At 65.6% G+C, this 115,343-nt stretch carries 91 protein-coding genes, 1 tRNA gene and 4 pseudogenes (2 of these 96 only partly in view); 41 read left to right on the top strand and 55 right to left on the bottom strand.

Annotated elements, in window-relative coordinates; translation table 11 throughout:
• Window positions 1–1,070 carry the 3' end of a preprotein translocase subunit SecA gene (gene secA / locus ACV959_RS15465; RefSeq protein WP_475737455.1) on the top strand. Its footprint begins 1,750 nt before the window's first position, so the window shows 1,070 of its 2,820 coding nt (coding positions 1,751–2,820); its start codon lies beyond the left edge, outside the window; it ends in the stop codon at window positions 1,068–1,070.
• Window positions 1,071–1,142: 72 nt separating this feature from the next.
• On the opposite strand, the gene ACV959_RS15470 is transcribed toward secA, so the two are convergent.
• Window positions 1,143–2,405, bottom strand: coding sequence for a methyltransferase domain-containing protein (locus ACV959_RS15470; RefSeq protein WP_475739690.1), 1,263 nt, complete (start codon window positions 2,403–2,405; stop codon window positions 1,143–1,145).
• A 286-nt stretch (window positions 2,406–2,691) separates the two neighbouring features.
• Between ACV959_RS15470 and ACV959_RS15475 the strand changes: the two genes are divergently transcribed.
• From ACV959_RS15475 to modC, 11 genes are all read left to right on the top strand, one after another.
• Entirely contained in the window at window positions 2,692–3,912 is a 1,221-nt protein-coding gene (locus ACV959_RS15475) for a 6-phosphofructokinase (RefSeq protein WP_475737456.1), read from the top strand.
• A 266-nt stretch (window positions 3,913–4,178) separates the two neighbouring features.
• Window positions 4,179–5,444, top strand: coding sequence for an ATP-dependent Clp protease ATP-binding subunit ClpX (gene clpX, locus ACV959_RS15480; RefSeq protein ID WP_475737457.1), 1,266 nt, complete (start codon window positions 4,179–4,181; stop codon window positions 5,442–5,444).
• A 307-nt stretch (window positions 5,445–5,751) separates the two neighbouring features.
• Window positions 5,752–8,178: an endopeptidase La gene (gene lon, locus ACV959_RS15485; RefSeq protein ID WP_475737458.1), complete on the top strand. Its 2,427-nt coding sequence runs from the start codon at window positions 5,752–5,754 to the stop codon at window positions 8,176–8,178.
• Window positions 8,179–8,467: 289 nt separating this feature from the next.
• Window positions 8,468–8,749, top strand: coding sequence for an HU family DNA-binding protein (locus ACV959_RS15490; RefSeq protein WP_475737459.1), 282 nt, complete (start codon window positions 8,468–8,470; stop codon window positions 8,747–8,749).
• Window positions 8,750–8,898: 149 nt separating this feature from the next.
• Window positions 8,899–8,974, top strand: a tRNA-Val gene (locus ACV959_RS15495).
• Between the two features lie 91 nt (window positions 8,975–9,065).
• Entirely contained in the window at window positions 9,066–9,734 is a 669-nt protein-coding gene (locus ACV959_RS15500) for a COG3904 family protein (protein ID WP_475737460.1), read from the top strand.
• 40 nt (window positions 9,735–9,774) lie between these two features.
• A complete protein-coding gene (locus ACV959_RS15505; protein ID WP_475737461.1) occupies window positions 9,775–11,310 on the top strand; it encodes an acyl-CoA carboxylase subunit beta in 1,536 nt (511 codons plus the stop codon).
• A 556-nt stretch (window positions 11,311–11,866) separates the two neighbouring features.
• Complete coding sequence (gene trxA, locus ACV959_RS15510) at window positions 11,867–12,187, top strand: thioredoxin TrxA (protein WP_475737462.1); 321 nt, start codon at window positions 11,867–11,869, stop codon at window positions 12,185–12,187.
• A gap of 85 nt (window positions 12,188–12,272) precedes the next feature.
• Window positions 12,273–13,082, top strand: a complete 810-nt coding sequence (modA, locus tag ACV959_RS15515) for a molybdate ABC transporter substrate-binding protein (RefSeq protein ID WP_475737463.1) — start codon at window positions 12,273–12,275, stop codon at window positions 13,080–13,082.
• Between the two features lie 7 nt (window positions 13,083–13,089).
• Window positions 13,090–13,764 (top strand): molybdate ABC transporter permease subunit, encoded by a 675-nt coding sequence (modB, locus tag ACV959_RS15520; protein WP_475737464.1) that lies wholly within the window; start codon window positions 13,090–13,092, stop codon window positions 13,762–13,764.
• Window positions 13,765–13,783: 19 nt separating this feature from the next.
• A complete protein-coding gene (gene modC, locus ACV959_RS15525; protein WP_475737465.1) occupies window positions 13,784–14,887 on the top strand; it encodes a molybdenum ABC transporter ATP-binding protein in 1,104 nt (367 codons plus the stop codon).
• Here the strand turns inward: modC and ACV959_RS15530 are convergent.
• Entirely contained in the window at window positions 14,882–16,177 is a 1,296-nt protein-coding gene (locus ACV959_RS15530) for an MgtC/SapB family protein (protein WP_475737466.1), read from the bottom strand. The genes modC and ACV959_RS15530 overlap by 6 nt on opposite strands.
• Before the next feature lie 104 nt (window positions 16,178–16,281).
• Here ACV959_RS15530 and ACV959_RS15535 point away from each other — a divergent pair, with 104 nt between their 5' ends.
• Window positions 16,282–17,454 (top strand): aminotransferase class I/II-fold pyridoxal phosphate-dependent enzyme, encoded by a 1,173-nt coding sequence (locus tag ACV959_RS15535; RefSeq protein ID WP_475737467.1) that lies wholly within the window; start codon window positions 16,282–16,284, stop codon window positions 17,452–17,454.
• A 13-nt stretch (window positions 17,455–17,467) separates the two neighbouring features.
• Here ACV959_RS15535 and ACV959_RS15540 read toward each other — a convergent pair whose 3' ends face one another.
• Window positions 17,468–20,464: an Rne/Rng family ribonuclease gene (locus ACV959_RS15540; RefSeq protein WP_475737468.1), complete on the bottom strand. Its 2,997-nt coding sequence runs from the start codon at window positions 20,462–20,464 to the stop codon at window positions 17,468–17,470.
• 831 nt (window positions 20,465–21,295) lie between these two features.
• Between ACV959_RS15540 and ACV959_RS15545 the strand changes: the two genes are divergently transcribed.
• From ACV959_RS15545 to ACV959_RS15555, 3 genes are all read left to right on the top strand, one after another.
• Window positions 21,296–22,438: an N-acetylmuramoyl-L-alanine amidase gene (locus ACV959_RS15545; protein ID WP_475737469.1), complete on the top strand. Its 1,143-nt coding sequence runs from the start codon at window positions 21,296–21,298 to the stop codon at window positions 22,436–22,438.
• A 308-nt stretch (window positions 22,439–22,746) separates the two neighbouring features.
• Window positions 22,747–25,161 carry a penicillin-binding protein 1A gene (locus ACV959_RS15550; protein WP_475737470.1) on the top strand — a complete coding sequence of 805 codons (2,415 nt, stop codon included), beginning with the start codon at window positions 22,747–22,749 and terminating at the stop codon, window positions 25,159–25,161.
• A gap of 110 nt (window positions 25,162–25,271) precedes the next feature.
• Window positions 25,272–26,081, top strand: coding sequence for an enoyl-CoA hydratase (locus tag ACV959_RS15555; RefSeq protein ID WP_475737471.1), 810 nt, complete (start codon window positions 25,272–25,274; stop codon window positions 26,079–26,081).
• 206 nt (window positions 26,082–26,287) lie between these two features.
• On the opposite strand, the gene ACV959_RS15560 is transcribed toward ACV959_RS15555, so the two are convergent.
• A complete protein-coding gene (locus tag ACV959_RS15560; protein ID WP_475737472.1) occupies window positions 26,288–26,722 on the bottom strand; it encodes a hypothetical protein in 435 nt (144 codons plus the stop codon).
• Window positions 26,723–26,760: 38 nt separating this feature from the next.
• Here ACV959_RS15560 and ACV959_RS15565 point away from each other — a divergent pair.
• Window positions 26,761–27,150: pseudogene (locus ACV959_RS15565) on the top strand (IS5/IS1182 family transposase); the annotation flags it as partial.
• 116 nt (window positions 27,151–27,266) lie between these two features.
• On the opposite strand, the gene ACV959_RS15570 reads toward ACV959_RS15565, so the two are convergent.
• The 5 genes from ACV959_RS15570 to ACV959_RS15590 all read right to left on the bottom strand — a co-directional run bounded on the left by ACV959_RS15570 (window position 27,267) and on the right by ACV959_RS15590 (window position 34,771).
• Window positions 27,267–27,506 (bottom strand): hypothetical protein, encoded by a 240-nt coding sequence (locus tag ACV959_RS15570; protein WP_475737473.1) that lies wholly within the window; start codon window positions 27,504–27,506, stop codon window positions 27,267–27,269.
• A 372-nt stretch (window positions 27,507–27,878) separates the two neighbouring features.
• Window positions 27,879–29,024 (bottom strand): DegT/DnrJ/EryC1/StrS family aminotransferase, encoded by a 1,146-nt coding sequence (locus ACV959_RS15575; protein WP_475737474.1) that lies wholly within the window; start codon window positions 29,022–29,024, stop codon window positions 27,879–27,881.
• A gap of 39 nt (window positions 29,025–29,063) precedes the next feature.
• Window positions 29,064–31,226 carry a Wzz/FepE/Etk N-terminal domain-containing protein gene (locus ACV959_RS15580; RefSeq protein ID WP_475737475.1) on the bottom strand — a complete coding sequence of 721 codons (2,163 nt, stop codon included), beginning with the start codon at window positions 31,224–31,226 and terminating at the stop codon, window positions 29,064–29,066.
• A gap of 66 nt (window positions 31,227–31,292) precedes the next feature.
• On the bottom strand, window positions 31,293–33,185 hold the full coding sequence (locus tag ACV959_RS15585; protein WP_475737476.1) for a polysaccharide biosynthesis protein: 1,893 nt from the start codon (window positions 33,183–33,185) through the stop codon (window positions 31,293–31,295).
• 242 nt (window positions 33,186–33,427) lie between these two features.
• Window positions 33,428–34,771 carry an IS1380 family transposase gene (locus tag ACV959_RS15590; RefSeq protein ID WP_475736692.1) on the bottom strand — a complete coding sequence of 448 codons (1,344 nt, stop codon included), beginning with the start codon at window positions 34,769–34,771 and terminating at the stop codon, window positions 33,428–33,430.
• Window positions 34,772–36,128: 1,357 nt separating this feature from the next.
• Between ACV959_RS15590 and ACV959_RS15595 the strand changes: the two genes are divergently transcribed.
• On the top strand, window positions 36,129–37,349 hold the full coding sequence (locus tag ACV959_RS15595) for a polysaccharide biosynthesis/export family protein (protein ID WP_475737477.1): 1,221 nt from the start codon (window positions 36,129–36,131) through the stop codon (window positions 37,347–37,349).
• A gap of 128 nt (window positions 37,350–37,477) precedes the next feature.
• Entirely contained in the window at window positions 37,478–38,209 is a 732-nt protein-coding gene (locus tag ACV959_RS15600) for a class I SAM-dependent methyltransferase (RefSeq protein WP_475737478.1), read from the top strand.
• Between the two features lie 12 nt (window positions 38,210–38,221).
• On the opposite strand, the gene asnB is transcribed toward ACV959_RS15600, so the two are convergent.
• Window positions 38,222–40,153: an asparagine synthase (glutamine-hydrolyzing) gene (asnB, locus tag ACV959_RS15605; protein WP_475737479.1), complete on the bottom strand. Its 1,932-nt coding sequence runs from the start codon at window positions 40,151–40,153 to the stop codon at window positions 38,222–38,224.
• Window positions 40,154–40,544: 391 nt separating this feature from the next.
• Here asnB and ACV959_RS15610 point away from each other — a divergent pair, with 391 nt between their 5' ends.
• Together ACV959_RS15610 and ACV959_RS15615 are read left to right on the top strand one after the other, a co-directional pair.
• A complete protein-coding gene (locus tag ACV959_RS15610; RefSeq protein ID WP_475737480.1) occupies window positions 40,545–41,843 on the top strand; it encodes an O-antigen ligase family protein in 1,299 nt (432 codons plus the stop codon).
• A gap of 182 nt (window positions 41,844–42,025) precedes the next feature.
• A complete protein-coding gene (locus ACV959_RS15615) occupies window positions 42,026–43,600 on the top strand; it encodes a lipopolysaccharide biosynthesis protein (protein WP_475737481.1) in 1,575 nt (524 codons plus the stop codon).
• Window positions 43,601–43,847: 247 nt separating this feature from the next.
• Here ACV959_RS15615 and ACV959_RS15620 read toward each other — a convergent pair whose 3' ends face one another.
• From ACV959_RS15620 to ACV959_RS15650, 7 genes and pseudogenes are all read right to left on the bottom strand, one after another.
• Complete coding sequence (locus ACV959_RS15620; RefSeq protein ID WP_475737482.1) at window positions 43,848–44,183, bottom strand: c-type cytochrome; 336 nt, start codon at window positions 44,181–44,183, stop codon at window positions 43,848–43,850.
• Window positions 44,184–44,203: 20 nt separating this feature from the next.
• Window positions 44,204–45,082: a quinoprotein dehydrogenase-associated putative ABC transporter substrate-binding protein gene (locus ACV959_RS15625; RefSeq protein WP_475737483.1), complete on the bottom strand. Its 879-nt coding sequence runs from the start codon at window positions 45,080–45,082 to the stop codon at window positions 44,204–44,206.
• Between the two features lie 48 nt (window positions 45,083–45,130).
• Entirely contained in the window at window positions 45,131–47,062 is a 1,932-nt protein-coding gene (locus ACV959_RS15630; RefSeq protein WP_475737484.1) for a PQQ-dependent dehydrogenase, methanol/ethanol family, read from the bottom strand.
• Between the two features lie 206 nt (window positions 47,063–47,268).
• Window positions 47,269–48,519, bottom strand: coding sequence for an amidohydrolase family protein (locus tag ACV959_RS15635; RefSeq protein ID WP_475737485.1), 1,251 nt, complete (start codon window positions 48,517–48,519; stop codon window positions 47,269–47,271).
• 154 nt (window positions 48,520–48,673) lie between these two features.
• Entirely contained in the window at window positions 48,674–49,075 is a 402-nt protein-coding gene (locus tag ACV959_RS15640) for a hypothetical protein (RefSeq protein WP_475737486.1), read from the bottom strand.
• A 279-nt stretch (window positions 49,076–49,354) separates the two neighbouring features.
• Window positions 49,355–50,008 (bottom strand): acetate--CoA ligase family protein, encoded by a 654-nt coding sequence (locus ACV959_RS15645; protein ID WP_475739692.1) that lies wholly within the window; start codon window positions 50,006–50,008, stop codon window positions 49,355–49,357.
• Window positions 50,004–50,294 (bottom strand): annotated as a pseudogene (locus ACV959_RS15650) (GMC family oxidoreductase N-terminal domain-containing protein); the annotation flags it as partial. The pseudogene ACV959_RS15650 and the gene ACV959_RS15645, both read right to left, overlap by 5 nt.
• 286 nt (window positions 50,295–50,580) lie before the next feature.
• Between ACV959_RS15650 and ACV959_RS15655 the strand changes: the two are divergent.
• Window positions 50,581–52,632, top strand: coding sequence for a M3 family metallopeptidase (locus ACV959_RS15655; RefSeq protein ID WP_475737487.1), 2,052 nt, complete (start codon window positions 50,581–50,583; stop codon window positions 52,630–52,632).
• A gap of 15 nt (window positions 52,633–52,647) precedes the next feature.
• Here ACV959_RS15655 and ACV959_RS15660 read toward each other — a convergent pair whose 3' ends face one another.
• Entirely contained in the window at window positions 52,648–53,553 is a 906-nt protein-coding gene (locus ACV959_RS15660; protein WP_475737488.1) for an aspartyl protease family protein, read from the bottom strand.
• A 164-nt stretch (window positions 53,554–53,717) separates the two neighbouring features.
• On the opposite strand from ACV959_RS15660, the gene ACV959_RS15665 reads away from it, so the two are divergent.
• The 6 genes from ACV959_RS15665 to ACV959_RS15690 all read left to right on the top strand — a co-directional run bounded on the left by ACV959_RS15665 (window position 53,718) and on the right by ACV959_RS15690 (window position 61,323).
• Window positions 53,718–55,037, top strand: coding sequence for a chloride channel protein (locus tag ACV959_RS15665; RefSeq protein ID WP_475737489.1), 1,320 nt, complete (start codon window positions 53,718–53,720; stop codon window positions 55,035–55,037).
• Window positions 55,038–55,174: 137 nt separating this feature from the next.
• Window positions 55,175–55,870, top strand: coding sequence for a class I SAM-dependent methyltransferase (locus ACV959_RS15670; protein WP_475737490.1), 696 nt, complete (start codon window positions 55,175–55,177; stop codon window positions 55,868–55,870).
• 153 nt (window positions 55,871–56,023) lie between these two features.
• Window positions 56,024–57,967 carry a PrkA family serine protein kinase gene (locus ACV959_RS15675; protein WP_475737491.1) on the top strand — a complete coding sequence of 648 codons (1,944 nt, stop codon included), beginning with the start codon at window positions 56,024–56,026 and terminating at the stop codon, window positions 57,965–57,967.
• Window positions 57,968–58,008: 41 nt separating this feature from the next.
• Window positions 58,009–59,298: a YeaH/YhbH family protein gene (locus tag ACV959_RS15680; RefSeq protein WP_475737492.1), complete on the top strand. Its 1,290-nt coding sequence runs from the start codon at window positions 58,009–58,011 to the stop codon at window positions 59,296–59,298.
• Window positions 59,295–60,812, top strand: coding sequence for a SpoVR family protein (locus ACV959_RS15685; protein WP_475737493.1), 1,518 nt, complete (start codon window positions 59,295–59,297; stop codon window positions 60,810–60,812). The genes ACV959_RS15680 and ACV959_RS15685 overlap by 4 nt, the downstream gene beginning before the upstream one ends.
• A gap of 28 nt (window positions 60,813–60,840) precedes the next feature.
• A complete protein-coding gene (locus ACV959_RS15690; protein WP_475737494.1) occupies window positions 60,841–61,323 on the top strand; it encodes an MEKHLA domain-containing protein in 483 nt (160 codons plus the stop codon).
• A gap of 5 nt (window positions 61,324–61,328) precedes the next feature.
• Here the strand turns inward: ACV959_RS15690 and ACV959_RS15695 are convergent, their stop codons facing one another.
• The gene (locus tag ACV959_RS15695; protein ID WP_475737495.1) at window positions 61,329–62,039 is read right to left on the bottom strand and encodes an NAD-dependent deacylase; all 711 of its coding nucleotides are present in this window, start codon (window positions 62,037–62,039) and stop codon (window positions 61,329–61,331) included.
• A 175-nt stretch (window positions 62,040–62,214) separates the two neighbouring features.
• Here ACV959_RS15695 and smbP point away from each other — a divergent pair, with 175 nt between their 5' ends.
• Complete coding sequence (smbP, locus tag ACV959_RS15700) at window positions 62,215–62,568, top strand: small metal-binding protein SmbP (RefSeq protein ID WP_475737496.1); 354 nt, start codon at window positions 62,215–62,217, stop codon at window positions 62,566–62,568.
• Window positions 62,569–62,636: 68 nt separating this feature from the next.
• Here the strand turns inward: smbP and ACV959_RS15705 are convergent, their stop codons facing one another.
• Complete coding sequence (locus ACV959_RS15705; RefSeq protein WP_475737497.1) at window positions 62,637–62,960, bottom strand: hypothetical protein; 324 nt, start codon at window positions 62,958–62,960, stop codon at window positions 62,637–62,639.
• Window positions 62,961–63,105: 145 nt separating this feature from the next.
• Here ACV959_RS15705 and ubiE point away from each other — a divergent pair, with 145 nt between their 5' ends.
• A complete protein-coding gene (ubiE, locus tag ACV959_RS15710) occupies window positions 63,106–63,876 on the top strand; it encodes a bifunctional demethylmenaquinone methyltransferase/2-methoxy-6-polyprenyl-1,4-benzoquinol methylase UbiE (protein WP_475737498.1) in 771 nt (256 codons plus the stop codon).
• A gap of 111 nt (window positions 63,877–63,987) precedes the next feature.
• On the top strand, window positions 63,988–65,550 hold the full coding sequence (gene ubiB / locus ACV959_RS15715; protein ID WP_475737499.1) for a 2-polyprenylphenol 6-hydroxylase: 1,563 nt from the start codon (window positions 63,988–63,990) through the stop codon (window positions 65,548–65,550).
• Window positions 65,551–65,556: 6 nt separating this feature from the next.
• On the opposite strand, the gene folE is transcribed toward ubiB, so the two are convergent.
• Both folE and ACV959_RS15725 read right to left on the bottom strand, forming a co-directional pair.
• The gene (gene folE / locus ACV959_RS15720; protein ID WP_475737500.1) at window positions 65,557–66,129 is read right to left on the bottom strand and encodes a GTP cyclohydrolase I FolE; all 573 of its coding nucleotides are present in this window, start codon (window positions 66,127–66,129) and stop codon (window positions 65,557–65,559) included.
• 131 nt (window positions 66,130–66,260) lie between these two features.
• The gene (locus ACV959_RS15725) at window positions 66,261–67,313 is read right to left on the bottom strand and encodes a hypothetical protein (RefSeq protein WP_475737501.1); all 1,053 of its coding nucleotides are present in this window, start codon (window positions 67,311–67,313) and stop codon (window positions 66,261–66,263) included.
• Between the two features lie 280 nt (window positions 67,314–67,593).
• On the opposite strand from ACV959_RS15725, the gene ACV959_RS15730 reads away from it, so the two are divergent.
• Window positions 67,594–68,841 carry a cytochrome-c peroxidase gene (locus tag ACV959_RS15730; protein WP_475737502.1) on the top strand — a complete coding sequence of 416 codons (1,248 nt, stop codon included), beginning with the start codon at window positions 67,594–67,596 and terminating at the stop codon, window positions 68,839–68,841.
• A 49-nt stretch (window positions 68,842–68,890) separates the two neighbouring features.
• Here ACV959_RS15730 and murI read toward each other — a convergent pair whose 3' ends face one another.
• The 8 genes and pseudogenes from murI to ACV959_RS15770 form a co-directional block, all read right to left on the bottom strand.
• Window positions 68,891–69,691, bottom strand: a complete 801-nt coding sequence (murI, locus tag ACV959_RS15735; RefSeq protein WP_475737503.1) for a glutamate racemase — start codon at window positions 69,689–69,691, stop codon at window positions 68,891–68,893.
• A gap of 67 nt (window positions 69,692–69,758) precedes the next feature.
• The gene (truB, locus tag ACV959_RS15740; protein ID WP_475737504.1) at window positions 69,759–70,661 is read right to left on the bottom strand and encodes a tRNA pseudouridine(55) synthase TruB; all 903 of its coding nucleotides are present in this window, start codon (window positions 70,659–70,661) and stop codon (window positions 69,759–69,761) included.
• A gap of 6 nt (window positions 70,662–70,667) precedes the next feature.
• On the bottom strand, window positions 70,668–71,090 hold the full coding sequence (gene rbfA / locus ACV959_RS15745; RefSeq protein WP_475737505.1) for a 30S ribosome-binding factor RbfA: 423 nt from the start codon (window positions 71,088–71,090) through the stop codon (window positions 70,668–70,670).
• Between the two features lie 166 nt (window positions 71,091–71,256).
• On the bottom strand, window positions 71,257–73,884 hold the full coding sequence (gene infB / locus ACV959_RS15750; RefSeq protein ID WP_475737506.1) for a translation initiation factor IF-2: 2,628 nt from the start codon (window positions 73,882–73,884) through the stop codon (window positions 71,257–71,259).
• Window positions 73,877–74,626, bottom strand: a complete 750-nt coding sequence (locus tag ACV959_RS15755; RefSeq protein ID WP_475737507.1) for an RNA-binding protein — start codon at window positions 74,624–74,626, stop codon at window positions 73,877–73,879. The genes infB and ACV959_RS15755 overlap by 8 nt, the downstream gene beginning before the upstream one ends.
• A gap of 5 nt (window positions 74,627–74,631) precedes the next feature.
• On the bottom strand, window positions 74,632–76,221 hold the full coding sequence (gene nusA, locus ACV959_RS15760; RefSeq protein WP_475737508.1) for a transcription termination factor NusA: 1,590 nt from the start codon (window positions 76,219–76,221) through the stop codon (window positions 74,632–74,634).
• Window positions 76,222–76,224: 3 nt separating this feature from the next.
• Window positions 76,225–76,983 (bottom strand): ribosome maturation factor RimP, encoded by a 759-nt coding sequence (rimP, locus tag ACV959_RS15765; protein ID WP_475737509.1) that lies wholly within the window; start codon window positions 76,981–76,983, stop codon window positions 76,225–76,227.
• Between the two features lie 251 nt (window positions 76,984–77,234).
• A pseudogene (locus tag ACV959_RS15770) lies at window positions 77,235–78,629 on the bottom strand (IS5 family transposase).
• A gap of 125 nt (window positions 78,630–78,754) precedes the next feature.
• Here ACV959_RS15770 and ACV959_RS15775 point away from each other — a divergent pair.
• A pseudogene (locus ACV959_RS15775) lies at window positions 78,755–79,108 on the top strand (IS5/IS1182 family transposase); the annotation flags it as partial.
• A gap of 253 nt (window positions 79,109–79,361) precedes the next feature.
• On the opposite strand, the gene amoB reads toward ACV959_RS15775, so the two are convergent.
• From amoB to ACV959_RS15805, 6 genes are all read right to left on the bottom strand, one after another.
• Window positions 79,362–80,621 (bottom strand): bacterial ammonia monooxygenase, subunit AmoB, encoded by a 1,260-nt coding sequence (amoB, locus tag ACV959_RS15780; RefSeq protein WP_475737510.1) that lies wholly within the window; start codon window positions 80,619–80,621, stop codon window positions 79,362–79,364.
• Window positions 80,622–80,783: 162 nt separating this feature from the next.
• On the bottom strand, window positions 80,784–81,542 hold the full coding sequence (gene amoA / locus ACV959_RS15785) for a bacterial ammonia monooxygenase, subunit AmoA (RefSeq protein WP_475737511.1): 759 nt from the start codon (window positions 81,540–81,542) through the stop codon (window positions 80,784–80,786).
• Between the two features lie 327 nt (window positions 81,543–81,869).
• Window positions 81,870–82,640 carry a bacterial ammonia monooxygenase, subunit AmoC gene (gene amoC / locus ACV959_RS15790; protein ID WP_475737512.1) on the bottom strand — a complete coding sequence of 257 codons (771 nt, stop codon included), beginning with the start codon at window positions 82,638–82,640 and terminating at the stop codon, window positions 81,870–81,872.
• 570 nt (window positions 82,641–83,210) lie between these two features.
• Entirely contained in the window at window positions 83,211–83,690 is a 480-nt protein-coding gene (gene folK / locus ACV959_RS15795) for a 2-amino-4-hydroxy-6-hydroxymethyldihydropteridine diphosphokinase (RefSeq protein ID WP_475737513.1), read from the bottom strand.
• Window positions 83,691–83,692: 2 nt separating this feature from the next.
• Window positions 83,693–84,553, bottom strand: a complete 861-nt coding sequence (gene folP / locus ACV959_RS15800; RefSeq protein WP_475737514.1) for a dihydropteroate synthase — start codon at window positions 84,551–84,553, stop codon at window positions 83,693–83,695.
• Window positions 84,546–84,920, bottom strand: coding sequence for a 4a-hydroxytetrahydrobiopterin dehydratase (locus ACV959_RS15805; RefSeq protein ID WP_475737515.1), 375 nt, complete (start codon window positions 84,918–84,920; stop codon window positions 84,546–84,548). The genes folP and ACV959_RS15805 overlap by 8 nt, the downstream gene beginning before the upstream one ends.
• A 122-nt stretch (window positions 84,921–85,042) precedes the next feature.
• Between ACV959_RS15805 and ACV959_RS15810 the strand changes: the two genes are divergently transcribed.
• A complete protein-coding gene (locus tag ACV959_RS15810; protein ID WP_475737516.1) occupies window positions 85,043–86,011 on the top strand; it encodes a beta-ribofuranosylaminobenzene 5'-phosphate synthase family protein in 969 nt (322 codons plus the stop codon).
• Here ACV959_RS15810 and ACV959_RS15815 read toward each other — a convergent pair.
• From ACV959_RS15815 to ACV959_RS15835, 5 genes are all read right to left on the bottom strand, one after another.
• On the bottom strand, window positions 86,008–88,287 hold the full coding sequence (locus tag ACV959_RS15815; RefSeq protein ID WP_475737517.1) for a hypothetical protein: 2,280 nt from the start codon (window positions 88,285–88,287) through the stop codon (window positions 86,008–86,010). The genes ACV959_RS15810 and ACV959_RS15815 overlap by 4 nt on opposite strands.
• A 62-nt stretch (window positions 88,288–88,349) precedes the next feature.
• Complete coding sequence (gene pdeM / locus ACV959_RS15820; RefSeq protein ID WP_475737518.1) at window positions 88,350–89,024, bottom strand: ligase-associated DNA damage response endonuclease PdeM; 675 nt, start codon at window positions 89,022–89,024, stop codon at window positions 88,350–88,352.
• Window positions 89,021–91,477, bottom strand: a complete 2,457-nt coding sequence (locus tag ACV959_RS15825) for a ligase-associated DNA damage response DEXH box helicase (RefSeq protein ID WP_475737519.1) — start codon at window positions 91,475–91,477, stop codon at window positions 89,021–89,023. The genes pdeM and ACV959_RS15825 overlap by 4 nt, the downstream gene beginning before the upstream one ends.
• Window positions 91,470–93,200, bottom strand: a complete 1,731-nt coding sequence (locus ACV959_RS15830; protein ID WP_475737520.1) for an ATP-dependent DNA ligase — start codon at window positions 93,198–93,200, stop codon at window positions 91,470–91,472. Before ACV959_RS15830 ends, ACV959_RS15825 begins: the two co-directional genes overlap by 8 nt.
• The gene (locus ACV959_RS15835) at window positions 93,197–94,213 is read right to left on the bottom strand and encodes a ligase-associated DNA damage response exonuclease (protein ID WP_475737521.1); all 1,017 of its coding nucleotides are present in this window, start codon (window positions 94,211–94,213) and stop codon (window positions 93,197–93,199) included. The genes ACV959_RS15830 and ACV959_RS15835 overlap by 4 nt, the downstream gene beginning before the upstream one ends.
• A gap of 174 nt (window positions 94,214–94,387) precedes the next feature.
• Here ACV959_RS15835 and ACV959_RS15840 point away from each other — a divergent pair, with 174 nt between their 5' ends.
• From ACV959_RS15840 to ACV959_RS15855, 4 genes are all read left to right on the top strand, one after another.
• Window positions 94,388–94,864, top strand: a complete 477-nt coding sequence (locus tag ACV959_RS15840; RefSeq protein ID WP_475737522.1) for a hypothetical protein — start codon at window positions 94,388–94,390, stop codon at window positions 94,862–94,864.
• Between the two features lie 121 nt (window positions 94,865–94,985).
• Window positions 94,986–95,705 (top strand): ABC transporter ATP-binding protein, encoded by a 720-nt coding sequence (locus ACV959_RS15845; RefSeq protein WP_475737523.1) that lies wholly within the window; start codon window positions 94,986–94,988, stop codon window positions 95,703–95,705.
• On the top strand, window positions 95,702–98,167 hold the full coding sequence (locus tag ACV959_RS15850; RefSeq protein ID WP_475737524.1) for an ABC transporter permease: 2,466 nt from the start codon (window positions 95,702–95,704) through the stop codon (window positions 98,165–98,167). Before ACV959_RS15845 ends, ACV959_RS15850 begins: the two co-directional genes overlap by 4 nt.
• Window positions 98,168–98,270: 103 nt before the next feature.
• Window positions 98,271–99,302, top strand: coding sequence for a lipocalin-like domain-containing protein (locus tag ACV959_RS15855; protein WP_475737525.1), 1,032 nt, complete (start codon window positions 98,271–98,273; stop codon window positions 99,300–99,302).
• A gap of 1 nt (window position 99,303) precedes the next feature.
• On the opposite strand, the gene ACV959_RS15860 is transcribed toward ACV959_RS15855, so the two are convergent.
• The 6 genes from ACV959_RS15860 to ACV959_RS15885 all read right to left on the bottom strand — a co-directional run bounded on the left by ACV959_RS15860 (window position 99,304) and on the right by ACV959_RS15885 (window position 105,101).
• Window positions 99,304–100,611, bottom strand: a complete 1,308-nt coding sequence (locus tag ACV959_RS15860; protein WP_475737526.1) for a glycosyltransferase family 4 protein — start codon at window positions 100,609–100,611, stop codon at window positions 99,304–99,306.
• On the bottom strand, window positions 100,581–100,877 hold the full coding sequence (locus tag ACV959_RS15865; RefSeq protein WP_475737527.1) for a hypothetical protein: 297 nt from the start codon (window positions 100,875–100,877) through the stop codon (window positions 100,581–100,583). The genes ACV959_RS15860 and ACV959_RS15865 overlap by 31 nt, the downstream gene beginning before the upstream one ends.
• Window positions 100,874–101,899 (bottom strand): hopanoid-associated sugar epimerase, encoded by a 1,026-nt coding sequence (gene hpnA, locus ACV959_RS15870; protein WP_475737528.1) that lies wholly within the window; start codon window positions 101,897–101,899, stop codon window positions 100,874–100,876. Before hpnA ends, ACV959_RS15865 begins: the two co-directional genes overlap by 4 nt.
• Before the next feature lie 164 nt (window positions 101,900–102,063).
• Entirely contained in the window at window positions 102,064–102,816 is a 753-nt protein-coding gene (locus ACV959_RS15875) for a CDP-alcohol phosphatidyltransferase family protein (RefSeq protein ID WP_475737529.1), read from the bottom strand.
• A 200-nt stretch (window positions 102,817–103,016) separates the two neighbouring features.
• Window positions 103,017–104,204, bottom strand: a complete 1,188-nt coding sequence (locus ACV959_RS15880; RefSeq protein WP_475737530.1) for a polysaccharide biosynthesis/export family protein — start codon at window positions 104,202–104,204, stop codon at window positions 103,017–103,019.
• A 213-nt stretch (window positions 104,205–104,417) separates the two neighbouring features.
• Entirely contained in the window at window positions 104,418–105,101 is a 684-nt protein-coding gene (locus ACV959_RS15885) for a CDP-alcohol phosphatidyltransferase family protein (protein ID WP_475737531.1), read from the bottom strand.
• A gap of 235 nt (window positions 105,102–105,336) precedes the next feature.
• Between ACV959_RS15885 and ACV959_RS15890 the strand changes: the two genes are divergently transcribed.
• Window positions 105,337–105,759 (top strand): hypothetical protein, encoded by a 423-nt coding sequence (locus tag ACV959_RS15890; RefSeq protein ID WP_475737532.1) that lies wholly within the window; start codon window positions 105,337–105,339, stop codon window positions 105,757–105,759.
• Window positions 105,760–105,822: 63 nt separating this feature from the next.
• Window positions 105,823–106,569: an enoyl-CoA hydratase-related protein gene (locus ACV959_RS15895; RefSeq protein WP_475737533.1), complete on the top strand. Its 747-nt coding sequence runs from the start codon at window positions 105,823–105,825 to the stop codon at window positions 106,567–106,569.
• 5 nt (window positions 106,570–106,574) lie between these two features.
• On the opposite strand, the gene ACV959_RS15900 is transcribed toward ACV959_RS15895, so the two are convergent.
• Window positions 106,575–107,060, bottom strand: coding sequence for a hypothetical protein (locus tag ACV959_RS15900; RefSeq protein WP_475737534.1), 486 nt, complete (start codon window positions 107,058–107,060; stop codon window positions 106,575–106,577).
• A gap of 142 nt (window positions 107,061–107,202) precedes the next feature.
• Between ACV959_RS15900 and ACV959_RS15905 the strand changes: the two genes are divergently transcribed.
• A complete protein-coding gene (locus ACV959_RS15905; protein ID WP_475737535.1) occupies window positions 107,203–107,913 on the top strand; it encodes an SOS response-associated peptidase in 711 nt (236 codons plus the stop codon).
• Here the strand turns inward: ACV959_RS15905 and ACV959_RS15910 are convergent, their stop codons facing one another.
• From ACV959_RS15910 to typA, 7 genes are all read right to left on the bottom strand, one after another.
• Window positions 107,914–109,284 carry an FAD-binding oxidoreductase gene (locus tag ACV959_RS15910; RefSeq protein WP_475737536.1) on the bottom strand — a complete coding sequence of 457 codons (1,371 nt, stop codon included), beginning with the start codon at window positions 109,282–109,284 and terminating at the stop codon, window positions 107,914–107,916. It lies immediately after the preceding gene.
• Between the two features lie 387 nt (window positions 109,285–109,671).
• Window positions 109,672–110,934, bottom strand: a complete 1,263-nt coding sequence (locus tag ACV959_RS15915) for a class I SAM-dependent RNA methyltransferase (RefSeq protein ID WP_475737537.1) — start codon at window positions 110,932–110,934, stop codon at window positions 109,672–109,674.
• Window positions 110,931–111,659, bottom strand: coding sequence for a TlyA family RNA methyltransferase (locus ACV959_RS15920; protein WP_475737538.1), 729 nt, complete (start codon window positions 111,657–111,659; stop codon window positions 110,931–110,933). Before ACV959_RS15920 ends, ACV959_RS15915 begins: the two co-directional genes overlap by 4 nt.
• A complete protein-coding gene (locus ACV959_RS15925; RefSeq protein ID WP_475739694.1) occupies window positions 111,659–112,441 on the bottom strand; it encodes an ABC transporter permease in 783 nt (260 codons plus the stop codon). Before ACV959_RS15925 ends, ACV959_RS15920 begins: the two co-directional genes overlap by 1 nt.
• Before the next feature lie 32 nt (window positions 112,442–112,473).
• The gene (locus tag ACV959_RS15930) at window positions 112,474–113,229 is read right to left on the bottom strand and encodes an ABC transporter ATP-binding protein (RefSeq protein ID WP_475737539.1); all 756 of its coding nucleotides are present in this window, start codon (window positions 113,227–113,229) and stop codon (window positions 112,474–112,476) included.
• A gap of 40 nt (window positions 113,230–113,269) precedes the next feature.
• Window positions 113,270–114,139, bottom strand: coding sequence for a bifunctional DNA-formamidopyrimidine glycosylase/DNA-(apurinic or apyrimidinic site) lyase (gene mutM, locus ACV959_RS15935; protein WP_475737540.1), 870 nt, complete (start codon window positions 114,137–114,139; stop codon window positions 113,270–113,272).
• 18 nt (window positions 114,140–114,157) lie between these two features.
• Window positions 114,158–115,343: the 3' portion of a translational GTPase TypA gene (typA, locus tag ACV959_RS15940; protein ID WP_475737541.1), read on the bottom strand. Its footprint extends 638 nt past the window's final position; only the last 1,186 of its 1,824 coding nucleotides appear in the window; its start codon lies off the right edge, out of view — the gene reads right to left on this strand; the stop codon is at window positions 114,158–114,160.

The raw sequence follows: 115,343 nt of genomic DNA on the forward strand, positions 1-115,343 counted from the left end.
TCGACAATCAGCTGCGCGGCCGCTCGGGCCGCCAGGGCGATCCCGGCCGCTCCAAGTTCTTCCTGTCGCTGCAGGACGACCTCATGCGCATCTTCGGCTCCGAGCGCATGGACACGATGCTGGTGAAGCTCGGGCTTCAGGAAGGCGAGGCGATCGTCCATCCCTGGATCAACAAGGCTATCGAGAAGGCGCAGCATAAGGTCGAGGCGCGCAACTTCGACATCCGCAAGAACATTCTGAAGTTCGACAATGTCATGAACGACCAGCGCAAGGTCATCTTCGAGCGCCGGCGCGAGATCATGGCGGAGGAGAGCGTGGAGGAGCAGGTCTCCGACATGCGCGCTGAAGTCGTCGACAGCCTCGTGTCGCGCCACATTCCGCCCGACGCCTACGCAGAAGCCTGGGATGTCGAAGGCCTCGCCGAGGAAGTTCGCGCGAAGCTGAATTTGGACGTTCCCGTCGCCGACTGGGCGCGGGAAGAGGGCATCGCCGACGAGGAGATCAAGGAGCGTCTGCTCAAGGCCGCCGACAAGGCCTATGAGGAGCGCGTCGAACGCAACACCGCGCCGCTGATGCGCATGATCGAGAAGCAGGTCGTGCTCCAGTCGCTCGATACGCTGTGGCGCGAGCATCTCGTCGCGCTCGATCATCTGCGTCAGGTCATCGGCTGGCGCGGCATGGCGCAACGCGATCCGCTCAACGAATATAAGTCGGAGGCTCTGGAGCTGTTCCGCAGCCTGATGAATCATTGGGACGAGGCGGTGACGGCGCAACTCATGCGCGTCGAGGTGAGTTTCGAGGCGCCGCCGTCGGCCCCGCCGGAACTGCCCCCCATGGAGTTGTCGCATCCCGACCCGGTCGCCCTCTCGGCGGGCGTCAGCGCCGAACAGGCGGCGCTGGAGGATTTGAACGCGCGTCTTGCCTCGATGGATTTCTCGCCGCAGGCGCTTGCGGCCGCGCCGGCACGCGATCCAGCCGACCCCAACAGCTGGGGCAAGGTCGGCCGCAACGAGCCCTGCCCCTGCGGCTCGGGGAAAAAGTACAAGCACTGCCACGGGCAGCTCGTTTGAACTGGAAGGCGGCCTGGCAGTCGGGCCGCCCTTTTTAATTTCCGGACGGCGCGCGGCGACTTCGGCCCGGGGTTATCGCGGCGCGGGCTTGCGGCCTTCCGCGCGTCCGAAACGCTCGTAATGCGCAAGCGGGTTTGCGTCCCGCCCCGCGACGTCGAAATTCCGCCTCAGATATTTCGCGCTGGAGAAGAAAGGCCCCGGATCAAGGCCCTTCCGGCCGCCTTCGAGCAGGTAATGCAGCGCCGCGTCCCCCGCGACCTTATGTTCTTGCGAATAAAATTTCGGATCGAAGAAGACCGAATGGCTGATCGCGAGATAATTCCTGAACAAATCGACGTCGCGGGTTCGCGCGAGAAGCAGAAGCGCGCGCGCGAGAATCAGTGCCCCGTTTTTCCCGATGCGGCGATAGCGCCGAGATACATAGTCGAAAATCTCGCAGACGCGTTCGCGTTCGGACACGGCGGCTTCCTCGTCGAGGATCGCCTGGAGGATTTTCTGACGCTCGGCGTAATGGGCGGCGGTCTCCGACTGGGAGAATGTCTTGTAACCGACATGTCGCAGATGCGCGTAGAATTCGGACTGGCCAGTATCCGTCACCTCCTCCACGGCGAAGGGCGACAGTCCGAGGAAAAAGGCGTCAGTCAGCAAGAGCCGGAAACTGCTCGGGACGAAAGCCGAGCAGTGAACGTCGACATAAGGGCCCTCCCGCATGTCGCGCCGCTTCTCCCAAGCGGCGAAGGCCCCGGCCAAATTCTCGTCGGCGCGGATTTTTTCGCGGTCCTGATCCAGCGTGAAGGCGATGAGCGACAGATTCCCGTCCACATATTTCGAGATCAACGCGTCCTGCTCGAAGACCTGCGCGTGACTCGGCCGGTCCCTGTCCTCAAAATAGGCGTCGATCCAGGCGGAAAGGCTCGTGCGCGGCCGGAAGAAGTCGAAGCAGGCGCGCTTGTCGGGAACCGCCATGGAGAGGACGCCGCCCTTTTTCAGGATGCGTCCGCAGGCCTGCAGGAATTTGATCGGATTGGGCAGATGCTCGAAATTATGCGAGGAGACGACGTAATCGAACGGCTCCGTATGTCCCGCCTCGCGGCATAGCGCATCGATGCGCAGGGCGCTGCCGACGAGGTCGACTGGCTCGACCTTGTGGACTGTCTCCCTCGGCAAGGTCTTGTCGGCCTCCGCGCGACGTTTTAGCGTCGGCGTATCGAAGACGTCGAGATATAAACAGTTGTATCCTTCCCGCTTCGAGGCGAGCGGAGAAAAGTAAGGGCCGATCTCTATGCCTCTTGCTTCTTTTGAAATATGCTTGATGACTTCTTGCCGGCGGTCCATTAGCACCACGAGCCGATCCTTCTTCTGAGCCGCGCGGATTTTTTCGGGCGCTAACGTCAAAATCGTCTTGGCGACGACTGTTTGCCGCAACGCAACGGCCTGCTTATACAAGAATGGCGCACTGGAAGTAATATATGAGGGTCGCCGCGCCTTTCCGTTTGACGTCCGGGAAGGAGTTGCGCTTACGCTCCGGCGGGTCTAACGCCCATCCGGCCCCGCGTCGCGGCGCGGGCCTTCTTTCCCCGACGGGAATCGGGATCATACATCACTCGGACAGGAGCCTCGCGTGCCCTCCATCGATTTCTCCAAAGTCGTCGTCGCCCAGGGCGGCGGGCCGACCGCCGTCATCAATCAGTCGCTCGTCGGGGCCGTTCTGGAGTCGCGCAAGTTCCGCGAGGTCGAGCGCGTCTACGGCGCCTTCCATGGCGTGCGCGGCATCGTCAACGAGGATTTCGTGGATCTGACGCAGGAGACCACGCACAACCTCGAAATGGTCGCCAACACGCCTTCCTCCGCGCTGGGCTCCACCCGCGACAAGCCCGATCTGAAATATTGCCAGGAAATCTTCAGGGTTCTGCGCGCCCATGGCGTTGGCTGCTTCTTTTATATCGGCGGCAACGATTCGTCGGACACGGTGCGGATCGTCTCGGAGGAAGCGAGAAACGCCGGCTATCCGCTGCGCGCCGTCCACATCCCCAAGACGATCGACAACGACCTGATGGTCAACGACCACACTCCCGGCTTCCCCTCGGCGGCGCGCTGGGTCGCGCAGGCTTTCGCCGGCGCCAATCTCGACAATTGGGCGCTGCCGGGCGTCTATATCGCCGTCGTCATGGGCCGCCACGCCGGCTTCCTCACCGCCGCCTCGGCGCTGGGCAAGAAGTTCCCCGACGACGGCCCGCATCTCATCTACATCCCCGAACGCGCCTTCTCAGTCGACAAGTTTCTGTCCGACGTGAAGGCGACCATGGACAAATACGGCCGCTGCGTCGTGGCCGTGTCCGAGGGCGTCTGTGACGAGAACCACGTGCCGATCGCCGAGAAGCTGGCCGAACAGGTCGAGCGCGACGCCCATGGCAACGTGCATCTGGGCGGCGGAGCGCTGGCCGACGAACTGACCGAACTCGTCAAGAAGCGCCTCGGATTCAAGCGCGTGCGCGCGGACACCTTCGGTTACGTCCAGCGCAGCTTCGTCGGCTGCGTTTCGGACGTGGATCAACGCGAAGCCCGCGAGGTCGGAGAAAAGGCGGTCCAGTACGCCATCTGGGGCGACCGGGACGGCTCGGTGACGATCCACCGCACCGGATTTTATTCGGTCGACTATCATCTGACCCCGCTTGAACAAATCGCCGCAAAGACAAAAGTGATGCCTGACGAGTTCATCAGCCCGTGCGGCACCGACGTCACCGACGCTTTCCGCATGTATCTGCGGCCCCTCCTCGGCAGCGGGATGCCGGACGCCTATCGCCTGCGGCTCAACCGCGTGCCCAAAATCCTGACGCGGTGACCCGTGGAGAGGGCGGGCGTCGAACTTGCTACCTTGCCCTGCAGGCGGAGAGGTTGCAAAGTCCGTCCGCCCTCAAATAAAGTAGGCGCTGCGCGGAGGAGCGGACGGCCCCCGCGCTGTTCGTTCGGCGCCAAGGCGCCGACTGGGGGGACCGGCGGGAGACGGAGAGACGCGAGGGGGCGTTCTCCACCTTTTGTTAGGCCGGAGCCGGTACACATCGTGTTTGGGTCGATTCGCGCGGCGGATTGATTCATCAGGAGAAAATCATGAGCAAAGTCGGCGGCGGCGATTCGAAGAATACGCTTTACTGCTCGTTTTGCGGCAAGAGCCAGCATGAAGTCCGCAAACTCATCGCCGGCCCCACTGTCTTCATCTGCGACGAATGCGTCGAACTCTGCATGGACATCATCCGCGAGGAGAACAAGTCCTCGCTGGTCAAGCAGCGCGACGGCATCCCCACGCCGCGGGAGATTTGTAAGGTTCTGGACGATTATGTGATCGGACAGGCGCAGGCGAAGCGCGTCCTTTCGGTCGCGGTCCATAACCATTACAAGCGCCTGAATCACGCCACCAAGCACGGGGACGTGGAGCTCGCAAAGTCCAACATCCTGCTGATCGGCCCGACCGGCGTCGGCAAGACGATGCTGGCGCAGACGCTCGCGCGCATTCTCGACGTGCCCTTCACCATGGCCGACGCCACGACGCTGACGGAAGCGGGCTATGTCGGCGAGGACGTCGAGAACATCATCCTGAAGCTGCTTCAGGCTTCGGATTATAACGTAGAGCGGGCGCAGCGCGGCATTGTTTACGTGGACGAAATCGACAAGATTTCGCGCAAGAGCGACAATCCGTCCATCACCCGCGACGTCTCCGGAGAGGGCGTCCAGCAGGCGCTGCTCAAGATCATGGAGGGCACCGTCGCCTCCGTGCCGCCACAGGGCGGACGCAAGCACCCGCAGCAGGAGTTCCTGCAGGTCGACACGACCAACATTCTTTTCATCTGCGGCGGCGCCTTCGCCGGCCTCGAAAAGATCATCTCGGCCCGCGGCCGTTCGACCTCGATCGGCTTCGGCGCGACGGTTCAGGCGCCCGACGAGCGCCGCACCGGCGACATCTTCCGCCAGGTGCAGCCCGAGGATCTGCTGAAATTCGGCCTCATCCCCGAATTCGTCGGCCGTCTGCCGGTCATCGCGACGCTCGAGGATCTCGACGAGGACGCGCTCAAGAAGATCCTCACCGAGCCCAAGAACGCGCTCGTCAAGCAGTATCAGCGGCTGTTCGAAATGGAGAATGTCGAGCTGACGTTCCAGGACGACGCGCTCACCGCCGTGGCCCGCAAGGCCATCGAGCGCCATACCGGCGCTCGCGGCCTGCGCTCCATCATGGAGGGCATTCTGCTCGACACCATGTTCGATCTGCCGGGCCTCGAAGGCGTCGAGCAGGTCGTCATCGGGCCGGAAGTGGTCGAAGGCAAGGCGCGGCCGCTATATATTTACGCGGAACGCAACGAGAAAAGCGGCGCGAGCGCGTAAAGTCTAGCGCGTACGGCGAAAGTATAAACGCCGCCGGGGCCGGACGAACCGCCGGCCCCCGCCAATTGTCCTTGAATCGTCAGTTCGCGTATCCCATGTCTTGCGTTGGAGAAGCTGATCGGGCGCAGAGGCCGCAGCTTCAGCGGCGCGCGGGCGAAAGAGCGAACGCCTGCGCGGCCAGGGTCCAGCACGACGACAGGGGCCGGCCGCCACGGCCCATGTCTTGCTTCGACGCCCGAACGCCGAGTCGCTCGCATTTGTCGCATTGCCGCCGGGCGGGATGCGTAAACGAAAGCAGGACAACAAGATGAGCAACGAAAAGCGCGACGCCATCACGCCGGGAGCCGTCGAGAGCTACCCCGTCCTCCCCTTGCGCGACATCGTCGTCTTTCCGCACATGATCGTGCCGCTTTTTGTCGCGCGGGAAAAATCCATCCGCGCGCTGGAAGAGGTGACGAAGAGCGATCGCCTGATCCTGCTCGCCACGCAGAAGAACGCCGGCGACGATGATCCGGCGACGGACGCAATCTACCCGATCGGGACGCTCGCCTCTGTGCTCCAACTCCTGAAGCTGCCAGACGGCACCGTGAAAGTGCTGGTCGAGGGCGTCGCCCGCGCCGCCGTGCGCGCCTATACGCGCGTCGACGATTACTACGAGGCGGACGCCGAAGCGCTCGCCGACGATCCCGGCAATCCGGTCGAGGTCGAGGCGCTCGGCCGCTCGGTCGTCTCCGAATTCGAGAGCTATGTGAAGCTCAACAAGCGGGTTTCCTCGGAAATCGTCGGCGCGGTGACGCAGATCGACGACTATTCGAAACTCGCCGACACCATCGCCTCCCATCTGTCGGTCAAGATCCCGGACAAGCAGGACGTGCTGGAGACGTTCAACGTCGCCCGCCGCCTGGAGAAGTGCCTGTCGCTGATGGAAAGCGAAATCTCGGTCCTCCAGGTCGAGAAGCGCATCCGTACGCGCGTCAAGCGCCAGATGGAGAAGACCCAGCGGGAGTATTATCTCAACGAGCAGATGAAGGCGATCCAGAAGGAGCTGGGCGACGAGGACGGCAAGGACGATCTCGCCGAGCTCGAGGAGCGCATCAAGAACACCAAGCTCTCGAAGGAGGCGCGCGACAAGGCGACCGCCGAATTCAAGAAGCTGCGCCAGATGTCGCCCATGTCGGCGGAAGCCACCGTCGTGCGCAACTATCTCGACTGGATCCTCTCGATCCCGTGGGGCAAGCGCTCGAAGGTCAAGCGCGACCTCCAGCAGGCGCAGGACGTTCTCGACGCCGAACATTTCGGCCTGGAGAAGGTCAAGGAGCGCATCCTCGAATATCTCGCCGTGCAGAGCCGCGCCAACAAGCTGACCGGCCCGATCCTGTGCCTCGTCGGCCCGCCTGGCGTCGGCAAAACCTCGCTCGGCAAGTCGATCGCCAAGGCCACGGGCCGAGAATTCGTGCGCATGTCGCTCGGCGGCGTCCGCGACGAGGCGGAAATCCGCGGCCATCGCCGGACCTACATCGGCTCGATGCCCGGCAAGATCATCCAGTCGATGCGCAAGGCCAAGACGTCCAATCCGCTCTTCCTGCTCGACGAAATCGACAAGATGGGCATGGATTTCCGCGGCGATCCGTCGTCGGCCCTGCTGGAGGTGCTGGATCCCGAGCAGAACCAGTCGTTCAACGACCATTACCTCGAAGTCGACTACGACCTTTCCAACGTGATGTTCGTGACGACGGCGAATACGCTCAACATCCCGGCGCCGCTCATGGACCGCATGGAGATCATCCGCATCGCCGGCTACACCGAAGCCGAGAAGCTGGAGATCGCGCGCAAGCACCTGATCCCCAGCGCCGTCCACAAGCACGGGCTCGCGCCCGAGGAGTGGATGGTCACGGAAGACGGCCTGATGGAGCTCATCCGCCGTTACACCCGCGAGGCGGGCGTGCGTAATCTCGAGCGTGAGATTTCCAACCTCGCCCGCAAGGCGGTGAAGGAGATTCTGCTCAAGAAGACCGACAAAATCGTCGTCACCGCCGAGAACATCTCGACTTATCTCGGCGTGCCGAAATATCGCTACGGTCAGGCGGAGCTCGAGGATCAGGTCGGCGTCGTCACGGGCCTCGCCTGGACCGAGGTCGGCGGCGAGCTGCTGACGATCGAGGGCGTCATGATGCCGGGCAAGGGCAAGATGACGGTCACAGGCAATCTGCGCGACGTGATGAAGGAGTCGATCTCGGCGGCGGCGTCCTATGTGCGCTCCCGTTCGGTGGACTTCGGCGTGGAGCCGCCGATGTTCGACCGGCGCGACATCCATGTGCATGTGCCGGAAGGCGCGACGCCCAAGGACGGTCCCTCGGCGGGCGTGGCGATGGCGACCGCCATCGTCTCGGTCATCACCGGGATCCCGGTGCGCCGCGACATCGCCATGACTGGCGAGATCACGCTGCGCGGCCGCGTGCTGCCGATCGGCGGCCTGAAGGAGAAGCTGCTCGCGGCCCTGCGCGGCGGCATCAAGAAGGTGCTGATCCCCGAGGAGAACGCCAAGGATCTGGCGGAAATCCCGGACGCGGTGAAGAACGGCCTCGAAATCGTGCCGGTGGCGCGCATGGAGGAAGTGCTTCAGCACGCGCTCGTCTCCCAGCCGACCCCGATCGTGTGGGAGGAGGACGCCGCCGCGCTCGCCAAGCGCGCGACAGCCATCGCCGAGGATGACGCGGGCGTTCGCGCCCACTGACGTCGCGGCGCGGTCAAATCGTCAGGGAGCCCCGTTCGGCGGACGGGGCTCTTTCTTTTTGCGCGACGGCGCGCATCGCGAAAACCTTCGCAAATCGATGGTTTTCCGCAATGCAGCGTCCGATTCCCCCGGTTTTCCGCGGATTTCTGGCCGCTGACAGTCCCAATCCCTTGCCTTTCCGGCGATTCGGACTCAACACTCCGCATCGCTACGCGCCGACGATTCGAGACCGCCGCAGCGTCGAGTGGAGATCGCCGGCCCCGCAGCGCGATAGGAGAAGGAAAAGACCATGAACAAATTGGAACTGGTCGAGCACGTCGCGAACGAGACGGAGTGCTCGAAAGCCGCAGCGGCGGCGGCGATCGACGCGGTCATCGACGGCATCACCAAGGCCCTGAAGAAGGGCGAAGAGGTCCGTCTCGTCGGTTTCGGCACCTTCTCGGTCAAGAAGCGCGCCGCCGGCAAGGGCCGCAATCCGGCGACCGGCGAGGAAATCAAGATTCCCGCCTCCAAGAGCGCCCGTTTCAAGCCCGGCGCAACGCTGAAGACCGCCCTCAACAAGTCAAAGTAAGCGTAAACGGACGCGTCCTTCATGTCCTTGGCACGGCCGCCGGAACCCGTCCGGCGGCCGTTCATTTGTTCGAACGGGGAGGTCCGGCTTGCCTCGCGTGCGCGCCGTCTTTAAAAACCGTGCCGCCGCCTTCCTCGGGAGAGCGGCGCGGGCGGTTAGCTCAGCTGGCAGAGCATCTCGTTTACACCGAGAGGGTCGGCGGTTCGATCCCGTCACCGCCCACCAAATCATTGCGGCGCCGCGCGAAAGTCCTTTGCCGCCCGCGCATCGCGAATTAGGTTCGAGCGGTCGAGAGATTCACGAGGCGGCGGCGACGATGTTGAACCTGAAAACCTTCGCTTTTTGCGCGCTCGCCGTTTTCGCGCAAGTCGGCGGGGCGGCGGCCGAGGAGATGAACTTCCGCGTCGTCGGACTGTCCGCCGGGAAATGCGGGGCGCGCTGCCCGCAGGTTATCGCCGCACAGGGCGAGATCGGCGAAGGAACGCCCGACGCCTTCCTGAATTTCGTCCGGGAGAATGTCGGCGGCGGCAATCTCCACGGCATCGTGTTGCTCGACTCGCCCGGCGGCAAGGTGGTCGCCTCCATGGAGCTCGGCCAGGCGATCCGCCGCCTCGGCATGGCGGTGATCGTCGCGCGCCCGGCCGCCGACCAGTCCTCGCAGAACATGGCGCTTGTCTCGGGACGCTGCTATTCCGCCTGCGTCTATGCGCTGATGGGCGGCAAGCGGCGCGTCATCCCGCCGCAGAGCCGCGTCGGGATCCACCGCATGTTCAATTATTCGACGTCCTTCGACTTCTCGGAAGGGATCGTCCGCGAGCGCAACTATGACGACGGCGGCATGCGGGCCATGCTCGCGCGTTACGCGAGCGGCATGGGCGTGAGCCCGGAACTCGTCAATCTCGCCGAGCGCACCTCGCCCGACCAGCTCTACATGCTGACCGGCGCCGACATCGCGCGCTGGCGCCTGGGATCGCGCAAACTCTGACGCGCAATAACGCAACGAACGACAAGAAGCAGGGCTGGACATGAAACATATTCTCGACGGGCTGGAACAGCGTCGCGCCTCGGCGCGTCTCGGCGGCGGCCACAAGCGCATCGAAGCGCAGCACGCGCGTGGCAAGCTTACCGCCCGCGAGCGCATCGAACTCCTCCTCGATCAGGGCTCGTTCGAGGAATTCGACATGTTCGTGACGCATCGCTGCACGGACTTCGGAATGGATCAGGGCGAAAAGACCTCGGGCGACGGCGTGGTCACCGGCTGGGGCACGGTCAACGGCCGCGCGGTCTTCGTCTTCGCCAAGGACTTCACCGTCTTCGGCGGCTCGCTCTCGGAGACGCATGCGCAGAAGATCATCAAGCTCCAGGACATGGCGCTCAAGAATCGCGCCCCGATCATCGGCCTGTTCGACGCCGGCGGCGCGCGCATTCAGGAGGGCGTCGCGGCGCTCGGCGGCTATGGCGAAGTGTTCGTCCGAAACGTCCTGGCGTCGGGCGTGATCCCGCAGATTTCCGTCATCATGGGCCCCTGCGCGGGCGGCGACGTCTACTCGCCCTCGATGACCGATTTCATCTTCATGGTGCGCGACACGAGCTACATGTTCGTCACGGGTCCGGACGTCGTGAAGACGGTGACCAACGAGACCGTCACGGCCGAGGAGCTCGGCGGCGCCTCGGTGCACACCACCAAGAGCTCCATCGCCGACCGCGGCTACGACAATGACGTCGAGGCGCTGCTGCAAATGCGCCGGCTCATCGACTTCCTGCCCTCCTCCAACGCCGAGGAGCCGCCGGAGTGGCCGAGCTTCGACGACGTCGACCGTCTCGACATGTCGCTCGACACGCTGGTGCCCGACAATCCGAACAAGCCGTACGACATCAAGGAGCTGATCCTCAAGGTCGTCGACGAGGGCGACTTCTTCGAGATCCAGGAAGCCCACGCCAAGAACATCGTGGTCGGCTTCGCCCGAATCGAGGGCCGCACGGTGGGCGTCGTCGCCAATCAGCCGATGGTGCTCGCAGGCGTGCTGGACATAGACGCCTCCAAGAAGGCCGCGCGCTTCGTGCGCTTCTGCGACTGCTTCAACATTCCGATCGTGACTTTCGTGGACGTGCCGGGCTTCCTGCCGGGCACCGCGCAGGAATATGGCGGCCTCATCAAGCACGGCGCGAAACTGCTCTTCGCCTTTGCGGAGGCCACCGTGCCGAAGGTGACCGTGATCACGCGCAAGGCCTTCGGCGGCGCCTATGACGTCATGTCATCCAAGCATCTGCGCGGCGACGTCAATTACGCCTGGCCGTCGGCGCAGATCGCCGTGATGGGCGCCAAGGGCGCGGTCGAGATCATCTTCCGCGCCGACATCGGCGACCCGGAGAAGATCGCGCAGCGCACCAAGGAATATGAAGACCGGTTCCTTTCGCCCTTCGTCGCCGCCGAACGCGGCTACATCGACGAGGTGATCATGCCGCATTCCACGCGCAAGCGAATCGCGCGCGCGCTGGCGTTGCTGCGCCACAAGGAGCTGGAGAACCCCTGGAAAAAGCACGACAACATCCCCTTGTAAGCTTCGATCCCGGAATGCAACCATCGAGGGCGCGGCGTCCGGCCGCGCCCTTTTTCTTTCGTTCCGCTTTGAAACGTCCGGCTCCATCCCCTTGCCCAAAACCCGGGCGCCCATCTTGAAATTTCGCCAGAGTGCACATTTTGGGGTGACAAGGGGACCGATTTCGCATAGTGTCCCCCTCGCCAAGTTGGTTGGGTAAGTCTAAGCGTTCAAAGCGTTTAGCTTTCAAATTCCCAACAACGGTCCAAGTCGGGGAGGACGCCGGAAGGAACGCGACTCGCGATCAGGCTCGATGAACGAGCCGCTGCGGGCGGTTTATCGAAGCGCGAAAGACTTCGAGGCCAGGCGTTCAATCCGGTTAAAGGACAGGGTGCCAAAGAGTGGGGACTGGCCCGGCCATCCCCGCTCTTTGTGTTTGAGGAGGCATTATAGCTTTTCTCTTTCACTCGATAGGGAAGCGGCTAAAGGCCCCGCCAATTCCGCTGCTTGACGCGCGCGGAAGCCGTTCCTACCTTCCTGGCGGCTTTATCGAACGGCCCGCAATGAAAGGCCCCTCATGTCCACGAAAAAAATTACCGACGCCTCTTTCGAGCAGGAAGTGCTGAAGTCCGCCGAGCCGGTCGTTGTCGACTTCTGGGCGGAATGGTGCGGCCCATGCCGGATGATCGCCCCCGCGCTCGAGGAAATCGCAGCGGAAATGAAGGGCAAGGTGAAGGTCGTGAAACTCAACATTGACGAAAACCCGGCTGTCGCCAGCAAGCTCGGCATCCGCTCGATTCCGACCCTCATGCTCTTCAAGGACGGCAAGGTCGCGGCGACGAAGGTGGGCGCTGCGCCGAAGGGCGAGCTGTCGCGCTGGATCTCTTCCGCCGTCTGACACGAAAATTGCTTCGGGGGCGCGCAGTCCCCCCAGGCGTTTCCTCTTGGGAAGGTCGCTGCTGAGGGGCGTCGAAAGGGGCGTCATGCGCCAAGTGATCGAAATTGTATTAAGAGCGCTGCGCGCCGCCGCATTGCCTGGGCTTGTCGTCGGGGCCGTCGCCGTCGCTTCCCCGATCGCGGCGCGGTCGGCGGAATTGACGGTCGCGGCCGCCGCCGACCTCCAGCCTGCGCTGGAGGAGATCGCCGCCTCGTTCCGCGCCTCCCATTCGGGCGACAAGATCTCCGTCGTTTACGGCTCCTCGGGCAAGCTCTTCACGCAGATCCGGGAAGGCGCTCCCTTCGACGTCTTTTTTTCGGCCGACATCGGCTATGCGAAGTCCCTGCGCGCGGAAGGCTGGGCGGCGACGGACCCGGAACTTTACGCCATCGGCAGGATCGCAATTTGGAGCTTTGACCGCGACATGAGCAAAGCGTCGCTGGAGGCGCTGACGGACCCAGCCATTCGCCGTGTCGCGATCGCCAATCCCGCCCACGCCCCCTACGGCAAACGGGCGGAGGAAGCGCTGCGCGCGGCGGGCCTTTGGGATAAGGTCAGGGACAAGCTCGTGTTCGGAGAGAATGTCGCGCAAGCGATGCAGTTCGTCCGAAGCGGCGCCGCCGACGCGGGGATCGTGTCGCTTTCCCTGCTGGCCGGGCGTCCGGCTGTCGGACGATATGGGCATTCACTCATTCCCGACGCTTTGCACGCGCGGCTCGAACAAGCCTTCGTCATCACCGGCCGGGGCGCGGAGTCTCCGCTCGCCCGGGACTTCACCCGGTTCATGAAAACGGAAGCCGCGCGACAGGTAATGATCCGTTACGGCTTCGTTCTCCCTGGCGAAAAGGCCAACTGAGGGGCGCATGACGCCGTCCGAGGAGGATATCGCCGCCATCTGGCTGACATTTCAGCTTGCGGCGGTCGTGACGGCGCTGCTCCTGCTCATCGGAACCCCGATCGGCTGGTGGCTCGCGCGGACTCGATCCCGACTAAAGGGAACCGTTGGCGCCCTCGTCGCGCTGCCTTTGGTGCTCCCGCCCACCGTGCTCGGGTTTTATACGTTGCTGGCCATCGGACCACGAGGGCCGATTGGACGCCTGACAGCGGCGCTCGGGCTCGACCCGCTCCCGTTCACATTCTCGGGCCTCGTCTTCGCCTCCGTCCTTTTTTCGCTGCCCTTCGTCGTGCAGCCGATCCAGAATGCGTTCGAGGCCATCGGCGATCGTCCGATGGAGGCGGCGGCGACGCTCCGGGCGAGCCCGCTCGACGCCTTCTTCACCGTCGCCTTGCCGCTGGCGCGGCCGGGCTTCGTCACGGCGGCGATCATCGGCTTTGCCCATACCGTCGGCGAATTCGGGGTGGTGCTGATGATCGGCGGCAATATACCCGGCAAGACGCGCGTCGCCTCCGTTCAAATCTACGATCATGTGGAAGCGATGAATTATGAGCGGGCGCATTGGCTCGCGGGGATCATGCTGATCTTCAGTTTCGCCATCCTTCTGCTGGTCTATGGCCGCCGCCGCGGCGGCGCCGTCTGATGCGGCGAGGGCCCACGCCATGACCCGCGACGCGCCAGCCAATATCGCCGCCAGTTTTCATGTCGCCTACGACGGTTTCGCCCTCGCCTTCGAACAAACGCTGCCGGCCGCTGGAATAACGGCGCTGTTCGGCCCTTCCGGGTCCGGGAAGACGACGCTGCTTCGCTGTTTCGCCGGACTCCTCCGCGCGCCGGGGGGCCGGCTTCGCGTGGGCGGCGAGATATGGCAGGACGAGACGGAGGGCGTTTTCCTCCCCCCTCACCGACGCCCGCTTGGCATGGTGTTTCAGGATGCGGCGCTCTTCCCCCACATGACGGTGCGGGGCAATCTGCATTTCGGCATGACGCGCGCGGGACTGACGCCGGCGGCGGCGGATTTCGACGCCATCGTCGCCATGCTGGATCTCGGGCGCCTGCTCGAACGCTGGCCCGCCGCCCTGTCGGGCGGCGAAAAACAACGCGCCGCGATCGGACGGGCGCTGCTGACGCGCCCGCGCCTGCTGCTCATGGACGAGCCGCTCGCCGCGCTCGACCACATGCGCAAGCAGGAAATTCTGCCTTACCTCGAGCGCCTGCGGGACGGACTCTCGTTCCCCATTTTCTACGTCAGCCATTCCATGGAGGAAGTCGCGCGCCTCGCCGACGAGGCCGTCGTCATCGACAAGGGCCGCGTCGTCGCGCAGGGCGCGCCGCTCGACGTCTTGCCGGGCGCGGCTCGCCTCATCGAGGGCGGACGGTTCGGGCTCACGACTTCGCTCGTCGCCCGCGTCGCGCGGGTCGACGGCGCGTACGGCGTCACCCGCCTCGCCCATCCCGCCGGCGAAATTCTCGTGACGTCGAGACTTTCGGGCGCGGGCGACGTCCGGGTCGCCGTGAAGGCGACCGACGTCGCGCTGGCGAAAACGCGGCCCGAGGACACCAGCGTGCGGACCATTCTGCGCGGGCGCATCCGCAAGATCGACGCGAATGGGAGCCCGCTCGCCTTCGTGACCCTGGACCTCGCCGGGGACGAAAAGCTCGTCGCCGCCGTCACGCGCCTCGCTCTGGACGAACTCGGCCTCTCGGTCGGCGCGGAGGTCTTCGCGCTCGTAAAATCCGTCGCGCTCGACGAGCGGGCGCTATAGACCCGGCGGCGGCGCGAAAACCAGCGCCGCAAGTCCGCCGGCGACCGCGAGGGCGGACGCGAGCCCGACCCTGACGCCCATCCCCCAACCGCCCATGACGGCGGCCATGCCGGATTTGACCACCGTGTTGGAGAGGATGGCGAGCAACACGGCGAGGGCCGCGCCCCGCGCGCCGATCTCGCCGACGCCATGGCTCGCCATGGTCAGGGAAATCGCATCGACGTCGGCGACGCCGGAGATGAGAGCGAGGGCGTAGACGCCCGCAGCTCCGGCGAATCTTATGGCGATCTTGGAGAGCGCCATCACCGCCGACAGAAACGCGCCGAATTTCAGCACGGACGGCAGGTCGAGCGGATTGGCGATGGTCAGCGCTTCGCCGCCCTCGTCGCCGGCGCCGGCGCTGCGCCACATCAGCAAGCCGCCCGAAATGAAATAGATGAGGCCGACGGCGAGAAGAGGCGGCGCGAGGCGAACGCAGAAGTCGAGATTGACCACGCCGAGGACGACGAGCACGCGCGGCCCCATAACCGCGTTCGCGAAAATGGCGCCGGCCGCTAGCACGTCGACCTGATCGGGCCTGTCGGCGGCAAGGCGCGACATCGCGGCCGTCGCCGCCGTGGAGGAGGCGAGGCCGCCCGCCATGCCGGCGACGGCGACGCCGCGCCGGTACCCGACGAGCTTCACGGCCGCGTAGCCGGCAAAGGAGATGACGCCGATCATGACCGTCATCAGCCACAGATCGTGGGGATTGATCGCCTCCCAGCGGTCGATGGCCTTGTTGGGTAGAACCGGCAGGAGAATGAAGCTCATGGCGAGCAGCGCGAGCGCCGAACGCAGTTCAGACCACGTCAGGCGCTGAATCCAGCCGTGCAGCAGCGCCTTGAGCGCCAGAAGCGCCGTGGTGGCGACCGCGGCGGCGGCGGCGGCCATCTGATCGCCGACGACCGCCAAGGCGCCGAGGGAAAAGGCGATCAGAACGCCGATCAGCGTCGTCGCGCCGAAGGTCTCGTTGTGGACGGTTTCCCGATAGCGGAAGACGCCGACGAGCGCGCCGAAGAGGACGAAAGCCGCGCCGAGCGCGAAGGCGCCGCCGTCATGGGCGAATTGCAAGGAGATCGCGCCCCAGACCCCGCCGAGAAGGGCCGCGAGACCGTGGGTGCGAAGCCCCGCGGCGCGCTCGCCCTCATGCTCCTCGCGAGTGCGCCAGCCGCGCTCGATGCCGATCAGCAGCCCGATCGCCAGCGCGATCGTTAGACGCTGGATCAATTCGGCGGTGGCCAATTCATACATGAGGGAAGAGCCTTTCGCTCGCGCGCCCGGCGCCGCTGGATTAGAAAGCCGGTCTTAGCGCCGAAATCTTACTCTTCCGGCGCATTGCAATTGGAAGTCGCAATATGCCGCGTCTCGACCCCTCCCGCCGCTCCGCTGTCGCGCCCTTCATGGCGATGGACGCCTTGCGCGAGGCGAAGGCGCTGGAGCGCGCCGGCCGGCGAATCGTCCATATGGAGCTCGGAGAGCCGGGAGCGCCGGCCCCGCGGCTCGTCCGCGAGGCCGCGGCCGCTGCGCTCGCCGACGGCCGCCTCGGCTATGGCGAGGCGATGGGCGACGCCACCCTGCGCGAACGAATCGCCGCCCATTACGCCGAACGTTACGGCGTCGTGGTCCCGTCTGGCCGCATCGTCGTCACGACGGGTTCGTCGGGCGGTTTTCTCCTCGCCCTCCTCGCGGCCTTTGACGCCGGCGCGCGCATCGCCGTCACCGCGCCCGGCTATCCGGCCTACGCCAATATTCTGTCCTCGCTCGGTCTGGAGGCGGTTCCGCTGGACATCGGGCCGCAAACCCGCTTCGCGCCAACGGCGGCGATGCTCGAGGCGGCGCATCGGGAGAAGCCGCTTGACGGCGCGCTCTTCATGAGCCCCGCCAATCCCACCGGCGCAATGATCGGCGCAGGGGAACTCGAACGAATCTGCGGCTTTTGCGATTCGGCCGGGATCGTCTTCGTCTCGGACGAGATCTACCACGGGCTCGAATATGAGGGGCGCGCGGAGACGGCGTTGCGCTTCACGCAACGCGCCATCGTCGTCAATTCCTTCTCGAAATATTATGCGATGACCGGCTGGCGGCTCGGCTGGCTCGTGGCGCCCGAGGCGCTGATCCGGCCGCTGGAGCGCTTGCAGCAGTCCCTCGCCATCTGCGCGCCGACCATTTCCCAGCGCGCCGCGCTCGCCGCCTTCGACGCCGTCGCAGAGCTGGAGAAGAACCGCGCGGCCTACGCGCGCAACCGGGCGCTGCTCATGGCGCGGCTGCCGGAAATGGGCCTCGGCCATTTCGCCCCGCCGGACGGCGCCTTCTATGTCTACGCGGACATTTCCCGCCTGACTTCGGATTCAATGGACTTCTGCAAGCGCTTGCTCGTCGAGGCGGGCGTCGCGACGACGCCCGGTCTCGATTTCGATCCGCGACGGGGCGCAAAAACGATCCGCCTGTCCTATGCAGGCCCGGAAGCCGAGGTGGCGGAAGGCGTCGCGCGGCTCGGGGCCTGGCTCGCGGCCGGGCCCCGCCGCTGACGCCTTTCCGGCTTTAGTCCCCGAAGGGCGTCCGCACCCTCTGCCACCAGCCGCCCTTCTTGGGCGCGGCCGGGTCCGCCCGGGTGATGACCACCTCGGTCGGCTCGCGCGGCGCCGGCGGCGGAACGGGCTCCGGCGCGGCCTCGGCCGCCTGCGTCGGGCGTTCGGCCTCTGGGGGCGCCGCCGCGGCGGGCGCTTCCGGCGCCGGCGGCGGGGCCGGCTTCGTTACGGGCTCCTGCGCCGGGACGGGCGCCGGGGCTCCCGGCTCCGGCGCGAATTCGGGGAGATGCGCCTCGCGCGGCGAAACGATTCCCGCGGTCTCCTGCTCGCCCTCGTCGAGCGGGAAGAGCGCGGACGGATCGCGGAACTCCTCCGGCAAAGGGGCGGAGCGGCGCCAGCGGCCAGGACCGCGACCGCGGCCGGGACGTTCTCCGCGCGGCTCGCGCGGCGCCGGCTGGCCCTCGATGGCGGCCATGAAGGCGAGACCCTCGTCCGACGGCTGCTCGGCGCCCGGCGCCATCAGTTCGCCATTGCCGTTCTGACCGCCGCCGCGGCCGCGACGGCGCCGGCGACGGCGCGAGCGCGGCGCGCCTTCCTCGCCCTCTTCGCCGATGAAGCGACGCGGCTCGCGCGCTTCGCGGCCGGCGACCGCGCGCGTTTCCTCGGCGCCCCCGGCGTCCTCTTCCTCGGCGAAGGCCTCTTCTTCGAGGATCTCCTCCTCCTCGAGCGGCTCGGCGCGGATCGAATCGACACGCAGGGGAGCGGGCGCCGTCGAGACGCGCGGCCCCGACGCGGGTTCGCCGCGCTCGAGCGCGTGATAGGTCGCGCCCGTCAGCGTGTCGTCGGCGGCGACGGTGATGTGGACGCCGAAGCGGTTCTCGAGCGCCTGAAGATGCGAACGCTTCTGGTTCAGAATATAGAGCGCGACCACGGCCCGGGTGCGCAGCGTCACGTCGTGCGACGCGCTCTTGATGAGCGCCTCCTCCAGCACGCGCAGCACATGCAACGCGATGGAGGCGGTGGAACGCACATGGCCGGCGCCAGCGCAATGTGGACACGGCACGGTCGAGCCTTCGACGACGCCCGCGCGAATGCGCTGGCGCGACATTTCCAGGAGGCCGAAATGCGAGATGCGGCCGACCTGGATGCGGGCGCGGTCGTTCTTGAGCGCGTCCTTGAGCCGGCGCTCGACGGCGCGGTTGTTGCGGCTCTCCTCCATGTCGATGAAATCGACGACGATGAGACCGGCAAGATCGCGCAGGCGAAGCTGACGGGCGACTTCGTCCGCCGCTTCCAGATTGGTGCGCAGCGCGGTGTCTTCGATATTGTGCTCGCGCGTGGAGCGGCCCGAGTTCACGTCGATCGCGACCAGCGCCTCGGTCTGGTTGATGACCAGATAGCCGCCGGACTTCAGCGTGACGTGATTGGAGAACATGGCGTCGAGCTGCGCCTCGACCCCCGCCTCCGCGAAGATCGGCACGGGTTCGCGATGGAGCTTCACGTTTTTCGCATGGCTCGGCATGAGCATGCGCATGAAGTCCTTCGCCTCGCGATAAGCGTCCTCGCCTGAGACGACGATCTCTTCGACGTCGCGGCCGTAAAGATCACGAATGGCGCGCTTGATGAGCGAGCCTTCCTCATAGACGAGCGTCGGCGCCGAGGAGCGCAGCGTCAGTTCGCGCACGCTCTCCCACAACCGCAGCAAATATTCGAAGTCGCGCTTGACCTCGGCCTTGGTGCGCGTCGCGCCCGCCGTGCGCAGGATGACGCCCATCCCCTCCGGCACTTCGAGGTCGTGGACGATCTCCTTCAGGCGCTTGCGGTCGGCGCCGTCGGTGATCTTGCGGGAAATGCCGCCGCCGCGCGCGGTGTTGGGCATCAGCACGGAATAACGGCCGGCGAGCGAAAGATAGGTGGTGAGCGCCGCGCCCTTGTTGCCGCGCTCTTCTTTCACGACTTGGACGAGCAGCACCTGACGGCGCTTGATGACTTCCTGGATCTTGTACTGACGGCGCGGGCGGACGGCGCGGAACGGCGCCTCGTCCATGGCGTCGCCGCCAATGTGCTCGACCTGATCTTCCTCGTCGTGATCCTCGTCGTCGTGATCGTCGTCGTGAGCTTCTTCCTCGGCCGGAGCGCGGGCGCTGACTTCGGCGCCGTCATCGTCGCCGACGACCTCCTCGACGCCGTTCTCTCCGGCCCCGTCCTGGGCCGCTTCCTCGCGCTCGCGCTCTTCGTCGCGTTCGTCCTGACGGCGGGCCTTGGCCTCATGGTCGGGCTCAGGGGTCTCGGCGGCGTATTCCTCCGCCGCGCCTTCCTCGACCGATCCGAATCCCGCCGGATCGACGGAAATCGTGTGGCGGGCGGATTCCTCGGCTGGTTCGACCGCCTCGACGACGCCGGCCTCTTCGCCGGCCTCGATCGCCAGCTCCTCGACCTCAATGTCGGTCGGCGCAATCGCCTCGGCTTCGGGGAGAGGCTCCCCCGGCGCGGCTTTGAACGCGACGGCTTCCCCGACCGGCGTCCCGGCGCCGGGGGCCTCGCCGGCTTCCGCCTCCGTCCCTCCCGCCTGTTCGGCGGCTTCGATCAGCGCCTCGACGTCGACGGGTTCGCTGACCATCGCCTCGTCGGCGGCGGCGCGCTTCTCCGCGCCCTCCGGCTGGCGACGACGCGAACGGCGGCGGCCGTGGGGACGATGCTCTTCCTCCTCGTGCTCGCGATGGGCGCGACTTTCTTCTTCGAGCAGCGCCTGACGGTCGGCGACGGGGATTTGGTAGTAATCGGGATGGATTTCGGCGAAGGCGAGAAATCCGTGGCGGTTGCCGCCGTAGTCGACGAAGGCGGCCTGGAGCGAGGGCTCCACGCGCGTGACCTTGGCCAGATAGATGTTTCCGCGGAGGGGTTTTTTGTCGGCTGCTTCGAAGTCGAATTCCTGAACGCGATTACCGCGTAGCACCACCACCCGGGTCTCCTCCGGGTGGGAGGCGTCGATCAGCATTTTGTTGGCCATGGGGGACTCTTTGAGGCGCTGCGCGTGCAGGGGCCGGCGGGGCGCGCCGTCGTCCCTTCAGGGACGCGGCGGCCGCAGATCGGCGCTGCCCGCAGGCGCGAGCGCGTGTTGTCGGAGAAAGGGGGAAAGGCCAGGGGCCTCGGACACTCTGACCGGCGCGATGGCCGGCGGACAGATCGGCTGGTCTTTCCGTCGCAGGCCGGCGCGGGCCGGAGACTGCGGCGGACGACCGAACGAACTGACGACCGCGGACGCGACCATTTTCACCGTCGCGACCCGGATGGAAGGGACCGAGACGCGCGCGACCCGAGCGGGCCTGCATCGCGCGGACGAACCGGGCGAGGCGGACCTTCGCTGTTGCTCTTATCATGGTCCTGGCCATGAGATCGTCAAAAAACCTTTCGCGACGCCCGAAGGCGGCGAGTATGCGTCACAACGGGCGCGAGGCCGCGCGTGACGGAAGACGTCAGCCCATCTTGGAAATCCATCGGCCCTGAGAGCAAAGCGCCCCGGCGCCGGGCTGCGCCAGCGGATTCCCACAGAGCGCTCCTTCTTCATAACGGGCGCCTGCGGCGCGCGCAAGCGCCGCGAGACGACTATTGCGCGTGGCCACACCCCCGGGGCCCGCGACGGGAAGTTGTGGGGAAACTAACGATCCCTTAAGAGACGCTCTTACAAAATCGTTTATACACTGTGCTTCCATTGACGGAATTCAGCAGGATCGGGGCCATGCGACTATCGCCTCTCCGCCGGAAACGCCTGATTTGCGCCGGCGCGGCGGCTCTGGGCGGCCTCCTTGCGGGGCCGGCCCTCTCTGAGGGACCGCAGCCGGTGTCGGCCGTGGCCAGCCGGGTCGAAACGCTGGCCGACCATTCGCGCCTCGTTTTCGAGATGACCGGCGCGGTGAAGCCCGACGCCCGTCCGGTGGCGGATCCGCCGCGCATTGTCGTCGACCTGCCCGAGGTCGCTTTTCGCATCGATCCGAAGGAGGGACGCGCCGCGGGGGCTTCCAAAATCATAAAATCCTATCGCTACGGCCTGTTCGCGCCAGGACGCTCGCGCGTTGTCGTTGATCTCGCCGCGCCGGCGCGGATCCTGCGCGCCGAGTGCGAGCCCGCGGGCGACGGCGCGCGCCTCATCCTGGAGCTGGCGCCGACGAACGAGGCGCGGTTCAACGCGGCCGCGGCCGCCGCCGCGCCGGCCATCGTCCCGCCGCCGCCCGCCCCCGCGCAGGCCGCCGCCCCGGCGCCCTCGGACAAGCCGGTCGTCGTGATCGACCCCGGCCACGGCGGCGTGGACATGGGCGCGAGCGGCAAACATGGCGAGCAGGAGAAGGCGATCGTTTTCGAATTCGCGCGGGCGCTCTTCGCCAAGATCGAGGCGGGCGGCCGGCTGAAGCCCGTGCTGACGCGCAGCGAGGACGTGTTCCTGCCGCTCGCGGAGCGGGTGCGCATCGCCCACCGCAACAATGCGGCGCTGTTCCTGTCGATCCACGCCGACACGCTGGCGGAGGGGCATGTCGAGGGCGCCACGGTCTATACGGTCTCGGCCAAGGCCTCCGACGCCGAGGCCGCCCGCATCGCGGAGAAGGAAAACCTCGCGGACCAGGCCGCTGGCCTCGAAGCCAAGGAAGACGTCGAACAGGTCGGCGACATTCTCTTCGATCTCGCCCAACGGGAGACCCGCGCCTATAGCGCGCAGTTTTCGCAGGCGCTCATCTCCCGCTGGAAGGAAGCCGGCAGCCTGAACAAGAACCCTGCGCGCTCAGCCGGCTTCGTCGTGCTGAAATCCTTCGACATTCCGTCCGTGCTGCTGGAACTTGGCTATCTGTCGAGCGAAAGGGATCTCGCCCGCCTGACCTCGCCGGAGTGGCGCGACCGCGCGGCCGGCAAAACGGCGGAGGCGATCGAGGCGTTTTTTGCCGCAAGGTCGCGGGAGGCGCGCGGCCCGGCGCAGACGCAGCGCCCACAATAAAACACAAAATCGCGTCATTTGTCGGCGCGAGGCGCGTCGCCAGACGGCCGTTCCGGCGCGGCGACGATAGGCCAAAAGCCACTGGATCGGGCGGCGTCGGCGGTGTTAAAGCAAAGCCGGCGGATCGACGGAAGGACTTTCCGTTCCAGACAGGATCGATCCCTTAAAAATATCGGCGCGAGACGGCGAAGCGCCGCCTGTCGCGCGGAGTCCGAGGCCGGTCCGTGCGAACGGGACGCGCCGGCGCCATATACGGAGCAGGCGGAACGCCGCGGAGTTCCCCGCGCCCCGCTGAGAGGAAGATTTTCATGCGACTTCTCGCAAGGTTCATCGGCTTTGTCTTCGCGACCGGCGCGATCGTCTTCCTGATCGGCGCCGTCGCCGCCGCGACATTGATCTACTACTATTCGAAAGATCTTCCTGACACGGCGCAACTGAGGAATTACGAGCCTCCGGTCACGACGCGCCTGCACGCCGGCGACGGCTCGATTCTCGCGGAATATTCCCGCGAGCGTCGCCTCTTCCTGCCGAGCTCCGCCATTCCCGCGCTGGTGAAACAGGCCTTCATCTCGGCCGAAGACAAGAATTTTTACTCCCACAACGGCATCGACCCCGAGGGCGTGACCCGCGCGGTGATGGTGCTCGCCCAGGGCGGCCGCCATGTGCAGGGCGCCTCGACCATCACCCAACAGGTCGCCAAGAACTTCCTCGTCGGCAACGAGCGATCCATCGACCGCAAGATCCGCGAGGCGCTGATCTCGTTCCGCATCGAGGCCGCCTATTCGAAGGAACGCATCCTCGAACTCTATCTCAACGAGATTTACCTCGGCCTCGGCAACTACGGCGTCGCCGCGGCCGCGCTCAATTATTTCAACAAATCCGTCAACGAGCTGACGCTCGCGGAAGCCGCCTATTTGGCGGCCCTTCCCAAGGGGCCGAACAATTACCACCCCTTCCAGCACCGCGATCGCGCCATCGAGCGCCGCAATTACGTCATCGACCGCATGGAGGCCGATGGCGTCGTGACGCATGAGGAGGCGGAGAAGGCTAAGGCCGAGCCGCTTGGCGTCAATCCCCGCGCGCTGTCGCCCAACACCTATGTCGCCGGCTATTTCGCCGAGGAAGTGCGCCGCGAGCTGCTCGGGCGCTATGGCGAGAAGGGGCTCTACGAAGGCGGGCTCTCGGTGCGCACCACGCTCGACCCGAAGATGCAGGCCTGGACGCGCAAGGCGCTCGCCGACGGCCTCGTGCGCTTCGACGAGGCGCATGGCTTCCGCGGTCCGATGAATCACATCGACGTCTCGTCTGATTGGGGCGTTACGCTCGCAGCCATTCCGGCGCTGGGCGACATCAAGCCCTGGCGCCTCGCCGTGGTGCTGGATGTGAACGACGCCGGCGCCCGCATCGGCCTCCAGCCCGGCCGCGAGGCGTCGGGCGAAGTGGCGCGCGAGCGCGAGACGGGCCTGCTCACGGCGGAAGGCATGCGTTGGACCGGGCGCAGCCCGCGAAGCGCGTTGTCTGTCGGCGACGTGATCTATGTCGAGCCCATGGCCGGCAATCCGGGACGCTACCGCCTGCGCCAGATTCCGGAAATCTCCGGCGCCATGGTGGCCATGGACCCCTATACGGGCCGCGTCTTTTCCATGGTCGGCGGTTTCTCCTTCGATCAGTCGGAGTTTAACCGGGCGACGCAGGCGCTGCGTCAGCCGGGTTCGGCCTTCAAGCCTTTCGTCTACGCCACGGCGCTGGACAACGGCTACACGCCGTCGTCGTCGATCCTCGACGAGCCGATCTCCATCCAGCAGCCCGACGGCAGCTACTGGACGCCGGAAAACTTCGAGGGCGGCCACGGAACCGGCGCGCATCCGCTGCGCTACGGCATCGAGCACTCGAAGAACATGATGACCGTGCGTCTCGCCAAGGACGTGGGCATGCCGCTCATTGCGGAATACGCCAAGCGCTTCGGCATCTACGACGACATGGGCCCCTATCTCTCCCTGTCCCTGGGCGCCGGCGAAACCACGCTGCTCAAGATGGTCACCGGCTACTCCATGCTGGCGAACGGCGGCAAGCGCATCAAGCCGACGCTGATCGACCGCGTGCAGGACCGCTGGGGCAAGACCATCTACCGCCACGACGAGCGGCAATGCCTCGGCTGCGACGCCGCCAAATGGGACAATCAGAATGAGCCCAAGCTGATCGACAAGCGGGAGCAGGTGCTCGATCCCCTCACCGCCTATCAGATCACCTCCATCATGGAGGGCGTGATCCAGCGCGGCACGGGCGTTTCGATCAAGTCGGTCGGCAAGCATCTCGCCGGGAAGACGGGCACGACCAACGACGCGAAGGATCTCTGGTTCGTCGGCTTCTCGCCCGATCTCGCCGTCGGCGTCTACATCGGCTACGACCGGCCGCGCTCCATGGGCAGCCACGCGCAGGCGGCCCTTTTCGCCGCGCCGATCTTCCGCGACTTCATGACGGTCGCGCTGAAGGACAAGCCTGACACCCCCTTCCGGGTGCCGCCGGGAATCAAGCTGATCTCCGTCGATCCGCGTTCCGGCCTGCGCTCCTCGGGCCAGGGCACTATCCTGGAGGCCTTCAAGCCCGGCACGGCGCCGCCAGACTCCTATTCCGCCGGCGGCGGCGGCGGCGGCCCGCGCCAGCTCAGCACGCCGCGCGACGTCGACCAGCAGGTCGGCAGCGGCACGGGCGGGCTGTATTGATTCCATCGGCGGCCGGGAACAAAGGATTTCGGCGGCCGTTTTTTCGCTGATCCCGCGTCGAGAAAATCCGCCGACGGCGGGCGACGGCCGCATGAGCCAGGATTGTCTCGATGAGCTCCCAGCGGGAAACCGACGCGCGCGTCGCTGTCGAGGAAGCGGACCGCGTCGCGGTTCTGACCCTGAACGCCCCGGCGTCGCGCAACGCCCTCTCCCTTGCGATGCTGGCCGCCCTGACCCAGCGCGTCGACGCCGTCTCGCGTCGCGCAGACATCCGCGCGGTCGTCCTGCAGGCGGAGGGACCGGCCTTTTGCGCCGGCCATGACCTCAAAGAGCTGACCGCCCATCGCAACGACCCCGATCGCGGCCGCGCCTTCTTCGAGGAGACGATGCGCGCCTGCTCGGCGCTGATGCAAAAGATCGTCGCCCTGCCGCAACCGGTCGTCGCCGCCGTCGACGCGATGGCGACCGCCGCCGGTTGCCAGCTCGTCGCGAGCTGCGACCTCGCCGTGGCCGGCCCAGGCGCGCGGTTCTGCACGCCGGGCGTCGACATCGGCCTTTTCTGTTCGACGCCCGCTGTCGCGCTCTCCCGCAACGTCGCGCCCAAACATGCGATGGAGATGCTGCTGACCGGCGCGCCCATCGGCGCGGAGGCGGCGCTGCGCATCGGCCTCGTCAACCGGCTGGCCCCGGAAGGCGCGCGCGCCGGCGCGCTGGCGCTGGCGCGTCTCATCGCGGCGAAGTCGCCGCAAGCGATCCGCTTCGGCAAGGCGGCGTTTTACGCCCAGCGCGAACAGCCGCTCGCGGAAGCCTATGAGCTGGCGAGCGCCGTGATGGTCGAGAATATGTTGGCGCAGGACGCGAAAGAAGGGATCGCGGCCTTTCTGGAGAAGCGCGCGCCGGGGTGGCCGCAATGCGAGTGAATTTGTTAACCAGCGTGAGACAAGTTGTATTATGGTGATCGCGGGCGAGACAAAAGAGCGTTGTTTTTACAATAGGCTATGAAGGCGCTGACATTGAGCGCTTTGTGGCAATTTTAAACGACGCAGGCATAACCACGCTAGGACGTGAACTCATAAACGTGTAGCCAACATGTAGCCGGATTCCCGAATCGGGGCGGGCGTCATTCTCATGTCCTTTTCCAAGCCGATTGATCGCAGCGCTTCGTTCCGCGGCGGCGGTTGAAGTTATGCGGCTGCGCATCGCTGGAGACGGCGGCTTCGTCGTCCGTGAACAACTCGGAAGGCTCTGATGTGAGGGGGTTTTCGGCGCAGTCGACGTAATCGTTTTCGCAAGCTTCGCCTGTGTTTGGATCGGTTTCCTTGCAAATTGATCGGCGGCGTTTGTTGTGAACCTGTCCTCTCCTCGATATCGGCGAGGGAGAGTCGCGATGCGGCCGAAGGAGCGGCGGGATAGCGGGCGGAAGGATGTGTTTCGCTCGCGGCTCGATCAGACTGTCGACATGGGGCGTCCGCTGCCGAAGCTCGCCGCGGCGATCGGCTGGGGTTTTCTCGAGCAGCGCTTCGACGCGGTTGATGGCCGGGCTCGCGATCTTGAAGCGCATGCGCGACCTCTCCGACGAAGCCCTGTGCGAGCGCTGGATTCGCCGTCAAGGCGTCGGGGGCGACCACGCTGCGCGCCTCGAAGGGCGGCCAGTTCGTCACGCATGTGAAGGCGCTGGCGGGCGCGCCCTATGACGGTCACACGCTGGCCGTGGCGATGCCGGAGATGGAGCGACAGATCGGCGCGACGATCAAGCGCGAGTTGCGGCGACGCTCCGCCGTCGAACCGGTCATCGGACATTTGAAGGCCGATCACCGCATGGGCCGCAATTTCCTCGCCCATACGACCGGCGACGCCGCCAGCGCCGTCTTCGCCGCAGCCGGATACAACTTCCGGCGCCTGCTCAAATGGCTCGCGCTTTTGTGCGCCTTCCTCCTCCGCGCCTTCGCCCAGCCGGAAAAGTCAGAAAATCAAACAAGCCCCGCGTGAGCCGCGTTCTTCAGGGGGGGGGACTCCTGACGCCCGAAGGCGACCGGCTGAGCGCCCGGCTCCGCCGCTCTGCGCCGGCGAGCGGGGACGACGCCCATCGTCCCCGCCGCTCACAATCAGTGTTTGCGCTTCTTGCCGCCGTCGCCGCCGCCGAGTTCGGCGCGGCATGCGGGGCTCAGCGAACCTATATTCGCGCGCAGGCACTTCTCGATCGCGATCTCGTCCGGCACCTGGGCCTCGCAGAAGCGATAGGCGTCCGCTTCGCAGGCGGCGCGCTGGGCGGCGGTGCCTTCGGCCGAGGCCGACGAAACGACCAGCAGCGCCGATAGAGCCGAGAGCCAGAAAAAGATCCGCATTCAGACGTCCCTTCGTGGTTGATGTGCAATCCCTGCGGAACACGGGCCGCAGCGCCCAATCAGGACAGACTTGCGCGGCGCCCATCGCCCCTCGCCGCCGTCTGGGCTCTTTCTATGCCGTGCGGCGGTCCTTCTGTCCACTGCGGCGCAGGCCGCAAAAAAGGAGCCGCCGGTTGTCCAGCGGCCCAAGGTCAGGGAGGAAATGCCCAAGGAGAGCACCTCTCGATCTGACGAGCGTCCTGTGGCGAAACTGTGGTTGCAGCGCAGTCGGGACACGGAGACCTGCGAGCTGTTGCCGACGCGCCACAGCGCACGGCCAGAAGTCCCGACCGGACAGCCAGGAAATCGTCGCAGGCGCAGGGTTCGGACCGGTCAGGCCAGCGCTTCTCTCAAAACGCCGACGACCCGATCGAGTTCCTCGTCGGTGATCCCGGGAAACAGCGGCAAGGTCACGGCGCCGGCGAAATATCTGTCGGCGACGGGAAAATCTCCCGCCTTCGAGGGACAGAGCTCGCGCCAGTACGTCATCTGATGCAGCGGACGATAGTGCACCGACGACCCGACGCCTGCGGCGGTCAACGCGCCGATGACGTCGTCGCGCGTCGCCCGCGCGCGTTCATGAATGCGCACGGGAAAAATATGCCAGGAATGCAGCGACCCGGACGGCGCGGCGCTCGGGCAGTCGAGCGGCAGCCCCTCCAGCAGTTCGATATACCTCATCGCCGCTTTTTGCCGTTGCGCCTGCAACGCATTGGCCTTCGACAACTGGACCACCCCTAGCGCCGAGGCGACGTCGGTGAGGTTGTATTTGAACCCGGGCGCGACGATGTCATAGGCCCAGGCCGCCCCGATCTTGCGGAAGCGGTCGAAAGAATCGAAGCTCAGCCCATGTGTGCGCATGACCCGCGCCCGTTTGGCGACCTCCGGGTTCCTCGTCACGAGCATTCCGCCTTCGCCCGTCGTGATCGTCTTGTTGGCGTAAAAGCTGAAGACGCAGGCGTCCGTGTCCCAGGCGCCGATCAGGCGGCCGTCGCGGGCGGCGGGAAGCGCATGGGCCGCGTCCTCGATGACTTTCAGCCCGCGCCGGCGCGCGAAATCAAGCACCGCCCCCATGTCGCAGGGGTAGCCTGCGAAATGCACCGGCATGATCGCCTTGCAATTCGGCGTCAGGAGCCGTTCCGCCGCCGCGAGGTCGATCGTGTAGGAGACCGGGTCGACGTCCACGAGCGCCACCTCGGCCCCGAGATAACGAACGACTTCGGCGGTGGCGGTGAAGGTCAGCGTCGGCACGAGAACGCGATCGCCCGGCCCGATGCCGCAGGCCTCGACGGCGAGATGCAATCCGGCGGTCGCCGAATTCACGGCCACCGCCTCGACGCCGCCGCCGAGAAACTCGGAAAACTTCTGTTCGAACTCCCGGGTCTTCGGACCCGTCGTCAACCATCCCGATCGCAAAACCGAAACGACGGCCTCGACCTCCTCGTCGCCGATCGCCGGCCGGAAAAATGGAACGCTCACTTCGTCACCTCGTTGACGCGAACGCGCGCGCTGCGCGCGTCACGCCACATGCCGTCGGCCGGAATTGTTCGAATAATAGACGCTGTAATTGAGGTGATAGCTTTCGCCCGAGTCGGGACGTTCGTAAAGCCTGATCTCCTCCATCGACACATAGTTGAGAACGGCGCCCAGCAACTTGTCCTTGATGTAGCGTTCGTTCTCCAGCGCGACGCGCACGGCGTTGCGCGGCGTCGAGCCCCATTTGACAATGAGGAGGAAAGCGTCGACTGCCGGAGCGAGGCCGCGTGCGCTGACGACCGGCCCCATCGGCGGGAGATCCAGCACGATGTAATCGAATGGCTGCTCGCCGCCTGGCAGGAATGGACGCAAATCCTCCGGCGACAGTCCTTCCGCGATACGCGAATCGTTGGCGGACTGGCTGCATGGCATGACGTAGAGCCCGCTCTCCGGCTCACGCCAGAGTCCATGCGGCGCGGAGACGGACGCAATTCGCCTTTCGCTCCTGAGATGGCGCGTCAGGCTTTGACTGCGCAGGTCCGCATCGACGAGCAGCGCCTTGCCGCCCTGCCAGGCAAGGAGGCTCGCGAAATTCTTGGCGATGAGCGTTTTGCCCTCGTCGGGCAGGAGCGAAACTACGCCGATGACCTTCGTGCGCCGGCCGGTCAATTTCAGGTCGGCGGCGACTTTCACGGATCGCAATGTTTCGGTGAAGCCGGACAAGGGATTATCGACGGCGTAGCGCATCAGATTGCCCGGCGAAGGAGCGGCCGGATCCGCGGGCGTCTCCGTGAGATCTGGCAGCATTCCGATCAGGTCGACGCCCAATTCCTCGCGCAGCTGCGCTCCCGTTCGAAATACGCGATCAGAATACTCGCGCATGACCGCGGCGCCGAAACCAAGCATGGCGCCGACGCCGAGACACGCCGCCAGGATGATCGACTTTCTCGGGTGGGTCGGGCTGAGCGGAGGATGCGCTTCCGCGACGACGTGTCCGGTCGTGAAAGGAAATCCCTTCTGCCGGACGGCTTCCTCGTACATCTGCGCATAATTTTGATAGAGCGTTTTGTAGTTCTCCGCGTTCTGTTCGAGATGGCGCAACTGCACCAGCGCGTCGTTGGCGAGCAACGACTTGTCCTGCAACTGCGCAAGCTTGCCGGCAAGCGCCTTTTCCCGAGCCGCCGCGATTTCATATTCGTTACGGTAGGAGTCTGCGATCCGCCCGAGTTCCTGGAACAGGAAATTCTTGAGTTCGTCGACCGTATGTTGCTGGTTGACGACGGCGCCGTGGGTTGGCCCGAGCCGGCGCTCCAAATCGATCTTTCGCCGCGTCGCTTCGAGATATTTGGTGCGCAGATCGCTCATTACATTGTTGTTCAATGCCTCGGTGACGGCTGCGTCTGTCTGATGATTGTCGATAATGCTCTTCAGGCGCTCGTAACGCGCTCGCGCCTGCGCAGTGGCGGCGCCTTCCGCAACCAACTGGGACGTCAGTTCGCTGGTCTGCTGTTCGGTGATCAGCGTGCCTTTGGATGACAGCAAATTGTGTTCAGCCTTGAACTTCTGAACCGCCTTGTCCGCTTCGATCGACAGCCCATGGAGTTCCTCCACTCGCTTCTGCAGCCAGCCCTGCGCGCCCCGCATCGCCTCCGAACGGCGCTTCAGTTCCTGTTCCACATAGGCTTGGGCAAAAGCGTTGGCGATCTCAGCCGCACGGACGGGATCAGGCGCGACATATTCGATCTGTAGAATATTCGTGCGCGTGGCGCGGGACACGCGAAGATTCTTGTCGAGCACCTTCGCCGCCTCGAGCTCACGCTGCTTGACGGGATCGACCCGGCTCGAACCGCCCGACGAAACGAAGGAGGTGAGCCTTTTCCACAGAGACGGCTTGGCGTCGGGCGTATCCGCGAGTTTCAACTTCCTCACGACCGCGAGGGCGACATCCTCCGAGCGAAGCACCTCCGCTTCGCTCTCGACGATCGCGGAATCGAGCGGGGCGCCGCTCGCCAGCGTGCTGACGTCCCGCAACGCGCGCATCTGCCGCTGCTCGACGAGGATCTCCGCCGTGGCGGTGTACGTCCGCGTCGCCGTCATGACGTACAGGAGCCCGAGGGCGCCGCTGGCGAGACAGCAAGCCGTGATGAGCCTCGCATTTCGCCGCAGCATCGGGAGCACATTGGAAATGTCGAAGTTCGTCGCCATCAATCAGGATCTCATCTTTTCTTCGAACGAAAACATATCGCGCGAGGGCCGCAGTCTATCTGTTTCTTAGCGGCTTCGCCGACCGCCTGGATTGCCCATCGCATGGTGCCGGCCGACGCTCCTCGCGGCGAAACCGGGAGCCGGCAGAAGCGGACTTAGGCTCGCTGCACGCTCGCGCCTCGGCTTCTGAACGAAAGGCGCCGGCACGTTGAAATCTCCATCAATCACGGAACGGATGATGGCGTTCATGGTTTCCGCGTCTCCTGCCGGGCCGAGAGCGACCAGACTGTCGCGAAGTTCACGCATGCGCGCCAACTCCTGAACGTGAGAACGCGCCAGTCTGATGCCCGGAACGTCCGTGGTCTCTAATGTCTCATTATCGTCGAAAAGTTCCTCGTGAAGTTTTTCGCCGCTTCGGATCCCGGTGAATTCTATCTTAACGTCCTTGTCGGGAACGAGGCCCGCGAGCGAGATCATGCGACGCGCCAGATCGACGATCGGCACGGGGTCTCCCATGTCGAGCACGAGAATGGCGCCCGCCCATTCCTTGTAATCGACCCCAAACGCCGCCCCTTGCAGCACGAGCTCGACCGCTTCGGGGATCGTCATGAAATAGCGCGTCATCTCCTTGTCGGTCACGGTGACGGGGCCGCCGCGCTTGATTTGCTGTTCGAAAATCGGCACCACCGAGCCGCTCGAACCGAGCACATTGCCGAAACGGACCACCATGAAACGCGTGCGGCGGCCCGCCTGGGAACAATGCATGTCCATGGACTGGCAGTAGGCTTCCGCGAGCCGCTTGGACATGCCCATCGTATTGCTCGGTTTGACCGCCTTGTCGGTGGAAACCATGATCATTGCGGCCGCGCCCACGGCCGCGGCCGCATCGGCCACGTAGGACGCCCCCACCATGTTCGTCAGCAAGCCTTCGGTCGGATTGCTCTCGACCAGAGGGACATGTTTGTAAGCCGCAGCGTGGAAGACCAGGTCGACGCTCGCCTCGCGAAAGATTTTCTCGATTTTCTCGCGGTCGCGAACGGAAGCCAGAATTGGCTGCACGACCCCCGCGTGATCCGAAGCGGCAAGCTCGCGCTCGATCTGAAAGAGATTGTACTCGCTGTGATCGATGATGATGAGCTTCGCCGGATTGCGCTTCAACAGGCGCCGGCATAGCTCCGAACCGATGCTCCCGCCGCCGCCGGTCACGACCACCGCCTTGCCGTGGATGAGCTGCCCGATGGTCTCGAGTTGAAGCGCCACGGGCTCACGCCCCAAAAGGTCGGTGACCTTCACGGGCTCGAAAGCAAAAGCCTCATTCGCCTTTTGCAAAAGGTCGCAAGCCGTCGGAAGACGCACGGCTCTCAGGCCGCTCGCCGCCGTCATGTCGACGATCTCGCGCAACTTCTGACGGGGCAATCCGCTGGCTGGCAGAACGAGTTGCTTCGGCCTCTCCATCCCGGAGGGCATGCGCTCGAGAATTTCGGGCAGGTTCGCCACGGCGCCGAGAACCTTGACGCCCCTGACCCGACGATCTCTGCTCGATGGATCATCGTCGACGATTCCCACGACCTTGAAGGCCTGAGCGCTGGTCGATTTCAGCGAGCGCAGAAAACCGTCCGTCTCGGACGTTGCGCCATAAACGAGAAGGTTGACGGGCCGGCCGCGCCCGGCGTCATCGAGCGCATCCTTGCGCGCCCACAACCTCACGCCACCTTCGCAAAGGGAGCGATACAGGACCCGCATCCCGCCCATGAGGGTGATCATGATGAAAACAGCGATGATAGGGGCGGAATAAGCATCGCGGCCGACGAGCAACACGCTCAACGCCGTAAAGGTCGTCGCTGCGATCAGCACGTCGCGGGCCATCACGAAAAAGTCCGCGACCGAGGCAAAGCGCCATGACACTGTGTGCAGACCGGTGTTCAGATAGACGACGGCGCAAACGCAGCAAAAGAGCACGAGGTCCGCCGGAAGCGCGCCCTTGCCCAGAACGGCCGCGCCGCCTTTCCCGAGAAATTCGGCAATCAGGAAACTCAGCGAGCTAACCTGACCTATTCAGGACGACGGGCGTCTGCGTGCCTTTTTGCGAGATGCTGACTCCAGGCGTGCGGCGCCGTTCGTCTTTTTCACCGCCTGAGGATCGGTACTGTTGATTACGCGCTGGAGGGGACGGACGGACGAAGGGGCGGACGGCCCGTCGCTTACGGGCCGAGCGGGGAGAGCGCGCCGGGCAACCCGCGGAACAGATCGGCCTCTGGGCAACAGGCAGCGAAGGCGAGGCGCACACGGCTGGCCGTCTCGACGACTCTGGCCGCGACCTTGATCAGCCGGAGCCGCAGGGTCGCGAACTCCGCCTTCGCCAGATCGCGGGCCTTGGGAATGGCGTCGCGCACTGTCAGCATCAACCAATAGGCAGCCGTGTGCAGCACGAGGCGCACCTGATTGGCGACGGCGGACCGGCAGGACGTGCGATCCGACGCCAGCTGCGTCTTGTGCAACTTGATCAGGTTCTCGGCCTGCCCGCGCGCGCAATAGAGGCTGTCGTAGATCCACTCGGGCGAGCCGTGTTCGAGATTGGTGACGACGAAGCGGATGTCGAGGCCGAGCGTCGTCGCCTCGATGCGAGCAACGGCGCGCCGCTCGCGGCTCCATGATTTCGCCTTGTGGCGCGTCTCGGCATAATCGCGCACGACCGGCTTGTCGGAGACAGCGCGCTCGGTACGGATCGCGTCGGCGGCGTCATCGACCTTCCTCGACAGAGGCTTCGAGCCAGGCAGCCCAAAGACGTAATCGACGCCATTGTCCTCGCACCACGCCATCGCCTCTGGCCGGGCGTAATGGCCGTCGCCGCGGAAAGTGAAGCGGGTCTTGGTCCAGCGCTTGCGGACATGCCGCACAAGACGCCGCAGATGCGCGCGCACTTCGACGCCGGACGGCGTCTTGCCCGGCCGCAGGACGACCGCGACCGGACGGCTGCGTTCGGTGTCGTAGACATGGATCGGCAGGAAGCAGCGTTCGTCATAATGCGCGTTGAACAGCGACAGCTGTTGATGGCCATGCACGACATCGCAGGTGTCGTCGATGTCCAGAATGACGGACGCAGGCTCGCGTTCGTAAGACGCCATCCACTGATCGACGAGCGCATAGGTCAGGCGGATCGCATCCTTCAGGGAAGGCGCGTTCTCCAGCCGCGACAGCGTCGGCTGCGAACAAAGATCGGCGCCGGTCTCGGGCAACCTTCCGCAGGCAAGCTTGAACGCGGGATCGGCACGCAGGCTGTCGAGATCGTCGGCGTCCTCATAGCCGCAGGCGATGGCGAAGGCGCGCGCGCGGATCATGTCGGCGAGCGTGTGCGTGATCCGGGACGGATCGCGCCGATCCGGAAAGGCGCGGGCAAGCCTATCGGCGATCCCCAGACGACGTTCGGCCAGCGCCAGCAACATGACGCCGCCATCGGACGTGAGGCGGCCTCCGTCGAAATCGGCTGTGACTTTCTTGCGAGCCACGGCTGGAAACGAGAACGGCAGAATCGTAGTGTCGGTCATGGCGGGCGTGGCTGGCGCGGAATGCGCGTGAGGTTGGCTTAGACACCCGAATCCTACGCGGCATCAAATCGCTATGCTACCCTTGCCAGCCTCGAAACACTCACGTCACGAATAAGAGCGGCTAAGAAGAACGTCGATCAAAATACGACCGAACCGCCGGGCTCCCAGTGACGCAAAACGTACGCGCACCGGCGCGGTCAGACGAACTGCATTCGCCTTACCCATATACCTGCCCCCCATAACGCCACTCAGAAATGTCGAACGACGCGCGACTCGTCACGTCACGCCTGAAGAACAATGCCTCTGCTGCAGGTTTTGTTCCATTTGAATCAAAATAAAATTCGAAACTGAACTATTGTTAAGTCGAAGTTCCGAGGAACAGGCTACGTCTTAACCATTTCTAACAACTATAGCTGCACCATTCAGCTCGAACTATGCCCGCGCATTGAACAGATAATTTACATAGAGCAATAGCTTTATCTTGGCATTATCGCCTTCGTCTTCGATTAAAGACGCTGGAACCTGACCTTGAAAAACAAACCTGAAGCTTAGCACCCGGCGCAAGCGCGACGATAACGAAGCCGCGCGCCACATCTCGCCGCGCCCCGACGCCGCGAGCGGTCGAAGCAAACGGTCGCACTTCTTCAGCCGGAGAGAGCGCTCAATATCTAACGGACAAGCCTTTGCCGCATTTCCGCGCGGGGCCGGAGCCGTTTTCCTCGGCGTAGCCCGCACAAACCGGATGCCGTTTTTGCCGCCAGGGAGCCGACGGATAAGCGTAACCGTAAGGATATGGAAGCCCCCAGAAGGGTCCGACAATCTGCTCCGCCTTTGCTTCCGCGGTTGCAAGAGCGGCCGCAGCGGCAAGCAGCCAAAGCATCGTCAAGGGTTTGCCAATTCCGCTCGTCACGCGCATGAGCGCCTCCACTCCGCCGGATCACTAAAGTCACGGATGATGTCCAAGCGATGCGCGCGGTCAAGCGATTTCGCCAATTTCCGGCCCATAGTCAAGCTCACGTTGCGCAATCCGAAATAATTCGAGGCCGCGTTTAAATGGATAAGCTTGCGCTGGTCGTTTCTTTCCGAGAACTTGAAGGTTTGAGCAACATTTTATTGCTATGCATCACAGCGATCGAGACGCTCGGATTCGAACAATGGTTGACGGTTCGCCGGCCGACATGCTTCATGCGCCTGCGTGTTCTGCAGCGTGGGGGGTTCAGGGTCAAACAGCCAGGTTTTGGCTGTCATGCGCCGCGATGCAAAAGACGCTTGCGCGGGGTTCACTCGACACGGGTTTGAAGGGTATGACGGACCAAACTTTGTTGGACGAGATGATTCGAACTTCCAAGGTGCGCCAATGAGTTTCCATATCCGATCTTGGCCGCGCCCGGCGCTGAAGCGAGGGTCGAAGAGACTTCTCGGCTCGGCGGCTCTCGTCTGCCTGTCGCAGCAGCTCGCCGCCTGTCTGCCATCGACCGGGCCTGACCCGGTGGAAATTCGTTCGGAGGGGAGCGACTCGCTTCGCTTCCGCTACGCCGTAGTTCCGCTGACGCAACAAACGGTCGATATTCTGGCGGCGAACGAACCGCCGGGTCTCGCCGGAACGTTCAAGGATCGCAAACCGCCGTCGATCATTCGCTTCGGCGTCGGCGACACGGTGAACGTCACGATATTCGAATCCGCCGCCGGCGGCCTGTTCATCCCGGCGGAAGCCGGCATCCGCCCCGGCAACTTCGTGGCGCTGCCGGAGCAGGTTATCGACAACGAAGGCAACATCACCATTCCCTACGCGGGAACGGTGAAGGCGGCCGGCCGCACGAATGTCGAGGTTCAGAACTCGATCATCAAAAAGATCGCCGACCGCGCCATCGAACCCCAGGTCATCGTGGCTTTGGCGCAGCAGCGTTCCAATCTGGTTTCGGTGCTCGGCGAGGTAAATACGCCGGTGCGCTTCCCCGCGCCTTTCGCCGGCGCGCGCGACCGCATCACCGACGCCCTGACGCGCGCCGGCGGCATCAAATCGCCCGGCTACGAAACCTGGGTGACGCTCGAACGCGACAAGCGGCGCGCCACGGTTCCGTTCGAAAATCTCATTTCCTATCCGTCCAACAACATTTTTCTGCAACCCGGCGATCAGATCTACGTCTACCGCGAACCGCAGAAGTTCATCGCCTTCGGCGCGGCGGGGGAACAGGGCGTCTTCAATTTCGACGCCTGGCGCATCAATCTCGCCGAGGCCGTCGGCAAGGCGAAGGGATTGGTGGATATTCAGGCCGACCCGACGTCGGTCTTCCTTTATCGCCGCGAGCCGCGCAAAGTCGCCGAAGCGCTCGGCGTCGACATGTCCCGTTTTCCATCGGATCCGCTCGTGCCGATCATCTTTTCCGTGAATTTCGCGGACCCCGGCGGCTATTTTCTCGCGACCAATGTCCATATGCGCAATCAGGATGTCATTTTCATCGCGAACGCGGTATCGGTCGAAGTCACGAAATTCATGACGCTTCTGAACGCGAGCGTTCAGCCTGCGGCCAATGCGGGCCTCGCGACCTTTTACTTCGGCGGCGCGCGGGCTCCGTAGCGCTCATGCGGCTTCGCCCGCGCTCGACCGGAAATCGGGCGCCGACCGATTCTTTGGAAATGCGATAGGTCGATTGGTTTTTTCATGCGACATTTGCGTCGTGCAAGGTAATATGCAGTGGAGTCGGCGTGTTGCGTCCTGAGATCGACCCTTCCGGCCATGGCCACGAAATTTCGGAGATCGAACGTCGCTATGCGAAGCGGCGATCGGCTGGCATGCGCGACCTCTATGATCCCATCCTCCGCTGCAACGCCCTTTGGAAGGCGGAACTATATGTGGAAACGGCCGCCCTCCTTCATTCATGGCTCGGCCAATCGAGGAAGCTCGGCCAATGCGCCATCCTTGAGATCGGGTGCGGCGCGGGCGACAATCTGCTCGACATGATCCGCCTTGGCGCCGAGCCGACGCATTTGTTCGCCAATGAATTATTGCCGGAACGCCTTGCAAGCGCCCGGCGCCGGCTGCCGCAGGGCGTCACGTTCTTCCCGGGCGACGCGCTCGGGGCCGACATTGCCGCCGAATCGATCGACCTTGCGCTTCAGTTCACCGTTTTTTCCTCGATCCTGAACCACCCGACGCGGCGCATGATCGCAGAGCGCATCTGGTCATGGCTGAAGCCTGGCGGCGCCATGCTGTCGTATGATTTCGTTTACGACAATCCCGGCAATCCAGATGTCGCCAAGCTGACGGTCGCCGAACTCCGTGACCTTTTCCCCGGAGGCGTTATCGAGGTCAGACGCGTAACGCTCGCTCCCCCGATCGCACGGCGCGTTGCGCCCATCAGCCCGACCCTGTTTAGCTTTCTCAATCTGTTCCCGTTTCTGAGAAGTCACGCCCTCTGTCTCATTCGCAAGGCGTAGGCGCGTTCTTTCCTATTCGCCGACGACGCGACGCCTCGGCGCCATCGTTTGCGGCGCGAGGAGATCGACTGAGCCTTCGGCGTAATGCCTCGCCCAAGCCTCCAGCATCACGAGCCGCCAGAGCAGTGGGCCGAAATCGCGCCCGTCCGCCGACTGGTGGAGGGTCAACAGACGTTCCGCGCCCGCCGGATTCCAAAGACCAAGGCGATGCGCTTCCGGAGAGAGCAGCCGCTCCCGCGCCATCTCGATCCCCGCGGGCTGTCGAAACCACTGCGCCAGGGGCGTTCCAAAGCCCTTTTTGACGGCGCCGCTGACGCTTGACGGCAGCAGCCGCGACGCGAGCGCTCTCAGCGGCAATTTTCCGGCGCTCGTATTCAGCAGGGCCTTGCGCGGCAGCCGCGCCGCCCATTCGACGAGGCGAAAATCGAGAAGCGGCGAACGAACCTCGATGGAGTGCGCCATCGAGGCGCGATCGACTTTCACGAGAATATCGTCCGGCAGGTAGAGATCGTAATCGAGTTTTTGCTGGCGCGTGACGAGCGGCAACCCCTTGCTGTCGCTCCATCTCCGCCAGATGGGCAGTCCGGCCTGCGTCTCAAGCGCATGAAGCTCCGAAGGCGCAGCCGCCCAGATCGCCGGATCCGCCGGCAGACGGTCGAAGGCCGCCGCAGCGCCATCGTCAGGCAGCGAAAGCTTGAGAAGGCGATGCCGAGTGATCGACATTTCGGGCGCCAGATGCGCGGCCGCCCGGAGCGCTCCGCTGGCGAGGCTGCATGCGCCGATGAGAAGCCGGCTTTTCTGACACTCGATATAGGGACGATAACCCGCGAAAGCTTCGTCGCCGCCGTCGCCGGAGAGAAATACGGTGGCATGTTGCGCCGCCGCCTCGCACAGGTTGAAAGTCGGCAGCGCAGATTGGTCGCCGAAGGGTTCGTCGAAATACCATGCGATCCGGTCGATGTCGTCGAGCCTCGGCGCCTTTTGCAGGATGATCCGATGCTCGAGGCCCGCATGTTCGGCGGAGGCGCGCGCCAGCGCGCTTTCATCCGCGCTTTCCTCGTCGAACCCCACGGTCAACGCGAGCGGCGCGCGCCCGGACGCCTCCGCGGCAAGAGCCGCTACAATTCCGCTGTCGATGCCGCCAGAAAGAAAAATGCCGAGCGGAACGTCGCTTCGAAGCCGAATTCGAACGGCGTCCGCCAGCAGGTCGTGCAGCGTATCCAGCTCGCCGCCACTCAGCGGACGATCGCCTTCTTCCTCTGAAAACGACAGCGTCCAGTAACGAGAAAGTTTCGCGGACTGGGGTTCGTCGAGGGATCCCGTGATCAAATGGCCCGGCGGAAGTTTGGAACAGTCGGAGAAAATACATGTTTCGCTCGGCAGATAGCCGAGCGCCAAATATTGAACCACTGCAACGGGGGCGATCCGCCGCTCCGCGTCTGGCCAGGCGAGCAAACCCTTCAATTCAGAAGCGAAACTCAGGCTGCCCTGCCCGACCTTGTAATAAAGCGGCTTGACGCCGAGACGGTCGCGCGCAAGCAGGAACGTCCGCGCCTGCGTATCGACGAATGCGATCGCGAACATCCCGTTCAACGACGACAGCGCTCCTGCGCCCTCGCGCGCGAGCAGGCGCAACAGAACCTCAGTGTCGGAGGTTCCGTGAAAACGTTCGCCCTGCTCTTCGAGTTGTTTGCGCAACTCCAGATAATTGTAGATCTCGCCGTTAAACGCGATCCAGTATCTGCCGTCGGGACTGCGCATCGGCTGATGACCGTTCGGACTCAAATCGAGAATGCTGAGCCTGCGAAAACCGAGCGCCCATCCTTCTCCCCGCTCGAGCCCGCGGTCGTCTGGACCCCTGTGGCGCATCAGACGATCAATTTTCGCAAAGGCTCCGAGCGATTCATCAATCCCTGAACCGAAACGACCAAAAATGCCGCACATTCGCTGTTCCCCAGCGCAAAGACCAACCAACTACGTCGAAAGCTAACGCCCGAAACAGGGGCTTTGTTCCCTGAGTTCGGCTTCAAGCAAAATTGCGACCAACAACGCTTTATCGCGCGCCGCGAAATAGTTACGCTCATGCTTGAAATTAGCCGTTTTACTTCACGCGCATTGACAGGCCCGCGACCGACACGTACCTGTCTAACGAGTTTCGTGAGCAGCATCACTGCACACAGGCGTCGCTGGTGGAGTATTCGCGGATATGAGCGTAGCTGTCATCGACTCGCTATCGAGACTCCTTCTCGACCGAAAGCCCGCGCCTCGCAGTCTTCTCATTATTGCCGCCGTCGTCATCGCCGGCGCCGGCGCGCTCGCCGCGACGGACGGACCCATGGCGCCATTGCTCTTCATCGGCGCCATATTGGGCGCAGCCGCCGCAGCCTTCTTGCTCACCCGGCCGCTATTGACGCTTTTTATCGGCCTCTTCTTTCGATCGTTGCATTACAGCGACCCTGAAACCGGCATTACTCACGTAATTCAACCAATCGCGAACGGAGCGTTGTTGCTTGCGATATGCGCGTGGCTTCTGAAGGCTCATGCAGATCGCAGCCGTATCGTTTGGAACGACGTCTTCCTGTTCATGGGCGCGTTCATTTTATGGGGCGCGATCAGCCTGTATTGGGCAGGTGATTTCAACGTCGGCTTCGAGAATCTCCGCCGCTACGGCGTCGGCTTGATCTCGATCTTCCTGCTACTTCAGCAGGTGCGCACGCCAGAAACGCTGGACGCATTCATGCGCCTGTTGTCCGCTCTCGGATGGGTGCTGGCAATTCTCGGCTTGCACGCCGTCTTCTTCACGGATTTCCAGTTTGGAGAGCGATTGAAAGTCCCGGGCTTCAATGAAAATGAAGTCGGCTCCATGTTGATATTGTTTTTGCCAGGCCCGCTTTGGCCGGCCATGAGAAGCGTTGGAAAGGACAGAGCCGTCTCCATCGCCTTCGGCGTTCTTTACGTCGTGCTTGTCTCCATCCTGATCCTCCTCAGCGGTTCCCGCGGGAGCACGCTCGCTCTCGTGCTCACGCTGACAGCCTTGTGTCTATGGAAGCCGCTTCGTTTCTGGGGCGCGGTAGGCGGGGGCGCCGCCCTCGTCATCCTGTTGACGAGCGCGCCCTTCCTGCTCGACTCGCTCAGCAAGCGTTTCGAAGACGAAGGAAATGAACTTGGCAAGCGCGACGTCCTTTGGGACGGGAGCATTCGGCTCATAGAAGATTATCCGTTGACAGGCGTCGGAATCGGAAACGGCGCTCTGGAGTTGCCGCACTACGCCGGCATCACGCTCATCAACCGCTCCGACATGCCGCCTCACAATATCCTGTTCGAAGTAACCATCGAAACGGGAATCATCGGCCTTATTCTTTACGCTTCGTTCTTCGCTTCCGCCTACTTTCAGTTTCTTGCTACGCGGCGGCTCATGCAGAGAGAGGATTCAGGCGGCTTTCTTTTGCCCCCTGGCTATTTCCCGAGCGTCATAGCTGTCTCGCTTGGTTTCGCTATGGCCCTGCTGAAAGACGGCGGCGCAAATAATCCGGGCGTCTCCCTGATGATTTTCATGCTGATCATGCCCACGAACTTCACTCAGGCGTTCGCGAAGAAACCACATCAGAACACCCCGTCCACGCAATCCGCGTGATTGCGACGAAAATGAAATGCAGCCTACCGGCTGTCCCGTGCGTCCACGCCTGACAAGTAAAGCGGAGAACCGGCTTCGCTTCTCGGCGAATGACGATAGCGGTTAGCAGAGTATCGCCGAAACAAAATGCAGAGTCTTCGCCATTGCGGCGCTGTCGCGCCAATCGCGCCACGTGATCCACGATGAATACGACAAACCGTTCCCTGACCGTCGGCAGTCATGTCAATGAAGCGCGCCGGCGCTTCATCGTCAATGTCGTTTCGCAAGTTGGCTTCCTCGGCGTCAACACGGCGATCATGCTGTGGTACATTCCGTTTCTGATCGGGCATCTCGGGGTGGCGGCCTATGGCATGGCCTCGCTCGCTAATTCGCTGGTCGCTTATTCCGTGATCATTTCCATGGGCGTCGAGGTCACCGTCAATCGCTTTCTGGCGATCGACATCAACAGCCGCGACGATACGGCCGCCAACCGGACTTTCAACGCCGCTCTAGCCTTATCGCTCTCGGCTTGCGCGATGCTGCTGCCGCCTGCGATTCTCGTCGCCTATTTTTTTCCCGATCTGTTCAATGTCCCTCCGGGCCTGGAGTTCGAGACGCAGCTTCTCTTCGCGAGCGCATGCGTCGCAACGCTCATAGCGATCGTCAGCGGAAATTTCGGCGTCTCGGCCATCATCATGCATCGTTTCGATCTACGAAACGCGGTTCGATTGCTTGGCTCGATTGTCCGCGTCGGTTGCGTCGTGATCAGCTTCCTCTTCTGGGATCCCAGCCTATGGCAGGTTTCCGCTGGCCTCGTTCTCGCCGCTGCGGTAGGCTTCTCGGGAGACGTTCTCGTGTGGCGGCGATTAACGCCGCAACTGCACATACAACCCCGGAATTTCGACTCTCACCAGTTCCGCAGTCTCTTTACGCTTGGCGGGTGGGAAACAGTAAACCAGTTTGGCTTTCTTCTGCTGACGCAGGTGAATCTCGTCATCGTCAACGCCATCTTCGGCGCCGAGATGACAGGACGCTATGGCGCGCTCATGCCGTTCACCAGCCTGATCTCCACGATGACCGCGGCGGTCAGCGAAGTGGCGAGGCCGGCGATCCTCGCATGCTACGCCGCTGGGGACGTCGCCGGGATTCGGAAGATCGCCGTTCATTCCACAAAGCTTCTCGGAGTCGGCCTCGCTCTGCCTATCGGCCTGCTTTGCGGATTCGGGGCTCCCCTCCTGACGCTTTGGCTCGGGAAAGACTTCGCGGGTCTCGATGTGCTGTTGGCTATTCTCGCCGGGCACCTCACGCTCAATTCAGGCATCCTGCCGCTGATCTACGTGATTACAGCCTACAATCGCGTGAAGGCCGAAGCGCTCGTCACACTGTTTCTCGGATGCGCCAGCATATTGCTTGCTGTTGCGTTTGCCCATTGGACGAATTGGGGCGCTTCCGGCGTCGCCGCCGCAACCGCAATCATGTGGACCATCCGCAACGTCGGCGTGTTGACGAGCTACAGCGCCGTTTTGATGGGGATGCGGTGGTGGGCGCTTTACGGCCCTCTCGCGATTGGCGCGGTTGCGACGGCGTCAGTCGGCCTCGTCGCCAAATACGTCTCCGAGTTTTGGTGGCCGGAGAGTTGGCTTGCTTTGTTCACATGGTCGAGCGCGATCGCTCTCGTTTACGTTCCGGTCGCATACGCCGTCCTTCTGGACAAGGCCGATCGCGAGTTATTGAAGAGTTTCCTTAGAAGCCGCCGTCCCGCAAACAAAAAAGAATAGAGTTTCCTCAAGGAAATGTGGATTTTTTGAGAGATCGCATTCTTTTGGATCCCCGAGACGCGCATTGCGCGACCAATGGGTGGTCGGCTTGACGGGGGCCGACCATGATCGAGGCCTGGAAGACCAATAATGAATTGGCGGTTCGCCTCCTTTAGGAGCGCTCTTTGACGGAAGACGGGGGCGCTGGGCGTGCGCCCTATCCATGAAGACGTATTGGCGTTACCGATCGCGACGCGATCGCACCGCCTCAGCGCCGCCACCAATCGAACCATTTGGGCTCCCTGGCCGTCCCGATCACCGCAAGATAGGCGGCGATATTCGCGGCATCCGTATTCGTTGCAATACCCGAATAGGATCGCATCCCCCCGCTGACAGAGCTCCCCGACAACGCCGCAAGAACGCCGTAATAGTCGGCGGTTCGCACACTCGGTCCCATGCCGCCCTGGGCGCGACTGCCGTGGCATCCGTAACAGTTGAGTCTCAGCCAGGCTTTGCGGCCATCGATGATCTGATCGGCATGCGCGAGACTCGCCAGGCTGCCGGACGCCAGAGCGAGCACGAAAAGGAAGCGCCGTTTACGCATCGTTCGGATCCTTCTCACTGTCATTGAGCTTTCGGGGCGACGGCCGCGGCGTTCGCCCCAGGCGCGGCGGGCGCCTCGACCAGGGGAACGCCGGCGTCGCGGAGAACAGCGCCGATTTTCTCCGCATTTCGGTCGAGGGCCTTCTGCAGCTTGTCGCCAAGGGCGGCGTCATTCTTGCGAACGCCGATCGACATGGGGTAAACGAAAACGAGCTCCGGCGACTGCGGGTCCGCCATGATCGGGGTGATCGCGAGACGGGCGCCGTGTCGCTTTCCGAAATACCCCGCGAACGGTCCCCATACGAATGCGATGTCGATGCGACCGTCGGCCACCGCCTCGACAATGTCGCCTTGAGGATTCGTCTCGCCATCCTCGGCCCACATGGGAAAGGCCGTGATATGTTCGGTGAGGCCCCGTCGCGCGACGGCCGCCGCCGGCGGGGTCGTGATCCCTTCGTTGCCGACCAGTTGCAGTCCAATGCGCGCGTCCTTGAGCCAGGGGTCGTCGAAGGACGAGAAGCGTCTCTCGTCGTCGGCGCGCGTAACCGCGACATAGGTCGAAGTGAAGTAGGGCCGCGTGGCGGCCACGTTGGACAATGCGGCCGGGACACTGAGAACGGCGTCGCACAGGCCCGCGTTGAGCGAATTGCGCAAGAAGTTCTTGTGTTCGGCAAACCAGAAATATCGCAGGTTCAATCCGAGGTCCGCCGCGAGTATTTTGGCGATCCGGTTTTCGAACCCCTCCTCCGCCTCGTTCGAATAGGGAAGATTCGCCGGATCGGCGCAGACCGTGAGAGTGGGCTCTGTAACCTCCTCCGCCGCCGACTTCCCCGCCGTCCCGAGAGCGAGCGCGATGACGGCGAGCGTTCGCAGGCTTCGTGAAGGAACTGATCCACGCATCGCCGCATCCTTTTCGACGAAATTTCCTGCGAGCGGCCGCCTCGCTCGTCAGGGCAGCTTGAAGACGTGAACATAGCCGCTCGTCGGCGCGGCGGCGGGCGCAGCTTCAGACTGAGGAATTTCGTTTGCGCCACGATCCACCGACGCGCTGGCCAGCGCCGGACTTCCGCTAGCGAAGGTGGTTCCCGCTGGGCAGGGCCCGCCGACAAATGCGCCATTGAGCCAGCCTAACCCCGTCGTGATCGCCACGCGCTGTCTGCCATCCGGACCCGTAAAAGTGATCGGAGCCGAGGCGATCCCGCATTCGAGTTGCCGGGAGAACAGAAGCCGGCCCGTCCGGGCGTCCCGCGCGATGAATTTCTTGTCGAGGGTTCCGTAGAAAACGACGCCGCCCGCAGTGGCGAGCGCGCCGCCGAAGACAGGGAACGGCTCCTTGATCGTCCACGCCCGCACGCCCCTGACCGGATCATAGGCGACGAATTCGCCCATGTTTCCGCCAGGGCCCGGCGCGACGCCCAGATTGGCGCCGATCATCGGCGTGCCGGCGATATAGACGACCTTGAACGGCTCGTAACTCATGCACATGTTGATCGCGCCGAAATAGAACAGGTTGGTGATCGGCGAAAACGCAGAATACTCCCAGTCCTTCGCGCCGAAGGCCGAGGGACAGATGTTGCTCGTGACGGCGCCCTCGTGCGTGAGTTTGGTCGGAACCACGTCCGGAAGACCGGTCCCAAGATTGATCCCCGTCGCCCAGTTGACGACGCTGAACGGCCGCGCGCTGATCAGCTGGCCGGTCGCCCGGTCGAGCGTATAGACGAAGCCGTTCTTGTCGAAATGAACGATGACCCTGCGAAGGACGCCGCCGATCGTCAGATCGACGACAGTGCTCTCATTGGTCGCGTCGTAATCCCAGTTGTCGTGAGGCGTCAACTGATAGGCCCAGACCGCCTTGCCCGTGTCCGGATTGCGGGCGAAGATCGTCGTCGCCCATTTATTGTCGCCCGGCCGCATGTCCGGATTGAAGGTGCCGGGCTGAGACGTTCCGTAAAAAATGAGGTTCAATGCAGGGTCATAGGTGATCCATGCCCATGAGGTGGCCCCGCCATAGCGCCACATATTCGTGGGCCACGTCGAGACGCCAAGATTTGCGCCCCGGTCTTTTGCGAAATAGGGGCGGAACGTCGAGTCGATCAGAACGGAGGCGTCTGGACCGGTCGAATAGGCCTGCCATACGAGCTGGCCGGTCGTGACGTTCAACGCGCGCACGGAGCCGCGCACGCCCATCTCCGATCCCGAACTGCCGAAAATGACCTTGTCCCGAACGACGATCGGCGCCGTGTTCAAGGTTTCGCCGAGCCATGGATTGGCGACCTTGGTCTTCCATACCTGCGCGCCCGTCCTCGCATTGACCGCGACCACGTTGCCGTCGAGGAGCGTATAGATGATCATGCCGTTGGCGTAGACCGCGCCGCGATTGACGATGTCGCAGCATGTCAGACCGCGCGAGAACCCTGCCGGGCGCGGATCGAAGGTCCATACCGGCCTCGTGGGCGCCCTCAGGTTCAGGGCGATGAGCTTGTTCGGGAACGGCGTGACGACATACATCGTGTTCCCGACGACGAGCGGACTGCCCTGATGGCTGCCCTTCGTTCCCGTCGGGAAAGAAAATTCCTCGACGAGAGTTGCAGCGTTGAGCGGCGTGATTTCGTTGAGACCGCTGAAACGCGTGCCCTGTTGCGTTCCGCCGGCGGTGAACCACCCGGCGCCGGTCTGGGCGTATTCGGGAGCGGCGTAGGAATTGTCGACGTCCCTCGGCTCTGTCGCCGCATCCGGCCCGACGGCTTCCTCCGCCCTGACCGAACCCGTCAAAAGCGCCAGCGCGACGGGGACGAACAGAAGCGGCTTCAAGAGGCGGCTCTCGATCGGCGACGCCAAAACAGGCGATTCTCTGCGGCTCGCGTCGGTCTTCAGTTTCATCGCATCAGTCTCCGAACGCTCGAAATGGACGGCGCGCCGCTCGCCCCGATGGAGGCGAAGCCTTTGCGACGCTGGTTCGTTATTTCTTTTCGGGCGGCCCCTTCCAGAACGCGATATTCGGTCTAGGGCCGCCGCGATGTCATGCGCCGGTTCCTTTTCCGTCCGAAACCGGAGCGGGAACCGGGCTCGCCGTCAAGCGGCGCAGGTCATTGACCCGAGGCGCGCTCGACCACGACCTTCCCGCCGGCGACCACGAGCCGGGGAAACTCCAGCTCTTTGAAATTCACCCGCGGGTCGCTCCCGATCACGATGACGTCGGCCGGCGCGCCGACGACGATCTGGCCGAGTTTCGCTTCCGTCGTTTCCCGGTTCCGAAAGAGCTGCTTGCCCGCATCGCCAGTCGCGGAGGCGAGCGCGAGCGCCATGGCCTGATCCCAGGTGCGGCCGGCGTGCATCCAGGCATGGACGATATGCTGGATCTCCCGCGCGTCTATCCCGTGCGGAATGTCCGGATGTCCAAGGTCCGTCGCATAGAAAAGCTTCAGGCCCATTTCGGTGGCGTGACTCGCATTATGCGCAGCGCCGGTGCAGGAGACGAGCGTGTCCAGCGTGCCGTCGATCGGCAGGCCCCGGTCGGCGGCGCGATGCAACTGATCGTGGCCGACGACGTCGCAGGGCATATGCGCCCATTCGTCCACGCCGGCGTTCAGCGCCCGCGTGATCCCCTCAGTCGTGCCGAGATAGGCGACGACCTTTTTGCCGAGCCGATGCGCCTCTGTGACGATGGCGCGCAGCTCTGCGTCCGTGACGGTCGGCCACGGCGGCGGCGTGGTCGGGGTGTGCTGGCTCCAGGGCGCGCCAATTTCGCCGCCGCGCTCAAGGGAGACGGCGATCACTTTCGCGCCTCGGCCGACAAGCTCGCGAACCTTCGCGACCGCAGCGGCGACGCCGCTCACCGCGACGCCGGAGTCCGGGGAGAAAACCGTCAGGGGATAACCGCCCGGCGACGTGATGATCGGACCGGACAGGATCTGACGCAGCTGGAACGGCTTGTCGAGAACGACCGGCGTCACCGGTCCGCCAAGATCGCGCGCCGTGGTCACCCCATGCTCCAGCATGCGCAAAACAGGCGCCCGATTGACGAGGTGATGGGTGTGCATGTCGATGAAGCCGGGCATGATCGTGCCGCCCGGAACGTTCACGACCCGGGCGCCCGCCGGCGCAGGGATCGCGCCCGCCGCGCCAACCGCGGCGATCCTGCCGTTCTGAATGAGGACGGCTTTACCCACGCCAGAGACGAAATTCGCGCCGTCGAACAGGCGGTCCGCGGTGATCAACACCGAGGAATTCGAAATCGTCTCCGCGACGGCCGCCGACGGGATGGCGAGACCGATCGCCGCGGCGGCGGCGAGCGCGGTGGTCGCGATCAAGGCTGCGAGATTGGTTTTTTTGGACATGACTCTCCCTCGATATAAATCCGTTCGGCCCCCGAGCCGAAGCAGACTCGTGACGCCCGAAGGTTCATTCGTTTCAGTGTTCTGGAATTTGCTGGCGTAACGCCCGCGAGCTTCGGCGCGTGGATGCGCGCGAGAACTCCTCGTTCGGATTTATTTACGCAAACGGGGGCGCCTGCGCGGACCAGCTGCTGCCCCATCCCTCATGACGACGGGGAAGATCGCCCGGACTATGATAATGAAAGACCGAGTCCGCCTCGGGGATGACGATGTCGAAAACAGCCGCCAGCGACAAAATCGCAAGGAGCGCGTCGTCATGGGCGTTCCCGGAACATGCCGTACAGCAATCTGACGGATCGTGATGAGCGGGGGAAGGCGTCTCATGGCCCGATCGCGCCAAGCACACGCCGCCGCGATGCTCGGCGGAAGCGACGCCATAGAAGGCATCGGCATACGCGGATGGCGCCAGAACCTTGGACAGGCCCAAAAGCTGGACGACAAAAAGCGACGCGAGGACCGCGCGGAACATGATCCGGGTCAGCGTCATGCCCTTTGTCACTGCCATTCCCAAGATTGCCACTGGCTTTCGAAATAACCTTACCAGCCGTGCAAGCGTCTGAAACCTGAAAGCCGGTTCAGACCTTTAACGACCTACCATACAAAGAACAGGAATTGGACGCAATTGTCCGTCTCCATTCGAGTGGATTAATATTTTCCACAACGGCGCGCCGGCGATCGCGCGGCCGGTCAGCAGAAACTGGGCCACTATCGATCCGACAGCGTAGTTAGGACATGACGCGGCTCTTCGCGAGGCGGTCGCGGGGCGCAGGCCCGCCGCTCACGCCGCTGCAGCGACGCACATGCGAACGTCGACCACGGCGAAAGCAGCGCCATCTGCAATGACGTGATTGATGTCCAGTTCCGCGAGCCACTCTGCGGCGGCGAACCATTGCGACAGATCGGCGACGAGACGCGCGAAGGCGTCCATATCCAGCGCCGCTCCGCCGCGAAAGCCGCGCAGGAGGCCTCCTCCTTTCAACTCGTCCGACATCGTCCGCGCCTCCTTCGCGTCGAACGGCGCGAGACGCAGCGAAACGCCGTGAAGCGCCTCGATCCGGACGCCGCCGCGACCGCAAATCGCCACGGGGCCGAAGGAGGGATCGCGACGCGCGCCGACGACGAGTTCGAGCCCCTGATCGGCTTGGCGCTGCGCGAGCGCCGGCCCCGGTCCGAGACGGTCGCCAAAACCTTCAAAAGCGTCGACGACCGCCGCGCGGTCGCGCAGTCCAAGGCGGATGGCGTCCGGCTCGCTCTTGTGCAGATGACCCGCGCGCTCCGTTTTGTGAACGACCGGAAAGCCAAGCGCCGCCGCCTTGTCGGCGGCTTCGTCGCCATTTCTCGCGATTTCGAAAGTCACGAACGGAAAGCCTGCCTCGCGAGGCGCTGCAAACGCACTCGCGTCGCAGGCGCGTGTTCGGGTGATCCTGCAAATTCTTGCCGACGCCGGGCAAGGAGATGCGCGCCTCGACGCCGCGGCCTTCGAGTTCCGCCCGCGCGCCGACGCCCGACAGCATGAAAAGCTGCGGCGAACGTAATGCGCCGCCGGAGAGGGAGAGAATGACCTCGCCATCCGCCCATGCCGTGTCGGAGCGTCGCAGCCGCAAATACTCCACGCCGACGGCGCGCGCGCCTTCGATAATCAGCTTGGTCGCACGGGCATGACCGACAAGCGTCAAGTTGGGGCGGCGGCGCGCGGGCGCGAGGAAAGCGTCGGCCGCGCTGCAACACGCGCCGAATCCTCTCGTGGAGCGCTATTTCGCAGCCGGGCGTGAAATCGGTCGTTCGTTCAATCCGTGCTTCAATGGCGAGACGCAGGAGGGATGCGGACTGATTCAGGCGACGCGCCGCGCGGTCTTCCCGGCTTTGCGCGATCGCGCGGCGCGTGGGCGCGCTTTCGCTTGCGCTACCGGCTGCGAGAAATGCTATCTTCAGCGCAAGGAGCGTCGGCGGGATGTCGAAAGCCATGCCCCCGCGCGCAAACGCCCTGTCTCTGCAAGGAAACGCATGTCCAACCCGCTGCTGACGCCCTCGACCGCCCCCTTCGGGCTCCCGCCCTTCGACGAGATCCGAAGCGAACACTTTCGCCCCGCCTTCGAGGAAGCGTTATCGCGCCACAAGGCGGAGATCGACGCCATCGCCGCAAATCCGGCGGCGCCGGATTTCGAGACTGTCATCGGCGCGCTCGAACGCGCGGGGCGTCTCCTCACAGACGTCGGCTCGGTCTTCTGGAATCTCGCGGCGACGGACGCGAGTCCAGAGCTTCAGGAAATTGAGCGCGACATGGCGGGCAGGCTGTCGCGTCATGCGAGCGAGATCTCGATGAACACGGCGCTCTTCCAGCGGGTGGAAGCGCTTTACCGCGCGCGCGAGACGCTCGACCTGACGCCGGAACAGCGCCGCGTTTTAGAGCTGACCTACAAGAATTTCATTCGCGCCGGCGCGAAACTGAACGACGCGGACAAGGCGCGCCTAAAGTCGATCATGGAGAGGCTCGCGGCGCTTTCCACCCGATTTTCACAAAACGTCCTCGCGGACGAAGCCTCCTGGCTGCTGCTAATCGACGAGGGCGACCTCGACGGCCTCTCCGCTGACTTCCGCTCGGCGGCGGCGCGCATCGCCGCCGAGCGGGGCGCGCCGGGCCGATACGCCGTGACGCTTGCGCGATCGAGCGCAGAGACCTTCCTGCAAACCTCGACGCGCCGCGACCTGCGCGAAATCGTGTTTCGCGCCTGGGCGAGCCGGGGCGAAAACGGCGGCGAGAACGACAACAGGGCGATCATCCGGGAAATTCTGGAACTGCGCGAGGAGCGCGCCCGGCTGCTCGGCTTTCCGAGCTTCGCCGAGTTCAAGCTCGACGACACGATGGCGAAGACTCCGGCCGCGGTCCGCGAACTGCTGGACCGCGTCTGGGCGCCCGCGCTGGCGCGCGCCTCGGAGGAGCGCGAACTTATCCAGGCGCTTGTTGAAAGAGACGGCGCGAATTTCAACGTCGCGGCGCACGACTGGCGCTTCTATGCGGAGCGCGTGAGAAAGGAGCGCTACGATCTCGATCAGGCCGCGCTGCGGCCCTACTTCCAGCTCGACAACATGATCGCGGCCGCCTTTCATGTCGCGGAGAAGCTGTTCGGTCTGCGTTTCGTCGAGCGGCGGGGGCTGAAGCTCTATCACAAGGATGTGCGCGCCTTCGAGGTTCTCGACCGGAACGGCGGACATGTCGCTCTGTTTCTCGGCGATTATTTTGCGCGGCCGTCGAAGCGCAGCGGCGCCTGGATGTCGGACTTTCGCGCCCAGCACAAGCTCGATGGCGAGGTTCGGCCGATCATCGTCAATGTCATGAATTTCACCAAGGGCGCGGACGGCGCGCCGACGCTGCTCAGCCTCGACGACGCGCGCACGCTCTTCCACGAATTCGGCCACGCCTTGCACGGCATGCTGTCGGACGTGACCTATCCGCTCGTTGCGGGCACAAATGTCGCCCGCGATTTCGTCGAGCTTCCCTCGCAGCTTTACGAACATTGGCTGCTCGAGCCGTCGGTTCTCAAGCAGTTCGCGCGGCACGCCGAAACGGGCGAGCCGATGCCCGACGACGTTCTCGCGCGCATCCTCGCTTCCCGGCATTTCAATCAGGGATTTGCGACGGTGGAGTTCTGCGCCTCGGCCTATGTCGATCTCGACATTCATCATCGCGCCGCCGCGCCCGATTTCGACGCGGCGGCCTTCGAACGGGACAGCCTCGAACGGATTGCGATGCCGCAGGAGATCGTCATGCGGCATCGCCTCTCCCACTTCAGCCATATCTTCTCGGGCGACGGCTATTCCGCAGGCTATTACAGCTATCTCTGGGCCGAGACGCTCGACGCCGACGCCTTCGAAGCGTTCAAGGAGACCGGCGATCCTTTCGCGCCCGACGTCGCGCGGAAATTGCGCGACCACATCTATGCCGCGGGCGGCAAGCGGGACGCGGCGGAAGCCTATGTGGCGTTCCGCGGCCGCATGCCGACGGTCGAGCCGCTCCTGCGTCAGCGCGGCTTCGCCGCCGCGCCGCATGCAGCGTGACGCCGCCGCGCGGATTTACTTCGGTCGGGCGTCCCATGTCGGGGCGTCGGCCGAACGGAAATCCAGATTCCAGTCGAAACGGCTGAGGAAATTGTAACCGAGGATCAGCGGCGCGCGGGGGCCCAGCGCGTCTCTGAGGACGCCAAAGTCGTAAACAAGCGCATAAACGTCGCGCAGGACGCGCCCCTCACCGAGATCGAGCGTCTTGATCTTGTAGACGCTCGACGGAAAACGCCGGCCGCCAGCCTCGCTCGCCTCGTGTCTTCTTTTGACCGGCGCGAACAGATTTTTGTGTTTCTCCACGAACCTTCGGTCGACGGCGCAAATCTCGGCGCCCGTGTCGAAGAGTCCGCTCACCGCGACGCCGCCGAGGCGCAGATCGATACCGACGAGCTTGCGCTCCGGGCCGAGAGGCTGAAACGGCCTCGCGCGGCCGGGCGCGGGCGGATCGCCAAAGAAAGTCATCTGACGGCGCTCGATGTCCAGCGCGAAGCGCGCGCCCTTGAAGAAATCCAGTCCAAGGAGGTCGTCGCCGTCGCTCGCCGCGCAGCGCGAGACCTCATATGTCGCGCGGGCGATATCGTTCCCCAGCGTGGCCTTGATCGCCACATTCCTTGCCAGGACGTCCTCGCAAAGCGTCGCGGCGCCGGACGCGCCCGTCGACAGGCTGCGGCCGACGCTCGGCAGATCCCGGTTCCATGGGGCGAGCGCGATCCGGCTGGTTGAGGCGCCGGTGTCGAGGCGCATCGTTCCCATCACATTCCCGAAACGGACCGGAAGGTAGATGCGCCCGCCGCCGTAATCGCGCGCGGTCGTGGTCACCGTCACGACCGACGCAGCCGGCTCGGCGCGCGCGGAAACGATCGCCATCAAAAGAGCCGAGAGGAGAACGGAGAGGCGTCGAACTGGTCGCATCGGCATGTGTCGTCCCTGCTGGCGCGGTTTTCCTCAACCGCTATGAAGAGACCCGCCCCTCCTGTCCAGATCGCCGGCGCGGCCCGTTCGTCATTTCGGCCAGAGCCATGCTATGCCGTCGTCGTCTCCGCCCGATCAGAAGAGGCGCTTCCGCCGACCGAGTCCGCTGGATGAATTTCAACCCCCAAGTTCCCCAGGCGCGCGCGATGGAGCCGACCGCGGCCGAAGGCGGATTGACGGTTCTCGCGCTTCTCGCCCTCGCGGTCGGCGGAGCGGCAGGGCTCGTCTGCGCGCTTTTCCGGCTCGCGCTCCAGCGCGCCGATGGCTTGCGCGCTTCGGCGATCGGCTGGGCGCACGGCCATTCCGCAACGGGTTTCGTCCTCCTCGTTTCGGGCTGCGCGCTCGCGGCGCTCGCCGCCGCCTGGCTGGTGCGGCGATTTTCGCCCCATGCTTCGGGGAGCGGCATTCCGCACGTCGAAGCCGTTCTGCACGGCGCGGCGTCGCCGGCTCCCTTCATCCTGCTGCCGGTGAAATTCGTCGGCGGGGTCCTGGCGATCGGATCGGGGCTCGCCCTCGGCCGTGAAGGCCCGAGCGTGCAGATGGGGGCGGTCCTCGGGCATCTCTTCGGCGGGGCCTTCCGGCGCGGCTGGCCCGATTGCCGCGTCTTGCTGGCGGCGGGCGCGGGCGCGGGCCTCGCCGCCTCTTTCAACGCGCCGATGGCCGGAGCCGTTTTCGTGCTCGAGGAGCTTGTCCAGCGTTTCGAGCGCCGGATCGCGATCGCCGCGCTGGCGGCCTCCTCCGCCGCGATCGCCGTTGCGCATCTGATGCTCGGCGACGAGCCGGATTTTCGCCTGCCCGCGTTCGCGCCGCCCGCCGCCGCCGTCGGCCCCCTCTTCTTCGTCCTCGGCGCGGCCGCCGGAGCGCTCGCCGTGGCCTACAACAAGGCCGTCCTCGCCGCCCTGGCTGCGGCGGATCGTCTGCGTTTTCTCCCGGTCGAGGCGCGCGCCGGCCTGATCGGGGCCGCGACAGGCGCGCTCGCCTGGTTCGCGCCCGCGGCGGTCGGCGGCGGCGACGGGCTAACCCAGAGCGCCCTTCTTGGTTCGCAGGATCTCTTTTTCCTTCCTTTCCTCTTGTCTCTGAGATTCGGGTTTGGCGCCCTCAGCTATTCCGCAGGGACGCCGGGCGGCCTGTTTGCGCCGCTTCTGACGCTCGGCGCCCAGGCGGGCCTTCTCTTCGGCGCCTTCTGCGGCCTGCTCTTTCCGTTTCTTCCCATTCACCCGCAGGCATTCGCGGCCGTGGGCATGGCGGCGCTTTTCGCTGGCGTCGTGCGCGCGCCGCTCACGGGCCTCGTCCTCGTCACGGAATTGATCGGCGACGCGACGCTGCTCCTGCCGATGCTTGCCGCCTGTTTTACCGCCATGCTGGTTCCGACGCAGCTGCGCAACCCGCCGCTCTACGACTCCCTGCGCGCCCGGCTGCCGGGGCGGTGAGCCCCGCCGGCGCCGGGAACGCCGTTTGGCCGCGGCGGACCCGCCTGTGCGACATTGGCCGCCGGCTGCGCTACGATTAAGGGTGTCGGCGGATCGCCTCTCCCGGCGAAAAGCCCCCTAATACGGAGCCTTTCTCGATGAACGAACCCGCCGCCGTCCGCTTTTTCCACGTTTGGGACACTTACGCCAAGGTCGTCGCCGCCAATTACATGTTCCATCGCGAGATCGGCGAGGCGGTGAAGGCGGCGTTGCGCGCGCGGTTCGGCGACCATCCCTTTTCCGTCCTCGACCTCGGCTGCGGCGACGCCGCGACCTTTGCGCCGATCCTCGAAGACTTCGCGCCGAAGAGCTACAGGGGCGCCGATCTTTCGGAGGCCGCACTCGCGCTCGCGGCGAAAAACCTCTCACGCCTCGCCTGCCCGGTGACGCTCACGCAGACCGACCTCATGCGCGAACTCGCCGCGGTCGAGCCGGTCGACGCGATCTACGTCAGCTTTGCGCTGCACCACCTCCCAACCGACCGAAAGGCGGAATTCTTCCGCCTTGCGGCGCAAAAACTTGCGCCGGGCGGCATGCTCCTGCTCGCCGACGTCGTGCGCGAAGAGGGCCAGAGCCTCGGCGCCTATCATACGGCCTATTGCGACTGGCTTCGCCGCTCTATGACCGCGCTCGAGCGGAGTGAGCAGGACGCGATCTGCGACCACCTCGTGAACAATGATCTGCCCGAGCCGGCGTCCGTGTTGCGCGCGCAGGCGGAAGCGGCGGGGTTGACGGCGCTGCCCGCAACGGCGCCGCAAACCTGGCATCGCCTGATGACCTTCGCCCGCGCCTGAGCGTTGGACCGACGGGCGGCCGCGCGGCGAATTTCGCGGCGCGTCCCTTTGTCCCGTTCCGCCCGATATTGAAATTGGTTCGCATCTTGCTCAGGTACCTCCTGTCAGAACGCGCAAAGGTCGATGCGGCGTTCATGAAGAGAGGCCAGCGCGATGGCGAATGCCGACGTTTTCGCTGAAATCGTAAACTTTTACCGGGAACGGCAGGCGGCTGAAATGTCGCTCGAAGCCTATCTCGACCTGTGCAAGGAAAACTCAAAGGCCTACGCCAGCGCCGCCGAGCGCATTCTCGACGCCATCGGCGAGCCGGAGCTCGTCGATACGTCGAAAGATCCACGCCTCGGCCGGATCTTCATGAACCGGACCATCCGCGTCTATCCGGCCTTCGCCGAATTCTACGGCATGGAAGAGACGATCGAGCGAATCGTCAGCTATTTTCGCCATGCGGCGCAGGGACTCGAGGAGCGCAAGCAGATTCTTTACCTGCTGGGGCCGGTCGGCGGCGGGAAATCCTCCCTGGCCGAGCGCCTGAAGGCGCTGATGGAGATCAATCCCATTTATGTTCTCAAGGCGGGCGACGAACTCAGCCCGGTCTTCGAGAGCCCGCTCTGCCTGTTCGACCCCGCCGAAGCCGGCCCGCTTCTCGAACAGCGCTACGGAATCCCGCGCCGCCGGCTCGGCGCCATAATGAGCCCCTGGGCGCTCAAGCGGCTCGACGAATTCAAGGGCGACATCACGCGCTTCACCGTCGCGAAGCTCTCGCCCTCGCGCCTTCGCCAGATCGCCATCGCCAAGACCGAGCCCGGCGACGAAAACAATCAGGACATTTCCTCGCTCGTCGGCAAGGTCGACATCCGTAAACTCGAGGCGCATGCGCAGGCCGACCCCGACGCCTATAATTATTCGGGCGGCCTGAACCGCGCGAATCAGGGGCTTCTCGAATTCGTCGAGATGTTCAAGGCGCCGATCAAGATGCTGCACCCGCTGCTCACGGCGACGCAGGAGGGCAATTACATCGGCACCGAAAATATCGGCGCGATCCCCTTCTCGGGCGTCGTCCTCGCGCATTCGAACGAGGCCGAATGGCAGAGCTTCAAGTCGAACCGCAACAATGAAGCTTTCATCGACCGGATTTATGTCATCAAGGTTCCCTATTGCCTGCGAGTGACGGAGGAACAGCGGATATACGAGAAGCTCCTGCGCGAGTCCGAATTGGCGGAAGCGAGCTGCGCGCCCAATACGCTCGAAATGCTGGCGCGTTTCATCGTCCTGACGCGCCTCGCGCCGCATGAGAATTCGACCCTCTTTTCGAAGATGCGCGTCTATGACGGCGAGAGCCTGCGCGAGGTCGATCCGCGCGCGCGCAGCGTGCTCGAATATCGCGAAGCCGCCGGCGTCGACGAGGGCATGACGGGACTTTCGACCCGCTTCGCATTCAAAGTGCTCGCCGCGACCTTCAATTACGACACGGTCGAGGTCGCCGCCGACCCCGTGCATCTGATGTATGTTCTGGAACAGGCGTTGCGCCGCGAGCAGCTTCCCGCCGAGACCGAGAAGCGCTACCTTGGCTTCATCAAGTCCGATCTCGCGCCGCGCTATGCGGAATTCATCGGCAAGGAGATCCAGAAAGCCTATCTCGAGTCCTATCAGGATTACGGACAAAATCTTTTCGACCGCTATATCGACTACGCCGACGCTTGGATCGAGGATCAGGACTACAAGGATCCGGATACGGGTCAGCTGCTCGATCGCGATCTGCTGAATCAGGAGCTGACCAAGATCGAGAAGCCCGCCGGCATCGCGAACCCGAAGGACTTCCGCAACGAGGTCGTGAAATTCGCGCTGCGTTGGCGCGCCGCCAACAAGGGGCGTAACCCGTCCTGGGCGAGCTACGAGAAAATTCGCGACGTGATCGAGAAGCGCATGTTCTCGCAAGTGGAGGATCTACTGCCGGTCATTAGTTTCGGAACGAAGAAGGACACCGAGACCGAGCACAAGCACTCGGAGTTCGTCGCCCGCATGGTCGCGCGCGGCTACACTGAACGGCAGGTGCGCCGGCTGGTCGAGTGGTACATGCGCGTGAAGCAGGCAGGCTGACGCGTCGAACGCATTCGCGCGAGAGGAGCGAACGAACTCACATGCGCATCGTCGATCGCCGGCTCAATCCCGGTGGCAAGAGCTTTCCGAACCGTCAGCGCTTCCTTCGCCGCGTCCGGGAGACGGTCGAGCGCGCCGTGCGCGAGGCGAGCCGCGAGCGGGCCATAGAAGAACTGGAGCAATCGCACGAGGTTTCCGTCCCGATCGGCGGCGCGAAGGAACCTCTGTTCCGCCACACGCCCGGCGATCGCCGCGACTACGTTCTTCCGGGAAACCGCACCTATGTGGAAGGCGATCTGATCGACCGTCCGCCGGGCGGCGCCGGAGGCGGCGGAACCGAGCCCGGACGCGGCGGCGGGCAGGAGGATGCATTCAAATTCGTGCTCACCCGCGAGGAGTTCCTGAGCATCTTCCTCGACGATCTCGAACTGCCGGACTTCATCAAACGCGGTCTCGTCGACACGCAGAAGCTCGGGTCGCGGCGCGCGGGATTCGCCAAGAGCGGCACGCCCGCCAATCTCGCGCTCGGCCGAACGATGCAGCTCTCTCTCGCGCGCAGGATCGCGATGCGCCGCCCGCCCCGGCGCGTGATGGAGCGTCTCGAAGCGGAGGCGGCAGACGCCGCGACTGCTGCGGATTCGGCGGTCTTCGCGGAAGAACTGAAAGACACGCGAGCGCGTCGCGCGCGCATCCCCTATCTCGATCCCGCCGATTTGCGATACCGGCGCTTTGAGCGCTTTCCCAAGCCGGTGGCGCAGGCGGTGATGTTCTGCCTGATGGACGTCTCCGGCTCGATGACGGAGCACATGAAGGACCTCGCCAAGCGTTTCTTCATGCTGCTGCACGTCTTCCTCACGCGCCGCTACCAGCGCGTCGAGATCGTCTTCATCCGCCACACGGACGAGGCGCGCGAAGTCGACGAGGAGACCTTCTTCCGCTCGACCGAAACTGGCGGCACGACTGTGTCTTCCGCGCTCGTGGAAATGGCCCGCATCATCGGCGAGCGCTATAATCCGGCGAGCTGGAACATCTACGGCGCGCAGGCGTCGGACGGCGACAATATGTTCAGCGACAACGAACGCGCGCGCGCGCTGCTGAAGGGAGAAATCCTCCCGCTCTGCCAGTATTTCGCCTATCTCGAAGTCGCGGATCCGAACGAATCCGCGGGTCTTGCGCGCTTCGGCGGAACCTCGCTGTGGAACGCTTACGCCGCGGTGGAGGGCGGGCCGAAATTCCAGATGCGGCGCGTATCGAGACGCGACCAGATTTTCCCGGTGTTCCGCGAACTGTTCCAGCGCCGGCGCGAGGGCTCCGTGGAGGCGCCGACATGACGGACGCGCTGCTCTATGAGGGAAAGGACTGGAGCTTCGAGACGCTTCAGCGCATTCACGACGCCATCGACGCTATCGCCCGGGACGACCTCGGCCTCGACATTTTTCCCAACCAGATAGAAGTCATCACCGCCGAGCAGATGCTCGACGCCTATTCCTCGACCGGCCTGCCGCTGCTCTACCGGCACTGGTCTTTCGGCAAACGCTTCGCGCAATATGAAAGCGTCTACCGGATGGGCCTGCAGAGTCTGGCCTATGAGATCGTCATCAATTCCGATCCCTGCATCAGCTATGTGATGGAGAAGAATTCGGCGACGATGCAGACGCTGGTGATCGCCCACGCCGCTTTCGGGCACAACCATTTTTTCAAGAACAATTACCAGTTCCGCCAATGGACCGATCCGTCCGGCATTCTCGATTATCTCGCCTATGCGAAGACCTATATCGCCGCCTGCGAGGAGCGCTATGGCGAGGCGGCGGTCGAGCGGTTGCTCGACGCCGCGCACGCCCTGGCGCCGCAGGGCGTCGATCGCTATCCGCGCAGAAGGCCGGCGAGCCTTCTGGAGGAGGAGCGGCGCGAGCGAGAGCGCATGGAGCAGCAGGAGAAACTTTACGACGATTTGTGGCGAACCGTTCCGCGCGCGCGCGGATCGGCGCGAAAGGCCGTCGACCGCCAGCGCGCCCTGCTGCGTCTGCCGCAGGAAAACATCCTCTATTTTCTCGAAAAGGCCGCGCCCAAACTGCTGCCCTGGCAGCGCGAGGCGTTGCGCATCGTTCGGCTCATCGGGCAATATTTCTACCCGCAGCAGCAAACGAAGGTCATGAACGAAGGCTGCGCGACCTATTGCCATTACCGCATCATGACCGCGCTGCATGAAAAGAGGCGGATCAGCGACGGCGACTTCCTTGAATTTCTGCAATCCCACACCAATGTCGTCCGGCAGCCGACGGCGCATGATCCGGACTATGGCGGGATCAACCCTTACGCTTTGGGCTTCGAGATGATGCGCGACATCGAACGCATCGTCAAAAATCCCACCGCGGAAGACCGCGCCTGGTTTCCCGATATCGCCGGGCAAGGGGACGAGATGGCCGCGCTGCGCGACATCTGGGCCAATTACCGCGACGACAGTTTCATCGCGCAATTCCTCAGTCCGCATCTGATGCGGAAATGGCGGCTCTTCCACGTCGTCGACGAAACGGACGCCCCGCAGCTCAAGGTCGCGTCGATCCATGACGAGCGCGGCTACCGGGATTTGCGGCGCAGTCTCGCCTCCGACTATGACATCGGCCGCGTCACGCCGGACATTCAGGTCGTCGACGTCGATCTCTCCGGCAGCCGCCGTCTCGTTCTCCGCCACCAGGTCTTTCGCGGGCGCCTGCTCGACCCCGAGGACGCCGCCCTCGTCTTGCGCCATCTCGCAACGCTCTGGGGTTACGAAGTCGCGCTCGAGGAGGTCGACGCGGCGACGAACGAAGTGCTAAAGGCGCATGAGGCGTCGCCTGAAACCTGAGCGCGCGCCAAACACGGTTCGTGGCGCAATGTCGACTTTCGGCGCAGAACTTCCATCCGACCTCCGGGCGCGCTGGATCGACCATTCGGCGTTGCTGCTCGACTCCTATCGCGATCGAACGGGCCGGGAATTGCTGACGAGAGACCCGGACAAGATGATCGACGCCGAACGCCTGCTCGCCGCTCCCTTCGTCGTCGTTTCGCACGGGCCCGAAGACGACCCGATTCTCAACTACGGCAATCGCGTCGCGATGGCCCTGTGGGAGATGAGCGCCGCGCAACTTGTCGCCACGCCCTCGCGCCTCACGGCGGAGCCGATGTTGCGCGAGGCGCGGGAACGCCTGCTCGAACAGGTCGCGCGCGACGGCTATGTGAGCGGCTACGAAGGCGTCCGCATCAGCGCGACGGGCCGGCGTTTCCGCATTTCTAACGTCACGATCTGGAACGTGACGGACGCGGCGGGACGTCCCGCCGGCCAGGCGGCGACCTTCGCGCGCTGGGCGTTTCTCTAAACCGGTCAGGCCGCGCTCAACACGTCCTCGACCCAGGCCGGCACGACGGCGCTCGCGGCGCCGTAGCGTCTGTCGTCGAAGGCCTGGGCGTTGTCGGAAGGCTCGAGATTGATCTCGCAGGTTCGCGCTCCGCGCCGGCGCGCCTCGGACACGAAGCCCGCCGCGGGATAGACCGAGCCGGACGTGCCGATGGCGACGAACAAATCCGCCGCCGAGAGCGCCTCGTAAATCTCGTCCATGAACAGCGGCGTCTCGCCGAACCAGACGACATGCGGCCGCAGCGCGCCGATCCTGCCGCAAGCGGGACATGGCTCGTCGAGGCCGAGATCGTCGCGCTGGCCGCGCAAAAATCCGCAGGCGTCGCAGCGCGCCTTGAGCAATTCTCCGTGCATGTGAAGGACGCGGGAGGCGCCGCCGCGCTCGTGCAGATCGTCGATGTTTTGCGTCACGAGCGCCAGCCCGGCGCCCCGCGCGGACAGCTCCTTTTGCAGCCGCGCCAGCGCGACATGCGCGGCGTTGGGCTGCGAGGAGAGGAGGTTGCGACGACGGAAATTATAGAACGCCTGCACGGCGGCGGGGTCGCGCGCGAAAGCTTCCGGCGTCGTGAGCTTCATCGGATCGAAGCGCGCCCACAGACCCGAGCCGGACTTGTCGCGAAACGTCCCGAGCCCGCTTTCAGCGGAAACGCCCGCGCCGGTGAGAACGAAAATCTTCATGATCGCGCCGCCTCCCGCGCCCTGCGCCCGCCGGATTGCGCCAGCTTAACAAGGCCCGCCGCGCGCGCAAGGAACGAAACAGGGCCGCGAGCGGCGCAGGGCGACAGTTGAGGCCGGCGCAAAAATGCGCAACATGGGAGCGGATTTGGGTTCGAACAACCGGGGAGGACGAAACATGGCGTCGCGTTTCTTGACAATTCTGGCCGTCGGCATTGGTCTCGTCCTCGGGGCGCTTTCCGGCCCGGCGCTGGCGGAACCCAATTATCTCGATCAGGCCATCGAGGAGACCAAGGAAGCCATCGCGGCCGGCAAGCAGTTGCAGGCGGGCTCTTTCGTCGAACACGCCGAAGACGCCATCGACTATGCGCGCAGCGCTGTGTGGCAGACGCCCGTGGAGCCGATCCGCAAGGGCATCAAATTTTTGCGCAAGGCGGTCAAGCTCGCCAAGGGCACGAGCTACGACAAGCGCATCGCCAAGGCGACCGAGCAGGCGGAATTCGCCCTGCAACAGTTCGAATCGGTGAAATAGTTGAGGAAAGGCCGCGGGAAGCGCCTTGCGGAGGGCGGCGAGCGCGGGGAACTCATGCTGTCCCGCGTTCAAAATGGCTCCACGACGTCGGCCATGTGCGGCGCGAGACGGACCCGGTAACGCGCATCCTCGCAAACAATCGTCCATACCGCCGCGCCCGGCCTGGACAGTTGCGGATCGCGCGTCGCGCTTTTCGGCGCGTCGCATTTGTAGCCCTGCAGGCGCACATGCGCGGCGATGATGTCCTGCGGCGTTTCCTGCGCCGGCGCTGGGGCGGCGAGTCCGAGGGCGAGGACAAGGGCGGCGCCCGCTGAAGCGCGCCCATCCCTCGCAGGAGGGCGGAAGCGCGAAAAGCGGCCGATGCGACGAAGGGACGTGGAGATTGCCGTCATGAGGGAAATGCGCCATGGGACTGGACCGGGGCGCCATAACGCGGCGCTGTCCCCGCCGCCAGCGTCCCGGCGGCGCGCGCCCATAGCCATCCCGCCATCGAGAGGTTATACCCTCCCCGTCTTTCCAACGTCAAACGAGCGTTAAATGACCGATTCCCGTTCCGACCGAGAGGGCTCGACCCATTTCGGCTATTCCGAGGTGCCGCTGTCCGAGAAGCAGCATCTCGTGGACGATGTTTTCCACAAGGTCGCCCGCCGCTACGACGTGATGAACGATCTGATGTCCGGCGGGCTCCACCGGCTGTGGAAAGACACGTTCGCCGCAAAGGTCAACGCGCGCAACCGCAAGGACTTCCGCCATCTCGACGTCGCGGGCGGCACGGGCGACGTCGCCTTCCGGATCGCGAAACAGTCCGCGCCCGACGCAAAGATCGTCATCCTCGACATCAACGGCGACATGCTGGAAGTGGGCCGAGACCGCGCCCGCGAGAAGGGCATCGACGAGAAGCTCGAATTCGTGCAGGCCAACGCCGAGTCCCTGCCCTTTCCGGACAATCACTTCGACGCCTATACGATCGCCTTCGGCATCCGCAACGTGCCGCGCATCCAGACGGCGCTGGAGGAGGCCTACCGCGTTCTGAAGCCCGGCGGGCGTTTCCTGTGCCTCGAATTCTCGCAGGTGAACGTGCCCGGCCTCGACAAGATCTACGAGGCCTATTCCTTCAACGTGATTCCGGTCGTCGGCAAGATCGTGGCCGGCGATGGCGCGCCCTATCGCTACCTCGTCGAATCGATCCGCAAATTCCCGGCCGCCGACGATTTCGAGCGCATGATCCGTAAGGCGGGATTCCGGCGCACCGGCTACGAGCGCCTCACGGGCGGCGTCGTCGCGATCCATTCGGGCTGGAAGCTCTAGAGCCTTTTCCGATCCGCCCGGATCGGGACTGCAGCTTTTTCTTTCGACGCGCGCTCTGGCGCCGAACCGGTTTCCACTTCGGCGGAAAGCGCTCTAACGACGGCGGGTTTCGTGCTTCTGCAAACCGGCAATTTTCTGCGACTGGCGCGCGCCGGCTATATTCTGGCGCGCGAGGGCGTCTTCACGACCCTCGATCCCAATCTTCTGCCCCCCGCCGCCGCGCCGCTGGTGCGGTTCGCCAATCTCTTCGCCCGGGGCAAGGGCGAGAACGCCGGCGCGGCGCTGGTGCGCGCGCTGTCGCAGATCGGCCCATCCTATGTGAAGCTCGGCCAGTTTCTCGCCACCCGCCCCGACGTGGTGGGCGGCGAAATCGCCGATGCGCTGACCGCGCTTCAGGATCGCATGGCGCCCTTCGGCCGCGCGAAAGCGATCGAAATCGTCGAAAAATCGCTAGGCAAGAAAATCGGCGAGATTTACACGAGCTTCGGAGAACCCGTCGCCGCCGCCTCCGTGGCGCAGGTGCATATGGCGACCGCGCTTTACGAGGGCCGGGAGCGCAAGGTCGCCGTGAAGGTGCTGCGCCCCGGCGTCGAGGGTCAGTTCGCGCGCGATCTGCGCGACATGTATCTCGTCGCGCGTGTCGCGGAGCGCTGGTCGTCGGAAGGCCGGCGTCTGCGCCTCGTCGAGGTCGTGGACACGCTCGCGCGCACGGTGAAGCTCGAGACCGACTTCCGCCTCGAGGCCGCCGCGGCTTCCGAATTCGCCGAGAACGTCGCGAAAGACCCCGACATTCGCGCGCCCCATGTCGACTGGGACCGGACGGCGCGCGAGGTCTTGACGCTGGAATGGATCGACGGCGCGCCGCTCTCCGACCTCGCGCGCGTCGCGGCGGAAGGGCATGACCTCAAGGCGCTCGGCGCTCATGTGCTGCAATCCTTCCTGCGCCACGCGATGCGCGACGGCTTCTTCCATGCCGACATGCATCAAGGCAATCTTTTCGTCGACAGGCAGGGACGGCTTGTCGCCATCGACTTCGGCATCATGGGGCGGCTGGGGAAGAACGAGCGCCGCTTCCTCGCCGAAATCCTCTACGGATTCATCACGCGCGACTACCGGCGCGTGGCGGAAGTGCATTTCGAGGCCGGTTATGTGCCGGCCACGCACTCGATCGAGGAGTTCAGTCAGGCGCTGCGCGCGATCGGCGAGCCGCTGCACACGATCAACGCTTCCGACATTTCCATGGCGCGTCTGCTGACGCTGCTCTTCGAGGTGACGGCGCTTTTCGACATGCGCACGCGCACCGAGCTGGTGCTCCTGCAAAAGACCATGGTGGTGGCGGAGGGCGTCGCGCGCACGCTCGATCCCAAGCTCGACATCTGGAAAACCTGCGATCCCGTCGTGCGCGGCTGGATCGAGGAAAATCTCGGGCCGAAGGCGAAGCTCGAGGATGCAGGCCGCAGCGTCGCGGAACTTGCGCGCCTCGCGACGCATCTGCCGAAGACGCTCGCCGACGCCGAACGCGCAATCGAGCGCATTTCGAAGATGGCGGATCAGGGCGTCGATCTCTCCCCGCAGGCGATCGACGCCATGGCCGACACGCGTCGGCGCTCGGACCATCGGCTGCTTCTCGGCCTGACGGTTCTCACCCTCTTCGCCGCGTGGCTGTTTGGTTGACGCCCGTCAGACGTTGCGCACCATCCCGAGAAATTCCTCGCGCGTGCGCGGATCGTCGCGGATCACGCCGAGCAGTCTGCTCGTCGTCAGCGTGGAGCCGAGCGTGTTGACGCCGCGCAGCGTCATGCAATTGTGCTCCGCCTCGATGACGACGCCGACGCCCTGCGGCTCCAGAATGTCCTGAATCGCCTCCGCGATTTCGGCCGTCAGCTTTTCCTGAATCTGGAGGCGCCGCGCGAAGCCGTGGACGACGCGCGCGAGCTTTGAAATGCCGACGACGCGATTGTTGGGCAGATAGCCGACATGGGCGCGGCCGGTGACGGGAAGCATGTGGTGCTCGCAGAAGCTCACGACGCGAATGTTCTTGAGCACCACCAGCTCGTCATAGCCGCCGACTTCCTCGAAAGTGCGCTTGAGATAGTCGCGCGGATCGACGTCATAGCCGGAGAACAGCTCGCGATAGGACCGCGCCACGCGCGAGGGCGTGTCGATCAAGCCTTCGCGATTCGGATCGTCTCCCGCCCATTCGATGAGAACGCGCACGGCCGCTTCTGCGTCGGCCTGGGTAGGTTTGCCCATAATCGTCTCTCCCGCCGGGTCGCTCCCCGCTCCCGGGTGTAACCAGAGTGGCGGGGCTTTTTCTCGAAAAGAAAACGCCCCGCCGCAAACAGCTTGCGACGGGGCGGCCCAATTTGCAAACGGCGGGGCCGTCAGGGAATGACGCTGCGTCCGATGTTGGTCAGCGTCGATCCAACCGAATTGACCGTGCGCTTGACGAATCCGAAGGCGCCGTCGCTTTGCGGCGGAGGCGGCGGGGCGGAAACGGGCGCGGGCGACGGTTCGGCGGCCGCCTCGGCGGCGGGCGCGGGACTGGCGGCGGGCGACGGGCCATGCGCGGGTTTCGCGGGACGCGGCTTGGCGGCGCTCTGCGCCGGCTTCTGCTTGGCCTTGGCGGCCTTGGCTGGAGCGGCCGGCCTGGGCTCCGGTTTCGCCGGCTCGACGGCGGGCGATTCGGCGGACGGCGGCGGCGGCGCCATGAAATGGCTCGCAGGCGGTTGAAGGGCGGCCGTCGCCGGCGCTGCGGGCTTGGCCGCAGGCGTCATGTTCCGGGCGGCCGGAAGCGGCGCAGGGGCCGGCGTGGCGGCGACCGGGGCGGCGGGCGACGGCGTCACTGCGGCGACGGGCGGCGGCGCGGACGCAGCGGCCGGCGCGTCGGCGGCCGCAGAGGATTCCTCGGCCGGAGGCGGCGCGTCGACCTTCTCGGCGGGCGGCGCGGCGGCGTCGACTGGCGCGGCCTCTCCCGGAGGCTCTTCCGCGGCGGCCGCGTCGGTCGCGGGCGCGGCGGCGTCCGGTTCAGGCTCCGCCGAGACGTCCGCGATGGCGGGCCCCTCCCCAGGCCCCTGCCAGGTCGAAAGCGTATAGGCCAGACCTGCGAGGCCGGCGACGACGATCGCGACCGACGCGTAAATCAGTTTGCGGCGCCCGTCCCGCGCGGGCGGGTCCGGCAGGCGGAGCGAGTCGTCCGCGGACGGAGCGGCGAAGGTTGCGCGGCCCAAATCGGCCCCCTGAAAACCGGCGAGCGGCGGCGCGGCGGTTTCGGCGACGCGCGGGATCGGCGCGGCGGGCTCCTCAGGCGCGACGCTCACTTCAGGCGCGAGGCTGACTTCCGGCGCCGCGGAGGGCGCGCCGGCGTCTCGCTGCAGGAGTTCCTTGAACTCCGCGAAAGCGGCCATCAGTTCCTTGTCGTCGCCTTTCTGGCTCATGCTCGCTCGCTGACCTGACGTCGGCCGTCGCGGCGAGCGACGGGCGACTGATGCGCAAAGCCGCGTCGCCGGCGAAAAACCGGCTTGGCCCGGGGCGGAGGGAAGCAGCAAATTGTGGCGGTTCTTCGCCTATGTCGCGGTCGCGGCCCACGCCTCGCCTGCGTCAATGCGCGCCCGCCTCCCTGGAACGAATGTAAAGAAGCCAAATTGACGCGCGCGGCCGGCGCTCCCTAATTTCAGGAAGCAGCGCGCGGCGCTGACTTTCTGGAAGCCGGCGGCGATGCCCGACAAGACGACTTCACTGCGCGGGGCGTTGCGCCTCGCGGCAAGCTCCCTCCTCTTTCTCGCCGCCGTCGAGGCGATGGCGCACGACGCGCCGCGAACGGAAACCGGCGACGCGGCGCTCACGCCGGTCGAACGTCTGGGCAAGCGGATTTTCGAAGACAGGTCCCTGTCGCGCCCCGCGGGCGTTTCCTGCGCCTCCTGCCACGACGCGGCGACCGCCTTTCAGGGCGCGAACGGCTCGCCCGTCCCCGCGGTCGCGCGCGGCTCCAAGCCGGATTCGCTCGGCAAGCGTAACACGCCGACGATCATGTACGCCTCCTTCGCGCCGCCCTTCGGCTTCATCGACGACAGGGACGAGGAAACCGGCAAGGTCGAGAAAATCCCCGCCGGCGGCCAGTTTCTCGACGGGCGGGCCAGCGATCTTCTCGCGCAATTCGAGGGACCGCTGCTCGATCCGCTCGAAATGAACGCGCCCTCCAAGCGCTTCGCGGTGGAGGCGATCCGCGACGGCGCCTACGCCGCGCTCGCGAAGGAAGTTTACGGCGACAAGATTTTCGACGATCCAGACGCGGCCTTCGTGAAGCTTGCGCAGGCGGTCGTCGCCTATGAATCGAGCGCGCGGTTCCATCCCTTCGCGTCGAAATTCGACGACTATCTTCGCGGCATGGCGCAACTGACCGCGCTCGAACAGAAAGGTTTCGCGCTCTTCAAGGATCCGAAAAAGGGCAATTGCATCGCCTGCCACGCCGGCAAGGAAGGGTCGCGCGATCCGCAGGACTGGCTCTTCACGGACTTCACCTACGACGCCTTGGGCGCGCCGAAGAACCCCGCCATCGTCGCGACCGCGCAGACGCCGGATCTCGGTCTGTGCAAACGCCCTGGCCTCGACAGGATCGCGCCGGCCGGTTTCGACATTCAAAGCGTTTGCGGCGCCTTCAAGGTGCCGACGCTGCGCAACGTCGCCGTGACCGGGCCCTACCTCCACAATGGCGTCTTCGCGAAGCTGCGCGACGTGGTCGCCTTTTACGCCACGCGGGACACGGATCCCTCGCGCTGGTATCCGAAGGATCAAGCCGGCAAGGCGCAGAAATTCGACGACCTGCCGGCCGGCGACCGCAAGAACGTCAATACGGACGAAGTCCCCTACGATCGAAAGGAAGGCCAGAAACCGCGCCTTTCTGAAAAGGACATAGACGCGCTTGTCGCCTTTCTCGAAACGCTGACGGACCGGCCCGGCCGGTGAGGAGCCCGCGGGTTTGCCGCGCCGGCGCATGGGAAGAGGATCGCCCGCGTCAGCCGGAGACCAGCCCGTAACGCGCGAGAGTCGCGCGCAGTTGCGCGTCGGGCTTTGCGCCGCTGGTGAAGACCGCGCGCGCCTCTCCCTTGCCCTTGAACGCCTCCTCGCTCCCACGTTCACGCAGCAGATGATCCGCGCGCCGGGCAATGGCCGGCGCCGGGTCGATCCAGTCGACCGGCCAGGGCGCGAGGCGACGAAAATCCTCGACGAGCAGCGGATAATGCGTGCAGGCGAGCACGACGGCGTCGGTGCGGGCGCCGTTTTCCTCCCGGAAGCATGGGGCGATTTCGGCGGCGATGTCCTCGTCGCAGACGCCTCTTCCATGCATCTGCGCTTCCGCGAGCTTCGCCAGGCTCGCGGAGCCGACGAGCGTCACGCGGCAATGCGCGGCGAATTGCGCGATGAGGTTTTGCGTATAATCGCGCGCGACCGTTCCCGGCGTGCCGAGGACGGAGATGAGATGCGAGCGCGAACGCTCCGCCGCGGGCTTGATCGCCGGCACCGTGCCGACAAAGGGAATCTGCGGCCAATGCACGCGCAGATAGGGAAGCACGATGGTCGAGGCCGTATTGCAGGCGATGACGATCAAGTCCGGCGCATGTTCGGCGATGAGCTTCTCCATCACCTGCATGACGCGGTCGACGAGATCGGGCTCTTTCCAGTTGCCGTAGGGAAAGCCCGCGTCGTCGGCGCAATAGACGTAGCACGCGCCCGGCCGCGCCTTGATGAGCTCGGAAAATACGGTGAGACCGCCGAGGCCGGAGTCGAAAACGAGGATTTTGGGCGGTCGGTTCATGGCGAGGAAGCGGCTGCGGGCGCGAATCGCTGGCGCCCCGCCATGATAGAAGACGATTTCAAAAGAGTCAGAACGGCAGATTGAACACGCGGGAGGGCTCCAGCGCGCCTTCGACCACCTCGCCGAAAGCGACCGGCACGCCGCCGCAGGCCGCATAAACGACGCCGCCGTGGGGCGCGTCGCGGCCGCGCAGGATTACCGAACCGCCGCGCCGGAGCCGCGCCGCCGTGTCGCGGTCGACGACGACGCAGGGGAGCTCCGTGAGGCCCGCCTCCACGGAGAGCAGCGCGTCGCCCGCCATGTTCTGATTCTCGATCTCGTCGAGCGTGTAGGAATCTTCCTCGATAAAGGGCCCGACCCGCGTGCGGCGAAGGGCCGTGACATGGCCGTAGCAGCCCATGAGGCGACCAAGGTCGCGGGCGATGGCGCGCACATAGGCGCCCTTGCCACACTCCATGTAGAAGACCGTTTCGTCCGGCGAAGAGGCCTCGATCGTCAGCGAATGGATCGTGACGGCGCGCGCCTTCAGCTCCACCTCCTCGCCCTCGCGCGCAAGATCATAGGCGCGCTGGCCGCTGATCTTGATCGCGGAAAATTGCGGCGGCGTCTGCAAAATGTCGCCGATGAACTGCGGCATGAGGCGCTCGATTTCAGCGCGCTCGGGACGCTTCTCGCTCGTGCAGGTGATCTCGCCGTCCGAGTCGTCGGTGTTGCTCTCCGCGCCCCATTTTACCGTGAAGCGATAGGCCTTCTCGCCGTCCTGCACGAAAGGCACGGTCTTCGTCGCCTCGCCGAAGGCGACCGGGAGAATGCCGGACGCCAGCGGATCGAGCGTGCCGGCATGACCGGCCTTCTGGGCGTTGTAGATGCGCTTGAGGCGCGAGACCGCCTGGGTGGAGGTGAGCCCCACCGGCTTGTCGAGCACCACCCAGCCGTCGACGACGGCGCGATTGGATCTTCTCTGGCTCATATTGTCTCAGGCGTTGTCTTCGGCGTCGTCGTCCGACGCTTCGAGATCGCGCTTCACGCGCTCGGAGTTGAGGATCGCGTCGATGCGCGAGACCGCGTCGAAACTGTCGTCGATGCGGAAACGGATTTCCGGGGCGAATTTCAGATTCACCTCATGCGCGATCTCCCCGCGCAGGAACTTCTTGTGACGATCGAGCGCGGCGATGACTCCCGGCTCGTCCTTGCCGCCAAGCGGCATGACATAGACGGTCGCGAGCTTTAGATCGGGACTCATCTTCACGCGCGAGACGGTGACGACGCGCTTTTCCAGCAAGGGGTCGCTGACGTCGCCGCGCGACAGCATCTGCGCCATCGCGTGACGCACGAGCTCGGCGACGCGCAACATGCGCTGCGACGGCGCGGAGCCGGCGGAATGATGGGATCGGGACATACTTCCTCGGAACAAAACGACGTCAGGCCCCTCCCCAACCCTCCCCGCTTCGCGGGAGAGGGAGTAGAGCGAGGCCTTCACGACGGCTTGTGCAAACCTGGATCGTTAGCGTCCCCTCTCCCGCGACAGCGGGGGAGAGGGACAGAGCGGGGGCTAACGCCCGCCTTTACAGCGTCCGCTTGATCTCCTCGACACGGTAGCACTCAATGACGTCGCCGGCGCGCATGTCCTGATAGTTCTCAAAAGCCATGCCGCATTCCTGGCCGGCGGTGACCTCCTTGACCTCGTCCTTGAATCGCTTGAGCGTCGAGAGCTTGCCCTCGTGAACGACGACGTTGTCGCGGATGAGGCGGACATTGGCGCCGCGCTCGACATTGCCGTCGGTGACGCGGCAGCCCGCGACCTTGCCGACCTTGGAGATGTCGAAAACTTCGAGGATCTGCGCATTGCCCAGCATGGTCTCGCGCAACGTCGGCGCGAGCAGGCCGGACATGGCGGCCTTCACGTCATCCACGAGATTGTAGATGATGTTGTAGTAGCGGATCTCGACGCCCGAGCGCTCGGCTGCGTCGCGCGCTTCCTTGTGGGCGCGCACGTTGAACCCGATGACCGCGGCGCCGGAGGCTTCCGCCAGGGCGATATCGGACTCGGAGATGCCGCCGACGCCCGCGTGCACGATGCGCGCCGCGACTTCGTCCGTCCCGAGCTTTTCGAGCGCGGCGGCGATGGCCTCGACCGAGCCCTGGACGTCTCCCTTGATGACGAGCGGGAACTCCTTGCGGCCGGCCGTCTTGAGCTGGCTCATCATGTCGGAGAGCGAGCCGCGCGCCGAGCCGCCGCGGGCGGCGAGCTTGTCGCGTTTCAGGCGTTCGCGATATTCGGTGATCTCGCGGGCGCGCGCTTCCGACTCGACCACTGCGACGCGGTCGCCGGCTTCGGGCGTGCCGTTGAAGCCGAGGATCTCGACCGGGAAGGACGGACCGGCTTCCTGACGCGTGGCGCCCTTGTCGTCGAGCAGCGCACGGACGCGGCCCCATTGCGTGCCCGCAACGATGATGTCGCCGACGCGGAGCGTGCCGCGCTGGACGAGCACGGTGGCGACCGGGCCGCGGCCCTTGTCGAGGCGCGCCTCGATGACGGTGCCTTCGGCGGCGCGGTCGGCGTTCGCCTTCAGGTCGAGCACTTCGGCCTGCAGCGAGATCGCGTCGAGCAGCTTGTCGAGGTTGGTCTTCTGCTTGGCCGAGACTTCGACTTCGAGCGTCTCGCCGCCCATGCTTTCGACCTGCACCTCGTGCTGGAGCAGCTCCGTGCGCACGCGCTCGGGCTTGGCGTCGGGCTTGTCGATCTTGTTGATCGCGACGATCAACGGCACGCCGGCGGCGCGCGCGTGATTGATGGCCTCGACCGTCTGCGGCATGACGCCGTCATCGGCCGCGACGACGAGCACGACGATGTCGGTCACCTTGGCGCCGCGGGCGCGCATGGCGGTGAAGGCCGCGTGGCCGGGCGTGTCGATGAAAGTGATCGGCTGGCCGCCGGGCGACGTCACCTGATAGGCGCCGATATGCTGCGTGATGCCGCCCGCCTCGCCAGCGACCACATTCGCTTGGCGGATCGCGTCGAGCAGCGAGGTCTTGCCATGGTCGACATGGCCCATGATGGTGACGACCGGGGGACGCGGCTGAAGGTCGCCCTCGACGTCCGGCGTGTCGAACAAGCCCTCCTCGACGTCCGACTCGGCGACGCGCTTGACCGTGTGGCCCATCTCCTCCGCGACGAGCTGGGCGGTGTCGGCGTCGATGACGTCGTTGATCTTGTGCATCTCCCCCTGCTTCATCAGCAGGCGGATCACGTCGACCGCGCGTTCCGACATGCGGTTGGCGAGCTCCTGAATCGTGATCGTTTCAGGCAGCACGACCTCGCGCGAAATTTTCTCTTTTTGCTCCACCTGGCCGCGGAAGAGGCGCTGCTGGCGGCGCTTGAAGGAGGCGACGGAGCGCGTGCGCTCCTCGTCCGTCCCCGCCGTTGCGGTGGCGACTGTCAGACGCACGCGCTCCTTCATGCCGCCGCCGCGCGACGGCGCCGGACGCGGCGGCGCGGGCGGCGTGAAGCCGCCAATGGTGCGAACGGGCGGACGCCTGACAGGCTCGGCCTGGACCGGCGCGCGGCCGGCCGGGGCCGGGGCGGACGACCGGGGGGCCGGCGCCGCAGGGCGCGGCGGCGCGGCGGGAGACGGGGCGGCGGCGGAGACGGGCTCCTGCGGCAGGCGGCGGCGCGCCTCTTCCTCGGCCCTGCGCTTCGACTCGGCCTCGCGCGCGAGGCGCTCCTCCTCCTCGCGCTTGCGCGCTTCGGCGGCGGCGCGTTCGGCGCGTTCGCGCTCCTCACGCTCGGCGCGCGCCTTCGCCTCCGCCTCGGCGCGACGGCGGTCGTCTTCCTCGCGGGCGCGGGCGTCGACCAGAGCGCGGGCGCGGGCCTCGCGCTCCTCCTCCGTCAGCGACCGCAGCACCATGCCAGAGCCGGAACGCGGCGCGGGCGCCGGGCGCTCCGGGCGGGGCGGCGCGGCGGAAGGCGCAGGCGCCGCCGGCGCGGCGGGGGCGGCCGCAGCGGCCTTTGGAGCCGCCTCGGCATGACCCGGGGCGCGACGCTTCACCTTCTCGACCACGACCACTTTCGAGCGGCCATGGGAGAAGCTCTGGCGCACCATGCCCTGCTCCCCGGCCGGCCGCTGCTTAAGATGCAACGTCTTCGACGGCGCGACAGTCAGGGTTTTGTCGCTGTTCTCGCTCTCACTCATCCAGCTTCCGATCCTCGGCCGCTTCCGACCCAATAACATCCAAAGTCTCGCCCGGACGCCCGCCAGCGTCCGGCAGTTCATCCCGCATCGTCTGCGCCGCGAGGGGCGCGCCGTCCAGCGTCACGCCCCGATAGGCCGCCAGCCGGCGGCATCTCGAAAGAAAACTCGCGCCCGGCCCGCCGGGGGCGAGCGCAGCATGTATCACATTTGTGCGCCCTAAAGCCAAATCCAATTGGCTCGACGTAAATAAGCCGATGATCGGCGGAACGCTATCGTTTTCCCGCGCGCGCGCATTTTCGGCGCGTCGGGCGCTTTGACGCAGCTTGCGTTTCCCGTCCGCGCCGCCGTCGCGCGCCTCGACGAGGATCGCGGCGGCCCCTTTCGCCAGCAGATCCGCAACCTTGTTGAACCCCGCCGTCGCCGCGCCCGCCTTGTTGGCGAGCGCCAGCATTTGCAGGCAATCCGCCTCGAGCAGACGGTCGACGTCTTCCGCGAGCTGCGGCGGCGTTTCGACCTGCTCCTTGAGGCTTCTGGCGAAGAGACGTTTTTTCGCCGCCTCGGCGACGAGCGTCGCGCGCGCGCCGACCCAGACGCCGCGGCCCGGCAGGCGCGCGCGAATGTCCGGCGCAATGACCCCGTCGGGTCCGCGCACGAAACGGATCATCGCCTCCGGCGGCTCGCGCCGCCGCGTGACGATGCAGGTCCGCTCGGATTCGCCCTCTATCTTCGCCACGGCCGCCACTGCCCTTATTCGCCCTCCGCCCCGGCCGCCTCGGCGGCCTCCTCCGCGGGGCGCTCGATCCAACCGGCGCGCACGCGCGCGGCCATGATCATCGCTTCCGCCTCCTCGCGGGAAAGGTCGACGCCATCGAGGAAGCCCTCATGCTTCGTCGTCTCGCCGTCCTTCTTCTCCGTCCAGCCGACGAGATCGTCGGGCACGCAGCCTGCGAAATCTTCGATCGTCTTCACGTCATTCTCGCCGAGCTTGACCATCATCGCGGTGGTCATGCCGTCGATCTCGCGCAGCTCGTCGGAGACGCCGAGCTCCTTGCGCCGCGCTTCGTTCTCGGCCTCCACCCGCTCGAGATAATTGCGTGCGCGGGTCTGGATTTCGTTCGCGGTCTCCTCGTCGAAGCCCTCGATCGAGGCGAGTTCGGGGAGATCGACATAGGCGAGCTCCTCGACGGAGCGGAAACCTTCGGAGGCGAGCAGGCGGCCCACGACCTCGTCGACATCGATCGCCGACATGAAGATGCGGGTGCGCTCTTCGAATTCCCTCTGGCGGCGCTCGCTCTCCTCGGCCTCGGTGAGGATGTCGATGTCCCAGCCCGTGAGTTGAGAGGCGAGGCGCACGTTCTGGCCGCGGCGGCCGATGGCGAGCGACAGCTGATCGTCCGGCACCACGACTTCGATGCGCGAGGAGTCTTCGTCCAGCACCACCTTCACGACTTCCGCCGGCTGCAGCGCGTTGACGATGAAAGTCGCGGCGTCCGCCGACCAGGGAATGATGTCGATGCGCTCGCCCTGCAATTCCTGCACGACGGCCTGAACGCGCGAGCCGCGCATGCCGACGCAGGCGCCGACCGGATCGATCGACGAGTCGCGCGACACGACGGCGATCTTGGCGCGCGAGCCCGGATCGCGGGCGACCGACTTCACCTCGATCACGCCGTCGTAGATTTCCGGCACTTCCTGCTTGAAGAGCTTCGCCATGAATTGCGGATGGGTGCGCGACAGGAAGATTTGCGGCCCGCGCTGCTCGCGGCGCACGTCGTAGACATAGGCGCGCACGCGGTCGCCGGGGCGGAACATTTCGCGCGGGATCATCTCGTCGCGGCGGATGACGCCCTCGCCGCGGCCAAGATCGATAATGACGTTGCCATATTCGACGCGCTTGACGACGCCGTTCACGATCTCGCCGATGCGGTCCTTGTATTCCTCGTACTGGCGGTCGCGCTCGGCCTCGCGCACCTTCTGCACGATGATCTGCTTGGCGGACTGCGCGGCGATACGGCCGAAGTCGAAGGGCGGCAGCGTCTCGGAAATCCAGTCGCCGGGTTGCGCCGCCGGATTGCGTTTACGAGCATCCTCGATCGAAATCTGCGTGGCGTCATTCTCCACCTTGTCGACGACGAGCAGAAGTCTCGAAAAGCGCACCTCGCCGGTGCGCGGATTGATCTCGGCGCGCACTTCGGTCTCCTGCCCATAGCGCGAGCGGGCCGCCTTTTGCAGCGCATCCTCCATCGAGGCGATGACGATCGAACGGTCGATCGACTTTTCGCGCGCGACGGCGTCGGCGATCTGCAAAATTTCGAGTCGGTTGGCGCTGACGGCCATGGGTCAGTCTCCCTTGGAGCGGGCGGCGCGGGGCTTCACGGGCCCCGGGCCCTTCTTGAACTGGGTCTGCACGCCGGCCGGAACCAGCGGCCTGTCCTTGTTTTTCTGCGGGCCGCGGAAACGCCCCGGTCCGCGGCGCGGACGCTCTTCCTCTTGCGCTTCTTCTTCTCCGGCGGTCTGCTGGAGCTTGCCGGCGCGCAGCGACTCGCGGATGAGCGCTTCGGTGAGCATCAGCTTGCCCTCGTCCAGCTCTGCGAGCGGCAGCGCAACGAGCTTTTCCTCGTCGGCGCGCGCGTCGTTGCGTTCGATTGTGACGGTCGCGGCGCGGCCCGCGCCGTCGACGCCCATGATGATCCCGCGAAAACGCTTGCGGCCCGACTCCAGCGGATGCGTCAGTTCGACGCGCGCCTCGTGGCCAACGGCGCGGGCGAAATCGGAGACGCGCACCAGCGGCCGGTCTACGCCGGGCGAGGAGATCTCGAGCCGGTATTCGCCGGATATGAGGTCGGCCACGTCGAGTTCGGGCGAGAGCGCCTGGCTCGCCGCCTCGCAATCGTCGATGGTCATGATCCCGTCCGGCCGCTCGGCCATGATCTGCAGGATCTGGCCATTCTGCTGCATCAGCCTGACGCGCACGAGCCGGAAGCCGAGCTGCGCGAGCACGGGCTCGGCGAGATGCGCCACGCGCGCGGCGACGCCCGTCTCGGAGACGAGACGGGGCTCGTCGAGGGCGGCGTCGATGGGGGCGGCGTTTTCAGTCAAGCTTGCGTCCTGCCTTTCGGGGTCGCCAAGCAAAAAAGAGCGGGTCCCCCGCGGGGCCCCACTCTCAACGGCGACCATTTGCGTGATCGTTTATGAGATGGAATTTTTTTCTTATACACGAAAGGCGCGCAGAAGGGCAAGGGAAAGCAGCGAAAGCGGGGGGTCACTGTCAGCCAGGGCGGCAGAATCGGGCCAGGTAGTAGTTTGCCGGCAAGTCGCCTCTTGATATAGTCGACCGTGAAGAACGCCGCTCAGGGGGCGATTGACTGATTTTCTGACCGATCAGCGTCATCCAACGCGGCGAGCAAGAGAGCGTCCAAAAGGGCCAGCCATGCGAGGAGTCGTCGGAAGTTGTAGCCGGCGGCGGCGAGGACGGCGTTCGCGGCGTCGCCTTGCGTATGGGCGAGATGGTTTCGGCCCATTCGATGCTCGGCCTTCGGATGGCCGATGAACGGCTCGACGGCGGAGCGGCGTCTCAACTCGCGTTTGATCGATTCAGTCACGCGTCGTCGTTGCCCCGAGATGAACGCCCGAAACAGATGCGTCGGCGTTGCGTTGTGGTCGCGATAGCCGAGGTCGGCGACGACGCGCGTGATCCTCGCGCCGATCTGCTTCTCCATCTCGGGAAGCACGACGGCGAGCGTATGGCCGTCGTAGGGATTGCCGGGCAAGGCCTTCACATGCGTGACGTGCTGGCCGCCATTCGAGCGAAAAAGCGTCGTCGCCGCCGACACTTTGACGCCGAACTCATAGGGCTTGTGCGCCTTACCCTTGCCAATTCATTCGACTTCCGGCGCGTGCAGGCTATAGACCTTCCTGCCCCTCTGCTTCTGGCGCCGCTCGCGCACGCGGTCGGCCAGATAGAGCGGGCGGCGAAAAATGTTTCGCAACGCCTCGCTGTCTCTGATCCGGCGCGAGATATCGCGCTCGACGCGGCCGAGATAAGTCCTGATCTTGCGCAGCGCCTTGTTCGCGCGCTTGAACTGCTTGGCGTGGGCGTAACGCTGATGGGCGATCAGCGCATGCTTGCCGATGCGCTCGTAGGACTGGCGCAGAACGACGCCATGCTTCTCGGCGAGGCGCACCAGTCGTTCGCTCGCGCGATGCATCAGCCTGGCGTCGGTCGGAAAGGCGACCGCCTTCTCCTGCACGGTGGTGTCGACGATGACCTCGGAGAAGTCCAACGGCTTCGCCGCGCCGGTTCGCGTTGCGACGCAAAGGCTCTCCTGCGCCAGCGCCGCGAGCTTCTTCTCGCCCATGCGCTGGCGCCAGCGCGTCAATGACCAGCGGTCGAAGGTTAGCCTGTGCTGGAAGATCTCCTCGCCGCAAAAAAGCTGAAAATACGGGTTTTCCAACCAGCGGTCGCACAGCGCCTCGTCGGAGAGGTCGTGCATGTGCTTGAGGATGGCGAGCCCCGCCATGAGCCGCGTGGCCAACGGCGGGCGCCCCGGAACATCGGCATAGACCGCCCCGAAGCTCTCCTCCAAAAAGCCTCAATCGATGGTCCGGGCGAGCTTCGCCAGCGGATGGCTCATGTCGACGATCTGATCGAGCCGCGCACGAAACAAGTCCTTCTGTCCGCTGTCCCGGCGCTCTTTCGGCCGCGTCGCGAGCCTCCCTCGCCGATATCGAGGACGGGAAAGAATCACAACAACGCCGCCGATCAATTTGCAAGGAAACCGACCCAAACACAGGCGAAGCTTACGAAAACGATTGCGTCGGCTGCGCCGAAAAACCGCCTCACATCAGAGCCTTCCGAGTGGTTCACGGACGACTCAGCAAGGCCAAGGCGCGGCCCGATGGAACGAAGCCCCCGGTCGACGTCGCCATCCCGACCTTCGGCTATCAGAACCATATCGCGATCGACCGCGGTTTCGGCTTCATCGGCCGCATTCATCGCAAGAAGCCGAAGGGGCGCCCCATGCCCGACGCCGTCCGTCGGGCGAACGCCATGAAATCGACCGTGCGCTCGCGCGTCGAGCATGTCTTTTCCGGGCAGAAGGAAAGGATGGGCCTTTTCATCCGAACGATCGGCGTCGCGCGCGCCAGAGTCAAAATCGGGATGGCCACCCTCGTCTATAATTTCAAGCGGCTGGTCTTCTGGCGCAGGATCGCCGCCGCCTGAGGCTCCGCCCAGGCGGAGCGGCGCTGCTGGCGCACGCCAAACTCATCCCCCCCGACGTTCCCGACGCGAAAACACGACGCCGTCGACAGTCACAACGTGTTGATGGAAGCGTCCATCTCGTTTTGTAAGGGCAATGTGAGGCGAGCTCAAAAATATTCTGTGGCGCGTTGGCCCGAACGGTTCACCCCCCCCAAAAAAGCTCCGGCCGGATTTTCATCCGGCCGGGCATATTTAGTTGGCGATTGAGTTTCGCTTAGGGCATGTCGCCGGCGACGAACTTCGGAATCACCGGGCCGCCGATTTCAGCCGCGAAGCGCTTGCCGTCCGGCGTGAAGAAGAACAGCAGGCCGCCGATCTGGCTGTCGGTGTCGTAAGCCAGGTCCGACAGACGCTCGATGTCCCAACGCGCGTCCTGGATCTTCACGACGATTTCCTTCGACTCGCCAGGGGCGATCGTGTCGTCGTTCGACAGACCGCGGTCGGCAAGCAGGTAATCCGGGAAGTCAGGCTTCGTGGTGAACACCGACGGGTTCAGGAAGCGCAGGCCAGCCGCCGTATATTCGCCGAGGCGAACCGGCTGCGACGTGCCGTTCTTGACCTTCACGTTGATCGTCAGCTCGCGGCCCGGAACCTTGTAGACGCCGCCGTTCAGTTCGGTCGTCACCTGCTCCTTGCCCACGCCCGCCGTGCCTTCCGTCTCGATCGGCGTCAGCGGCTTCTGCAAGCCAGCCTGAAGCGGGATCGTGCGCGGGAAGGTCGAGTTCGTCACGGCGTAACCAACGATCGTCGCGAGGATCGTCAGAGCCAGAACGATCGCGCCAATGCGGCGGTCGTCGTCGCCAATCACGGCGTCCGGCTTGCCTTCCGCAACGCGGATATACGACGCGATGATGCCCTTCCGGACAAACCAGAACAGGATCCAAGCCGCGCCAATCGCCATCCACGGCAGATGCCACGCGTAAACGCGCGAGATGCCGTAGTTCTCGAGGTCAACCGTCGAACCGTCGAGGAGCGTCACCGGGTCGGTGAAGTCCTTCATGTCGCCCTTGATCTCAATCCACTGGCCCGGGCCGATGATCGGACCGCCGCCTTCGACGTTGATCTGAGCGTGAACGTGCCAACGGCCGGCGCGACGGCCCCGCAGGTTGATCGAGAACGCGTAGTCCTTGCCGATCTCCAGCGAAACAGAACGCGGAGCGAACTGCTCCCCGATGAACTGCGCCGTGCGAACCAGAACCGGGCCGGGCTCGCCGGCGTTCAGGAACGAAACGCGCGGGTTCGCAACAGCCTGCGGCCACGCCGAGAACACGTGGACCTTGCCGGACAGAACCATTTCCTCGTTGACGTTCACCGTCGTCTTCGACCACGCGACGTCATACCAGTTCAGCGTGCGCATGCGAAGGAACGCCTGCTGCGACTTCTCGCCGTGCGCCGAGGCCGGAGCGACAGCTCCCAGCGTCGCCGCAACAGCAGCCGCCGCGCCAATGGCGGCGAGCTTGACTAGCTTTTTCATGAACAAACCTCCCAGGTTCCTCTTCCGGCCGGCGCCTCGCGCGCCAGCCGCTTTTTCATCCGCAAAGAGAAAGGCCAAATCGGCGATCCAACCAAATCCGCCCTGCGTCTTGCTTGTCAGGTTCGGCCGACCGGCCTCGCGAACCCCCGGCCGAAACCCGCATCAGATGGTGTCGATGACCTTCGTCGTCGAATACCAGCGGCCCATGAACCACCAGAGGAAATACACCATCATCGAGACGAAGCCCGAGAAGAACGCCGCAACCGGCACAACGTCCTTACCGAACGTGCGCAGCGTGCCGCGCTCGACCATGCGGATGTATTCCGGCATCGACGTGCGGACGAAGTGGAAGCCAATCAGATCGGCCAGGGTCATCAGCTGACCATGCTGCTCCGTCGCCTGGTGGAAGGCGGCGATCGCCGGCCAGTTGTTCGGATAGAACAGCAGACCCCAGCCCAGCGAACCGACAACCGCCGTGATCACATAGGAACCCGACAGAAGCAGGATCACGTCGAGCCAGATCGCCGGAACGATCAGAGCGGACGGGAACACCAGGCTGATCGGGAAATAGGTCCAGCCCCAGAAGTTGACGTAGCGGTTGATCCACTCGCCGATCAGAAGGCCCAGAGCCGCGAAAACGGCGCCAAACGGAAGGCGGAAGTTAACCCACCAGAAAGCCTGCGACGCCGCGCAGAAGGTCACGCCCAGAATCGGCACGACCGTCGGCCACATACGGCGATCCTTCCAGTCAATCCAGAAGTCCCAGTCGCCCGCCGTCAGCATGAAGTGGACGTGGTAACCGCCCAGAACGGCGAAAAACAGCAGAACAAGAAGCATCCAGTCGACCGACTGAACGCAACCCGCCGCCTCGGCGACGGAGTTGAACGGACCGACCGCCCCCCCGCTTTTCGATTGTGACATCACTCTTCTCCTTGGTGTTTCTCGAGCGCCTCGCAGCCCCGAGATTTCTTGTTGCCGCCAAACCCGGGTCCCTCATAGGCCCCGAAATTGGCCCCGGACGTCGGAACGCATCCCGCCGGCCGGCCTTTCCTCACGCTGCGCCTCTCGGCGAAGCGCCGCGAAACCTTCCCGTTCTCCAACCCAGGGCTCAACCCCGGATCTCGACACAGACGAAACCTCCCCAGCCGCCTCAGGCAGCCAGATGAAACCCGCGCCCATGTCCGTTAAGAAAAAATCCCGCGCTCAGACTTCCGCTCGCGCCCGAAGGCGCGAGCGGGTCATCCAACCTTACTCGGTGAGGAGGGCGACGCCTTCCTTGCCGATCAGCGCATGAATGCGCATCAGGATCTGAAGAACGACGCCGAACACGCCCAGCGCCATCCAGCCGAAGAACACGAAGCCCCAATGCAGCGGAGCGACGAACAGCTCTTCCATAAACCAGAAGGTGTGGCCCCACTCGTTCAGGCCAACGTTCGGGATGATCATGAACGGGCCAATCGCGACGATCAGGAACGCCAGCGAGTAGCCATGAGCAAAATACGGAATGCGGGTCTTCGCATAGAAGAACGCCCCAACCGCGATCACCGAATAAATCGGGTAGCTCATGTAGAACTCGATGATGTGCGACGGCGTGAAGTCCGTGTCACGGATAACCGTCATGTGCCACGTGCCGTCCTGCTCCGTGAAGAACGACGCGCCCCAGTAAATGGCGATGCCGTAAACGACAAGCCACTGAACCAGAACAACCAGACGGCGCATCTCTTCGCGCGGCGTCACCGCGTCGACGTTGCGGTCGCGCGTCTTCCACAGATAGCCCGCAAGAGCCAGACCAGAAACCAGCTCCAGAGGAATCTCGGTCCAAAGGATCGACATCCAGTAGGTCTGGAATTCCGGAGCAAAAGAGTCCAGGCCAGCGCGCCAGCCGAACACCTGCTCATAAATGCGAACGATCAGATAAAACGTGTTCAGAAGCGCAAGGCCAATCCACATCCCACGCAGATCGACTACAGCTTCCGAGCCAGCAGCTACGCCAGTAGCTGTGCTAGTGGTCGAGCTCATATTTCAACTCCTCCTATGTGCTCCCAGGGATATGCGCGTGACCGGTATCGCTCCGCCTCCCAGAACAGAGCTGCTTCGTCCTCGTTTTCGTAAACGTTGGGCAGGTCCCGTCCTCAAAACGAAAACCACCGCCCTACCGCCCTTGTCTTGCGCAGCCCCCAACCCGTCCCAGCCCCCCCAGATCAATTCCAGAGAAACCAAAACAAGCCAGTTCAGCCGCTTGTTGTTATCGGACGAACACCGACGTCGCCGCCTAAACAAAGCCCCAATCCGACCCTCCCGGACCAGACCGCAGACCCCGTTTAGCGTGGCCCAACCATTCCCCCTCCCCAACATAATGACAATACCCACAAGAATGGAAAATAACTGTCTATCGAATAGTAATAACAACCCCAGTGGATAGGAAAAAAACTATCCTATGGGCTTGAACGCGGTTTCTGGCCAGCGCTTTTTAGTCACCGCAATAATGCATGTAAAACATCCATATATGATCAAATTCCGCGCGTTCGGACACAGGGAAACGGCGATCATGCTGCAATGCACTATGACCAACCGTCGGGGGTAGGCCCGTCAACCCTCTTGCCAGGGTCTGACGCCCGTCAAATCGACCGCATCGCGCGCCCGAGCGACGGACTCGCCGTCGAGAACGAGATCGGGGGCGATCTCCGCGAGCGGCAACAGCACGAATCCCCGGGAGAACAACTCCTTGTGGGGCAAGGTCAGCTCCGGGTCGTCCAGCGTATGGTCGCCGAGAAACAGAATGTCGACGTCGATGAGCCGCGGCCCCCACCGGCGCGTCGGCTCGCGTCCCATATCGGCCTCGATCTTCTTGACCGCGGCAAGAAGCTCATAGGGGGAAAGTTCGGTCTCTCCGATCGCGCAGGCGTTGGCGAAATCGCCCTGATCCGGGTCGCCCCACGGCGGCGTTCGGTAAATCCGAGAAATTGCAGTGAGTTTTGCGATTTCGCGCTCTTCCAGCAGCGCCAGCGCCCTGCGAACGTTGGACGGCTTGTCGCCGATATTGCTCCCCAGACCGAACCCGACCCGCATGACTATCCCCCCGCCGCGGCCGTCCGCAGCGCCTCGAAAACCTGAAACGCCGCCCGATGTTCGGCGACATCGTGGACGCGAAAAATTCGGGCGCCGTCCGTCGCGGCGATCAGATTCGCCGCCAGCGTGCCCACGAGGCGGCCCTCGACCGATCCATCCGGCAGATCCTTGAAGATTGATTTGCGGGAAACCCCGATCAGCACGGGAAAGCCCAGCTCTGAAAGGCGCGGCGTCGCCCGCAAAGCCTCGTAATTCTGGCGCCGGCTCTTGCCGAAGCCGATTCCCGGATCAAGGGCGATATGCGCTTGCGAAACGCCCGCCCGCCGGGCGATTTCCAGCGAACGTTCGAAAAAACGCAGCATATCCGAGACGATGTCGATTTCCGGATCCGCCGCCTCGCGATTGTGCATGACGACGGCGCCGGCCCCGGCCTCGGCGATCGCGGGCGCCATGTCCGGGTCGCGCTGCAGGCCCCATACGTCATTGACCACCGCGACGCCGACGGAGAGCGCGCGGCGGGCGGTGACCGCCTTGTAGGTATCGATCGAAACGGGCGCGCCAGCCTCATTCACCAGCCCCGCGAGGAGCGGCGCGAGCCTCGCCCATTCCTCCTGCTGCGGAACCGGCGTGTGGCCCGGCCGGGTCGATTCGGCTCCGACGTCGACGATGTCGGCGCCCTCGGCGACGAGCTTCTTCGCCTGGGCGAGCGCCGCCTCCTTCGACGCGAAAAGCCCGCCGTCGGAAAAGGAGTCCGGCGTGACGTTGACGATGCCCATAATGGCCGGCCCCCGGCGGACGGCGGCGAAAAATCGGTCCCGGGCGACGGCGATCGCCGGCCGGTCGAAGCAAAGCGTCTCAGTCATACTTGATGTAGGCGAAGCGCTGATCCGTTTCGGGCGTGCCTTCCAGCGCGCCGCCCTCCTTGCCCGGCCGCCAGCAGACGACCTCCTCGATCTTCTTCGCGAGTTCGAAGTCCTTGTCGGTAATGCCCTTGGCCGTATGGGTCATGAGCTTGACCTCGACCCAGGCGTAGGAGGCGGCGATGTCCGGATGGTGCCATGCGGCCTCGGCCAGATGGCCGACCGTATTGATCGCCATCAGCGTGCCCTTCCAGCTATGAGTCTTGTATTTGCGGCGAATCCAGCCGTTTTCGTAACGCCAGTGCGGCAACTCCCGCGACAGCCGTTCGACGACCTCGCTTTCGGGAATGGCTTTTTCTTCCTTGCTCATCTCGACTCCCCAGAGATCATGCGCGTCCGGTCCCTGGCCGGATCGGCGCGCGGCTTCTTTCGCCTGAGGCAGATATAGCCTAAACCGGCGGGAAGTCTTGTTCGATCGACACAGGGAGCGACATGGCGGCCAAAGTGAGCGTCGCGGCGACGGCCCGGCTGCATCTCGGTTTTCTGGACCTGAACGGCGGCCTCGGGCGCAAGTTCGGCGGCATCGGCCTGTCGCTCGACGCGCCAGCGACGCGGCTGACTCTGGCCCGCGCCGCCGCGAACAGCGTCGAGGGGCCGGAAAGCGCGCGGGCGACGCTGCTTCTGGAAAAGGCGCAGGCCGCTCTGGCGCCGGGCTCCACGCATGAACTCATCGTTCACGAGGCCATTCCCGCCCATTCCGGCTTCGGCTCCGGCACACAGCTCGCCCTCGCGGTGGCGACGGCGCTGCGGCGGCTGGAAGATTTGCCGCATGATTCGGCCGCCGACGCGGCGATCATGTCGCGCGGGGCGCGGTCGGGACTAGGCGCCGGCCTTTTCGCCGCGGGCGGCGTCGCCGTCGACGGCGGGCGCGGGCCAGACACGCTGACGCCGCCGGTGATCGCCCGAGCCGAATTTCCCGAAGACTGGCGGGTGCTGCTGGTTTCCGATCCCGCCGCTACGGGTTTGCACGGGAGCGACGAAAAAGAGGCCTTCGTCGCCCTGCCGCCTTCCTCCCCGCAGGAGAGCGGCGAGCTCTGCCGCCTCGTGCTGATGCAGGCGCTGCCGGCGCTAGCCGAGCGCGCGCTCGCGCCCTTCGGCGCGGCCGTGGCGCGGATTCAGGAGATCGTCGGCGACTATTTCGCGCCCCGCCAGGGCGGCCGGCGCTTCGCCAGCGCGCGGGTGGAGGCGGCGGTCGGCCGGCTGACGCGCGAGGGCGCGACAGGCGGCGGCCAGACCTCCTGGGGACCGACCGGCTTCGCCTTCGTCGAGAGCGAGGCCGCCGCCCGCGCCATCGTCGCGCGGGTCGCGGCCGAGGCGCGCGCGGAAGGGCTGGAGATCTCGATTCGCCGGGGACTCAACCGCGGCGCGACGATCGACGCCGTTTACGCGCAGATCGCCTAACCCGGCCGCTGCGAGATTTCCCTCAATAGCCCGCGCATCGGCTCGAAAGAAAACCGCACCTCATGCCGCCCCTCGGGGATCGCCACGGCGCGGAAGAGCACATTGGCGCGCAGGATCGGCGCCTCCTCCCCGTCGAGCGTCGCGAACCACCACGGGTGAAAGACGTCGTAGAGCACGAGCCAGCCCCCGCCGGGCGGCGCATGGGCCTCGACCGCGACCGCCGCATTGCCATAAGAGACGATGCGCGCCCGGGCGGCGTCCGCGGGCGCGTCCTTGCGCGTATGGCAGATCGGCGGCTCCTCCAGCAGAACCGTTTCGCGGTAATCCGCCTCCGGCCAGTCGCCGGTTTCGACCATCCGCGCGAAATCGACATGCATGGCGCAAGTCGCGACCATCACGCGCGGAAAGGCGCTTTTGTTCTCATAGACATGAACCTTGCCGATGCGGGTCAGCTCGGCGAAGTCGCCGGGCCGGTAATTCTCGTCGATCTCCTCGATCGGAACGCCGGTCGCGACAAAGCGCAGGCCGAGCATGTCGGAGAGCGGCGAGCGGTATTTCGGATAGAGCTTGGAAAACTCGCGCTGCTCCGGCAGCGCCAGATGGTCGCCCGCGCCGGTCGCGTCCTCGAAAGGCTTGAGGCGAATCGGATTGTAGCCGAGGTCGTGATCGAGACCATGAACCAGCGTCGCGTTCGGCCAGTGGAAGTCGATCGCGGCGAGCTCCACCCGGTCGCGCCGGTCCGGGGCGGCTGTCTCTTTTAGTCTCTCCTTCAGAAAGGCGATGATCGCATCTTTCGAATCCGCGCGGAGAACGTCGAACTGCTCTGGCGGCAGGGCCGTCGATTCGTTGGGGCCGTTGTTGACTGCGAGATCGGCCGTCGACAGCGCCGCAAGCGCGCCGAGCAGCGCGCCCCCCCGAAGCCGGCCGGAGCCGGCGGCGAGCGCGAGCGCCGCGGCGCCCGCCAGAAAGACGGCGCCGATCGCGAGCGGCGCCGCCGCCTGCGCGAGACGCCCCTTCATCTGCGCATAGCTGGCGGCGAGGGCGAGGAGGCCCGCGAGGGCGGCTCCGAGCCACAGAGGCCGCGGCGGCGACGCGCCCCGCTCGACGAGGGTCAGGCCGTAGCCGGACAGGACCGCCAGCGCGAAACCGAAAAGGAAGGTCGCGTCCGCCGGACGCCGCCAGAGATCGACGCCGGGGATTTGGTAGAAAAGCGCGAAGGCCGGCGTGTAGCGGCCGAGCGCGTAAAGCGCGAAAAAGACCGCGGCCGCCGCGAAGAAACGCGCCTCCCTGCCCGCGAGAAAGCGCCGCCCCATGGCGGCGAGCAGCGCGACGACGGGAACCGCGCCAGCGTAAACGTCCGTCATGTTGCGGGCGAGGAAAAGGTCCGGCTCGCCGACCGGCGGCCCCCAGAAATCCTTCAGCGGCCCATCCGTGCCGAACAGATTCGCCGAGATCAGGGTCAGGAAGGAGGCTGGCGGGAGCGAGCCCTTGTGCGCGCCGTCGAGATCGATCTCCGGCCGGTTGGAGTTGGCGGCGAGCTCCAGGGTGAAGGCGAGTGGAACGGCGATGATCGCCGCGCCGACGACGGCCCCGGCGAGGAGCGGCGCGACGGCCGCAACGGCGGGCGCGTCGTCGGTCGCGACCCGATAGAGCGCATAGGCGGCCAGCATGAGCACGCCCAGGTAGGCGACCTGATCGCGCCCGAGCACGAGAAAGGCGGCAACCGCGCCCGCCGCCGCGCCATAGGCGACGGAGCCGCGATCGAGCGCGCGCGCCAGCAGCCACAGGGTCACAGGCAGCCAGGCGAAGCTCATCACCTGCCCCGTATGCTGGATGCGCCAGGCCGCCGACCCGCCGAAGGAGAAGGCGAGCGCCGCGACGAAGGCGCCCGCGGCGCTCCAGCTCCGGTCGCGAACATAGGCCATCAGCGCCAGCCCGCCCATCGCCAGCATGGCGAAGACGATCGCATCCTCGAGCGCGAAGGAAGGCTCGGGCGCGAGCGCCGCGGCGGCGAGGAAAAAGGGCGCGAAGATCAGCGACTGCGGATCCGCGATCTGCGGCATGCCCGCAAAGACGTTGGGCGTCCAGAAGGGCGACTGGCCGGAATGCAGCGCATGGGCCAGAAAGGCGAATTGCGGCAGGAAATGCGCCTTGGCGTCCCACGGGATCGTCACCCGGCCGGAGAGCCACGGAAAAGCGAGCGCGACGGCGCACAGAAGATAAAGCCCCGCCGCAAGGCCATGCGGCTCCTGATTGTCGTCGACTTCCCGGTTCACGTCGCGCGAGACTCCTTGACGTCCAGCGCGCGTTCATAGCCGTTTCGCTCCGCCGCGCAAAATCATCGGGGCGGCCGCCGGATCGGAAAGAGCGCCGTTCCAGTCGTCACGACGAGTTCGCGCCAGTCGCGCGGATCGACTGGATGTCCGCCGGTGAATTCGCCGAAGGACGGCAGCACGATCTCCCGCCCCCGCAGGCAAAAGCAGGGAAGCCGCAGCCTGTCGCGCCCCGGCCCCGTCAGCCGCGCCACAGGATGGATATGGCCGGAGAGAATCGTCGGGCCGTCGCCCTCGTCGCACGGCTTGGCGTCGTGCCAGCCTTCGACGCCTTCCAGCGCGAAGGGTTCGTCGACGCTCGCGAAGCCGCAGTCGGCGGGCGGGTCGCCCGCATGGGCGTCGTGATTGCCGCGCACGACTACGCACGCCAGGTCCACGCGCGCGGCGCGCCAGTCCCGCAAGGCGCGAAAGAGCGCGGGCGCGCGTCCGCTCCGCGCATGGAGAAAATCGCCGAGCACGACGAGCCGGCGCGCCCCCTGCGCATCGATGAGCGCGCCGAGACGCGCGAGACTGGCCTGCGTCGTGCCGCGCGGAACCGGCTGCCCGAGCGCGCGAAAGCTCGCCGCCTTGCCGAAATGCGGATCGGCGATCCAGAGCGTGCGCGTCGCGGCCTGCCAGACCGCGCGCTGCGGGAGCAGCGTGAGGCCGCGATGATCGTGAAACGCGGCGCCAGCGGTCATGCGCCGGCGGCGGATTCGAGTTGCGCCAGCATGCGCGCGATGCGCGCATTGAAGCTTTCTGTGCTGAGGCTTTCGCGGAAACGCTCCGCGATCAGCGGAAAGGCGAGCGGCGAGCAGCGCTTCAAGGCGATGCGGTCGAGCCGGCGCGCGTTCATGCGCAAAAGCGCCTCGTACAATCTGCCCACGTCGAGTTCATCCTCGAGAAGCTCCCGCTCGGCCTGTTCGAGGAGGCCGTTTCCGGGATCGAACTTGCGAAAGACGTCGTAGAACAGGCTCGCCGAGGCCTGCAATTGGCGCGCGCTCTTGCGTTCGCCCGGATAGCCGTTGACCACGAGTCCCGCGATTTGCGCAATGTCCCTGAAGCGGCGCCGCGCCAGCTCTCCGGCGTTGAGGCTCTCGCGCGCCTCCTCGCGAATCGCGTCGAGACTGCGCGCCTCGATCAGGCGCGGCAGATCGCGCGCCCAGTCGCGCGGCGCGCCGCTGAGAAGCTCGAAGCCATAGTCGTTCACGGCGATCGAAAAGGTTCCCGGCGCGATCCGCGCCGCCCGCCAGGCAAGCAGGCTCGCGAGTCCGAGGTGCGCGTTGCGGCCCGCGAAGGGATAAAGAAAGAGATGCCACCCCTCGCGCGATTTCAGCGTCTCGGCGAGAAGCGTGCGCGACGTCGGCAGGGCTGACCAGCGCTGCTGGAGCTCCAGCAGCGGTTGCGCGGCGCGCAGCTCCGGCGTCGGGAAATCGCCCGCCGCCGCGCGCGCCAGCATCTCGACCATTTCGTCCGCGAGAGTGGTGGACAGCGGCATGCGCCCGCCCATCCAGCGCGGGGTCGCCCCGTCGCCCGCGCCTTTCTTCACGAAAGCGGTGAGATCGCGCACGGAGACGAGCTCCAGCAAGCGGCCCGCGAACCAGAATTTGTCGCCTGGCTTCATGCGCGCGACGAAGCTTTCTTCGATGGTCCCGAGCTTCCGCCCGCGCGGGAAATATTGCACCATGACGCTGGCGTCGCCGACGATGGCGCCGATGTTGAGGCGATGGCGGAGCGCGAGGCGCTTGTCGGTGACGCGCCAGACGCCGTCCGGCCCCGGCGCGACGCGGCGATAATCGGGATAGGCCTCGAGCGTCGGCCCGCCCCGCCGCACGAAGTCGAGGCACCAGCGCCAGTTTTCGTCGGAAAGATTTTCATAGGCGACGGTGTCGCGCGCCTCCGCGAGAAGCGCGTCGGGGGTGAAGCCGCCGCCGAGCCCCACCGTCACGAGATGCTGCGCCAGAACATCCATTGGCGCGATGGGCGAGGCGCGGCTTTCGATCCGCCCGTTGCGGATCGCGCTCTGCGCCGCCGCCGATTCCACGAGTTCGAGACTGTGGCTCGGCACGAGCGTGACGCGCGAGACGCGGCCCGGCGCATGGCCGCTGCGCCCGGCGCGCTGGAGAAGCCGCGCGACGCCCTTGGGCGAGCCGATCTGCAACACGCGCTCCACGGGGAGGAAATCGACGCCGAGATCGAGGCTCGACGTGCAGACGACCGCCTTGAGCGCGCCCTCCTTCAGTCCGCGTTCGACCGCGTCGCGCTCCTCCTGCGCGAGCGAGCCGTGATGGAGCGTGACGACATCCGCCCAGTCGGGACGCAGGCGCAGAAGCTCCCGGCGCCACAGCTCGGCCTGCGAGCGCGTGTTGGTGAAGAGCAACGTGCTTCGATGCGCCTCGATTTCCGCGACGACCTGCGGCGCCATTCTGATCCCGAGACGCCCCGCCCAGGGGAAGCGCTCCGGCGCCTCCGGAATGAGCGTGTCGACGACGAGCCGCTTCTCCATGCGCGCCTCGACCAGCGCGCCCGCGCCCCTGGGGCCGAGCAGCGCGCGTTTCGCCCCGGCGAGATCGCCGAGCGTCGCGGACATGCCCCAGGTCATGAGGCCGGGCCGCCAGCGGCGCAGGCGCGCGAGCGCAAGCTGCGTCTGCACGCCGCGCTTGGAACCCAGCAATTCGTGCCATTCGTCGACGACCACGCAACGAAGATCGGAAAAGTAATCCCGCGCATTCTCGCGCGAGAGCAGCAGCGACAGGCTCTCGGGCGTCGTCACGAGAACGGATGGCGGCTTACGGCTCTGCGACGCGCGCTGGCTCGACGAGGTGTCGCCGGTGCGCAGCCCCAGCGTCCATTGGCGGGCGTCAGGGTCCAGCGCCGCTAGGCCCGCGAGCGCTTCGGTCAGCGCGCGCGCCGTGTCGGCGGCGAGCGCGCGCATCGGCGTCACCCACAGAACCATGAGCCCCTTCGGCGCCGCGCCGCGCAGCGCCCGCCAGGCGCCGAAGGCGACGGCGAGCGTCTTGCCGGCTCCGGTCGTGGCGTGCAGCAGGCCGCTCTCGCCCGCCGACATGCGCGCCCAGACGTCCTCCTGAAAGTCGAAGGGCCGCCAGCCCTTTGCCGCGAACCATCGCGCGATGGCGTCGCTCTCTTCAGCCATGGCGCCCCGGCAGCAGGTTCCGCAAGGACTGCAGAGTGTCGGCTTCCGCGACCGGCTTGTCGCGCCGCCAGCGCAACATGCGCGGAAACCGCACCGCGACGCCGCTCTTGTGGCGCTTGCTCTCCGCAATGCCTTCGAAGCCGAGTTCGAAAACGAGGGTGGGCGTCACGCTGCGCACCGGGCCGAAGGTTTGCGCCGTCGTTTTGCGGATGACGGCGTCCACCGCGCGCATTTCGTCGTCAGTCAGCCCTGAATAGGCTTTGGCGAAGGGAACGAGCGACCGCGAAGGCGTCTCGGGCGGATCGCTCCACACTGCGAAGGTGTAATCGCTGTAGACCCCGGAGCGCCGCCCGTGGCCGCGCTGCGCATAGACGAGCACGGCGTCGACGCTCATCGGATCGAGTTTCCATTTCCACCAGACGTTGTCGCGGTCGGAGCCCTTGCGCCGTCCGACGCCATAGGCGCCGTCCCGCGCCTTCAGCATCATGCCCTCGACGCCGAGCGCGCGCGCCGCCTCGCGCGTCTCGTCAAGCGCCCGCCAGTCCGGCGCCGCGAGCAGCGGACTGACACGCAGCGGCAGCGCGACGCCGAAATCGCGCGCGCGGGACATGGCGGCGGCGATGAGCGTCTCCATCGCGCGTCGCCGTTCGATTTGCAGCGCGCCCCGCATGTCGCGGCCGTCTTTTTCCAGCATGTCGTACGCGATGAAAACGACCGGAAAATCGCGCCGCATCTTCGCGCCGACAAGCTTGCGGCCCAATCTCCGCTGCAACAGCGCGAAGGGCTGCAGGCCCGACAGATCGTCGGGCGCGCGCGCGCCGTCCGCGCGCAGCACGACCAGTTCGCCGTCGAGCGCGAGGCCGTCGGGAAGCCAGGACGGCAGGTCGCCGAACTCCGGATAGGTGTCCGTGACGAGCTCCTCGCCGCGCGACCACAGGCTCCATTGCCCGGCGCGCTGGACATATTGCGCGCGGATTCCGTCGAATTTCCATTCGACGATCCAGTTCCCCACCGGCCCGAGCGCGTCGGCCATTTCCGCGACGGGCCGCTGAAAAGGATGCGCGAGATAGAAGGGATAGGGGCGCCCTTCCGCGAAGGCCGCGTCTTCATCGGCGCTCGGCGGCGCGATCAGCGCGGCGAAATCCGCCGCGGTCGGACTGCGTCCCGACTGCGCATAGCCCATCATGCGCCGCGCCATGCGCCCCGCGTCGACGCCCGCCGCCTCCGCGAGCGCCTGAGTCGCTTGCAGGCGCGAGACGCCGACGCGCAAGGCGCCTGTGATGAGCTTGAAGAAGATCAGCCGCTGCGGCTGCGGCAGGGCGCGCGTCCAGTCGCGCAGCCGGGCGCATTTCTCCTCCTCCGGCGCCAGACGCAGCGGCAGCAGACGCTCGCGCATCCAGGCGTCGAGCGTCAGATCCTCGGTTTCGCCGCCGGCCGGCAGCAGCAACGCCAGCGTCTCGGCGAGGTCGCCCACGGTCTGGCGGCATTCCTCGAACAGCCATTCGGGAAGTTGCGTTTCCTCGAGCGCCAGACGGCGCAGGAGTTTCGTCGGCGCGAGCTGGCGCGGCTTGCCGCCGGCGAGAAAATAGACGGCCCAAGCGGCGCTCGCGTGGCGCGCGGGATTGGCCGTCGCCGCGCGCAGATAGCGGACGAGCGCCTCCCGCTTGCGCCTGACGGCGGTCGCAGCGTCGAGATCGCGATAGAGGGCGGCGAAGCTCCTCACGGCGTTTCCGGCGCGTCCGGCGCGGCGTCATTCTCCTCCCCGCCATATTCGGTGTCCATGGCGCGCGCGTCGAGGCCGCATGCGCGCAGGTAGCGCGTCAGAACGCCGGCTGAGCCGTGGGTGGCGTAGACGCGCGCGGCGCCGGTCGCGCGGATCGCGTCGAGAAGGCCCGGCCAGTCGGCGTGATCCGAGAGGGCGAAGCCGCGATCGACGCCGCGCCGGCGCCGATTGCCGCGAATCTGCATCCAGCCGCTCGCAAAAGCGTCAGAATATTCTCCGAACCGCCGCATCCAGGGAGTTCCCTCGGCGGAGGGCGGCGCGATGACGAGCGCGCCGGCGAAGGCGTCCCTCCCCGCCGCTTCCGACACGCGCCGCGTCTGCGGCAGGGCGACGCCCCGCGCGCGATAGATTTCGTTCACCGGCTCGATCGCGCCGTGGCAATAGACGGGACCGATCGCGGCGTCGATCCACTTCAGCAGGCGCTGCGCCTTGCCGAGGCCATAGGCGAAGACGACGCTCGCGCGCCCCGCCGCCGAGTTGTCCCGCCACCAGCCATTGGCCTCCGCCATGATCTCCGCCTGCGGACGCCAGCGATAGACCGGTAGGCCGAATGTCGACTCGGTGACGAATGTGTCGCAACGGACGGGCTCGAAGGGCGCGCAGACGCCGTCCGGCTCGATCTTGTAGTCGCCGGAGACGACCCAGACCTCTCCCCCATGCTCGAGCCGCACCTGCGCCGATCCGAGCACATGGCCCGCAGGATGCAGCGAGACGGAGACGCCGCCGATGTCGAGCCGCCGGCCGTAATCGAGCGTCTCGATCGTGACGTCGCCCAATCGCTTGCGCAGGATCGGCGCGCAGTCTTCCTGGCAGAGATAGGCCTGAGAGCCCCAGCGCGCGTGATCGGAATGGCCGTGCGTGATCACCGCCCGCGCGACGGGGCGCCAGGGGTCGATGTGAAAATCTCCCGCCGGGCAGTAAAGACCCTGCGGCGTTGCGAGGACGAGGTCCATTCGGCGCGGCGTTCGTTGACGAAAACTTGACATGGGAAGCGACGTCGGCGGCGGCAAGACGCGGGCGGCGCCGCATCGCTGGCTCCGCTCGAGTTTATGCGCTTTTCGCCCAATTGCTGGCGCCTTGTTTGCGACGGCCGAAACGGGGAAACGCTTTTTTGGATTGCAGCAGCCATGGATATTTTTCGCCAAGCCGAAGGCGTCGATTTCGGCGTCCTGCCCGGCCCGGTCGACACATTGCTCCAGCAGGGCGTCGTCGCCTACCGGACCGACAAAATGCGCGCGGACCGTCTGTTCCGACAGGCGCTGGACCTCGCGCCGGAAGCGCTCGCCGCCTACTACTGCCTCTTCAAGATTCACACTTACATGGGAAATCTGGAGGTCGCCAAAGCGGCGGCGCTGGACGGGATGAGGGAGGCCGCGCGGCAGGCGGGCTGGCCGCCGGAGCCGGCGCGCTGGCCGCCCGGCCAGTCGCAGGCGGAGGGACCGGCGCGGTTCGCGCTCTACACGGTCAAGGCGCTGTGTTTCATCGAGCTGAAGCGCGGCGACCACGCCGCGGCGGACGATTGCCTTAGCATCCTCGCCCGCGTCGATCCGTCGGGCGCCGTCGGCTGGCCGGTCATCGAGGCCCTCGCAGAGACGGCCGGATAAAACGCTGGCGGGCGGGGCGCGGACTTTGTCGCAAACGCGACGCGCACGGAAGGCGGCGATCTCCTATATGTTGCGGCACGCCGCTCCGGCGACATGATGCATATCGAGGAAAAGGCCGCCTTTGAACGCCCCTCTCGTCCGCGGCGACGCGGGCGCGCCTGCGCCGCCGTCGCCCCCGCCGCTGTTGCGCGTCGTCGATCTGCGCAAAACCTACGCAACGCCGCAAGGGCCCTTGCCTGTGCTGCGCGGGGCGACTCTTGCGCTGGACTCGGGCGAGACGCTCGCGCTGATGGGCGAGTCGGGCAGCGGCAAGAGCACGCTTTTGCATCTCGTCGGCGCGCTCGATCGCGCCGACGGCGGGGAAATCCTGTTCGACGGCGTCGACGTCGCGCGGCTCTCCGAACATGCGCGCGCGGCGTTGCGGCGCGAGAAGATCGGCGTCGTCTTCCAGCAGTTCAATCTCATCGCCAGCCTCACCGTGGCCGAGAATCTCTCCTTTCAGGCGCGGCTCGCCGGCCGCTGCGATCCCGTCTGGCAGGAGCGGCTCACGCGTCGCCTGGGGCTCGAACGGCTCGTCTCTCGCTATCCCGAGCAATTGTCCGGCGGCCAGCAGCAGCGCGTCGCCGTGGGCCGCGCGCTCGCCGTGCGGCCGAAGCTTCTGCTCGCAGACGAGCCCACCGGCAATCTCGATGAGGCGGCGGGCGACGCCGTCCTCGACCTCACGCTCGATCTCGTCGCCGAAAGCGGCTGCGCCTTCTTGATGGTCACGCACAGCGCGCGGCTCGCGGCGCGGCTGCAACGGCGCGAAACGCTGGCCGCCGGGACGCTGGCGCCGTCATGAGAGAGACCAGCTTCGCTTTCCTCGCCCTCGCGAGCCACTGGCGGCGCCATCCCGCCAATCTCGCAACGCTGGTTCTCGGCCTCGCCATCGCCACGGCGCTGTGGAGCGGCGTGCAGGCGCTGAACGCACAGGCGCGCAAGAGCTACGACAGCGCGGCGGCCGTTTTTTCGGGCGGCGGCGCACAAAATCTCGTCGCCGCGCGCGGCGGGCTGTTCCCGCAGGATTTGTTCGCGCGGCTGCGGCGGGCGGGCGTGAAGGTCTCGCCCGCGCTCGAAGGCGGCGTGCGCATCGGCGAGAAGAACATACGCCTCATCGGCGTCGAACCGCTGACGCTGCCGGCCGCGACGACCCTCGCGCCGCTGCGCGACACGAAGGAGGCGACGACAATTCTCACGGGCGAGGGGCGCGGATTCGCGTCGCCGCGGACGCTTCGCGACCTCGGGCTCGCGGAAGGCGCGCGCGCGACGACGGAGCGCGGTTTCATCCTGCCGCCTCTCGTCGCGCTCGACGAGGCGCCGCCGGGCGCGATCGTGGTCGATATCGGCGTCGCGCAAAAGGCGCTCGACAGGCCGCTGCGCCTGTCGCGGCTCATCGTCGCGGACGAAACGCGCATAGAGGCCGCGGCGCTCGCCGCCGTCGCGGGCGACGCGCTGCGCATCGTCGAGCCCGACGAGGAGAGCGATCTGTCGCGCCTGACCGACAGTTTCCACCTTAATCTCACCGCCTTCAGCCTGCTCGCCTTTCTCGTCGGCTTCTTCATCGTCAACGCCTCTTTCGGCCTCGCTTTCGAGCAACGGCTGCCGATGGTGCGCACGCTGCGGGCGCTGGGCGTTTCCGCCCGCGCGCTCGCCGCCGCGCTCGGCGTGGAGCTTCTGATCTTCACCATTCTCGCCGGCGGCCTCGGCGTCGCCGGCGGCTATGTCGTCGCCGCGGCGCTGCTGCCGGACGTGGCGGCGAGTCTCGAAGGGCTCTATGGCGCGCAGGTGTCGCGGGCGCTCGCGCTCGATGCGCGCTGGTGGCTTTCTGGGTTCGCCATGGCGGGCGGAGGCGCCCTGCTCGGCGCCTTCGGCGGGCTCGCCAAAACGCTGCGGCTTCCCGTTCTGTCCGTTGCGCGGCCCATTGCCTGGCGCGAGGCGCATCATCGGCATCTGCGCCGCCAGGCGGCCTTCGCGGCGCTCGCCTTTATCGGCGCGGCCCTCGCCTATCGCGCGGCCGACGGGCTCGTGACCGGCTTCATGGTCATCGCCCTCGCGCTCCTCGGCGCGGCGATGCTGCTGCCCGTCGCGCTCGCCGCCCTGCTGCGAATCGGCGAGAGCCTCGCCCGGCGCCCGCTCGCGCGCTGGTTCTTCGCCGACGGCCGGCAGGAAATCGCGGGACTGTCGCTCGCGCTGATGGCGCTGCTCCTCGCCCTCGCGACCAACATCGGCGTCGGCGGCATGGTGGAAGGATTCCGGCGCGCCTTCCTCGGCTGGCTCGACCAGCGGCTCGTCGCTGAAGTCTATTACGAAGCCGCGACGCCGAAGGACGCACAGGATATCGAGGACTGGGCGAGGCGCCAGACTGGAATCGCCGCGATCCTTCCCGTCTGGCGCGCGAAGACGCGGCTTTCGGACTGGCCGGTCGAGATCGTCGGCATGACGCCGCATGAAACCTATTCCGCGCATTTCCCGCTTCTCGAGGGGGGCGCGGACGCCTGGCGGGCGATCGCGGAGGAAGACGCCGTCCTCGTCAGCGAGCAACTGGCGCGACGGCTGAAGGTCGGGGTCGGGGAGACGCTCGAAATTCCCACGTCCAGGGACAATTGGCGCGTGAAAATCGTCGGCGTCTTCCCCGATTACGGCAATCCGAAAGGGCAGTTGCGTCTAGATCACGCGCAACTCGCCAGACGTTTCGCCGACGCTTCCGGCGTGCATTACAGTCTTCGCGTCGCCCCCGGCGACGTCGCGCGCGTGATGGCGGCCATGCGCGACCGCTTCGGCGCCAAAATCGCGCGCCTTATCGACAACGCCGAGGTGAAACAAATCTCGATCGGGATTTTCGAGCGGACCTTCACCGTGACCGCCGCGCTCGACACGCTGACGCTCATCGTCTCCGGCGTCGCGCTGTTCGCGAGCCTGCTGACGCTGAGCAATCTGCGTCTCGCGCAGGTCGCGCCGGTCTGGGCGCTGGGCGTCACGCGACGGCGCCTCGCGGGGCTCGAACTGCTGCGCATCGTTCTTTTCTCCGCAGGGGCGGCGCTCCTCGCCATTCCGCTCGGCGTCTTCATGACATGGGGGCTCGTCGACATCGTCAATGTCGTCGCCTTCGGCTGGCGCCTGCCGATGCGCGTCTTCCCGTTGCACTGGGCTCAGGTCTTCGTTGTGGCGCTCGCCGCCGCACTGCTCGCCGCGGTCGTTCCGGCGCTGCGGCTCGCGCGCAGCGCGCCGTCGGAACTGCTCAGGGTCTTCGCCAATGAACGCTAGAGCGCGTTCAGGAAAAGTGTGCGCGGTTTTCCGTCCGAACGCGCGGCAGAATCGGAAGCCAGACCAAATTCGGCGAATTCGAATTCGCCGAATTTGGTCCAGGTTGCTCGCCCTGCTGGCCGCGCTCTTGCCGGCGTCCGCGAACTCGCAGGGGTTCGGCGGGCTGGGCTCGGAAGCGCCGGGCTTCGAGGCGCCGAAACCGGGAACGCCCATCGTCTTCCCGAAAGATCACGGCGCGCATCCGCGCTTTCGCACCGAATGGTGGTATCTGACCGCCAATCTCCATGGCGCGGACGGCGCGATTTATGGCGTGCAATGGACGCTCTTCCGTCATGCGCTGGAGCCGCGCGCGGGCGAGGGGTGGGACGACCGCAATGTCTGGATGGCGCATGCGGCCGCAACGACGGCGGGCGAACATTTCTTCGCGCAGACCATGGCCCGCGGCGGCGTTGGCCAGGCGGGCGTGGAGACGGCGCCGCGCTTTCGCGCCTATATCGACGACTGGACGTTCGAGGCGGCGGACGAAGCCTTCACAAGCGCCCGCGTAAACGCGCGCGACCCGCGCTTTTCCTTTGCGCTGGAGCTGTCGCGCGCCGCGCCCTTCGTTTTGCAAGGCGAGGACGGATTCAGCCGCAAGGCGGAGACGGGCCAGTCCTCGCATTACTACAGCCAGCCCTTTTTCACGGTGGAGGGGACGCTCGAGATCCGGGGCCGCGAGATTCGCGTCGCGGGCCGCGCCTGGATGGACCGCGAATGGAGCAGCCAGCCGCTCGCGCCGGATCAGAAAGGCTGGGACTGGTTCTCGCTGCATCTTTCGGGCGGCGAAAAACTCATGCTCTTCCGCCTGCGCGGCGCGCGCGACTATCTCTCCGGCAACTGGATCGCCGCGGATGGATCGACGCGCCTGCTCTCCGCCGACGACATCGCGCTGGAGCCGCTCGAGCGGACGGCGATCGGCGCGCGCGCCCTGCCGACGCGCTGGCGCGTGCGCGTGAAGAGCCGGGGCTTCGACGTCACGACCGCGCCGCTCAATCCGGGCGCCTGGAACGGCTCGACCTTCGCCTATTGGGAGGGGCCGGTCGCGTTCTCCGGCTCGCAGCGGGGCGAAGGCTATCTCGAAATGACCGGCTATTGAGTCAGAGCGTCTCGAGAAAACGGTCGATCGCAGCAAAAAAGCCAGCCGGATCGTTCGCGATGCCGGCGTCGCTCAGGCGCGCGAGCGCAGCTGCGCGACGCGGGGAGTCGGGCGCGGCGTAGTCCCGGACGGCTTGCAGCCAGCCGAGCCCGTCGAGCGGATCGAGATAATCCGGCGCGTGCCCGCCCACTTCCCGAAACACCGGCAGGTCGGAAGCGACGACGGGCGCGCCCGCGATCAGCGCCTCCGCGACCGGCAGGCCGAACCCTTCCCCGAAGGAGGGCATCAGCAGCGCGCGGGCGCCGGCCATCAATCGACGCAGCCCCGGCGTCGACAGGCCGCCCGCCTCGATCACATGGGCGCGCAGCGCGGGGCAGCGCGTCATCATGTCGACGACATTCTCATTGAGCCAGCCGCGCTTGCCGACGACGACGAGTTTCGGCGGCGCGCCGCTTTTGGCGAGCTCGCGCCACACATTCATCAGCAGCAGGTGATTCTTGCGCGGCTCGATCGTGCCGCACACGACGAAATAAGCCGCTCCGGCAAGTTCCGGCGGCGCCTCGCAGTGTGTTTCGAAGACGGGCGACACGGGCAGCCGGGCGACGCAGATCGGGATGGAGGCTCGCCCGTTCTCCGCCGCGAAACGTTCGAAACGGGCCGCGACGTCCCGGGCGCTGACCACGACTCCGGCCGCGAAGCGGCAAATATTGCGATTGCGCCGGGGATGCAACGTCGCCTCGACGGGACGGAAGAATTCGGGAAAATCGACTGGGAGCAGATCATAGACGAAAGAGACCGCCTTCACGTCGGGCCTTTCGTCGAGCCAGCGCACATACCACGGGCGATCGAGAAGGAACTGCGTGCCGTTGAAGTAAATGGCGCCCTGCGGAACCTCCGAGAGCGGGCGGCCGAGATGAAAAGCCCAGTCCCGCATCGCCCGCCAGTTGCGCGCGATGCGCTCCAGGCCAGGGTTGCGCAGCACCCGGGCGTGGTCGGTCGTCGCATCCGGGGCCGAGGTCAGCTTTGCGGCGAGGACGCGATAGACGGCGTCCTGTCCGGCGTCCGAGTCTTCGCGCCAGTAGGCCTCGATCGATTCGATCGTCGCCAGCGCCTTGCGCCGTTCCGAGAGGCGGGGGCCGAGCGCCGTGCAGATGAGCGGCGTCGCGCCCGCGCCGAGAAAATGGCGGGCGAGCGCGAAGTCGACCCGGTCGATGCCGTTCGGGGACGGATTGAGCGCGCGGGTGACGAGGCGCGTGACGTCGTAGACGACGGGCCGCTTCACCGGCACTGCAATTTCCCCGTCCGGCATTTCCACGCCTCCAGCGCGTCATTGGCCTCGCGAACCGCGCGCTCCGTCTCTTTTCCGAGACATTCCCGGTATTTGAAGACCGTGGAAATGAAACTCTGGACGTCCCGGTCGCATGCCGCCTCGTCAGCGTCCAGCGCGTCGATGCAGGCGGGCCGCAACGGGGGCGCGCAGAAATTGAAGCCGCTTGGCGCCTCGCCGGCATGACAGACGGAAGCCGGCGTGAGAAAAAGAAGGGCGGTCGCCGCGCGGCGTCGCAGCCGGCTCATCCCGGAACCTGAATATTGCGCGCCCAATTCTTCCGCGCATCGGGATCGCGGAACCAGCGGACCGAATCCTGAATGGCGAGCCGGGCCGGCCGCGTCTCGTAACCAAGCGCCGCGCGCGCCTTGCCGTCGTCGAAGAACATGCGCGTCTGCGAGAGACGCAGGCTTTCACGATGCAGGAAAGGCTCGTAGCCCATCAGTCGGGCGCCCCATTCATTGACATAGGCGAGCGGCATCAGGGGACGATAGGGCAGTTTGAACAGCGGTCCGCGACGGCCGGTGAAGCTCGAAATCTCGGTCAGCAAACCGCAGAGAGTCAGGTTTTCGCCGCCGAGAATATAGCGCTCCCCGATGACGCCCCGCGTCATCGCGGCGAGGTGGCCCGCCGCGACGTCGTCGACGTGTACGATGTTCAGGCCAGTGTCGACATAGGCGGGCATGCGGCCGCGCAGCGCTTCCGAAACGATTCGGCCAGTTGGCGTCGGTTTGAGATCGCCCGGGCCGAGCGGCGCAGAGGGGCAGACGATGACCGCCGGAAGCCCCTCCTTTTCGATCATCGCCTCGACGAGGCGCTCAGAGAGAATTTTGCTGCGCTTGTAGGCGCCGATGGCCCGTTCCGGCGAAAGACGGCTGATTTCCGTGCAGACGCCGCCGTTTTCCACGGCAAGCGTCGCCACGCTGCTGGTGTGAACGATCCGCTCGACGCCGGCGCGCAACGCCTCCTGCATCACGATTTCGGCGCCGCCGACATTGGCGCGCAGGACGGGTTCGGGATCCGGCGCCCAGAGGCGATAATTGGCGGCGAGATGGAACAGGCGGCGCACGCCCCGCATGGCGCGGCGGACGCTGTCGCGATCGGTGACGTCGCCCTCGGCGATTTCACATGCCGGCGGGATGTTGTCGCGCGGGCTAGAAGAGCGGACAAGGACGCGAACCCGGCGCCCCTGGTTGAGCAACCGCCGAACGACCGCGCCGCCGATAAAGCCGCTCGCGCCCGTAACCAAGGTCAGATCGTCGGGGTCCATATCTTTCAAGCGTCACCATGAGTCGAAGACGACGGCGCTCTCTCTACGCCGTTTTTTCAAGTCGTTCGACATTAAGGCGCGCGGCTGACGAATGCGAGCGAAGCGGTTTCTACAACGCCGACGCAAGTCAGGGAGAACGGGAAGTCGGCCTGAAGACAGATTTCTTACTGCGCCGGCCGCTCGGCGAGGACCGGCTCGGCAAGATCGAACACGGCGGCGTTCGGACGCTCCGCTGATTCTACTTCCTTTTTCCGGGCGGCGATTTTCTCTTCGCGCTGCAAGCGCGCCAGATCGTTTTTCACGATCATGACAAAGGCGCCGAAGGTGAAGGCGGACAGCAAGCCGATCACCACGTCGAGCCCGACGAACGAAAGAATGTGTCCCGAGGTGATGGCGGGGCCGACCCAGGCCGCAAAAAGCGCCCAGCTGGCGACGAGAATGCGAAATTCCGTCGCTCCCATGCCGCCGTAGGACAGGCGATGCACGCTCTCCGTCACAACGCGAAGATAGGTGTAGGAGCTCATCAGAAGATAGAGCGACAGAACCAGCAGCGCCGAGGGGATCGTGAAGAAGGGCGAGAAGCCGAGGCCGATGACGATCAGCGTCTGCGCGATGAGATCGGCGGAGTGATCGACGAAATAGCCATAGTGGGGGCGCTCGATCTTGCGGTAGCGGGCAAGCGTTCCGTCCAGAGAATCGCCGAACCAGTTCAGGAACAAGCCCGACACGACGGCGACGAGGCACCAGTTCGACCACCAACACGACATGAAGCCGACGCAGGTGAGCAGAGCCCCGACCAGACCGATCGCCGTCAAGTGGTCTGGCGATACGGAAGACGGAAGCCGGCGAACCAGAGCGGCCAGAGCGGCGCGTTCGGCGATCGCAAGCAAACTATCGTTAATTCTTACGTTGGCCACGACGCCCCTCCTGGAACAACGCATCAAAAAGAAACCAGCGATCATCCGCGCCACGGAACCCGACTAGACGGTGAGTCCGTTCGGAGGCCGACCCAAAAAGATCACGCTGACGAGAAGTGCAAGGACTGTGCCCAAGTTCACAACGTGGGTCAAGCATTAAAGGCCACTCCTGGCAGCATTATGGCAAAATCCGCGCATGGTCATCGCCTCAGGAAGCGAGAGTAAACGACCGCCTGAGAGGCGGGCTGCGAGATCGTCTGGACGACCTGCATCACTTTGCCGATATCCGCCAGCGGCGAATTGGCGACGTAAAGGATGTCCTTGTCATAGATCGGGAATCGCCGCGCCGCGAAGAGGGCCGTCGGATCCCGCATGTTCAAATGATAGGCGACTGGCACAAGCTGCTGCGTCAGCAGACTGGGCGCGACGTTGGGAAAATCGCGCACCAGCGAAACGGGCTCATATCTGAAGATAAAGACGCCATCCGGATCGGCGCGGTTGTCTTCGAGGCCGCCCGCCTTGCCGATCGCCTCCTCGAGGGTGATGCCGCGGGCGTCGAAGGGCACGACAGTGTTGTTTCCCGTCGCGCCCGCGACCGTGAAGGTTTGCGGACGGCTCTCGACCGTCAGAATGTCGCCCGGCCGCACGAAAATATTTTCGCTCGGACTGGAGAGCAGCGCCTGAAGCGGCGCGCGGGCGGTCCGGTTGCCTCGGGTCAGGCTAATGAAGGTCTCGTGCACCGGCGACCGATAGCCGCCCGCCGCCGCGATGACGTCCAGAACCCGGTCGCCCCGGAGCGACAGCGGCACGCGGGCGCCATTGGCGACCTCGCCGGTCACCGTGGCGGTGTTGCTGACGTTGCGGGTGACGTTGACCAGCGCCTGCGGCTCGATGGCCTTGCCGCGCAGCCGCTCGACGATCGCGGCCTCGACCTGCTGCTGCGTGCGGCCGGCGACCTGAATGCGCCCGGCGTAGGGAACGGTCACGGAGCCGTCGCGGCCGACCGTCTGCTCCGGGATTGCGGCGGAACGCGACCCGGGGCTGACATTGCCGCCGTCGCCAGCGGAAAAGAGGCCGCCGGCGGCCGCCTCCCACACCGTAATCTGAATCGTGTCGCCGACGCCGATAGTCTGCGACGCAGGCGCGCGCCCGTCTCCGAAGAAGCCGCGCAGGGTCGGCGGGGCGCGGCGGGCGAGCAGGTTCAGCGACTGGCTATTGATTTCCACCCAGGCGAACGGCGGCGCGCCTTCCTCTGCGGGAGAATAAACGCTTTGAACCATCGCGTCGCGCGTGGGGCCGGCGGCCGGCGTGATGCCGCACCCCGCCAGCGCCGCCGAAAGGGCGACGAGCGCGACGACTTGAAACTGATTGAGACCGACGGCTTTCAATGTTGCTCCAGATCCAGGGCGCTCCTGCGAGTCGACGGCCACCCTACCGGAAGTATCGTTCTCTTCCAACGACATGGCGCCGCCTCCCGCATAGAGGCCACCGAATTGGCCCCTAATGTGGCGCTTCTGCCACATTGTCATTTCCATGAAATTTAACGATCCCGTTAATCGGGATTAAAGGTTAACGAAACATTTGAAGCGCCTGTCGGCGGGTCACTCGTCGCCCCGCGAGGCGGTCGTCATTTTTCGCCCGTCCAGATACAACTTCACGACGAGACCGAGAACGGCCAACGCGGCCATGGCGATGATGGCGACGTCGATCGCCGGCAGGCGGTCGTCGAGGCTTTCCGGCACGCCGAGCGCGATCGCGGCGAAAGGCCAGAAGGCCAGCAGCAGGCGGAATTCCGTCACGCCGATGCCGATATAGGCCATCTGTTCCACATGGCGGGTGGCGGCCCGAATGTAGCCGTAGGAGGAAAACAGCAGATAGCACACGACGACGATGGTGGCGGAACGCATCGTCAGAAACGGCGAGAATCCATAGGCCACGAGCAAGGTCAGATGTGAAAATAATTCGCCAAGATGGTGCAGCATCCCGACGGCGGGAACTTCGGTCCCGCGGCTGCGGGCGAGCGGCAGGTCAAGCGAGAGGCCGAACCCGTTGACCGCCATGGCGAGAGGGACGAGCCAGACCGCTCCCGGCCAGGTCTTGCAGAGCGCTAGGGCCGTCGCCGCGACGGCGGCGGCTGCGGCGCCGAGAAGGGAGAGCTGGGCGGGTTCGACCCAGGCGGGCGCCTCGCCGACCAGCGCCTGTACGAGCCTGCTTTCTACGTTCCGGAGGAAACTACGGGTGCGCTGCGCCGGATCGCCGAAGACCCATCTGAACAGATCGCGCATTACTCCGCCTTGTTCGCTGACGCAGACCACGCAATAGGAACGCCGGGAAACTAAACGCTTTAAGAGCCGGAGGGAACCTCCGCCTATCAAATCAGCTTAACAACTTGGCGACGCCGCACAAGCGGTCGGCCAGGCGCCTCGTGCTTGGGCGCCCGTCGTTCCTCCGTAAACATGGATTAAGATTTCACTCGTAAAAATTTGTTTCAAATTGTCAAGTTGACGTCGGGGGTGGGGGTTGTTCAGCTTTCGCATCGGGCCGGAGTTCAAGGCTGGAGCGACGCAGCGCCGCGCAGAGCCCGCGCCCGCGTCAGAGATGGTTTTCGCCGCCCGCGCCCGCGCGCGCCGTCTCGGACAGGCGAAAAAGGCGACAGCCGCCCTTGCCCTGCTCGCCGCGCCCCTCCTCGCCGTTCAGGCGCACAGATCCGCAAGCGTGGCTCCCGCCGCGCCGGCCACGGCCTCCCTGCCCGTTCGCCCCGGCGCCCCGGCCATTGAGCCGCAGCATATCCTCGAAGCGAATATCGCGCACGGCGGAATCGACTTCACCGCCACCAGCGCGACCTGCGCGCAAAACGGCGCCGCCTCGGCCAGCTGCGCCCAACCGAGACGCGCGCCGAAGGCCGCGCAAAAAAGGAAACCCGCCTCCGGCGCGGCCCGTTGAAAGACTGCGCCGCGCCGGCTTTCGGGGTTATGTTGCCCGCCGAACCGTTCTGGAGGACGCGGCATGTCGGAAAAAATTCGCACGTCTCGCGCGGATGGCGTGCTGGAGATTCTTCTTGACCGCCCAGGGAAGAAGAACGCCCTCGACCGCGAAATGTATCTCGCGCTCGTCGAGGCGCTCTCGACGGCGGGCGCGGATCCAGAAACGCGGGCGGTTCTCCTCGCCGGCGCAGGCGAAGACTTCACGGCGGGCAATGATCTCGCCGATTTTCGCGACTTCATCGACACCCCCCTCGACTTCCCCGCCCTCGCCTTCGTGCGGACGATCGCCGCCTTCCAGAAGCCGATCGTCGCGGCGGTCGCGGGAGACGCGGTCGGCGTCGGGACCACACTGCTCTTTCATTGCGACCTCGTCTATGCGAGCGCCGACGCGCGCTTCCGGATGCCCTTCATCGACCTCGGCCTCGTGCCGGAGGCAGGCGCGAGCCTGCTCGTTCCGCGGCGGATCGGCCTCGCGCGCGCCTCGCAATATCTTCTTCTGGGAGACAGTTTTTCCGGCGAAGAGGCGTTGCGGCTGGGGATCGTCAACGCGCTCGCCGCGCCCGAGACCGTGCGCGCGGCCGCCCGGACGGCGGCGCTGAAGCTCGCGGCCAAGCCGCCCGAGGCGCTGCGCGCCTCCCGCCGGCTGATGCGCGGCGATCCGGCAGAAATTCTGGCGCGCATCGACGAGGAGGCCGCCCTATTCGCGCGAGCGCTCGCCTCGCCACTGGCGCGCGAGCGTCTCGCGGCCTTCTTCGGGCGGACGAAATAGCCGGCTCAGCCGTCGATATTGGCGTAGTTCACGAGCCGGGAGGCGCGGATCAGTATGATGCGCATTTTCTCGCCGGCCCGCGCGCAGGTCGCCGCGATGCGCTCCATGTCCTCGGGCGCGCCGTCGCGGAACTGACGACGAACCGACGCGACGCTCGCAAGGGCGATCACGTCAAGTTCGGCGACGAAGGTTTCGAAGCGGCGGCGGAAGGCCGGGCTGAGCTGCTCATAGGCGGCGAGCGCGGAATGCCGGCCCGACAGTTGCGACTTGCGGAAATATTCCTGATAGCTGACCGGCCGCCAGGCGCAGAGATCCTCGAGCAGCTCCGGCATTTGCGGGATCTGTTCAAGAATCATCACGAGTTCGTTGAAGAGATTCAGGTAATCATTGGCGAGGCCCGAAACCGGGTTCACGAGCGTCTTCGACTGCAACTCCTCGACGGCCTTTTGCCGCGTCTGGCCAGGTTCGATCAGCTGCACGTCCAGGTTCATTTGGCCTCACCAACGCACTCGCGGCCACGTTGACGCGAATCTGATAACAAACTCTTGCGCCCTAATCGGACCAAGGCTGCGGTCAAGCCGGCGTTTTCCGCGCGGCCTTTGCGGGCGGACAGCAAGGAGCGAGTCGGTCGTCATGTGCGGACGTTACGCCCTCACCTCGGCGCCGGAGGCGCTCCGGAATCTGTTCGGCTACGTAGAAACCCCCAATTTCCCAGCGCGATACAACATCGCGCCAACCCAGCCCATCGCGATCGTGACCGCCGAGCGCAGTCCCTCGGGCGGGCCGCCGTTGCGACGGTTCCGGCTGGCGCGCTGGGGATTCCTGCCCGGTTTCGTGAAGGATCCGGCCGACTTTCCGTTAATCATCAACGCAAGATCGGAAACGGTTTGCGAGAAGGCGAGCTTCCGCGCGGCCATGAAACGGCGCCGCTGCCTCGTTCCCGCCGACGCCTATTACGAATGGCTCAAGCTCGGCGCCGGCCGCAGGGTCGAGAAACGCCCCTATCTCTTCCGCCGCGCCGACGGCGCGCCCATGGGGCTCGCCGGCCTGTGGGAGACCTACGCGGGCGCGGACGGCTCGGAAATCGACACGGCCTGCATTCTGACCACCGACGCCAATGGCGCGACGGCCGCCGTCCATGACCGTATGCCGGCGATTCTGGAGCCGCGCGATTTCCCCGCCTGGCTCGATTGCGACGCCGTTGACGCGCGGCGGGCCGCGGGGCTTCTGAAGCCCGCCCCGGACGACGCCCTGACTTTTTTCGAGATCGGCCCGGCGATCGGCAGGACGACCGCCGACGGGCCGCAGTTGCAGGAGCCTGTCGCGCGACGGAACTTCGGCTAATCAGAGCAGCTTGCCCGGGTTGAGCACGCCCCGGGGATCGAGCGTCCTCTTGAGCGCGCGCATCACGTCGAGCGCGACCGGGTCTTTTACTTGCGCCAACAGATCGCGCTTCATCCGGCCGATGCCGTGTTCGGCCGAAATCGACCCGCCATAGTCGTGAACGAGTCCATGGACCAGCGCGTTCATTTCGTCCCATTGCGCGAGGAACGCCGCCTTGTCGGCGCCGGCCGGCTGCGAGACATTATAATGGAGATTGCCGTCGCCCATGTGGCCGAAGGGGACCGGCCGCGCCAGCGGAAAACGCGCCTCGACGCGGCGCCCCGCCTCCGCGATGAAATCGGGGATGCGGTCGATCGGCACGGAAATATCGTGCTTGATCGAGCCGCCCTCGCGCTTCTGCGCTTCAGAGAGGCTCTCGCGCAGGCGCCAGAGCGCCGCCGCCTGATCGAGCGAATGCGCCAGCGTCGCATCCCGCGCGCGGCCGGCGTCGAGCGCCTCCGACAGAGCCGCGCGCGCCACGCGTTCGGCCTCGCCGTCCGCGAAGCCCGCGATGTCGATCAGCGCGTACCAGGGATGGGCGGCCGCGAGCGGATCGCGCGTTGCGGGAATGTGTCGCAGCACGAGGTCGAGCCCGAGGCGCGGCATGAGTTCGAAGGCGTGCAGGCCCGGGCCGGCGCGATCCTTCACGAAATTCAAGAGCGACAGCGCCTGTGCGGGATTTTCGAGACCGATAAAGGCGACGGCGCGCGAGCGCGGGCGCGGGAAAAGCTTGAGGGTCGCGGCGGTGATGACGCCGAGCGTGCCTTCCGAGCCGACGAAAAGCTGGGTGAGGTTGTAGCCCGTGTTGTCCTTGCGCAGTTTGCCGAGCGTCGACAGCAGCCGCCCGTCGGCGAGCGCGATTTCGAGCCCGAGGACGAGATCGCGCGCGGCGCCGTAGGCGAGCACATGCACGCCCCCGGCGTTGGTCGCGAGATTGCCGCCGATCGTGCAGCTTCCTTCGGAGGCGAGCGACAGCGGGAAATAGCGGTCGACGGACTGCGCTGCGTCCTGCGCCCGCGCAAGCGTCACGCCGGCTTCTAGAGTCATGGCGTCGGAAGCGGGATCGACCTCGCGAATGCGGTCTAGCCTTTGCAAGGAAAGAACGATTTGCCGGCCGCTCGAGTCTGGCGTCTGGCCGCCGACGAGGCCGGTGTTGCCGCCCTGCGGCACGACGCCCACGCCGCAGCCGTTGCACAGCGCGAGAATGCGCGCCGTTTGATCCGCAGCGGAAGGTTTGACGACACACGCCGCCCGCCCGCGATAAAGGTCGCGCGGTTCGGACAGATAGGCGTCCATATCCGCCGGGTCGGTTATGACGGCGGAGACGCCCACGATCGCCCTGAGGCGATCGCAGAGGTCGGGCGCGTCAGGCCAAGCGCTCTGAAGCAGAGAAGCGCCCTCTTTATCGAAGCCGGACGTCAGTAGCGGCGACGGGCCTTCTCATCTTTCTTGCGGGCGTAGACGTAAGCGCGCGCTGCCGAAGGCGCGCTTGCGAGGACGACACTGCACAATGCTGCGGCGATTAGCGCATTCATCATGACCATCTCCTTCCAGTTCTCGGAAATCACTCGATTCCCGCCTGCACCGGACCATCGAGCAAATCCTATGCCTGATTTTTTTCTTCGGCAACCGGCTTTGCCATCGGCCCTGTCAAATCAGTCTCAATTCCCTCCATTGGCTCATTCTCGTCACAGGAATGTTACCTAAAAATTAAGTGATTCACCCTAGAAGACGCCGTTTTGGCCGCTTTGGCCCATTCCCGCGCGAAAAATTCGCAACAATCTCCACATGGGGAGAATGCCGGAACTGATCAATGGGCGTGATCGTTCCGGGCGAAAATCCGCCTTTGAGTAAAATTGCGGCGTCGCGCGCGAAAGTTTGCGCACTGCAAGAGACCGCGATGACGGTTTTCGCCTGCGAACGGGCGATTTCCTGCGCCTGCGCCATCGCCCCGGCGCGCGGCGGATCGAAAACGACGACGTCGAAAGGCTCGAGTTCCGCCGCCGACAGCGGGCGTGCGAAGAGATCCCGGGCGGCGCCGTCGAGCGGTTTGAGCCCGGCCGCCATCCGCGCGCCGGCGAGCATGGCGTCGACCGCTGCGGCCGACGCGTCATAGGCCGAGACGCGCGCCGTCGACGCGAGCCGCAGCGCGAAGGCGCCGACGCCGCAAAAGAGATCGGCGACGCGCCGCGCGCCCGCCGCCGCGGCCAGCACGAGGGAAGCGATGGCCGCCTCCCCCGCCGCCGTGGCCTGAAGGAAGGAGCCGGGGGGAGCAGGAACGCGCGCCGGGCCGATCTCGACGAGCGGCGGACGGCGCAGCGTCACGAGCCGCCCATGATTTGACAAGCGCGCGAGGTCGTGCGCTTGCGCCGTCTCGATCAGCGCCGCCGTCTCGCGCTCGTCCAGCGGCCCGGCGCCGCGTAGATCGACGTCCATCCCCGCCAGCGTCGCGGCGACGGCGAGGTCCAGCGGCTTAGCCCGCGCGACGAGGATCTGCGCCATGTCGCGCGCCGCGGCGAGCGCGCCGGAAAGCTCGGGAACGAGCAGCGGGCAGGCGTCGATGTCGACGATCTCGTGCGAGCGCGCCGCCATGAAGCCGACGCGCGCGCGTCCCTTCTCCATTCGGGCGTGAAAGACGACGCGACGGCGCCCCGCGCCATGCGCGTCGACCAGCGGCGCGACCTCGAAAGCGAGGCCGGCGTTGCGCAGGGCGGTCTCGACGAGGCCGCGCTTCCATTCGGCATAGGCGGGCGACGCGAGGGCCTGGACCGCGCAGCCGCCGCACCGGGCGTAATGCGGGCAGATCGGCGCGACGCGGTCGGGAGAGGCGTTGACGACGTCCACGAGCCGCCCGTGGTCGCCCTCGACCTCGGCCAGCACGGTTTCGCCCGCGAGCGCATAGGGGACGAAGACGCGCGCGCCGCCGTCGCGCGCGACACCCTCCCCGCGCGCGCCGAGCCGTTCGATGCGCAATTGCTTCATGGGCGAGCCGCGTGGATGAGAAATTCGCGATTGCCGTCGCCGCCTTCAATCGGCGAGGCCGCGACGCCGAGGACGCGCCAGCCCAGCGCCTCGATGTCGCGCCCCGCCTTCTCGCAGACCTCGGCGTGGATTTTCGCGTCGCGCACGACGCCTTTTTTCACCGCCGCGCGGCCGGCCTCGAATTGCGGTTTGACGAGCGCGACAAGCTCCGCCTGCGCCGCCGCGAGCGACAGCGCATTGGGGAGAAGCGCCGCGAGCGAGATGAAGCTCGCATCCATGACGACGAGCGAGGGCGGCTCGGCGAGCTGCGCGGGGGTCAGCGTGCGCGCGTCTTGCCCTTCCATGGAGGTCACCCGCGCGTCGCGGCGCAGCTTCTCGTGCAGCTGGCCATGGCCGACGTCGACCGCCGCCACATGGCGCGCGCCGCGCGCGAGCAACACGTCGGTGAAGCCGCCGGTCGAGGCGCCGACGTCGAGGCAGAAGCGACCCGAGGGGACGACGCCGAAAACGTCGAGCGCGTGGGCGAGCTTAACGCCGCCGCGCGATACCCAGGGGTAAGGCGCCGAGGCGACGATCCGCGCGCCTTCCGCGATCGGCGCAGAGGGTTTCGTCAGCACGCGCCCGTCGACGGCGACGAGCCCCGCCTCGATCGCCTCGCGCGCCTTGGCGCGGCTCTCGAAAAGCCCGAGTTCGTGAAGCGCCGCGTCGGCGCGCCGGCCCGCCATCACTCGCCTGTCTGCAACAGCGCGCCTGCGCGGCGCGCGCTGTTCAGCAGGCGGCTGAACAGCAGGCCCGCGAGCAGGAACAGCAGGACGTCCAGCGCGAAGCCCTGCGCCATCAAATCCCAGCGCGCGACATGATCCAGCAGCAGGGCGCGCAGCCCCTCGAACACATAGGTCGGCGGCAGCAGCCAGGAAATCGGCTGAACGAGCGGCGGCAGCACCGAGACGGGATAATAGACCGCGCCGAGCGGCTGGATGGCGAACATCAGCGCCCAGACGAGACTCTCGGCGCCCATGCCATAGCGCAGCAGCAGGCCGGAGATGAACAGCCCCACCGTCCAGGCGAAGAGCAGCAGGATCGCGAAGAAGGCGCCGAGCGCGAGGCCGAGGGACCAGAGATTGAAGCCGAACAGCCAGATCGCGAGGAAGGACACTGGCAGCGTGCTGATCGTGAGCCGCACGAAACTCATCGCCATCAGCGCAACCGCGAATTCGCTCATGCGCAGCGGACTCATCAGGAGATTGGCGAGATTGCGCGACCACATCTCCTCCAGAAAGGAAAAGGAAAAGCCCTGCTGCGCGCGCAGCAGGATGTCGAGCAGCAACACGCCGCCGACAAGCGCGCCGGCCGCGACCTCCATGCCGCCCGGCGGCCGGCCGGCCTGCGCCTTCACGAGATAGGTCTGCAGGAAGCCCCATGTGAAGAGCTGCACGATCGGCCAGTAGATGATCTCGACGAGCCGGAATCCCGACGAGCGCAGCACGTAAACATAGCGCAGCATCATCGCGCCGACGCGCTTGAAAGAGAAGCCCGCGCTCACGCCGGCGCCCCCGAACGGCCGCGCGCGACGTCGAGAAAAACCTCCTCCAGATTGGCGCGGCCATAGCGCGCGAGAAGCTCCGCGGGCGAGCCGTCGTCGACGATGACGCCTTCCTTCAGCATCAGCACCCGGTCGCACAGGCGCTCGACCTCGCCCATGTTGTGCGAGGCGAGGAGGATCGCGCAATTATGCGTCGCGCGATGCGCCTCGAGTCTTGCGCGCACCCAGTCGGCCGTGTCGGGATCGAGCGAGGCGGTGGGCTCGTCGAGCAGCAGCAGTTGCGGATCGTTGACGAGCGCCTTGGCGATGGCGACGCGCGTTTTCTGCCCGGCCGAGAGCCGGCCCGTCGGCCGATCGAGAAATTCGCGCAGCGCCAGCGCGTCGGCCAGCTCCTCGATTTTCCCGTCGACGTCGGCGACGTCGTAGAGAAGGGCGAAGACGCGGAGATTCTGCCGCACGGTGAGGCGATGCGGCAGATCGACATAGGGGCTCTCGAAATTCATGCGGCCGGCCACCGCGTGGCGCTCGCGCAGGAGATCGCGGCCGAAGACGCGGATCTCGCCGGCGCCGGGCTCGATCAGCCCCATCACCATGCCGATCGTCGTCGTCTTGCCCGCGCCATTGCCGCCAAGCAGCCCGGTCACGGAGCCGGGCGGCAGGGAAAAATCGAGCGGGCCGACGACGCGCTTGGCGCCGTAGCTCTTGGAGAGGCCGTGAACCGCGAGCGCCGGTTCTTGCGATGACGGGGACATGCCGGGGTTATGGCTTGCCGGGGCGGCCCCGGCAAGGCCGTCATTTCTGGCACTCGGGACAAAAGAAGGTCGAGCGCCCCGACTGCCTCGCGCGCGCGATCCTCCCCTTGCAGCCCGGCGTGAGGCAGGCGGCGCCTTCGCGATCATAGACACGGAAGGCGTGCTGGAAATAGCCGAGAGAGCCATCCGCCTGCCGGTGGTCGCGCAACGACGATCCGCCGGCGGCGAGCGCGTCTTCGAGCACCTGACGGATCGCCTCCGGCAGGCGCGCCAGCGCGGCCGTCGGCCTCCCCGCCGCGCTCACGAGCTTGCCTCCCGCGCGCAGGGGCGAAATCCCGCAACGGTGCAGCGCCTCGCAGACATAGATATTGCCCAGCCCTGCGATGAGCCGCTGGTCCAGAAGCAGCGCCTTGACGGGCGCCGCGCGGCCGCGAAAGGCGCGGGCGAGAAAGGCGGCGTCGAGGCCGCCCCCGAGCGGCTCCGCGCCCAGCCCGCTGAAAAGCCTGTGCGCGTCGAGCTCGCGCGTCGCGACCAGCAGCATGAAGCCGAAGCGGCGCGGATCGTTGTAGACGACGCGCGCGCCGCCCTCCATGTGGAGGACGACATGATCATGCGCCGCGTTCTTGTCGCGCGGGCGGTGAAAACGGCCCGGCGTCTCGTCGTCCATGCGAAACGAGCCGCTCATGCCGAGATGCATGACGAGCGTCTCGTCGCCGTCGAGATCGGCGAGGAGATATTTGGCGCGGCGCCGCAGGTCGACGATGCAGCGGCCTTTCAGCCGGTCGGCGAAGCGCGGCGGAAATGGAAAGCGCAGGTCGGGACGCCGCTGCTCGACCCGCGCGATCCGCTGGCCGACCAGCGCTGGGGCGAGGCCGCGACGAACCGTTTCGACTTCGGGCAGTTCGGGCATCGGCGCGCCGCCGCCCCGTCACTCCACCAGCGCGGCGCTCTTGCCCTTCGCCTTCTTGCGCTCGTTGGGATCGAGAATCGCCTTGCGCAGGCGGATCGACCTCGGGGTCACTTCCACGAGTTCGTCGTCCTCGATATAGGCCAGCGCCTTTTCCAGCGTCATCTTGATCGGCGGCGTGAGGCGCACGGCCTCGTCCTTGCCGGCGGCGCGGATGTTGGTGAGCTGCTTGCCCTTGAGCACGTTGATTTCGAGATCGTTGTCGCGGGTGTGCTCGCCGACGATCATGCCGCGATAGACCTTCCAGCCCGGCTCGATCATCATCGGACCGCGGTCCTCGAGCTTCCACATGGCGTAGGCGACCGCCTCGCCCTGATCGTTCGAGATCAGCACGCCGTTGCGGCGGCCCTGAATCTCGCCCTTGTAGGGCGCATAGTCGTGGAACAGGCGGTTCATGATCGCCGTGCCGCGCGTGTCGGTGAGCAATTCGCCCTGATAGCCGATGAGGCCGCGCGTCGGCGCGTGGAAGACGAGACGCAGGCGATTGCCGCCGGACGGGCGCATCTCGATCATTTCGGCCTTGCGCTCGGACATTTTCTGCACGACGACGCCGCTGTGCTCCTCGTCGACGTCGATGACGACCTCCTCGATCGGCTCCAGCAGATCGCCGGCCTCGTCCTTCTTGAAGACGACCTTGGGGCGCGAGACGCCGAGTTCGAAGCCCTCGCGGCGCATGGTCTCGATGAGGATGGCGAGCTGCAATTCGCCGCGGCCCGAGACGATGAAGGCGTCGCCCATCGGCGCGTCCTCGACGCGCAGCGCCACATTGCCCTCCGCCTCCTTGAAGAGGCGCGCGCGGATCATGCGGCTCGTGACCTTGTCGCCTTCCGTGCCGGCCAGCGGGCTGTCGTTGACGAGGAAGGTCATGGAGAGCGTCGGCGGGTCGATCGGCTGCGCCTGCAGCGGCTCGTTCACGTCGAGCGCGCAGAGCGTGTCGGCGACGTTGAACTGCTCGAGGCCCGCGATGGCGACGATGTCGCCGGCCTCCGCCTCCTCGATCGGCTGGCGCTCGATGCCGCGGAAGGCCAGGATCTTGGAGACGCGCCCCTGCTCCACGACCTTGCCCGCGCGGTCGAGCACCTTCACCGGCTGGTTGGGCTTCACGACGCCTGAGAACACCCGGCCCGTGATGATGCGGCCAAGATAG

This window comes from Methylocystis sp. Se48, from assembly GCF_056269425.1.

What these genes read in the sequence shown, in the direction of transcription:
- ACV959_RS15470 (WP_475739690.1), bottom strand. Translation starts at nt 2,405, where the DNA reads ATGGACCGCCGGCAAGAAGTCATCAAGCATATTTCAAAAGAAGCAAGA.
- clpX (WP_475737457.1), top strand. Translation starts at nt 4,179, where the DNA reads ATGAGCAAAGTCGGCGGCGGCGATTCGAAGAATACGCTTTACTGCTCG.
- lon (WP_475737458.1), top strand. Translation starts at nt 5,752, where the DNA reads ATGAGCAACGAAAAGCGCGACGCCATCACGCCGGGAGCCGTCGAGAGC.
- ACV959_RS15490 (WP_475737459.1), top strand. Translation starts at nt 8,468, where the DNA reads ATGAACAAATTGGAACTGGTCGAGCACGTCGCGAACGAGACGGAGTGC.
- ACV959_RS15500 (WP_475737460.1), top strand. Translation starts at nt 9,066, where the DNA reads ATGTTGAACCTGAAAACCTTCGCTTTTTGCGCGCTCGCCGTTTTCGCG.
- ACV959_RS15505 (WP_475737461.1), top strand. Translation starts at nt 9,775, where the DNA reads ATGAAACATATTCTCGACGGGCTGGAACAGCGTCGCGCCTCGGCGCGT.
- trxA (WP_475737462.1), top strand. Translation starts at nt 11,867, where the DNA reads ATGTCCACGAAAAAAATTACCGACGCCTCTTTCGAGCAGGAAGTGCTG.
- modA (WP_475737463.1), top strand. Translation starts at nt 12,273, where the DNA reads ATGCGCCAAGTGATCGAAATTGTATTAAGAGCGCTGCGCGCCGCCGCA.
- modB (WP_475737464.1), top strand. Translation starts at nt 13,090, where the DNA reads ATGACGCCGTCCGAGGAGGATATCGCCGCCATCTGGCTGACATTTCAG.
- modC (WP_475737465.1), top strand. Translation starts at nt 13,784, where the DNA reads ATGACCCGCGACGCGCCAGCCAATATCGCCGCCAGTTTTCATGTCGCC.
- ACV959_RS15530 (WP_475737466.1), bottom strand. Translation starts at nt 16,177, where the DNA reads ATGTATGAATTGGCCACCGCCGAATTGATCCAGCGTCTAACGATCGCG.
- ACV959_RS15535 (WP_475737467.1), top strand. Translation starts at nt 16,282, where the DNA reads ATGCCGCGTCTCGACCCCTCCCGCCGCTCCGCTGTCGCGCCCTTCATG.
- ACV959_RS15540 (WP_475737468.1), bottom strand. Translation starts at nt 20,464, where the DNA reads ATGGCCAACAAAATGCTGATCGACGCCTCCCACCCGGAGGAGACCCGG.
- ACV959_RS15550 (WP_475737470.1), top strand. Translation starts at nt 22,747, where the DNA reads ATGCGACTTCTCGCAAGGTTCATCGGCTTTGTCTTCGCGACCGGCGCG.
- ACV959_RS15555 (WP_475737471.1), top strand. Translation starts at nt 25,272, where the DNA reads ATGAGCTCCCAGCGGGAAACCGACGCGCGCGTCGCTGTCGAGGAAGCG.
- ACV959_RS15560 (WP_475737472.1), bottom strand. Translation starts at nt 26,722, where the DNA reads ATGCGCTTCAAGATCGCGAGCCCGGCCATCAACCGCGTCGAAGCGCTG.
- ACV959_RS15570 (WP_475737473.1), bottom strand. Translation starts at nt 27,506, where the DNA reads ATGCGGATCTTTTTCTGGCTCTCGGCTCTATCGGCGCTGCTGGTCGTT.
- ACV959_RS15580 (WP_475737475.1), bottom strand. Translation starts at nt 31,226, where the DNA reads ATGGCGACGAACTTCGACATTTCCAATGTGCTCCCGATGCTGCGGCGA.
- ACV959_RS15590 (WP_475736692.1), bottom strand. Translation starts at nt 34,771, where the DNA reads ATGACCGACACTACGATTCTGCCGTTCTCGTTTCCAGCCGTGGCTCGC.
- ACV959_RS15595 (WP_475737477.1), top strand. Translation starts at nt 36,129, where the DNA reads ATGAGTTTCCATATCCGATCTTGGCCGCGCCCGGCGCTGAAGCGAGGG.
- asnB (WP_475737479.1), bottom strand. Translation starts at nt 40,153, where the DNA reads ATGTGCGGCATTTTTGGTCGTTTCGGTTCAGGGATTGATGAATCGCTC.
- ACV959_RS15610 (WP_475737480.1), top strand. Translation starts at nt 40,545, where the DNA reads ATGGCGCCATTGCTCTTCATCGGCGCCATATTGGGCGCAGCCGCCGCA.
- ACV959_RS15615 (WP_475737481.1), top strand. Translation starts at nt 42,026, where the DNA reads ATGAATACGACAAACCGTTCCCTGACCGTCGGCAGTCATGTCAATGAA.
- ACV959_RS15620 (WP_475737482.1), bottom strand. Translation starts at nt 44,183, where the DNA reads ATGCGTAAACGGCGCTTCCTTTTCGTGCTCGCTCTGGCGTCCGGCAGC.
- ACV959_RS15625 (WP_475737483.1), bottom strand. Translation starts at nt 45,082, where the DNA reads ATGCGTGGATCAGTTCCTTCACGAAGCCTGCGAACGCTCGCCGTCATC.
- ACV959_RS15630 (WP_475737484.1), bottom strand. Translation starts at nt 47,062, where the DNA reads ATGAAACTGAAGACCGACGCGAGCCGCAGAGAATCGCCTGTTTTGGCG.
- ACV959_RS15635 (WP_475737485.1), bottom strand. Translation starts at nt 48,519, where the DNA reads ATGTCCAAAAAAACCAATCTCGCAGCCTTGATCGCGACCACCGCGCTC.
- ACV959_RS15655 (WP_475737487.1), top strand. Translation starts at nt 50,581, where the DNA reads ATGTCCAACCCGCTGCTGACGCCCTCGACCGCCCCCTTCGGGCTCCCG.
- ACV959_RS15660 (WP_475737488.1), bottom strand. Translation starts at nt 53,553, where the DNA reads ATGCCGATGCGACCAGTTCGACGCCTCTCCGTTCTCCTCTCGGCTCTT.
- ACV959_RS15665 (WP_475737489.1), top strand. Translation starts at nt 53,718, where the DNA reads ATGAATTTCAACCCCCAAGTTCCCCAGGCGCGCGCGATGGAGCCGACC.
- ACV959_RS15670 (WP_475737490.1), top strand. Translation starts at nt 55,175, where the DNA reads ATGAACGAACCCGCCGCCGTCCGCTTTTTCCACGTTTGGGACACTTAC.
- ACV959_RS15675 (WP_475737491.1), top strand. Translation starts at nt 56,024, where the DNA reads ATGGCGAATGCCGACGTTTTCGCTGAAATCGTAAACTTTTACCGGGAA.
- ACV959_RS15680 (WP_475737492.1), top strand. Translation starts at nt 58,009, where the DNA reads ATGCGCATCGTCGATCGCCGGCTCAATCCCGGTGGCAAGAGCTTTCCG.
- ACV959_RS15685 (WP_475737493.1), top strand. Translation starts at nt 59,295, where the DNA reads ATGACGGACGCGCTGCTCTATGAGGGAAAGGACTGGAGCTTCGAGACG.
- ACV959_RS15690 (WP_475737494.1), top strand. Translation starts at nt 60,841, where the DNA reads ATGTCGACTTTCGGCGCAGAACTTCCATCCGACCTCCGGGCGCGCTGG.
- ACV959_RS15695 (WP_475737495.1), bottom strand. Translation starts at nt 62,039, where the DNA reads ATGAAGATTTTCGTTCTCACCGGCGCGGGCGTTTCCGCTGAAAGCGGG.
- smbP (WP_475737496.1), top strand. Translation starts at nt 62,215, where the DNA reads ATGGCGTCGCGTTTCTTGACAATTCTGGCCGTCGGCATTGGTCTCGTC.
- ACV959_RS15705 (WP_475737497.1), bottom strand. Translation starts at nt 62,960, where the DNA reads ATGACGGCAATCTCCACGTCCCTTCGTCGCATCGGCCGCTTTTCGCGC.
- ubiE (WP_475737498.1), top strand. Translation starts at nt 63,106, where the DNA reads ATGACCGATTCCCGTTCCGACCGAGAGGGCTCGACCCATTTCGGCTAT.
- folE (WP_475737500.1), bottom strand. Translation starts at nt 66,129, where the DNA reads ATGGGCAAACCTACCCAGGCCGACGCAGAAGCGGCCGTGCGCGTTCTC.
- ACV959_RS15725 (WP_475737501.1), bottom strand. Translation starts at nt 67,313, where the DNA reads ATGAGCCAGAAAGGCGACGACAAGGAACTGATGGCCGCTTTCGCGGAG.
- ACV959_RS15730 (WP_475737502.1), top strand. Translation starts at nt 67,594, where the DNA reads ATGCCCGACAAGACGACTTCACTGCGCGGGGCGTTGCGCCTCGCGGCA.
- murI (WP_475737503.1), bottom strand. Translation starts at nt 69,691, where the DNA reads ATGAACCGACCGCCCAAAATCCTCGTTTTCGACTCCGGCCTCGGCGGT.
- truB (WP_475737504.1), bottom strand. Translation starts at nt 70,661, where the DNA reads ATGAGCCAGAGAAGATCCAATCGCGCCGTCGTCGACGGCTGGGTGGTG.
- rbfA (WP_475737505.1), bottom strand. Translation starts at nt 71,090, where the DNA reads ATGTCCCGATCCCATCATTCCGCCGGCTCCGCGCCGTCGCAGCGCATG.
- infB (WP_475737506.1), bottom strand. Translation starts at nt 73,884, where the DNA reads ATGAGTGAGAGCGAGAACAGCGACAAAACCCTGACTGTCGCGCCGTCG.
- nusA (WP_475737508.1), bottom strand. Translation starts at nt 76,221, where the DNA reads ATGGCCGTCAGCGCCAACCGACTCGAAATTTTGCAGATCGCCGACGCC.
- amoB (WP_475737510.1), bottom strand. Translation starts at nt 80,621, where the DNA reads ATGAAAAAGCTAGTCAAGCTCGCCGCCATTGGCGCGGCGGCTGCTGTT.
- amoA (WP_475737511.1), bottom strand. Translation starts at nt 81,542, where the DNA reads ATGTCACAATCGAAAAGCGGGGGGGCGGTCGGTCCGTTCAACTCCGTC.
- amoC (WP_475737512.1), bottom strand. Translation starts at nt 82,640, where the DNA reads ATGAGCTCGACCACTAGCACAGCTACTGGCGTAGCTGCTGGCTCGGAA.
- folK (WP_475737513.1), bottom strand. Translation starts at nt 83,690, where the DNA reads ATGCGGGTCGGGTTCGGTCTGGGGAGCAATATCGGCGACAAGCCGTCC.
- folP (WP_475737514.1), bottom strand. Translation starts at nt 84,553, where the DNA reads ATGACTGAGACGCTTTGCTTCGACCGGCCGGCGATCGCCGTCGCCCGG.
- ACV959_RS15805 (WP_475737515.1), bottom strand. Translation starts at nt 84,920, where the DNA reads ATGAGCAAGGAAGAAAAAGCCATTCCCGAAAGCGAGGTCGTCGAACGG.
- ACV959_RS15810 (WP_475737516.1), top strand. Translation starts at nt 85,043, where the DNA reads ATGGCGGCCAAAGTGAGCGTCGCGGCGACGGCCCGGCTGCATCTCGGT.
- pdeM (WP_475737518.1), bottom strand. Translation starts at nt 89,024, where the DNA reads ATGACCGCTGGCGCCGCGTTTCACGATCATCGCGGCCTCACGCTGCTC.
- ACV959_RS15825 (WP_475737519.1), bottom strand. Translation starts at nt 91,477, where the DNA reads ATGGCTGAAGAGAGCGACGCCATCGCGCGATGGTTCGCGGCAAAGGGC.
- ACV959_RS15835 (WP_475737521.1), bottom strand. Translation starts at nt 94,213, where the DNA reads ATGGACCTCGTCCTCGCAACGCCGCAGGGTCTTTACTGCCCGGCGGGA.
- ACV959_RS15840 (WP_475737522.1), top strand. Translation starts at nt 94,388, where the DNA reads ATGGATATTTTTCGCCAAGCCGAAGGCGTCGATTTCGGCGTCCTGCCC.
- ACV959_RS15850 (WP_475737524.1), top strand. Translation starts at nt 95,702, where the DNA reads ATGAGAGAGACCAGCTTCGCTTTCCTCGCCCTCGCGAGCCACTGGCGG.
- ACV959_RS15860 (WP_475737526.1), bottom strand. Translation starts at nt 100,611, where the DNA reads ATGCCGGACGGGGAAATTGCAGTGCCGGTGAAGCGGCCCGTCGTCTAC.
- ACV959_RS15865 (WP_475737527.1), bottom strand. Translation starts at nt 100,877, where the DNA reads ATGAGCCGGCTGCGACGCCGCGCGGCGACCGCCCTTCTTTTTCTCACG.
- hpnA (WP_475737528.1), bottom strand. Translation starts at nt 101,899, where the DNA reads ATGGACCCCGACGATCTGACCTTGGTTACGGGCGCGAGCGGCTTTATC.
- ACV959_RS15885 (WP_475737531.1), bottom strand. Translation starts at nt 105,101, where the DNA reads ATGCGCGATCTGTTCAGATGGGTCTTCGGCGATCCGGCGCAGCGCACC.
- ACV959_RS15895 (WP_475737533.1), top strand. Translation starts at nt 105,823, where the DNA reads ATGTCGGAAAAAATTCGCACGTCTCGCGCGGATGGCGTGCTGGAGATT.
- ACV959_RS15900 (WP_475737534.1), bottom strand. Translation starts at nt 107,060, where the DNA reads ATGAACCTGGACGTGCAGCTGATCGAACCTGGCCAGACGCGGCAAAAG.
- ACV959_RS15905 (WP_475737535.1), top strand. Translation starts at nt 107,203, where the DNA reads ATGTGCGGACGTTACGCCCTCACCTCGGCGCCGGAGGCGCTCCGGAAT.
- ACV959_RS15915 (WP_475737537.1), bottom strand. Translation starts at nt 110,934, where the DNA reads ATGAAGCAATTGCGCATCGAACGGCTCGGCGCGCGCGGGGAGGGTGTC.
- ACV959_RS15920 (WP_475737538.1), bottom strand. Translation starts at nt 111,659, where the DNA reads ATGGCGGGCCGGCGCGCCGACGCGGCGCTTCACGAACTCGGGCTTTTC.
- ACV959_RS15925 (WP_475739694.1), bottom strand. Translation starts at nt 112,441, where the DNA reads ATGATGCTGCGCTATGTTTACGTGCTGCGCTCGTCGGGATTCCGGCTC.
- ACV959_RS15930 (WP_475737539.1), bottom strand. Translation starts at nt 113,229, where the DNA reads ATGTCCCCGTCATCGCAAGAACCGGCGCTCGCGGTTCACGGCCTCTCC.
- mutM (WP_475737540.1), bottom strand. Translation starts at nt 114,139, where the DNA reads ATGCCCGAACTGCCCGAAGTCGAAACGGTTCGTCGCGGCCTCGCCCCA.